This window comes from Xanthomonas sp. NCPPB 1638, from assembly GCF_041475635.2.
In the GTDB taxonomy this organism is placed as follows: Bacteria; Pseudomonadota; Gammaproteobacteria; order Xanthomonadales; family Xanthomonadaceae; genus Xanthomonas; species Xanthomonas cucurbitae.
On record NZ_CM192984.1, the window covers coordinates 1,315,314 to 1,429,970 of the forward strand.

At 66.2% G+C, this 114,657-nt stretch carries 95 protein-coding genes, 1 tRNA gene and 6 pseudogenes (2 of these 102 running past the window's edge); 35 read left to right on the forward strand and 67 right to left on the reverse strand.

The window, feature by feature from the left end; all coding sequences use genetic code 11:
- Positions 1-1,142, reverse strand: the 5' portion of a protein-coding gene (locus tag ACCQ13_RS05680; protein WP_159406807.1) for a thiolase family protein. It extends 34 nt beyond the left edge of the window; only the first 1,142 of its 1,176 coding nucleotides appear in the window; its start codon is at positions 1,140-1,142; the stop codon falls past the left edge of the window.
- 159 nt (positions 1,143-1,301) lie between these two features.
- Here ACCQ13_RS05680 and ACCQ13_RS05685 point away from each other — a divergent pair, with 159 nt between their 5' ends.
- A complete protein-coding gene (locus ACCQ13_RS05685) occupies positions 1,302-4,154 on the forward strand; it encodes an autotransporter serine protease (RefSeq protein ID WP_159406808.1) in 2,853 nt (950 codons plus the stop codon).
- Positions 4,155-4,252: 98 nt separating this feature from the next.
- Here the strand turns inward: ACCQ13_RS05685 and ACCQ13_RS05690 are convergent, their stop codons facing one another.
- Positions 4,253-5,353 carry a Glu/Leu/Phe/Val dehydrogenase dimerization domain-containing protein gene (locus ACCQ13_RS05690; protein WP_159406809.1) on the reverse strand — a complete coding sequence of 367 codons (1,101 nt, stop codon included), beginning with the start codon at positions 5,351-5,353 and terminating at the stop codon, positions 4,253-4,255.
- A 187-nt stretch (positions 5,354-5,540) separates the two neighbouring features.
- Positions 5,541-6,068: a YgjP-like metallopeptidase domain-containing protein gene (locus ACCQ13_RS05695; RefSeq protein ID WP_159406810.1), complete on the reverse strand. Its 528-nt coding sequence runs from the start codon at positions 6,066-6,068 to the stop codon at positions 5,541-5,543.
- A gap of 215 nt (positions 6,069-6,283) precedes the next feature.
- Between ACCQ13_RS05695 and ACCQ13_RS05700 the strand changes: the two genes are divergently transcribed.
- Positions 6,284-6,457 (forward strand): DUF1328 domain-containing protein, encoded by a 174-nt coding sequence (locus ACCQ13_RS05700; protein WP_006452844.1) that lies wholly within the window; start codon positions 6,284-6,286, stop codon positions 6,455-6,457.
- 163 nt (positions 6,458-6,620) lie between these two features.
- Here ACCQ13_RS05700 and ACCQ13_RS05705 read toward each other — a convergent pair whose 3' ends face one another.
- Positions 6,621-6,875: a DUF2789 domain-containing protein gene (locus ACCQ13_RS05705; RefSeq protein ID WP_104602061.1), complete on the reverse strand. Its 255-nt coding sequence runs from the start codon at positions 6,873-6,875 to the stop codon at positions 6,621-6,623.
- A 125-nt stretch (positions 6,876-7,000) separates the two neighbouring features.
- On the opposite strand from ACCQ13_RS05705, the gene ACCQ13_RS05710 reads away from it, so the two are divergent.
- Complete coding sequence (locus tag ACCQ13_RS05710; RefSeq protein ID WP_104602060.1) at positions 7,001-7,267, forward strand: DksA/TraR family C4-type zinc finger protein; 267 nt, start codon at positions 7,001-7,003, stop codon at positions 7,265-7,267.
- A gap of 72 nt (positions 7,268-7,339) precedes the next feature.
- Here ACCQ13_RS05710 and ACCQ13_RS05715 read toward each other — a convergent pair whose 3' ends face one another.
- The 4 genes from ACCQ13_RS05715 to ACCQ13_RS05730 form a co-directional block, all read right to left on the reverse strand.
- The gene (locus ACCQ13_RS05715) at positions 7,340-7,933 is read right to left on the reverse strand and encodes a mechanosensitive ion channel domain-containing protein (protein WP_159406811.1); all 594 of its coding nucleotides are present in this window, start codon (positions 7,931-7,933) and stop codon (positions 7,340-7,342) included.
- Between the two features lie 239 nt (positions 7,934-8,172).
- The gene (locus ACCQ13_RS05720) at positions 8,173-8,358 is read right to left on the reverse strand and encodes a hypothetical protein (protein ID WP_029221706.1); all 186 of its coding nucleotides are present in this window, start codon (positions 8,356-8,358) and stop codon (positions 8,173-8,175) included.
- 184 nt (positions 8,359-8,542) lie between these two features.
- A complete protein-coding gene (locus ACCQ13_RS05725; RefSeq protein ID WP_104602058.1) occupies positions 8,543-9,919 on the reverse strand; it encodes an Hsp70 family protein in 1,377 nt (458 codons plus the stop codon).
- 97 nt (positions 9,920-10,016) lie between these two features.
- Positions 10,017-10,490, reverse strand: coding sequence for an FKBP-type peptidyl-prolyl cis-trans isomerase (locus ACCQ13_RS05730; protein ID WP_159406812.1), 474 nt, complete (start codon positions 10,488-10,490; stop codon positions 10,017-10,019).
- Positions 10,491-10,769: 279 nt separating this feature from the next.
- On the opposite strand from ACCQ13_RS05730, the gene ACCQ13_RS05735 reads away from it, so the two are divergent.
- Positions 10,770-11,105 carry a zinc ribbon domain-containing protein YjdM gene (locus ACCQ13_RS05735; protein ID WP_104602056.1) on the forward strand — a complete coding sequence of 112 codons (336 nt, stop codon included), beginning with the start codon at positions 10,770-10,772 and terminating at the stop codon, positions 11,103-11,105.
- A 335-nt stretch (positions 11,106-11,440) separates the two neighbouring features.
- Here ACCQ13_RS05735 and ACCQ13_RS05740 read toward each other — a convergent pair whose 3' ends face one another.
- Positions 11,441-12,559 (reverse strand): alkene reductase, encoded by a 1,119-nt coding sequence (locus ACCQ13_RS05740; RefSeq protein ID WP_104602209.1) that lies wholly within the window; start codon positions 12,557-12,559, stop codon positions 11,441-11,443.
- A 210-nt stretch (positions 12,560-12,769) separates the two neighbouring features.
- Here ACCQ13_RS05740 and ACCQ13_RS05745 point away from each other — a divergent pair, with 210 nt between their 5' ends.
- The 6 genes from ACCQ13_RS05745 (at position 12,770) to ACCQ13_RS05770 (ending at position 18,238) form a co-directional block, all read left to right on the forward strand.
- On the forward strand, positions 12,770-13,978 hold the full coding sequence (locus tag ACCQ13_RS05745) for an MFS transporter (protein ID WP_159406813.1): 1,209 nt from the start codon (positions 12,770-12,772) through the stop codon (positions 13,976-13,978).
- Positions 13,979-14,565: 587 nt separating this feature from the next.
- Positions 14,566-15,021: a PA2169 family four-helix-bundle protein gene (locus tag ACCQ13_RS05750; protein ID WP_104602053.1), complete on the forward strand. Its 456-nt coding sequence runs from the start codon at positions 14,566-14,568 to the stop codon at positions 15,019-15,021.
- Positions 15,022-15,286: 265 nt separating this feature from the next.
- Positions 15,287-15,889, forward strand: coding sequence for an RNA 2',3'-cyclic phosphodiesterase (thpR, locus tag ACCQ13_RS05755; protein WP_104602052.1), 603 nt, complete (start codon positions 15,287-15,289; stop codon positions 15,887-15,889).
- Between the two features lie 48 nt (positions 15,890-15,937).
- Entirely contained in the window at positions 15,938-16,543 is a 606-nt protein-coding gene (locus tag ACCQ13_RS05760) for an HD domain-containing protein (protein ID WP_104602051.1), read from the forward strand.
- Positions 16,544-16,606: 63 nt separating this feature from the next.
- Positions 16,607-16,789, forward strand: a complete 183-nt coding sequence (locus ACCQ13_RS05765) for an oxidoreductase-like domain-containing protein (protein ID WP_104602050.1) — start codon at positions 16,607-16,609, stop codon at positions 16,787-16,789.
- 69 nt (positions 16,790-16,858) lie between these two features.
- Complete coding sequence (locus tag ACCQ13_RS05770) at positions 16,859-18,238, forward strand: virulence factor (RefSeq protein WP_104602049.1); 1,380 nt, start codon at positions 16,859-16,861, stop codon at positions 18,236-18,238.
- A gap of 427 nt (positions 18,239-18,665) precedes the next feature.
- On the opposite strand, the gene mprF is transcribed toward ACCQ13_RS05770, so the two are convergent.
- Positions 18,666-21,230, reverse strand: coding sequence for a bifunctional lysylphosphatidylglycerol flippase/synthetase MprF (mprF, locus tag ACCQ13_RS05775; protein ID WP_104602047.1), 2,565 nt, complete (start codon positions 21,228-21,230; stop codon positions 18,666-18,668).
- A gap of 261 nt (positions 21,231-21,491) precedes the next feature.
- Here mprF and ACCQ13_RS05780 point away from each other — a divergent pair, with 261 nt between their 5' ends.
- Together ACCQ13_RS05780 and ACCQ13_RS05785 are read left to right on the forward strand one after the other, a co-directional pair.
- Positions 21,492-22,211, forward strand: a complete 720-nt coding sequence (locus tag ACCQ13_RS05780) for a DUF998 domain-containing protein (RefSeq protein WP_104602046.1) — start codon at positions 21,492-21,494, stop codon at positions 22,209-22,211.
- A 1-nt stretch (position 22,212) separates the two neighbouring features.
- Positions 22,213-22,560, forward strand: coding sequence for a RidA family protein (locus ACCQ13_RS05785; protein ID WP_104602045.1), 348 nt, complete (start codon positions 22,213-22,215; stop codon positions 22,558-22,560).
- Between the two features lie 76 nt (positions 22,561-22,636).
- On the opposite strand, the gene ACCQ13_RS05790 is transcribed toward ACCQ13_RS05785, so the two are convergent.
- The 21 genes and pseudogenes from ACCQ13_RS05790 to ACCQ13_RS05890 all read right to left on the reverse strand — a co-directional run bounded on the left by ACCQ13_RS05790 (position 22,637) and on the right by ACCQ13_RS05890 (position 44,838).
- Complete coding sequence (locus ACCQ13_RS05790; protein ID WP_159406814.1) at positions 22,637-23,707, reverse strand: SAM-dependent methyltransferase; 1,071 nt, start codon at positions 23,705-23,707, stop codon at positions 22,637-22,639.
- 17 nt (positions 23,708-23,724) lie between these two features.
- The gene (locus tag ACCQ13_RS05795) at positions 23,725-24,507 is read right to left on the reverse strand and encodes a DUF1295 domain-containing protein (RefSeq protein WP_104602043.1); all 783 of its coding nucleotides are present in this window, start codon (positions 24,505-24,507) and stop codon (positions 23,725-23,727) included.
- On the reverse strand, positions 24,504-25,049 hold the full coding sequence (locus ACCQ13_RS05800; RefSeq protein ID WP_159406815.1) for a DUF2878 domain-containing protein: 546 nt from the start codon (positions 25,047-25,049) through the stop codon (positions 24,504-24,506). The genes ACCQ13_RS05795 and ACCQ13_RS05800 overlap by 4 nt, the downstream gene beginning before the upstream one ends.
- A 3-nt stretch (positions 25,050-25,052) precedes the next feature.
- Positions 25,053-26,339, reverse strand: coding sequence for an SAM-dependent methyltransferase (locus ACCQ13_RS05805; RefSeq protein ID WP_104602041.1), 1,287 nt, complete (start codon positions 26,337-26,339; stop codon positions 25,053-25,055).
- A complete protein-coding gene (locus ACCQ13_RS05810) occupies positions 26,336-27,247 on the reverse strand; it encodes a DUF1365 domain-containing protein (RefSeq protein ID WP_372372356.1) in 912 nt (303 codons plus the stop codon). The genes ACCQ13_RS05805 and ACCQ13_RS05810 overlap by 4 nt, the downstream gene beginning before the upstream one ends.
- Positions 27,247-28,497: an NAD(P)/FAD-dependent oxidoreductase gene (locus ACCQ13_RS05815; RefSeq protein ID WP_104602039.1), complete on the reverse strand. Its 1,251-nt coding sequence runs from the start codon at positions 28,495-28,497 to the stop codon at positions 27,247-27,249. Before ACCQ13_RS05815 ends, ACCQ13_RS05810 begins: the two co-directional genes overlap by 1 nt.
- The gene (locus ACCQ13_RS05820; RefSeq protein WP_104602038.1) at positions 28,494-29,498 is read right to left on the reverse strand and encodes an acyl-CoA desaturase; all 1,005 of its coding nucleotides are present in this window, start codon (positions 29,496-29,498) and stop codon (positions 28,494-28,496) included. The genes ACCQ13_RS05815 and ACCQ13_RS05820 overlap by 4 nt, the downstream gene beginning before the upstream one ends.
- A 316-nt stretch (positions 29,499-29,814) precedes the next feature.
- Complete coding sequence (locus ACCQ13_RS05825) at positions 29,815-30,648, reverse strand: anti-sigma factor (RefSeq protein WP_167526833.1); 834 nt, start codon at positions 30,646-30,648, stop codon at positions 29,815-29,817.
- Positions 30,645-31,208, reverse strand: coding sequence for a sigma-70 family RNA polymerase sigma factor (locus ACCQ13_RS05830; RefSeq protein ID WP_104602036.1), 564 nt, complete (start codon positions 31,206-31,208; stop codon positions 30,645-30,647). Before ACCQ13_RS05830 ends, ACCQ13_RS05825 begins: the two co-directional genes overlap by 4 nt.
- Positions 31,209-31,266: 58 nt before the next feature.
- Positions 31,267-31,632: a DUF4345 family protein gene (locus ACCQ13_RS05835; RefSeq protein ID WP_104602035.1), complete on the reverse strand. Its 366-nt coding sequence runs from the start codon at positions 31,630-31,632 to the stop codon at positions 31,267-31,269.
- A gap of 85 nt (positions 31,633-31,717) precedes the next feature.
- Entirely contained in the window at positions 31,718-32,494 is a 777-nt protein-coding gene (locus tag ACCQ13_RS05840) for a hypothetical protein (protein WP_159406816.1), read from the reverse strand.
- A gap of 180 nt (positions 32,495-32,674) precedes the next feature.
- Positions 32,675-33,094, reverse strand: coding sequence for an Rnf electron transport complex subunit RnfB (gene rnfB, locus ACCQ13_RS05845; RefSeq protein WP_249027594.1), 420 nt, complete (start codon positions 33,092-33,094; stop codon positions 32,675-32,677).
- 7 nt (positions 33,095-33,101) lie between these two features.
- Positions 33,102-33,694, reverse strand: a pseudogene (locus ACCQ13_RS05850) (HAD family hydrolase).
- A 191-nt stretch (positions 33,695-33,885) separates the two neighbouring features.
- On the reverse strand, positions 33,886-35,970 hold the full coding sequence (gene metG, locus ACCQ13_RS05855) for a methionine--tRNA ligase (protein ID WP_159406817.1): 2,085 nt from the start codon (positions 35,968-35,970) through the stop codon (positions 33,886-33,888).
- A 222-nt stretch (positions 35,971-36,192) separates the two neighbouring features.
- On the reverse strand, positions 36,193-36,642 hold the full coding sequence (locus ACCQ13_RS05860) for a DUF2147 domain-containing protein (protein ID WP_104602030.1): 450 nt from the start codon (positions 36,640-36,642) through the stop codon (positions 36,193-36,195).
- 253 nt (positions 36,643-36,895) lie between these two features.
- Positions 36,896-38,851, reverse strand: a complete 1,956-nt coding sequence (locus ACCQ13_RS05865) for a DUF885 domain-containing protein (protein WP_159406818.1) — start codon at positions 38,849-38,851, stop codon at positions 36,896-36,898.
- A 199-nt stretch (positions 38,852-39,050) separates the two neighbouring features.
- Positions 39,051-39,827: a queuosine precursor transporter gene (locus tag ACCQ13_RS05870; protein ID WP_104602028.1), complete on the reverse strand. Its 777-nt coding sequence runs from the start codon at positions 39,825-39,827 to the stop codon at positions 39,051-39,053.
- The gene (locus ACCQ13_RS05875) at positions 39,824-40,507 is read right to left on the reverse strand and encodes a DUF502 domain-containing protein (RefSeq protein WP_104602027.1); all 684 of its coding nucleotides are present in this window, start codon (positions 40,505-40,507) and stop codon (positions 39,824-39,826) included. The genes ACCQ13_RS05870 and ACCQ13_RS05875 overlap by 4 nt, the downstream gene beginning before the upstream one ends.
- A 190-nt stretch (positions 40,508-40,697) precedes the next feature.
- Entirely contained in the window at positions 40,698-42,236 is a 1,539-nt protein-coding gene (locus tag ACCQ13_RS05880; RefSeq protein WP_159406819.1) for an alginate export family protein, read from the reverse strand.
- A gap of 377 nt (positions 42,237-42,613) precedes the next feature.
- On the reverse strand, positions 42,614-43,957 hold the full coding sequence (locus ACCQ13_RS05885) for a polyhydroxyalkanoate depolymerase (RefSeq protein WP_208800490.1): 1,344 nt from the start codon (positions 43,955-43,957) through the stop codon (positions 42,614-42,616).
- 278 nt (positions 43,958-44,235) lie between these two features.
- Positions 44,236-44,838, reverse strand: coding sequence for a methyltransferase (locus ACCQ13_RS05890; protein ID WP_159406821.1), 603 nt, complete (start codon positions 44,836-44,838; stop codon positions 44,236-44,238).
- A 72-nt stretch (positions 44,839-44,910) separates the two neighbouring features.
- Between ACCQ13_RS05890 and ACCQ13_RS05895 the strand changes: the two genes are divergently transcribed.
- The gene (locus tag ACCQ13_RS05895) at positions 44,911-45,357 is read left to right on the forward strand and encodes a HemJ family protein (protein ID WP_104603520.1); all 447 of its coding nucleotides are present in this window, start codon (positions 44,911-44,913) and stop codon (positions 45,355-45,357) included.
- A gap of 64 nt (positions 45,358-45,421) precedes the next feature.
- Here the strand turns inward: ACCQ13_RS05895 and ACCQ13_RS05900 are convergent, their stop codons facing one another.
- From ACCQ13_RS05900 to ACCQ13_RS06015, 24 genes are all read right to left on the reverse strand, one after another.
- Positions 45,422-46,177: a tetratricopeptide repeat protein gene (locus tag ACCQ13_RS05900; protein ID WP_104603521.1), complete on the reverse strand. Its 756-nt coding sequence runs from the start codon at positions 46,175-46,177 to the stop codon at positions 45,422-45,424.
- A gap of 61 nt (positions 46,178-46,238) precedes the next feature.
- Positions 46,239-47,198, reverse strand: a complete 960-nt coding sequence (locus ACCQ13_RS05905) for an acetyl-CoA carboxylase carboxyltransferase subunit alpha (RefSeq protein ID WP_104603522.1) — start codon at positions 47,196-47,198, stop codon at positions 46,239-46,241.
- Between the two features lie 162 nt (positions 47,199-47,360).
- Complete coding sequence (gene dnaE, locus ACCQ13_RS05910) at positions 47,361-50,966, reverse strand: DNA polymerase III subunit alpha (protein WP_104603523.1); 3,606 nt, start codon at positions 50,964-50,966, stop codon at positions 47,361-47,363.
- Positions 50,967-51,143: 177 nt separating this feature from the next.
- The gene (rnhB, locus tag ACCQ13_RS05915; protein ID WP_104603524.1) at positions 51,144-51,878 is read right to left on the reverse strand and encodes a ribonuclease HII; all 735 of its coding nucleotides are present in this window, start codon (positions 51,876-51,878) and stop codon (positions 51,144-51,146) included.
- Entirely contained in the window at positions 51,875-53,194 is a 1,320-nt protein-coding gene (lpxB, locus tag ACCQ13_RS05920; protein ID WP_223214409.1) for a lipid-A-disaccharide synthase, read from the reverse strand. Before lpxB ends, rnhB begins: the two co-directional genes overlap by 4 nt.
- Positions 53,191-53,982: an acyl-ACP--UDP-N-acetylglucosamine O-acyltransferase gene (gene lpxA, locus ACCQ13_RS05925; protein WP_104603526.1), complete on the reverse strand. Its 792-nt coding sequence runs from the start codon at positions 53,980-53,982 to the stop codon at positions 53,191-53,193. Before lpxA ends, lpxB begins: the two co-directional genes overlap by 4 nt.
- Before the next feature lie 23 nt (positions 53,983-54,005).
- The gene (gene fabZ, locus ACCQ13_RS05930) at positions 54,006-54,467 is read right to left on the reverse strand and encodes a 3-hydroxyacyl-ACP dehydratase FabZ (RefSeq protein WP_104603527.1); all 462 of its coding nucleotides are present in this window, start codon (positions 54,465-54,467) and stop codon (positions 54,006-54,008) included.
- Positions 54,464-55,477, reverse strand: a complete 1,014-nt coding sequence (lpxD, locus tag ACCQ13_RS05935) for a UDP-3-O-(3-hydroxymyristoyl)glucosamine N-acyltransferase (RefSeq protein WP_159406822.1) — start codon at positions 55,475-55,477, stop codon at positions 54,464-54,466. Before lpxD ends, fabZ begins: the two co-directional genes overlap by 4 nt.
- A gap of 460 nt (positions 55,478-55,937) precedes the next feature.
- On the reverse strand, positions 55,938-58,343 hold the full coding sequence (gene bamA, locus ACCQ13_RS05940; RefSeq protein WP_167526835.1) for an outer membrane protein assembly factor BamA: 2,406 nt from the start codon (positions 58,341-58,343) through the stop codon (positions 55,938-55,940).
- An 86-nt stretch (positions 58,344-58,429) separates the two neighbouring features.
- A complete protein-coding gene (gene rseP, locus ACCQ13_RS05945) occupies positions 58,430-59,785 on the reverse strand; it encodes an RIP metalloprotease RseP (protein ID WP_104603529.1) in 1,356 nt (451 codons plus the stop codon).
- A 26-nt stretch (positions 59,786-59,811) separates the two neighbouring features.
- Positions 59,812-61,002 carry a 1-deoxy-D-xylulose-5-phosphate reductoisomerase gene (locus tag ACCQ13_RS05950; RefSeq protein ID WP_104603530.1) on the reverse strand — a complete coding sequence of 397 codons (1,191 nt, stop codon included), beginning with the start codon at positions 61,000-61,002 and terminating at the stop codon, positions 59,812-59,814.
- Between the two features lie 2 nt (positions 61,003-61,004).
- A complete protein-coding gene (locus tag ACCQ13_RS05955) occupies positions 61,005-61,832 on the reverse strand; it encodes a phosphatidate cytidylyltransferase (protein WP_104603531.1) in 828 nt (275 codons plus the stop codon).
- On the reverse strand, positions 61,829-62,590 hold the full coding sequence (gene uppS / locus ACCQ13_RS05960; RefSeq protein WP_104603532.1) for a polyprenyl diphosphate synthase: 762 nt from the start codon (positions 62,588-62,590) through the stop codon (positions 61,829-61,831). The genes ACCQ13_RS05955 and uppS overlap by 4 nt, the downstream gene beginning before the upstream one ends.
- Positions 62,591-62,607: 17 nt before the next feature.
- On the reverse strand, positions 62,608-63,165 hold the full coding sequence (frr, locus tag ACCQ13_RS05965) for a ribosome recycling factor (RefSeq protein ID WP_104603533.1): 558 nt from the start codon (positions 63,163-63,165) through the stop codon (positions 62,608-62,610).
- A 184-nt stretch (positions 63,166-63,349) separates the two neighbouring features.
- On the reverse strand, positions 63,350-64,072 hold the full coding sequence (gene pyrH / locus ACCQ13_RS05970; protein ID WP_104542672.1) for a UMP kinase: 723 nt from the start codon (positions 64,070-64,072) through the stop codon (positions 63,350-63,352).
- 100 nt (positions 64,073-64,172) lie between these two features.
- Positions 64,173-65,690: a sensor domain-containing diguanylate cyclase gene (locus ACCQ13_RS05975; RefSeq protein WP_104603534.1), complete on the reverse strand. Its 1,518-nt coding sequence runs from the start codon at positions 65,688-65,690 to the stop codon at positions 64,173-64,175.
- Between the two features lie 272 nt (positions 65,691-65,962).
- The gene (gene tsf, locus ACCQ13_RS05980) at positions 65,963-66,841 is read right to left on the reverse strand and encodes a translation elongation factor Ts (protein WP_159406823.1); all 879 of its coding nucleotides are present in this window, start codon (positions 66,839-66,841) and stop codon (positions 65,963-65,965) included.
- Positions 66,842-67,009: 168 nt separating this feature from the next.
- On the reverse strand, positions 67,010-67,813 hold the full coding sequence (gene rpsB, locus ACCQ13_RS05985) for a 30S ribosomal protein S2 (protein WP_104603536.1): 804 nt from the start codon (positions 67,811-67,813) through the stop codon (positions 67,010-67,012).
- A gap of 308 nt (positions 67,814-68,121) precedes the next feature.
- Positions 68,122-68,814, reverse strand: a complete 693-nt coding sequence (locus ACCQ13_RS05990; RefSeq protein ID WP_372372405.1) for a fimbrial biogenesis chaperone — start codon at positions 68,812-68,814, stop codon at positions 68,122-68,124.
- A gap of 23 nt (positions 68,815-68,837) precedes the next feature.
- Positions 68,838-69,155, reverse strand: a complete 318-nt coding sequence (locus ACCQ13_RS05995) for a hypothetical protein (RefSeq protein WP_104603537.1) — start codon at positions 69,153-69,155, stop codon at positions 68,838-68,840.
- 65 nt (positions 69,156-69,220) lie between these two features.
- Positions 69,221-70,255, reverse strand: coding sequence for a Csu type fimbrial protein (locus tag ACCQ13_RS06000; RefSeq protein ID WP_167526836.1), 1,035 nt, complete (start codon positions 70,253-70,255; stop codon positions 69,221-69,223).
- A complete protein-coding gene (locus ACCQ13_RS06005) occupies positions 70,252-72,600 on the reverse strand; it encodes a fimbria/pilus outer membrane usher protein (RefSeq protein WP_104603539.1) in 2,349 nt (782 codons plus the stop codon). The genes ACCQ13_RS06000 and ACCQ13_RS06005 overlap by 4 nt, the downstream gene beginning before the upstream one ends.
- Before the next feature lie 16 nt (positions 72,601-72,616).
- A complete protein-coding gene (locus ACCQ13_RS06010) occupies positions 72,617-73,387 on the reverse strand; it encodes a fimbrial biogenesis chaperone (RefSeq protein ID WP_104603540.1) in 771 nt (256 codons plus the stop codon).
- Between the two features lie 8 nt (positions 73,388-73,395).
- The gene (locus ACCQ13_RS06015; RefSeq protein ID WP_167526837.1) at positions 73,396-73,920 is read right to left on the reverse strand and encodes a Csu type fimbrial protein; all 525 of its coding nucleotides are present in this window, start codon (positions 73,918-73,920) and stop codon (positions 73,396-73,398) included.
- Between ACCQ13_RS06015 and ACCQ13_RS06020 the strand changes: the two genes are divergently transcribed.
- From ACCQ13_RS06020 to asnB, 7 genes are all read left to right on the forward strand, one after another.
- A complete protein-coding gene (locus ACCQ13_RS06020) occupies positions 73,919-74,083 on the forward strand; it encodes a hypothetical protein (protein ID WP_167526838.1) in 165 nt (54 codons plus the stop codon). The genes ACCQ13_RS06015 and ACCQ13_RS06020 overlap by 2 nt on opposite strands.
- Positions 74,084-74,227: 144 nt before the next feature.
- On the forward strand, positions 74,228-75,004 hold the full coding sequence (gene map, locus ACCQ13_RS06025; RefSeq protein ID WP_104603542.1) for a type I methionyl aminopeptidase: 777 nt from the start codon (positions 74,228-74,230) through the stop codon (positions 75,002-75,004).
- Positions 75,001-77,610 carry a [protein-PII] uridylyltransferase gene (locus ACCQ13_RS06030; RefSeq protein WP_159406824.1) on the forward strand — a complete coding sequence of 870 codons (2,610 nt, stop codon included), beginning with the start codon at positions 75,001-75,003 and terminating at the stop codon, positions 77,608-77,610. The genes map and ACCQ13_RS06030 overlap by 4 nt, the downstream gene beginning before the upstream one ends.
- Positions 77,611-77,626: 16 nt before the next feature.
- Positions 77,627-78,742, forward strand: a complete 1,116-nt coding sequence (dapD, locus tag ACCQ13_RS06035; RefSeq protein ID WP_104603544.1) for a 2,3,4,5-tetrahydropyridine-2,6-dicarboxylate N-succinyltransferase — start codon at positions 77,627-77,629, stop codon at positions 78,740-78,742.
- Between the two features lie 75 nt (positions 78,743-78,817).
- On the forward strand, positions 78,818-79,174 hold the full coding sequence (locus ACCQ13_RS06040) for an arsenate reductase (protein ID WP_159406825.1): 357 nt from the start codon (positions 78,818-78,820) through the stop codon (positions 79,172-79,174).
- Between the two features lie 111 nt (positions 79,175-79,285).
- Complete coding sequence (gene dapE, locus ACCQ13_RS06045; RefSeq protein WP_159406826.1) at positions 79,286-80,419, forward strand: succinyl-diaminopimelate desuccinylase; 1,134 nt, start codon at positions 79,286-79,288, stop codon at positions 80,417-80,419.
- Positions 80,420-80,714: 295 nt separating this feature from the next.
- Positions 80,715-82,409, forward strand: a complete 1,695-nt coding sequence (gene asnB / locus ACCQ13_RS06050; protein WP_104603547.1) for an asparagine synthase B — start codon at positions 80,715-80,717, stop codon at positions 82,407-82,409.
- 54 nt (positions 82,410-82,463) lie between these two features.
- On the opposite strand, the gene hpaM is transcribed toward asnB, so the two are convergent.
- From hpaM to ACCQ13_RS06065, 3 genes and pseudogenes are all read right to left on the reverse strand, one after another.
- Positions 82,464-83,516, reverse strand: a complete 1,053-nt coding sequence (gene hpaM / locus ACCQ13_RS06055) for a type III secretion-associated outer membrane-bound protein HpaM (RefSeq protein WP_167526839.1) — start codon at positions 83,514-83,516, stop codon at positions 82,464-82,466.
- 269 nt (positions 83,517-83,785) lie between these two features.
- Positions 83,786-85,930: pseudogene (locus ACCQ13_RS06060) on the reverse strand (TonB-dependent siderophore receptor).
- A 283-nt stretch (positions 85,931-86,213) separates the two neighbouring features.
- Positions 86,214-88,598, reverse strand: coding sequence for a penicillin acylase family protein (locus ACCQ13_RS06065; RefSeq protein WP_372372357.1), 2,385 nt, complete (start codon positions 88,596-88,598; stop codon positions 86,214-86,216).
- Between the two features lie 282 nt (positions 88,599-88,880).
- Here ACCQ13_RS06065 and bfr point away from each other — a divergent pair, with 282 nt between their 5' ends.
- Positions 88,881-89,366 (forward strand): bacterioferritin, encoded by a 486-nt coding sequence (gene bfr, locus ACCQ13_RS06070; RefSeq protein WP_064509054.1) that lies wholly within the window; start codon positions 88,881-88,883, stop codon positions 89,364-89,366.
- A 354-nt stretch (positions 89,367-89,720) separates the two neighbouring features.
- Here bfr and parC read toward each other — a convergent pair whose 3' ends face one another.
- Both parC and ACCQ13_RS06080 read right to left on the reverse strand, forming a co-directional pair.
- Positions 89,721-91,964: a DNA topoisomerase IV subunit A gene (gene parC / locus ACCQ13_RS06075; protein WP_104603552.1), complete on the reverse strand. Its 2,244-nt coding sequence runs from the start codon at positions 91,962-91,964 to the stop codon at positions 89,721-89,723.
- Positions 91,965-92,025: 61 nt separating this feature from the next.
- Positions 92,026-92,164 (reverse strand): annotated as a pseudogene (locus ACCQ13_RS06080) (helix-turn-helix domain-containing protein); the annotation flags it as partial.
- Positions 92,165-92,267: 103 nt separating this feature from the next.
- On the opposite strand from ACCQ13_RS06080, the gene ACCQ13_RS06085 reads away from it, so the two are divergent.
- The 4 genes from ACCQ13_RS06085 to ACCQ13_RS06100 are packed head-to-tail and all read left to right on the forward strand — an operon-like array spanning position 92,268 to position 97,007.
- Entirely contained in the window at positions 92,268-92,708 is a 441-nt protein-coding gene (locus tag ACCQ13_RS06085; protein ID WP_104603553.1) for a MarR family winged helix-turn-helix transcriptional regulator, read from the forward strand.
- Positions 92,705-94,219 (forward strand): AdeC/AdeK/OprM family multidrug efflux complex outer membrane factor, encoded by a 1,515-nt coding sequence (locus tag ACCQ13_RS06090; RefSeq protein WP_104603554.1) that lies wholly within the window; start codon positions 92,705-92,707, stop codon positions 94,217-94,219. The genes ACCQ13_RS06085 and ACCQ13_RS06090 overlap by 4 nt, the downstream gene beginning before the upstream one ends.
- 10 nt (positions 94,220-94,229) lie before the next feature.
- The gene (locus ACCQ13_RS06095) at positions 94,230-95,423 is read left to right on the forward strand and encodes an HlyD family secretion protein (protein ID WP_104603555.1); all 1,194 of its coding nucleotides are present in this window, start codon (positions 94,230-94,232) and stop codon (positions 95,421-95,423) included.
- Between the two features lie 6 nt (positions 95,424-95,429).
- Positions 95,430-97,007 (forward strand): DHA2 family efflux MFS transporter permease subunit, encoded by a 1,578-nt coding sequence (locus ACCQ13_RS06100; protein WP_104603556.1) that lies wholly within the window; start codon positions 95,430-95,432, stop codon positions 97,005-97,007.
- Between the two features lie 204 nt (positions 97,008-97,211).
- On the opposite strand, the gene ACCQ13_RS06105 is transcribed toward ACCQ13_RS06100, so the two are convergent.
- Positions 97,212-97,298: transfer RNA gene (locus ACCQ13_RS06105), tRNA-Leu, on the reverse strand.
- Between the two features lie 176 nt (positions 97,299-97,474).
- Entirely contained in the window at positions 97,475-99,244 is a 1,770-nt protein-coding gene (locus ACCQ13_RS06110) for a M14 family metallopeptidase (RefSeq protein ID WP_372372358.1), read from the reverse strand.
- Between the two features lie 247 nt (positions 99,245-99,491).
- Here ACCQ13_RS06110 and ACCQ13_RS06115 point away from each other — a divergent pair, with 247 nt between their 5' ends.
- Together ACCQ13_RS06115 and ACCQ13_RS06120 are read left to right on the forward strand one after the other, a co-directional pair.
- On the forward strand, positions 99,492-101,057 hold the full coding sequence (locus tag ACCQ13_RS06115) for a POT-type proton-dependent oligopeptide transporter (RefSeq protein ID WP_159406833.1): 1,566 nt from the start codon (positions 99,492-99,494) through the stop codon (positions 101,055-101,057).
- A gap of 7 nt (positions 101,058-101,064) precedes the next feature.
- Positions 101,065-101,673, forward strand: coding sequence for a rhomboid family intramembrane serine protease (locus ACCQ13_RS06120; protein ID WP_104603559.1), 609 nt, complete (start codon positions 101,065-101,067; stop codon positions 101,671-101,673).
- A gap of 127 nt (positions 101,674-101,800) precedes the next feature.
- Here the strand turns inward: ACCQ13_RS06120 and ACCQ13_RS06125 are convergent, their stop codons facing one another.
- Positions 101,801-102,001, reverse strand: coding sequence for a hypothetical protein (locus ACCQ13_RS06125; RefSeq protein WP_104603560.1), 201 nt, complete (start codon positions 101,999-102,001; stop codon positions 101,801-101,803).
- Between the two features lie 426 nt (positions 102,002-102,427).
- Between ACCQ13_RS06125 and ACCQ13_RS06130 the strand changes: the two genes are divergently transcribed.
- Positions 102,428-103,264: a DUF3298 and DUF4163 domain-containing protein gene (locus tag ACCQ13_RS06130; RefSeq protein ID WP_159406834.1), complete on the forward strand. Its 837-nt coding sequence runs from the start codon at positions 102,428-102,430 to the stop codon at positions 103,262-103,264.
- Positions 103,265-103,330: 66 nt separating this feature from the next.
- A complete protein-coding gene (locus ACCQ13_RS06135) occupies positions 103,331-103,831 on the forward strand; it encodes a MarR family winged helix-turn-helix transcriptional regulator (RefSeq protein WP_104603561.1) in 501 nt (166 codons plus the stop codon).
- A 100-nt stretch (positions 103,832-103,931) separates the two neighbouring features.
- Here the strand turns inward: ACCQ13_RS06135 and ACCQ13_RS06140 are convergent, their stop codons facing one another.
- Positions 103,932-106,130 (reverse strand): M3 family metallopeptidase, encoded by a 2,199-nt coding sequence (locus tag ACCQ13_RS06140; RefSeq protein ID WP_208800492.1) that lies wholly within the window; start codon positions 106,128-106,130, stop codon positions 103,932-103,934.
- Between the two features lie 384 nt (positions 106,131-106,514).
- Between ACCQ13_RS06140 and ACCQ13_RS06145 the strand changes: the two genes are divergently transcribed.
- From ACCQ13_RS06145 to ACCQ13_RS06160, 4 genes and pseudogenes are all read left to right on the forward strand, one after another.
- Positions 106,515-107,000: a glutathione peroxidase gene (locus ACCQ13_RS06145; RefSeq protein ID WP_104603563.1), complete on the forward strand. Its 486-nt coding sequence runs from the start codon at positions 106,515-106,517 to the stop codon at positions 106,998-107,000.
- A 154-nt stretch (positions 107,001-107,154) separates the two neighbouring features.
- A pseudogene (locus ACCQ13_RS06150) lies at positions 107,155-107,250 on the forward strand (glutathione peroxidase); the annotation flags it as partial.
- Positions 107,251-107,404: 154 nt separating this feature from the next.
- Positions 107,405-107,500, forward strand: a pseudogene (locus tag ACCQ13_RS06155) (glutathione peroxidase); the annotation flags it as partial.
- Positions 107,501-107,654: 154 nt separating this feature from the next.
- Positions 107,655-107,747, forward strand: a pseudogene (locus ACCQ13_RS06160) (glutathione peroxidase); the annotation flags it as partial.
- Between the two features lie 159 nt (positions 107,748-107,906).
- Here ACCQ13_RS06160 and ACCQ13_RS06165 read toward each other — a convergent pair.
- Both ACCQ13_RS06165 and ACCQ13_RS06170 read right to left on the reverse strand, forming a co-directional pair.
- Positions 107,907-108,686, reverse strand: coding sequence for a ferredoxin--NADP reductase (locus tag ACCQ13_RS06165; protein WP_159406835.1), 780 nt, complete (start codon positions 108,684-108,686; stop codon positions 107,907-107,909).
- A 215-nt stretch (positions 108,687-108,901) separates the two neighbouring features.
- On the reverse strand, positions 108,902-110,779 hold the full coding sequence (locus ACCQ13_RS06170) for an ABC transporter ATP-binding protein (protein ID WP_159406836.1): 1,878 nt from the start codon (positions 110,777-110,779) through the stop codon (positions 108,902-108,904).
- Between the two features lie 226 nt (positions 110,780-111,005).
- Here ACCQ13_RS06170 and ACCQ13_RS06175 point away from each other — a divergent pair, with 226 nt between their 5' ends.
- Positions 111,006-112,523: a fumarate hydratase gene (locus tag ACCQ13_RS06175; RefSeq protein WP_167526841.1), complete on the forward strand. Its 1,518-nt coding sequence runs from the start codon at positions 111,006-111,008 to the stop codon at positions 112,521-112,523.
- 297 nt (positions 112,524-112,820) lie between these two features.
- Positions 112,821-113,534 carry a carbonic anhydrase gene (locus ACCQ13_RS06180; protein ID WP_223214411.1) on the forward strand — a complete coding sequence of 238 codons (714 nt, stop codon included), beginning with the start codon at positions 112,821-112,823 and terminating at the stop codon, positions 113,532-113,534.
- Positions 113,535-113,741: 207 nt separating this feature from the next.
- On the opposite strand, the gene ACCQ13_RS06185 is transcribed toward ACCQ13_RS06180, so the two are convergent.
- Positions 113,742-114,657, reverse strand: partial view of a phospholipase A gene (locus ACCQ13_RS06185; protein WP_104603568.1) — the 3' portion only. Its footprint extends 215 nt past the window's final position; only the last 916 of its 1,131 coding nucleotides appear in the window; the start codon falls outside the window, past its right edge — the gene reads right to left on this strand; its stop codon occupies positions 113,742-113,744.

The following is a 114,657-nucleotide window of genomic DNA, read 5'->3' on the forward strand; positions in this document are numbered from 1 at the left end:
CCACCTCCGATGCAGAGCGTGGCAATCCCGCGCTTGCCGGCGCGCATGCGCAACGCGTTCACCAATGTCACCACCAGCCGTGCGCCGGAGGCGCCGATCGGATGACCCAGTGCGCAGGCACCACCATGCACGTTGACCTTGTCGTGGGCAATGCCTAGTTCCTTGATCGGTGCCATCGCCACCACCGCGAAGGCTTCGTTGATTTCGAACAGATCCACCTCGTCCAGCTGCCAGCCGATCTTGTCGACCAAGGTCTGGATCGCCGCGACCGGCGCGGTGGTGAACCATTCCGGTGCCTGCGAATGGGTGACGTGGCCAACGATGCGCGCCAACGGGGTCACGCCCCGGCGCTGCGCGTCGTCGGCACGCATCAGCACGGTGATTGCCGCGCCATCGGAAATGCTCGACGAACTGGCGGCGGTGACGGTGCCATCCTTCTTGAAGGCCGGTTTCAGGGTGGGGATCTTGGTGATATCGGATTTGCCGGGCTGTTCGTCGCGATCGATGACGACCTCGCCCTTGCGCGTGGTCACCGTGAAGGCAACGATCTCATCGGCGAAGGCGCCGTCGCGTTGCGCGGCCTGCGCGCGTTCCACCGAAGCGATTGCGAACGCATCCTGGTCGGCGCGGCTGAAGCCGAATTTTTCGGCGGCGGCTTCGCCGAACACGCCCATGGCCTGGCCGTCGTACGGGTTGGTCAGGCCGTCCCAGGCCATGTGGTCGACGGCCTGGAAATTGCCGTAGCGATTGCCGGTGCGTGAATGGGGCAGCAGATGCGGTGCATTGCTCATCGATTCCATGCCACCGGCCACCACGATACTGGCCGAACCGGCTTTGATGAGGTCATGGCCGAGCATGATCGCCTTCATGCCCGAGCCGCACACCTTGTTGATGGTGGTGGCGCCGGCGGAGGTGGGGATGCCGGCGGCGATCGCCGCCTGGCGCGCCGGCGCCTGTCCAAGATTGGCCGGTAGCACGCAGCCGACGATGACCTCGGAGACCTCTGCCGGGGCGATTCCCGATTGCGCCAGCGCGCCTTCCATGGCGGCAGCGGCGAGCATCGGTGCCGGCACACCGTTGAATTGGCCAAGGAACGAGCCGATGGCAGTACGTTTGGCAGCAACGATGACGATGTCGGACATGAGCGGATACCGTTTAAAGTGAAACGATTATCTGCTGCATGGCCGATTCGCGCCAGCGAGCCGGCGTGCCGGGACAGCCACGGGGGCGATGTCGTATAACGGCACTGTTCGGGCCCGGATCCGGGTCCGGCCATGGACTGGGTTTGGGGGAGAGCAGCGATGAACAAAGGGCATGTCGCCAGGACTGTGCTGGCTTCGGCGTTAGCCGTGGCGTTGACCGCGTGCGGCGGCGGGGGAGGTGGTGGCGGGATCCGTCCGACGCCGCCGGTCTCGCCCCCGCCGACGTCCCCTCCACCGCCGCCACCACCGACCTCGCCACCACCGCCGACTTCACCGCCACCGCCGGTCACCGCACCGACGCCGGAGCCTGCCATCGATGCGCATCTGGCACTGACCAATGCACGCGCGGCGCAGGCATTGGGCTTCACCGGCGCGGGCTATCGCATCGGGGTCATCGACAGCGGCATCAACAGCAATCATCCGGCGCTGCAGGGGCGGGTGAGCGACAGCTTCATCTATGTCGATCCGCGAACCAACAACGTCGCCGTGGGCGATGTGGTCGGGCACGGTACCGTCGTCGCCGAGCTTGCGGCCGGACGCGCCGTGGCCCAATGGCCGGGCGGCATCGCGCCCGGCGCGGGCCTGGTGTCTGCGCGCATCATCAACGACCGGGCGCCGGTGGATGACGGCAGCGGCCAAGGCAACGAGGTGGATGGCCCGCTGGGACTGGGCCCCGTGCATGCGGACCTGATCGGTGCCGGCGTGCGCATCATGAATAACTCCTGGGGCGGCCTGTACTGGAACGACGCCTCGGTCACCAACCAGATCGCGCAGGAATACCGGTCTTTTGTCATCAACAACGATGGCCTGGTGGTGTTTGCGGCGGGCAACGAATCGCGTGCGCAGCCTTCCGACACCGCAGCACTTCCCAGTCAGCCGGGCCCCAACGGCACGTTGCCGGCAGCGGACCTGGAGCGTGGCTGGCTGGTCGTCGGGGCGCTGGATACCGCCAATCCCACGCAGCTGGCGTCGTATTCCAATGCGTGTGGGGTGGCGATGCGCTACTGCCTGGTGGCGCCGGGGACGTCGATGTTCATCGACCCCGATGCCACCGCCAGCAACATCCGCTATTTCTATGGCAGCGGCACCTCGTTCGCCGCACCGCTGGTCTCCGGCGCAGCGGCGCTGGTCTGGCAGGCATTTCCGTACTTCAACAACGATCTGGTGCGCCAGACGCTGCTGGGAACGGCCACCGATCTGGGCGCAGCAGGCGTCGATCCGGTGTTCGGCTACGGCCTGCTCAATGTGGGCAAGGCGGTCCTGGGGCCGGCGCGGTTCGACTGGGGCACGGTGGATGTCAACGTGAACACCTTGCGTTCGACCTGGGCCAACGACATCAGCGGCACCGGTGGCCTGACCAAGCGCGGCGCAGGCACGCTGGTCCTGGGCAGCACCGCCAATACCTTCACCGGCGATACGCAAGTCCTTGGCGGCACCTTGCAGACCGCCAGCCTGCAGAGTGCACGGGTGGGTATCGCCAATGGGGCGAGCCTGATCGGCGCGGGCAGGATCGGCGGACGGGTGGACAACGCCGGTGCGCTCCAGGTCAACAGCGCGGTGCTCTCGGTCAACGGCAACTACACCCAGGCCAGTAACGGGCGCCTGGCGCTGAATGTCGGCGATCGCCTGGACGTGAGCGGCACCGCTACCATTGCCGGTGACCTGCAACTGCTTGGCCGGCGCAGCTACGTCGTCAACAACACGACCTATCCGGTGTTGCAGGCGGCCAACGGGCTGCAAGGCACGTTTGCCACGACCAGCAGCGGGCCGGCAGTGACCTTCCTCAACGCCACGGTGACCTATGACGCCAACACGGCGTTCGTGTCGCTGCAGCGCATGGATGTCACCGCAGTCGCCGCATCGCTCGGTGCAGTGGGGACGGCATCGATGGAGTCTGCCATTCGGGTGGAGCAGGCGTTCCAGAAGGTAGACGCGCAACAGCTGCAGGGCAATGGTGGCATCAGCGGCAGCTTCATGCGTGCCGCAGCGGCGTTGCAGCAAGCGCCCGACGCCAAGGCGGCAGCGGATTCGCTACGCAGTCTGTCCGGGCGTGCGCATGCGGCCTCGGCGGCGATGACCTTCGACACCATCGATCTGGGCCGGCGCGCGCTGGCCGCGCATTTCGACGGCCTGTCGCAGCAGCCGCGCCTGCTCGGCAACTGGCAGCGCGCGCTGGGCGGTCCGGGCGAGGGCGGGGTGACCAGCGCCGGGTTTGCCACCTCCGGATGGATGATGGGCAACGACCTGCGCCTGGCCTCTGGCGCGGTCACCGGGTTTGCGTTCGGCGAAACGCGTTCCAACAGCCTGGGCGATCTGGATGGCGCGCGCGGCCGCGATCGGCAGGTGCAGGCGCAGTTGTACTGGGGCACCACGCTGGGGGCGGCCTATACGCTGGGTCAGCTGGGTGTGGGCAATGTCAACCGGCAGATCGAACGGAACCTGCAGTTGGGCGAGGACCGCAGCAGCGCCTTCAGCGACTACAGCGGCAGTTATCTCAGCGGCAACCTGGAAGCCGGCTATCGCTGGGGCCACGCAGCCGCCTCGCTGACGCCGTACATGGGCCTGGATTATGTGCGCCTGCGCAGCGAAGGCTTCCGCGAAAGCGGCGGGGATGGTTTCGGTCTGCGTGCCGATGCAAGTACCTCATCGCGCACCCAGGCGCTGGCCGGCGTGCGGTCGGCATACCGTTGGCGTGGACTGCAACTGGGCGGCTATGCCGAATGGCAGCAGGCGTTGAGCAGCCAGGGCTTGATGCTGGATGCCAGTTTCATCGGTGTGGATGCCTGGGCTCCATTGCGCGGCATGCAGCCGGCGCGTTCGGGAGGGCTGTTCGGAATCGCCGCGTCCGCGCCACTGGGGCAGCAGAGCCAGCTGCGTTTCGGTTACGACCAGCGGGTGGGCGAACGCGGCGACGATCGCGCGCTGAGCCTGAAGTACAGCGCCGATTTCTGATCGGTGTGCATCACGTCCGGGCGCAATGCCCGGGCGTGGCGTTTGCAGCGGCGATCGCGCGCTGCCTCCGGCGTGACACCCAGGCTGTCTGCTGCCGGTTACTCGCCGCGTAATTTGTGCAGGAAGCGCGGCGCAGTGCGACCTAGCGGCAGTTTGAGTTTGCTGATCGCCTCGATGCGGGCTTCGGCAATCTGATCGGCGGCCTGTTGCGGCGGCACGTCCTGCTGTGTGGACAGGTCGAAGACCTTTTCCAGGTTGTGGTAGATGCTGCGGATCAGGCGCATGGCGCGTTCGCGGTTGTAGCCGTCGATTTCCAGCGACACATTCATCACCCCGCCGGCGTTGACCACGTAATCGGGCGCATACAGGATGCCGCGCCGGTGCAGCTCCACGCCGATGGCGGCGTTGGCGAGCTGGTTGTTGGCGGTGCCGCAGATGATGCTGGCCTTGAGCTGCGGCAGCATCTGTTCGTTGATGGCCCCTTCCAGCGCGCAGGGAGCAAACACATCGGCCGGTACCTGGTGAATCTCGTCCGGGCGCACGGCCTCGGCGCCGTATTCGGCGACCGCACGCTCCACCAGCGCCTGGTTCAGGTCGGCCACATACAGTTTTGCGCCACGTTCCTTGAGCAGCTTCACCAGCTCCATGCCGATATGGCCCAGGCCCTGGATCGCGATGCTGGCCTTGCCTACTTCCTCGTGGCCGAGCTTGCGGTTGAGCGAGGCCATCAACGCCTGCAGCGCACCATAGGCGGTGAACGGCGCAGGGTCGCCGGAGCCGCGATGTACCTGGTGCACGCCGGTGACGTACTCGCTTTCCAGGTAGATCTGCTCCATGTCGTTGACGTCGGTGCCGACGTCCTCGGAGGTGATGTAGCGCCCGCCCAGGGTGTCGACGAAGCGGCCGAAGGCGCGGAACAGCGCCTCGCTCTTGTCGGTCTTGGGGTCGCCGATGATGACCGCCTTGCCACCGCCGACGTTCAACCCCGCCAGCGCGTTCTTGTAGGTCATGGTGCGGCTGAGCCGCAGCGCATCGTTCAATGCGGCCTCGCTGTCGGGGTAGGGACGCATCCGCACGCCACCCAGTGCCGGTCCCAGACGGGTGCTGTGCAAGGCGATGATGGCCTTGAGGCCGGCATCGCGGTTGTGACAGAAGATCACCTGCTCGTGGCCGGTGGTATCGAGGGTGTCGAAAAGCATCGAAGGCTCCGCGGGGCTGCGTGATGTGCCTTCCCTGTCGCCGGGCCGTGACCCATGCAGCGGGAAACAAAAAACGCGACGTCTGCAGATCCGGTCCGGGCAGGTCGCGCGGCGACATTTTAAACCACCTCGGCAGGGGGTGGTGCATGAACCTGTTCACCCACCCTGGCGATGCCCTGCTTGGCGCTCAGCCGTCAGTCTGCAGCGCCAACTGGGTCAGGTACAGCCGCAAGTCGAATTCCAGCTGGTGATAGTCGGCGACGATGTGGTTGCACAACTGATAGAACGCCTTGTTGTGGTCTGCCTCCTTCAGGTGCGCCAATTCGTGCGCCACGATCATCTGCAGGAAGGCTTCAGGCGCGTCGCGGAAGACGGTGGCAATGCGGATCTCGCGGCTGGCCTTGAGGCGGCCACCATGGACGCGCGAAATGGCGGTATGCGTGCCCAGCGCGTGTTTCACCACCTGCAGGTGATTGTCGTAGATGGCCTTGTGCAGGGTGGGCGAGGAGCGCATGTAGCGCTCCTTCATCGCCTTGACGTAGTCGTACAGGTGGCGATCGGTGCGAATGGCGTGACGGTCCGGGTAGCGCCGCGCCAGCACCGTGGCGAGCTTGTCCTGCGCAATCAGTTCGCGCACCTGGTCCAGCACGGCAGGCGGGTAACCCAGCAGATAGCGCAGCGTGTCCATGGCGGTCGAATCCTGAAAGAGCCGCATGATCGCCGATGCCGACGCGACCGGCTATCAGGCAGTGAAGCATCGCGCAGCGGCATGCAACGCAGACCCGCATTTCAGGCCTATGTGGCAGCGTGTGTCAGCCGCGTTCACGAATGCGGGACGCCCGGCTCGCTAGCGTGCGGCAGATGCGCTGCGATACATGTCGCAGGTATCTGATCGAGCAACGGCGCAGTGCCGAATGAGGAGACGACAACATGATCAAATGGGCCATTATTTTCGCCATCATCGGCCTGATTGCCGGTGCGCTGGGATTCGGCGGCATGGCGGGCGCTGCGATGGGAATCGCCAAATTCCTGTTCTGGGCCGGCATCATCATCGCCATCGTGCTGTTCGTGCTGGGCGTGACGATCGCCAAGAAGGTGACTTGACCGGCGCGTTGCAGTTGGCTCGCCCGCGAGAAGCGGACGTGCCAACTGCATCACCAAACGAGCGGCCTTCGGCCGCTTTTTCATTGCATTCGCGTCGTCCGGAACAGGCCGGTTGCACAGTGGGTGGCCCCGTGCAACCGGCCATCGACCATCTTGCAGGCGATCAAGCGCCAGCGGTTTCGCCGCTGCTGTGCAGGGCGATATTGAGCTGGTCGATGGTCACGATCCAGTCGGCGTCGTCCAGGCGCTCTTCGCGCAGGAGTTGGGCCTGTGCAGGCGTCCAGAACGGTGCTTCTTCCAGGCGCATGTCGCCCGGCAACGGGGAGTTGTGTGCGATGAAGTCGCGGATGCCGGCTTCATCCGATGGCAGGCCCAACTGGGCGAACAGTTCGGAAAACGGGTGAACGGGCTGTTCCATTGCTAGAGTCCTTGGGTGGGCGGCTGAATGCTAAAGCACGCAGGTTGAGCGCACTGTGCACGCCCGCTTGGATTTGCCTGCAGCGATGACCATATTGAGGATCTGACCAACACAGGTGAGCGACCATGGCGACCGGATGGGCGGGTGATGGCGCGGTGCAGGACCAGATCGATGCCACGGTGGAGGAGGCGGTGCTGCGCGCGCGACGCCAGCTGCACCACGGGCCCAGCCTGAGCCATTGCGAGCAGTGCGATGCGCCGATTCCGGAAGGTCGGCGCATGGCGATGCCTGGCGTGCACCTGTGCGTGGGCTGCCAGCAGGCGCATGACCTGGAGCATGGCGCGCAGGGCGGCTACAACCGGCGCGGCAGCAAGGACAGCCAGTTGCGTTGAGCATGCCGCCCGTTGCCGGGCTGCGCTGCGTTCCATGCACCGCGTGGGAGCCATGCGCGCTGGCGCATGTGCCTAGCCGGCGTTGAAACCGCTGGTTTCGCGCCAGCGACGCGTGGTGCGCTGGAAGAACAGGCTGTTGGGAACCTGCAGTACGCTGCCTGTATGGTCGCCGCTTTCTTCCAGGGTGGTGTAGATCACGTTGATGTCGATCACGCGGCCCTTGAGCCCCGGCTTGTCGCCGCCTTCCAGCAACTCGATATGGTCGTAGAGCCGGAACGGGCGCGTGGTGATAATCAGGAATGTGCAGAAAATATTGGACAGCACGCTCCACGCGGCGAAGAACGCCACCGCGCCGACGGCGGCAAAGCCGGTGAATGCAGTCCATAGGGTAGTGGCCGACACGCCCAACACCCGTAGCACCAACAGCAAGGCGCTGACCGAAATGACCAGGCTGCCTGCGCGACGAATGCCCATCATCATCTCGGCAGGCACGCTGTAGCGTGCACACAGCCGCCGCAGCAGCTGCCGGAGCAGCAACCTGACCAGTCCCGCCAGCGCGAGAATCAGCACGATCTTGATGGTGGGTACTGCAATCGCCAGCCACTGCGCGTTCCAGTGCGGCAACAGGCTGCGGATCATGGCGGGCAAGGCGTCGGACGCGGACATCACAGCATGCGAAAACGAGGGGGCGATCATTGTAGCGGCCAGGCATGGTCGCCGGTGCCTGCTTGCGCTGAACATCCGGTCATAAGCTGGGAGATTCGTTCGATGATCGGCTGTCTCGACGATCACCACATGGCGCGCTGCCATGCAAGGGGCCTGATGACATGCAAGAACGCGAGTGGATCAGGCAAGGCGCCGCGCGCCCGGCGTCGGGCACGCGGCCGATACCGCTGAGCCGGACGTCAGCCGATCTTGTCGCCGTCGTTGCGCGCCGGTCCAAAGTTGGTGGTCAGCACTTCGATCCGGCCGCCGGTCTTGCGGAACGCGGCAATGTCGGCGGCAATGCGCTCGCGACTGAGCGGCTGCGACTTGCCTTCGCTGCGAGCGATGCTGGGCTGGGATTTCTGCTTGGTCGCGGGACGTGCCATGTGGCCTCCTGTAGCGGGGAAGTGCAATGACACCGCGTGCGGCAAGGGTGGCGCGCGCGTGAAGCGGTGTCGAGAGATGCGGCTGCGTTCGGTGCGCAATCGCAGGCGGTACGGCGAGCGTGCCTTGCCCACACAAGCTTGCGGGCAGCAACCATGCATTATACGAGCTGACTGGCGGCTTGTGTTAACCGTCCGATGGACGGGTGCCGCCTGCCGCGGCCCAGGCCAGGCCTTGCACGACCCCGAACGAGGGGTCGCCCTGCACCATGCGCGATTCGGGGAAAGCGGCAGCCACTGCGTCGCGCAGATAGCCGGCACGCGACATGCCCCCGGTCAGGAACAGCGTGGCCGGCGGCGCGGCCATGTCGGCGCGGACCTGCGCCAGCAGCGTTTCCAGCTCGCGCAGGTAGCTGGAAGCGGACGCAATCAGCGCGTCGGCCTGGACGTCCACCTGCAGTCCGCGTTCGATGAAATCCAGCGGCGTGTGATGCTGGCCGGCTTCGCTGAGCGCGATCTTGCAGGCTTCCACGTTGCGATACAGGCGCGCGGTATTGCCGGTGTCCTGCAGTGCCCGCAGGCGCGTATCGAACGGGGCCGGGGCGTCCTGATACTTGTGCAGGCGGAATTCGCGCTGGCGCGTCATGTCCTGCACCATCGCCGCTTCCACGTAATGGTGCGCCGGCACGCGAGTGACGCCGCGGCCGAACAGTGGCATGTAGCTGGCCAGGCTGAGCGCAAGATCGATATCGGTGCCGCCGCGCGCGATGCCCCAGGCGCGGTGCACCTGCGGGGCAGTGCTACCGCCGACGCTGGCATGCGCGATATCGGTGGTGCCGCCACCGATGTCCACCACCACGGTGTCGTGGCGGCTGTCGTGGCTGACGTGGTAGTGCATGGCCGCAGCAGCGGGTTCTTCAAGGAACTCCACGCTGTCGAAGCCGGCGGCGATGGCGGCGGTCTGCAGGATCTCCAGTGCCTGTGCGTTGCCGGCTTCGCCGATCGAACTGCGGAACTGCACCGGACGACCGAGCACGGCCTCGCGGATATTGATGTCGAACTGGCGCGAGGCGGTAAGGCGGATATGTTCCAGCACATGCGTGGCGATGCCGGTGATGGTCTGGCGTGCACGCGGGTGCAGGTTGTAGCCCAGCATCGACTTGGGGCTTTGCACCAGATTGCCTTCGCCCTCGAGAAAGTAGGCATCCAGCGCCTCGTCGCCGTAGACCGCGTTCTGCAGCAGGGCCGCCGAGCTGCGCGGCTCGCGTACCTGCTGCTCCATCCATTGGCGACGCACGATACGCAGTGCGTCGCGGCGCAGGCTGTCGGGGTTGGCGGTGCGCCCGGCGGCGGTGGCGTCGCGGCGTGCGGAATCGATCAGGCGGTCCATCTCGTATTCCAGCGCCGGTGTCAGGCTGAAATCGTCTGGGTCGCGCATGGTCTCCGGGAAATACACCGTGGTGCGGAACTGCAGGGCCTCGCCGAAGCGCACCGGCTGCACCCGGCCATTGACGATGGCCGCGGCGGCAGAGTTGCTGGTACCGAAGTCGATGCCGAGTTTCATGCGCAGCTGCCAGGGAGCGGGCCGCGCACTTTACTACGGAGGCCGCGTCCGCTGCCCGGGCTGCCGCAACGCCCGATGACGCGCGGCAGCCGCCGGATCAGGCCGCGATGTCGTCCACGTGGCCCTGATTCAATTCTTCGGTGGTGGCCTCGCGGACCTGTACCACCTCGACTGCGAAATGCAGCGTTTGTCCGGCCAGCGGATGATTGCCATCCACGGTGACTTGCGCGGGGCCGACCTCGGTCACGGTGACCAGTACCGGCCCCTGCTGGGTGCGGGCTTCGAACTGCACGCCCGGCACCACCTCGATATCGCCCGGGAAGGCCTCGCGCGGCACCTGCTGGATCAGTTGCGCGTGCCGCGGGCCGTAGCCTTGTTCCGGCGCAACGTCGGCGGTGAGGGTATCGCCAGTCTGCCTGCCGTCCAGGGCCTGTTCCAGGCCGGGCACGATGTTGCCGGCACCATGCAGATAGCTGAGCGGCGCGTCGGGCGAAGAGCGGTCCAGGACCTGGCCACTATCGTCGGACAGGGTGTAGTGAATGGTCGCAACGCGACCCTGGCTGATTTCCATTGGAAACCTCCATGACGGGTGATCGAGGGGAGTGCATCGGCGGATTCACGATGCCAAGAGGTGCTGCACGCCCACCGTAGGCAATCGGGCAGGATCATGCAACCGTGGCATGCAACGGCAGTTGGGCGAGGATCAGCTTGGCACGGCAGTGCGATGCTTGTGCCTGTCAGTGGTAAGTCGTCGTGGTGTGTGCAGCCGGCGCGTGCACTGGTGGTTGACGCAGGCGTGATCGCACGGCCGGGCGGCTACAATCCACGCCCATTTCCAAAAAGGAATCGCATGTCCAGCGTCCCCGCCTGCCCGCAATGTGGCCAGGACAACACCTATGTCGACGGCGCCTTGTCGATCTGCGCCGATTGCGGCTTCGAGTGGAGCGCCGGCGATGTCGCCGCGGATGCCACGCCGGTGCGCGACAGCAATGGCAATGTGCTGCAGGCCGGCGACACGGTGACGGTCATCAAGGATCTCAAGGTCAAGGGATCATCGATTCCGCTCAAGCAGGGCACGCTGATCCGCAATATCCGCCTGGTCGAAGACGACGCCGAGCATATCGAAGGCAACTCGGAAAAGATCAAGGGCCTGGTGCTGAAGACCTGCTTTCTGCGCAAGGCCTGACCGCTGGGTGGCGGCTGCATGGCCAGCCGCGTTGCGCATGATGACGTCGATGCTAGCGGCACGCGGCGTGCACGTCATCGGGCGACGCCAGGATGGGCGCGGCATGCGCACGCGTCGATGGCGTGTATGCAGGCACGATGCGTCATGCGTCATGCGTGGCTGCGCAACATTCCGGCCATGGGTCTGCGTCACGCGGAGGCTGGCCGGTTACCCGATCGCCGCCGCATGGCAACGACTATCGGGCGTGCTGTCAGCCGGCTTGCGGCGGCCAACCAGCCACAGCGCGCAGTCGGCGGATGGGCCTGGACGGCGCGCGGCAGGTTGGCCAGCCATTCTTACTCGGGCAGCGCTGGATAGTCGGTGTAGCCCTTGGCGCCACCACCGTACAGCGTGGCCTGGTCCACGTCGGCCAGTGGTGCGTTCTCGCGCAGGCGGCGTGGCAGGTCCGGGTTGGCAATGAAGGGGCGGCCATAGCCAATTGCATCGGCGTAGCCGCTGCGGATGGCCTGCTCGGACATGCTTCGGTCGTAACCGTTGTTGGCAATCCAGGCGCCGTCGAACTTGGCGCGCAATGCGGGGTAGTCGAAGGCGATGTTGTCGCGTGCACCGCCTGTGGCGCCTTCGATGACATGCACGAAGGCCAGGCCGCCGATCAGGTTCAGCCGCTCCACCGCGCGTTCGAACAACGGCTGCGGATCCGAATCGTGTGCGCGGTACACCGGGGTGACCGGCGACAGGCGCACGCCGGTGCGTTCGGCACCGATCTCGTCGGCGATGGCCTGGACCACTTCGGTGAGCAGACGGGTGCGGTTTTCGATAGCGCCACCGTAGGCGTCGGTACGCTTGTTGGAGCCATCGCGCAGGAATTGATCGAGCAGGTAGCCGTTGGCCGCATGCACTTCCACCCCGTCGAAACCGGCATCGAGCGCGTTGCGCGCAGCGATGCGGTAGTCCTCGATCAGCGCGGGGATTTCGTCCAGCGCCAGGGCACGCGGTTCGGAAACATCCTCGAAGCCGTTCTTGGTGTAGGTCTTGCCTTCTGCGCGAATCGCGCTGGGCGCGACCGGCACTTCGCCCGGCGGCAGCACGCTGGTGTGCGAGACGCGGCCCACATGCCAGAGCTGCAGCACGATCTTGCCGCCATGGCGATGCACTGCATCGGTCACCGCGCGCCAGCCGGCAACCTGTTGCTTGCTGTGGATGCCGGGCGTGTCCAGGTAGCCCTGGCCAAGCGGACTGATCTGCGTGCCTTCGGCAACGATCAGCCCGGCGGTGGCACGCTGGCCGTAGTAGTCGGCGGCCAATGGTGTCGGCACCTGGCCGGCGCCGGCGCGGTTACGCGTCAGCGGCGCCATGATGACGCGGTTGGCAAGGTCCAGCGCACCCAGGCGCACCGGGGAGAACAGCGGGGATTCAATGGAGTTGGACATCAGCAACCAGTCGAGTGGGATCACACGCAAGGCGCGGCGCCGCGGCAATCGCGGTGCTTCACAGCGATGGTGGCGGACCCATGCGGATTCGAGCGACGCTGGTAGGACACAGCGTCTCCTGGCGGACTGAAACGCGACAGGCAGGGCTTCAGGGCTGAACCGGCGGACCTGCTGGGCTTTCCTGAATTGCTGCGTTGCACAATAATAAGCCGCCCCGTCAATCTGGAGTCGGGCATGTCCGATATCGATCCTTGCGCGCCCCGCGTGCCCCGGCGCGACTACGTGCTGATCCTGTTGGCGCTGGCGATGGGCGGCTTTGCGATCGGCATCAGCGAATTCTCTACGATGGGCCTGATGACGCAGATCGCGCAGGGCCTGCAGATCAGCGAGCCGCAGGTGGGTCACGTCATCAGTGCCTATGCGCTCGGCGTGGTCGTGGGTGCGCCACTGCTGGCGATCCTGGGCGCGCGCTGGCTGCGGCGCACCTTGCTGCTGTTGCTGATGGTGTTCTACGCGCTGGGCAATCTGGCCAGTGCGCTGGCGCCGACTTATCACAGCATGCTGCTGTGCCGCTTCATTGCAGGCCTGCCGCATGGGGCCTACTTCGGCGTGGCCTCGCTGGTCGCAGCCTCGATCAGCCCGCCCAATCAGCGCGCCACCGCAGTGGGGCACGTGCTGCTGGGCTTGAGCGTGGCATTGCTGGTAGGCAATCCGCTGGCGACCTGGCTGGGGCAGATCGTCAGCTGGCGTTGGGCGTATGCGTCGGTATCGGTGATCGCCTTGGGCACGGTCGCGGCGGTGGCGGCCTTGCTGCCGCCCGCGCCGGACGAGCCGCGCCAGCAACCGCTGCGTGAGCTGCGTGCGTTCAACCGGCCGCAGGTGTGGCTGGCGCTGGCGATCGGTGCTGTGGGGTTTTCCGGCATGTTCTGCGTCTTCAGTTATCTGGCGCCGACATTGACGGCGGTGACCGGCGTGGATGCGGCGCGCATCCCGCTGGCCATGGCTGCCTTTGGCGTGGGCGGCGTCCTGGGAAGCATCCTGGGCGGCTGGCTGTTCGATCGCCTGCAGTTCCGCGCGGTGCCGGTGCTGCTGGGGTGGTCGATCGTGGTGATGCTGACCTTTCCGCTGGCGGCGCACTCCGGCCTGTGGGTGTTCGTCTCCATTGTCGCGGTGGGCACGATGGGCGCACTGGCGCCGGCGCTACAGACCCGCTTGATGGATGTGGCCGCCGAGGCGCAGACCTTGGCTGCAGCGTCCAACCATGCAGCGTTCAATACCGCCAACGCGTTGGGGCCATGGTTGGGTGGCCTGGCGATCACCGCAGGCTGGGGCTGGACGTCCACCGGCTACGTGGGCGCTGCCACCGCGCTGGGCGGTGTGCTCATCTATGCAGCGGCGCTCTGGCAGGAGCGCCGTCAGCGCAGCACCTTGGTGAGCGATTGAAGGGTTGAATGCAGTGCCCGTCACTGGCGGCGGGCAAAGGCATCTCTGATATCCGGATTCGGACACCAGGCATGCGCCTGAGTGCGTGCGTGTCACCGTAGCGGAGACGGCGCTGCGGCTTTGCGCGGTGATGCACTCCACGGCGATCTCACGACCAGGCATCGACACTGCCTGCCTGACCGCAAGCGGACCGAACCGCCATGACTGACTTCACTCCACCGCCGTGGAAACGCACAAGCCCCAAACGCAAGGCGTCCACGCCGTTGACGCAAGCGCAGAAGGCTGCCGCCAGACGACGTGCCGACGAGGCCGGGCGTCCATACCCGAATCTGATCGACAACATGTGGGCCAGTCGGCAACCGAAAGGTTCTTGATGCGGTATTGGCATCGATGAATCGCAATTCATCGGCCGCACGATGGCGTGAGGACGGCGCCCGCATCGCTCACATGCCGATTATGTCCGCGCCGCCAGCATGGAGCCGTACACAACGCCAAGGCAGCCCGGTCAACGCATCGACCGTGCTACTCCCCGAAAGCCGGCGCAACGCATCAACGCGCAGCGCGGCCCATGCAACCAGGAGCAACACATGAGCATCCAGAGCAAGACCGAGCACAGCCTTAACGACCTGATCGCCATTTCCCGTGACGGCAAGGATTTCTACGAGGAAGCCGCTGCCAAGGTGGGCGATGCAGAACTGGCCACGCTGTTTCGCCGCATCGCCGGCGTCAAGAGCGACATCGTGAGCAACCTGAGCAGCGTGGTGGCTTCGGTGGGCGGCACACCGGAAAAGCACGGCACCATGGTCGGTAGCATGCAGCAGTTCTACGGCAAGGTCCGCGCGACGTTGGGCGACACCAAGTATGGCTACGTTGCCGAGTTGGAGGAGTCGGAGGATCGCCTGCTGAAGGCGTTCGATGAAACCATCGCCGACCAGGAGACGCCGGCTGCCGCACGCGACGCCGCGCTGCGCCTGCTGCCGGAAGTACGCGCTTGCCACGACGTCATGCGCAACCGCAAGCACGCCATGAAGAACGCGGCGTAACGCACTTGCCCAACCGTAGTGCATTGCGGTGATGCAGCTCCGGAGTAAATCGATACGGGCGGGAAACGGGTAGCGCAAGCTGCCCGTTTCTTTTTGTGCGGTGTGCAATGTCGGCCGCGTGGCGCCCATCACTCGGTGCAGTTCCACGAGTGCGGCGCGTTCCACGGTGATGCGTGCGACTGCGGCGTATTCGGCAGGCATTGGGTCTGCTAGTATCCGCCGCCCTTCCTCAGCCAGGCCCGCGCAGGCGGACGTGGACACTCCCATGAAACAGCAGTTTCTCTATCTGTCATCGGCCGAGGCGCAGTTATCGCTGGGCTTGGGCGAAGAGAAGACCACCGAGCGGCTGTTCTTTGCGGTGATGGCAGATGCGCAGACCGCGCAACGCGCGAGCGACATCGCCAACGCGCTGCTGCAGGCAGGGCAGGTGGACGGAAAGCGGCTGGGGCGCGAGCGGCTGCATGTAACCTTGCATCACTTAGGCGATTACGCGGGCGGATTGCCGCCGTCGCTGGTCAGCCGCGCCAGCCAGGCTGCCGAGCGCATTGCGCTGCCGGCCTTCGAGGTGGAGTTCGACCGCGTTGGCACCTTCGGTGGGCGCCGCTCGCAATTGCCGTGCGTGCTGCGCGGCGAGGAGCAGGTGCGCGGGCTGTACGCGTTGCAAGGTGCGCTGGGGCGTCAGTTGGCACACGTGGGCATTGCCGGCGATACGCAGTACACGCCGCACATGACCTTGCTGTATTGCAACCAGGCCCTGCCGCAGAGACGTTGCGAAGCACTGGCCTGGACGGTGCGCGAGTTTGCGCTGGTGCGCAGTTTCCTGGGGCAGTCGCGCTACCAGATCGAAGGGCGCTGGCCGCTGCACTGAGCCACCGCGCCCATGGGCAGCGCGGTGCGTACGCGCTAGCCTGCGTGCATGGACCTCACCGCCCCGCTACCCTTGCACGCCGACCACCTGGCCGTCCTGGAACAGGCCTACGCCATTCCGCCGCGCGCCTATCATCACTTCGGCCATGTGCGTGCGCTGCTGCAGCACTATGCCGAGGTCGCTGCCGGGCCGGGCTGGCAGCAGCCGGTCGAAGTCTGGCTGGCGGTGCTGTTCCACGATGCGGTGTACCAACCCGGGCGCGGCGACAACGAAGCGCAATCGGCAGCCTGGGCCCTGGACTGCATTCCGCGGTGGTGGCCACAGGCCGAGGTGGACCTTGCGCGTGTGCAAACGCTGATCCTGCTCACTGCACGCCATGGTCAGCTACAACCGACCGATGTCGACGAAGACGCCGCGCTGTTCCTGGATTGCGACATGGCGATCCTGGCGGCGCCGGCGCAGATCTTCGATGCCTATGACCGCGCAATCGCCGACGAGTACCGGGGGCATGTGCCTGTGCTGCTGTTCCGGCTGAACCGGCGCCGCTTCCTGGCCGGCCTGCTGAAGCGGCCGCGTATCTTTCTCAGTGCGTATTTCCATGCCAACGCCGATGCCGCGGCGCGCGCCAACCTGCATCGCCGGCTGGGCCATTGACCAACCTTGCGGTGTGCTGTGCCTGGCCGTGGGAGGACCGATCGCGCACGCTACAATGGCCGCATGCACGACCACGCCGTTTCCGCCACCGATCCACGCCCGCAGCCGCCGCAGGCGCCAGCCCCCAACGAGTGCTGCGAGAGTGGCTGCCCGCTGTGCGTGCACGATCTGTACGCCGAGGAGCTGGGCCGCTACCGCCAGGCCCTGGCTGCCTGGGAAACCCGTCAACAGGCGCGGGCGCGGTGAGCGAAGTACTGCGCTTCGCGGCACGCGCCGGAACGATTATCTTTGGACCACTTTCCCCGATGGTGCGACATGCGACGACTTGAACGATGGAGCGCGCTCTGCGGCGCGGCGGTGTTGACGCTGTCGGGCATGGCCGCCGCGCAGGCTCCAGATCCGGAGCCGTTAAGCCATGGGCGGTTCGAACAGGTGCCGGTGCTGATGCCCAAGGGCGAGCCCGAGCGCGTGGTGATCTGGTTGGCCGGCACCGGAAACGCCGGCAAGCGCCAGGCGCAGGCACAGGCGCTGCGCGACGATGGTGCGATGGTTGCCCTGGTGGATACCGCGCATCTGTACGCGGTGCTGCGCAAGGCGGGCGGCGCCTGCACCTTCTCGGTTGGCGACGTGGAGAACTTCTCGCGCTACCTGCAGGCCTTCCACCACATTCCCACCTACCGCCTGCCGCTGCTGGTGGGCGATGGCGAGGGCGCTGCGTTGGCCTATGCCATCGGCGCGCAGGCCAAGCCGCATGTGCTGGCTGGCGTGCTCACCGATGGCCTGTGCCCGGTGGCGGTGAACGGGCAGGCGATCTGCCAGCCCGGCGTGCGGCCGGGCAGCAACGCATTGCTGCCGGTGCCGTTACAGATCCCCTGGGTGCTGGCCGGCAGCCAGGATAAGCGCTGTCCGGCGGCAGCCGAAGCCGCCTTCCTCAAGCAGATACCGCAGGCGCGCAGCTTCAAGCGGTCCGTGCGCGGCGACATCCTGCCCGGCCTGCGGGCCGCGGCCCGCTCGCTGGGCGAACAGAAGGGCGTGGCCTTGCCGCCGCCGCCGGGCGGCCTGGCCGACCTGCCGGTGGTCGAGGCGCCGGCTGCGCCAGATGGCGACAGCGACGACGACACCTTCGTGATCTTCGTCTCCGGCGACGGCGGATGGGCCGGTCTGGATGAAGAAGTGGCCGACGCGCTGGCCGCGCAGGGTATTCCGGTGGTGGGGCTGGACTCGCTGCGTTACTTCTGGACCGAGCGGACCCCGCAGGGCTTCGCCACCGACCTGGACCGCATTGCGCGCATCTACGCGCAACGCTGGCAGCGCAAGCGCGTGGTGCTGATCGGCTTCTCGCAGGGCGCCGACGTGTTGCCGGCGGCGATCAACAAGCTGCCTGCGGCCACCCGGCAGAACATCCGCATGACCGCGCTGCTGTCGGTGGGCAAGCTGGCCGATTACGAATTCCACGTCAGCAACTGGCTGGGTTCGGACGACGAGGGTTTGCCGATCGCGCCGGAAGTGCAGCGCCTGCCGGCCGGCACCACGGTCTGCATCTACGGTCAGGACGACGACGACGCGCTGTGCCCGAGCCTGCCTGCGCAGGTCGCCAGGCGCGTCGCGCTGCCGGGCGATCACCATTTCAAGGGCGATTACGCAACTCTGGCCAAGACGATCATGGAGCAGTTGCACGCACTGTCGACGCCTTGAACGAGCGGGACAGTTTGACCACGCGTCAGCCAACTCTCGGCCGACGCGTGGTCAGCAACCCCCTCGTCGCTGTTCGTTCGGCCGTCTGATGCGACCAGTGGTGCTTGCGCGTGTCCCTCACCACCGGTACGCGCGCAAGCGCCCGCAGCACGCCCGAGCATCTGCAGGGAAACGATGGATGTCGTGCATAGCGTGATCGGTGCGCGGAGTGGGTCGATGGCGCGGCGCCGCATCCGGTGTCGGGACACGCCGTGAATCCGTCCCTGGAGGCTCGGTAGCGGCATCCATGCCGCCACACGGTCCCACCCCCGGACGCGACACCGCGCTCCCCATAGTGCTACCGCTGATCGGCGAGCACTCCGCTCAAGCACGCAGGCGCCCTCAACAGACTGACACAGTCGCGTAACGCGGCAGGTTGCGCGTCGCCTTACTCCTGCCGGCCAGGATCCACCGAGATCAGGCGGGTCACATCCAGCAGCGCCGCCGGCAGGTGCATGCCGCCGGGCGCGACCAGATAGCGCGGGCGCCAGGTCGGGGAGAACTTCGATTTGAAGCGGCGTAGCCCGCTGAAGCCGTAGAAGCGCTCGCCATGCCGTGCGACCAAGCTGGCGAAGCGGTTCCAGCGGCCGGCCAGGCGATGCTCGGCCAGCCCCGACAACGGCGCCATGCCCAGCGAGAACCGGGTGTAGCCATTAGCCTGCCCCCACAGGAACAGCTCGATGAACAGGAAGTCCATGGTGCCCTTGGGCGCCTGCGCGCTGTGCCGCATCAGGTCCACCGACAGCTCGCCGCCGGCCGGCGCGCACCACACGTTGGCAAAGGCCACGATCTGGCCTTCGGCTTCGGCCACCGCGACCGGGAAGCGGCGCAGGTAGTCGCCATCGAAGCTGCCCAGGGAGAACCCTTTCTCTTCGCCGGATTTCTCTTCCAGCCATTGCTCGGACACCTCGGCCAGGCGCGGCAGGACCGCGTCCACCTGTTCCGGCGGCAGCATGCGGAAGCTCAGGCCGCCGCGCTTGCCGCGATTCCAGGCCTGGCGCAGGTCGGCACGGTCGCGGCCTTCCAGCGTGAAGCCTTCCAGCGGCACGATCGCCTCCTCACCCAGCTTGACCAGGGTCAGGCCCATGTCCAGGTAGGTCTGCCAGTACTTCTCGCCCACCTGGTAGAACACCGGGCGCAGGCCCATGCGGTCGGCCTCTTCGCGGAACCGCCAGATCAGCGCGCACGCCACCTCCGGCGGGCCGACCGGGTCGCCCATCGAAATCAGCGAGCCGCCGTAGCGCTGCATCATCACGAAGCCGCGGCTCTGTTCGTCGAGCAGGAAGGCCTTGTCGCCGGTCAACGCCAGGCAGGCCTGGGTATCGGTGCTGGTCGCAAGGACCGGTGCCAGGGTCTGCAGCACCGGCGCATCGGCAGGCGGCATCGGGCGCCGCCCGCCGCGCAGCAGGCGCGCCATGCCGAAGACGATCACGCCCACGCACAGGATCAACGCCGCGCGCAGCGCCCGTGGGGCATTGGCGGAGGTGGCGAACTCCCACCACAGGTCGTTGCTGTATTCGACATGGCTGTAGACGAAGAACAGCAGCCAGAAGGTGGCCACCAGCACCAGGCCCAGGTTGCTCAACCAGCGCCACGACCAGGCTTCGTCCAACAGCGCGCCCTGGCGGTAGAACTCGCGGCGCGCGGCCCACAACGCCACGGCCGCCAGCGCCGCCGACAGTGACACGGAGATATGGCTGCCGCGCAGCAGCGACAACGGCGGCAGCAGCACGCACACGCCTAGCGCCAGGACCCAGGCCGCATGGCTGCGCCGCTGCAAGCCCTGGCCGATCAGCAGCAGCATCATGCCGCCCAGGCTGACCAGCAGGTGCGAGGTTTCGATCAGCGGCAGCGGTGCCACCTCCTGGCGCGCGCGCGGGGTGGGCAAGGTGCCATCGATCACCAGCGCCGCACCGACCGCAAACACCGCCAGCGCCAGGATCTGCGGCAGCCACGGGCGCAACGCCCTCCACAGCGTGCGGGCGGTGCTGGCGCTGGCGCGCACCGGTGCGCCGAGCCCGGAAGCCGCAGCCATGGCCACCGAGATCAGCAGCGGCACGATGTAGTAGGTGACCCGGTAGGCCAGCGCCGCAGCCAGCACGGCGGCAGGGGTGACGTGCGGCAGCAGCTTGAGCAGGCTCCACTCGAACACGCCCAGGCCTGCCGGCACGGTGGAGATCAGGCCGGCCACCACCGCCACCAGCCAGATGCCGATGAAGCCGAAATAGCCGGCACCCGGGTCCGGCGGCAGCAGCACGTAGAACGCCGCCGCCGCCAGGCCCAGTTCCACCACGCTGAGCGCAGTGACGCCGAGCACGGTGTTGCGGTCCGGCAACCAGAAACGGTGGCTCCGGATACCGAATTCGCGGCCCTGCCTGCCCACTAGCGCCAGCATCGCCACATAGCCTGCCAGTAGCGCGATGCCGGCGATGCGGATGCCGTCGGCGGCGATCGGCAGCGCGCGTGCGGCCGCTTCCGGCTCCAGCAGCAATGCCAGCCCGAGCAGCACCCAGGCGCCGAAGACGAAGCCCAGTGTGCTCATCAGCACCACCTGGCCGATCTCGGCCAGGGTCAGCCCCACGCTGCCGTAGCCGCGCAGGCGCACCGCGCCACCGGTGAGCGCGGCAAAGCCCAGGGTCTGGCCAACCGCGTGTGCCATGAACGCAGTGATGCCCACCCGCGCCGGATGCAGCCGCTTGCCGGTGCGCTTGAGCCCCACCCAGTCGAAACCCACCAGGCAGGCGTAGCTGCTCAGCCCCAGCAGCAGGGTCAGGGCGATCTGCCCGGCACCCAGCGCGCGGAATGCCTGGCGGATCTGGCGATAGCCATGGTCGGTGAACTGCGCCGACAGCGCGTGCAGCGCCATCGCCAGGATCGCCAGGCTAATCAGCACCGGCAGGGCGCGTCGCCAGCCGCTGGAGGGCGCTTCGGAAGACATCGAGGTATCCGTCATAAGGGCAACGCGGGTTGTTGAAAGGGAAGAAGGGCCGATGCACGATACGTGCCGCGCGCACACAGGGTCAGCAGGGGACAGGCGGATGGACGGTGCATGGAGCGTGATTGCCTGGAAGCGCCGAAGTGAGGTGGACACATGCTTCGGCTGGGCCGACACCCCGTCGGCACACCATGGCCGCGCGCATCATAGGGCAAAGGCACGCACAGGTGCCGTACCGCTGGCGAAGGCGGCAATCACGGTTGGAAGGCAGACAGCTCGATGACACGCAATCTCCAACAGCCGCCGCCGGTGGTGTCCCCGGCCCCGGCCGGTGCGCCACGTTGGAGCCGGCAGGCCGGCGCGATCGCCGCTGGGGCCGGTGTGGCCTTCATCGGGCTGGTGCTGGCGCTGCAATGGTGCCGCAGCGATCTGGACTGGGTCGATGCGCAGCTGAGCGCGTATCTGCACGGCCGCTACGGCCTGTTGCTGCGGACCGCCTACTGCCTACTTGCCGCAGCCATGGCGTGGTTGGCGCTTGGCCTGTCTGCAGCGCTGGCGCCGTCTGCCCGCAGCCGGACCGTACTCGGCCTGTTCTGGAGTGCGGCGCTTGGCCTGTGCGTGGTGGCGATCGGCGACAGCTGGATGCCGGAGCTGGCGCCGAATGCCGCGGCGATGGTGCATGTGCTGGCGGCCGATGCCACGTTCCTGTGCGTTGTTGCGGCGATAGTGCTGCAGTCGTGGTACTTCCGCTCCGATCGCGCATGGCAACACCACGCCGCAGTGGCGTTCGGCCTGGGGTGGGCCGCGTTCGCCGTGTTGCTGTTCCACGTCAGCGTGCCGGCCGCACCGCCCGGCATCAGCCAGAAAACGGCCATCGTGCTGATCGTGATCTGGATGGTAGGGGCCGGGGTGCGGTTGGCGTGTGCCGCGCCCACCGAGGCTGCACGCCCGCCGCATTCGCGCCACAATGGCCCGGTCAATCAATTGGAGGACACCTGAAATGCTGCAGCGATTCGATACCGGCCCGCGCATGTCGGAAATGACCGTCCACGGCGGCGTGTGCTACCTGGCCGGGCAGATTGCCGAAGACACCCACCAGGACATCACCGGCCAGACGCGCCAGGTGCTGGGCGAGATCGACAAGTTGTTGGCGCTGGCGGCCAGCGACAAGACCAAGATCCTGCGCGCTGAAATCTATCTGGCCGACATCGCCGACTTCGACGGCATGAACGCCGCCTGGGACGAATGGGTGCCGCATGGCTTCACTCCGGCACGTGCCACCGTGGAAGCGAAGTTGGCGCGTCCGGAATGGAAGGTGGAAATCGTCATCACCGCTGCGGCGGGCTGACCGCCCCCGCAGGCCGATCGCTGGCGACGAGCAGCGATCATCTGCCCATCCGTACGCTGGCGTTGCGCCCGGACCGTCAGCGCTTGACGAAGCGGTAGTGCGCCACGCCCCATTCGCGGCCCTGGTCGTAGCCGAACAGTTCCGCGCACGCCAGCCAGAACATGCGCCAGCGCTGCCACCAGCGCTGCGCATCCTCGCCATAGGTTTGCTGCAACAACGGCATGATCTGCGCGCGGTGGCGGTCCTGGTTCTGCAGCCAGGCGTTGGCGGTTTTTTCGTAATGCTGGCCCGACAGCAGCCAACGCTGTTCGATGACCACGTCCTGCTGGAAATGCAGCAAGGTGTCCGCTGCCGGCATCAGCCCGCCGGTGAAGAAATGCCGGCCCATCCAGTTGTCTTCGCCGGCCACTTCGAAGGGATAGGCCAGGTCGCGGTGGCAGAAGATGTGCACGAACAGCTTGCCACCCGGCGCCAGCCAGCTACCCACGCGCGCGAGCAGGTCGCGGTAGTTGCGCATGTGCTCGAACATTTCCACCGAGACCACACGGTCGAAATTGCCGGGCGGCAGCGCCAGCGCGTTGACGTCGGCGGTGACGACCTGCACGTTGCCCAGCCCGCGCAGACGGCACTGCTCCAGGATATGCGCGCGCTGCGGGCGTGAGTTGGAGACCGCAGTAATGGTGGCGTTGGGGTAGCGCTCGGCCATCCACAGGGTCAGCGAGCCCCAGCCGCAGCCCAGCTCCAGGATGCGTTGACCATCGGCCAACTCGGCGCGTTGCCCGTACAGCGCCAGCATGCGTTCTTCGGCCGCGTCCAGGTCCGGAGTGCTCGCGTCCCAGTAGCAGCTGCTGTACTTCAGCCGCTTGCCCAGGCACAGGGTGAAGAACTGCGGCGGCAATTCGTAGTGCTGGCGGTTGGCCGCATCGGTTTCGATCGCGATCGCGCTGGCACGCAGGCTGTCGATGAAGGCGCGTTGGCGCTCGCCGTTGGCATCGGCGTCGTCGCCACGCTCATCGCGCAGGCGCTGCGCGCACAAACGGCGGATGCCGTAACGCAGGGCGGTATCGGGCAGCACACCAGATTCGGCCAGGCGCGTGGCGAAGGCTTCATCCGGGAGCGAGGAAGGCGGGGCGGTGACAGTGGACATGCAACTCTCCAGACAGCTCAGGACGAAGGGGGAAGCGGGAAGAACGCGCTGGTGGTGCGTTGGTACTGCGCATAGTCCTCGCCACGCGAGCGCAGTGCCTGCTGCTCGGTGTAGGGAATACCGGTGAAGCGATACAGGAACACGAACATCACCACCGGCCCGAGCGCGCATAGCGCTACCGGCCAGGGCCCGGCGCCGACCGCCAAGGCCAGATAGGCGAACCAATGCACGAACTCGAAGAAATAATTGGGATGGCGCGAATATCGCCACAGCCCCTTGCGACAGGTCTTGCCGCGATTGGCCGGATTGGCTTTGTGCAGCGACAGTTGCCGGTCGGCCAGGGCCTCGCCACCGACGGCGACCAGCCACACCACGATCGCCAGGCTGGTCCACAGGCTCCAGTCGGGGTTGGGGTTGCTGGCGGCGGCCAGGAATGGCACTGCAAACAGCACCACCACCACCGCCTGGGCCAGGAAAAAGCCGAGGAATTTGTGCTGGTCGCCGTTCCAGTGCGCGCGCAGGGCGCGATAACGACCGTCCTCGTGCGGGTCGCCGAACACGCGCACGCCCAGATGCCAGGCCAGCCGCGCGCCCCACAGACCGCCAAGTACCGCCACCAATACGCGCGGCAGCAACGCACCGTCGGACATCCAGGCGCAGTACGGCGCAGCCACCGCCAGGCAGGCGGCCCACAACACGTCCACCGGCCCGGCATTGCCGCTGCGGCGCTGCCACAGCCACCCGAGCAGCATCACCCCGCTGGCGAAGAAGGCGACATGCAGCAGCGGCCAGGCAGTCATTGCAGTTCTCCAGGATTCGGTTGTGTCAATGGTCGCTGCAGGCGCCGTGCATACAGCGACAACACGCCGCAGGCCACACCCCAGCCGATGCCGACGGCGAGGGCCGCATGCAGCAACGGCGGCAACAGTTCCACGGCGTGCCAACTGCGCTGCGCCAGCCAGTACGAAAATGGGCCGAAGATGGCCCCCAGCAACACCGCCAGCCACGGGCGTTGCATCACGCTGCGCAGCGAATGGTTGAGCGTGAGCGCAAAGCCCAGCCACAACGCCAGGATCCATGCCGGCGCCAGCACGCTACCGGGCCATGGCATGGCATAGCGCACCCAGCCGCCAGCGGCCAGCGTGGTGTCCAGCAGCAAACCCAGTGCCAATGCGGCGATCAGCAACGGCACATCCCCGGCCGCGCGTCGCGAGGGCCACAGTTGATACAGCGCAAACAGCGCCAGTACCAGCAGCGTTGGCCACACGCGCCCGTCCGCGGCGGCGGCTACCGCCACCACCCAGAGCACCTGCAAGCCGAGATAGTTGCCGAGCTGCTGCATGCCTCACGCAAGGCCGGGCACAAACTGCGGCGGACGCGCGCCGGGCTTGTTGAGCCATAGATGGACGTCGCCGATCGAGCGCTCCAGGAAGCCCGCTTCGCAATAGGCCAGGTAGAACTCCCACATGCGGATGAAGCGCTCGTCGTAGCCCAGTGCGCGCACCTGCGGCAGCTGCGCCATGAAGCGCTGCCGCCAGGCGCGCAGGGTCAATGCATAGCTGGGGCCGATGTCTTCCAGATGGAACAGGCGCAGATCGCTGGCGTGTGCCACCGCCCCGGTCATTGCCGCCACCGAGGGAATGAAGCTGCCGGGAAAGATGTGCCGCTTGATGAAGTCCACCGAGTGCAGCGCCTGCTTGTAGCGATGGTCTTCAATGGTGATGGCCTGGATCAGCGCCTCGCCATCGTCGGTGAGCAGGCTGCCGACCTTGGCGAAGTAGGTGTCCAGATACTGGTGGCCGATCGCCTCGATCATCTCGATCGACACCACGCGATCGAAGCGTCCCTGCAGGTCGCGGTAGTCGCTCAGCAGTACCGTGACCCGGTCGCTCAGGCCGGCAGCGGCGATGCGTTGCGATGCCAGCTCGAACTGCTCGCGCGAAATCGTGGTGGTGGTGACGCGGCAGCCGTGTTCGCGGGCCGCGTGCAGGGCGAAGCCGCCCCAGCCGGTGCCGATCTCCACTACGTGATGCTGCGGACCAAGACGCAACTTCTGGCAGATGCGTTCGAGCTTGCGCGTGGCTGCGCGCTCCAGTGCCGCCTCGGCCTGCGCCTCCTCGCCATCGACGAAGATCGCCGACGAATACATCAGGTTTTCGTCCAGGAACAATTTGAACAGCGGGTTGCCCAGGTCGTAGTGCGCGGCGATATTGCGCCGGCTGCCGCTGCGGGTATTACGCGCGAAGGCATGCAGGCTGCGCATGGCCCAGCCGCCCAGGCGCGCGGTGCCGGTCTCCATCGCATCCAGGCGGTCACGATTGCGCAGCAGCACGCGCATCAGCCCAACCAGATCGTCGCATTGCCATTGCCCGTCCATGTAAGACTCGCCGGCCCCCACGCTGCCGTTGAGTGCGGCCTGGCGGTAGAAGCCCGGGTCGGTCACGCGCAGCTGCACCTGCAACGCGTCCGCGCCGCTGGCAGTGCCCAGCGTGGTGATGCCGTCGGCGTCGTGCAGCTGCAGCTGCCCGTCGCGCAGCTCGCCCAGCGTGGCCAACAGGCGCTTGCGCAACAGGCGGTCCGTCCAGGAGGCCGCGCGCGGCACGGCGGAGTCGGGCAGGGACGTGGCGTTCATCGGCGATCTCGCACAGGCGGGTGGGGGTGGTCATGCACAGGGTTGCCGCGCAGCCACAGGCGCAAGGCCTGCCAGTGGATGGCGATCACGACCTGCACGGTCATCAAGGGGTAGGCGAACAAGGTGCGCGCCAGCGTACGCGCGGTCAGTGGCTGACGTTGCAGCACCAGCGTGGCATCGAAGCGGCGCGTGCCATTGTGCTCGGCATCGGCATCGGCATCGGCATCGGCATCGGCATCGGTATCGGCGGCGTGCGGCGCATCCAGCACATCCATATGCACGCGCAGTTGCGCGGCCGGCACGCTGAAGCGCCAGTCGTATTGATGCTGCATGCCCATAAACGGCGAGACATGGAAGCGCTTGTCGAAGCGCCAGGCGTGCACGTCGCGGTGGCTGCGCGCCTGTGCCACCGGCAGCACGTAGGCGTGGCGTTGCTGCCATGGCGTGTTGGTGATTTCCGCCACGATCCAGCGCAGGCCGTCATGCCGGTCGAAGCAGTAGTAGAAGCTCACCGGGTTGAACACATGGCCGAAGTAGCGCAGGTGCGTCAGCAGGCGGATCGCACCATCCGGGCGCTCGCCGGTGTGCGCCTGCACGCAATCGCGCACGGCCTGATCCAGCGGAATGGCCGGATCGCCCAGGTAATCGCTGCGGCGAAACTGCGCCAGGTTGGCGCGCCCCACCGACCACAGCCAGCGGCCTGCGAACACCTGATCCAGCTCGGACAGATCCAGATACAGCAGAAACAGCCGGTAACGGAAGTCCAGCGGCTTGGGTGCGAACCGCCGGTGCCGCACCCAGCCGGTGTAAATCGCGCTGCGCAAGCCGACCGCCACGCTGCCGGCACCGCTGTCCTCACCGGAAGGCAGCGGCACGGTATCGGTACTGGCTTCGCGCAGCAGGTGCATTACCAGCTCACTCCCAGTCCATGCGCCACATCCACGCCGCTGCGCAGGCCATCTTCGTGGAAGCCGAAACCCCAGGCCGCGCCGGCAAACCAGGTGTGCTGCTTGCCCTGGATCTCGGCCTTGCGGCCCTGCGCCGCCAGCGCGGCGGCGTTCTGCACCGGGTGCCGGTAGCGCATGCGCCGCAGCACCTTGGCCGGGTCGATGTCGTGGTCGCGGTTGAGGCTGACGATGAACGGCTGCGGTGCGTCGATGCATTGCAGCGCGTTCATCCAGTAACTCACCGTGCAGGGCGCCTGCGGGTCGGCCGGGACATGCGCATTCCAGGCGGCCCAGGCGCGGCGGTCGCGCGGCAGGATGCGCGCGTCGGTATGCAGCACGGTGTCGTTGTTCTGGTAGGTGATGCCGCCCAGGATCTGCTGTTCGGCCTCGGACGCATCGCTGAGCAAGGCCAGCGCATCGTCGGCGTGGCAGGCCAGCACCACCTCGTCGAAGTGTTCCTGTCCGCGCAGCGAGCTCACCACCACGCCATCGGGCGTACGGCGGATACCATGCACTGGCGTGGACAGGCGCTCGAGTACCTGCCAGCGCCGCCGCAGCGCACGCACATAGCTATTGGAACCGCCACGCACCACCTGCCACTGCGGCCGCCCGCTGAGTTGCAGCATGTGGTGGTTGGCCATGAAGCCGATCAACTGGCCCATTGGAAATTCGAGAATGGTCTGCGATGGCGAGGACCATAGCGCCGACGCCATCGGCACCAGATGCTGGTCGCGGAACGCCGCGCCATAGCCGTGCCGCTGTAGATACGCGCCTAGCGTGCTGAAGCGCTCGTCGCTGTGCAGCACCGCCGGCGCCTGCCGATAGAAGCGGCGCAGGTCGGCCAGCATGCCCCAGAAGCGTGGGCTGAGCAGGTTGCGGCGCTGGCAGAACAGCCCGTTCAAGGTGCCGGCGTTGTACTCAAGCCCGCTGCGCGCATCGTGCACCGAAAAGCTCATCGTGGTCGGCTGCGCGGCCACGTCGAGCTCGGCGAACATGCGCGTGAGCAACGGGTAGTGCTGCGGGTTGAACACGATGAAGCCGCTGTCCACCGCGTAGCGCTGGCCGTCGAGCTGGATCTGGTGGGTGTGAGTGTGGCCGCCCAGGTAATCGGCGGCCTCGAACAAGGTGACCTCATGGCGGCGCGACAGCAGCCACGCCGCGCCCAGGCCGGCAATGCCGCTGCCGACCACGGCAATCCTGCGCTCGCTCATTGGTCCACCCGCTGGCCACGGCTGACCAACGAGGCCGGCATCGGCTTGAGATCCCAGACCAGGCCCACCCACGACATCGCGGTGAGTCCGTACCAGGTCACGTCGTACTCCCACCAGCGCAGGCCCTGGCGTGCCGAGCCAGGGAAGAAGTGGTGATTGTTGTGCCAGCCTTCGCCGAAGGTGAGCAACGCCAGCAGCCAGTTGTTGCGGCTGTCGTCGCGGGTGTCGAAGCGCCGGCTACCGAAGCGGTGCGCCAGCGAATTGATGGTGAAGGTGGCATGGAACAGCGCCACGGTGGACAGCACGAACCCCCACACCAGCAGCTGCGCGCCGGTGGTCTTCAACCCCGGCGCGGCCGCCGCCAGCCAGTCGCCGAGCAAATACAGGCCAACGGCCAGCAACACCGGCATCACGATGTCGAAGCGGTCGAGGAAGCGCAGTTCGGCAAAGCGACGCAGGTCGGGAATCACCTCCCAATCGGTGCGGAAGTTGCGCGGAGTCAGGAACCAGCCGGTATGGCTCCACCAGAAGCCGTGCTGGGCCGGCGAATGCGGGTCGCGGCCGGTATCGGTATGCCGGTGGTGGTTGCGGTGATGCGCCGCCCACCACAACGGCCCGCGCTGCACGCAGGTGGCGCCGATGGCCGCGAACACGAACTGCAGCACACGTGATGTCTTGAACGCGCGGTGGGAGAAGTAGCGATGGTAGAAGCCGGTGAGCGCGAACATGCGCAGCGCGTACAGCGCCAGCGCCGTGCCGACCGCAAACCACGATGCGCCAACCCAGAACACCGCCAGGCAGGCCAGATGCAACGCAATGAAGGGCAGGGCGCGCAGCCAGTCGATGCGGTCGGCGCGCGCCTCGTCCAGTGGACCATCGGCTTGCGAATCCACCCAACGGCGCAGGCTGCCGATCCACCGATAGGTCCAGGCACCGCGCCTCCCGGATGGGGCATGGGGCTGTGGCCTTGCAACGCGAGGGTCGAGTCCAGTACTCGGCACGCATCAATCTCCAGAGGTCGTGGTGTCGTTCTACGGAAACCGCCGGCCAATGGATGCACCAACCGGCTGGATCGTCGCATGCATGTGACGCGCCGGCTCGCACGCACGCACGACGCGCGCGCCCGCAGGTGCCAATCTGTGCGCCCAGTATCACCGGCGCACCCGAGGTCGCTTGTGAATGCATTGCGTGCGTGGAAGCCACGGGCCGTGCAGCAGGCATCGCCATCCGGCAGCAGCGTGGCCGCCTGTGCCGGCGGCCACAAGTCGCCCCTGCCGGCGCGTGCCTGCCTGGGGACGCGGCGGCGGTGCGGTTGGCTCAGGGCGCCATCGCCAGCGTACTGATACCGCCCTTTGCCACCACCGTGCCGGTCGCCACGCCACCGGGTGCACCACCTGGCGGTTCCAGCGTCACCGCCAGGATCGCCTCGTTGCCGAGCATGGGCATCAGCTGGTCGGGAATCTGGGTGCGGCGTGCCCGCTGGTCGTCGAAGGTGCCCATCGAATGCGCCTTGCCATCGGGCGTAATCAGCCACAGTTCGGGCACCTTGTCGGCAGTGGCCGTGCGGTCCAGCGGGGTGACCGTGATGGTGCGCTTGTCGGCATCCATCAGCGCCACATAGCCTGGCCGCCCGTCTGCGGTGGCCAGTGTCGAGGTCATCGCGATGCCGGTCGTCGTCGGCGTGGTCGCCGCAGGCGGGGTAGCCGGCGCCTGCACGAGGGGCGTCTCGCGCGGCGGTTGCACAGGGGCAGGCGCAGTTCGCAGATTCAACAGCGCCAGCACGCATGCCGCCGCGGTGGCCAGCCCACCGGCGCTGGCCCAGCGCCAGAAGCGCAGGTTGTTCCAGAGCGGTGCCGCCGGTGTGCCGGTGCTTGCAGGCGCTGCTGTCGGCACCGCGCGCAGCGGCGCGTCGAAGCCCAGTGTCTGGCGCACGCGTGCCCAGACCTGGTCCGGCGGCGTCACCGCGGCGATCTCTTCCAGCAGCGGAGCCAGGTGGTCCTGCCACTGCAGCACTGCCTGCGCGAACGGGGCATCGGTGGCGATGCGCTGCTCGGCCGCCAGACGTTCGTCGGCGCCGAGCAGGCCGAGCACGTACTCGCCGGCCAGCACGTCGCGCGGTGGTTCCTGGTCGATGGGAAGGGACGTACTCATCGTTCCAGGCATGCCTTGAGTTTGGCCAGGCTACGGCGGATCCAGCTCTTGACCGTGCCGATGGGGGTATCGGTGCGCGCGGCAAGCTCCTCGTAGGTGATGCCTTCGAAGAAGGCGGTGCGAATCAGTTCGCTGCGTGGCGGCTCCAGCTCGGCCAGGCAGTGGTCGATGCGGCGGCGCGTGCTGGCGCGTTCGGTGCGCTCCAGTGGTAGTGCATCGTGGTCGCGCAGCTCGCCGGCATCGTCCAGCGCCACGTTGCGGCGTTGCGGCGCATTGGCGCGCAAGTGGTCGATGGCCTTGTTGCGCGCGATCATCGCCAGCCAGGTCAGGCCGCGTGCACGGCCGGGGTCGAACTGGCCGGCCTTGTGCCAGATCAGCGTGAACACGTCCTGCAGCACTTCCTCTGCCTCGGCGCGCTGCGGGATCAAGCGCAGGCACACGCCGAACAGCTTGGGCGAGGTCTGCCGGTACAGCGCTTCGAAGGCATGCCGGTCGCCGCCCGCGGTTGCGGTCAGCAGGCGTCCGGTTTCATCGTCGTCTTGGCCAGGAATGGCACTCATGCGGTCGGGCATCGGAAGAGATGTACGCGATGCTACCGGAGTGGGCCAAGCCTGTCCTTCATTTGCGCCACCACAGCAGTGCGGCAGCGAGCAGCAACACGATTTCCACCCCCGCCAACGCCACCGTGGGCGCAGAAACCGGCCATAGTTTGGCCAGCGACGCGCTGCGGAACAGCACGATCGGTACGTAGAAAGCCAGTGCGACCACCAGCCCGGTGCGCGCTTGATCGATCCAGGCGAAATAGCCGAACAGGAACGCCATGCCCAGCTGCAGGCCGCCATAGATGACCAGGTATTCGGATTGCCCGGCCGGCGACAGCTGGGTATAGCCCACCGCGTTTGCGGTCTTGAGCGGCGAAAGCGTGCACCACACCGCCAGGGCGAGGTAGAGCACTGCGTTGATCCAGAGGTAGGCCTTTGCCATGCGGGTGCTCCTGTGCGCGGAATGGGTGCCCGGGCCGTTGTACGCAACGGCGCGTGGTCGGGCGTGAAGATGGCGCGGACCGGCGTCACGCCGTGGTGCAGCTACGGGTCAGGGCCTGCTCGCGTGCCTGGCGCAACGCCGCGTCGGTGCTTGCCCGTGGAGCGGTGTCGGGGAATACGATGCGCACGCGCGGGTAGCGCCCCTGCGCATCGCGCAGGTTGCCCACGCCGCGAAACTCCAGCAGGCGCTTGCTGGCGATGGAATAGCGCACCTCCAGCGACGGCACCACGGCGCCGTACCACGTATCCAGCGCGATGCGGAAGCGTCGCTGGCCTGCAGCATCGTCGATGCGTTCGACACGAAACGCCAACTGCCGTTGCAGGCTGGGCAGCACGAAATCCACCCGCTGCGCCGTGGTGGCCAGGGCATCCCAGTGGGCGCGCAGATAGGCGTCGAAGCCTGCATCGATGACGCGTTCGTCCTTGCCAGCCGGCAACGCGGTGCGGCGCTCGGGCTTGCCGGGCGGTTGCTGGAACATCTCGCGCACGCCCTCGCGCCGACGTACGCCTTCGCGATAGCCATCGCGTTCATCGATCAGGCTGAAATCGGGCGACGGGCCGCCCCCATCGATCTGCTTGCGCGCGAACGCCTGCCCGTTGGGGCAGCGGTACAGCACCAGCCGCCCACCGTCGTCGAGCAGCCAATGCGATTCACGGTAGCGCAAGGCGCCGCTGTCGGCGTCGTAGGCCTCGCCATCCACCTGGGTGACCGCCGCCGCGCTCAGCGGCAGGCTGCCAAGCACAAGCAGCAATGGTGGAATCGGTCGGCAGCAGGCGGCAAGCGCGGCAGCAAGTGAACGCATCGGCAGGTCCTCGATGGGGATGCTTACCCATACGGGCACGGCTGCGGCATGGATGCGCCGCCAGGCGTCAGGACGTTCCCGACCGGGCGTGGGGAGAATGGGGTGATGCTGCCTGCGCCGCGACATACCTGGCCTGGCAGGCGGCGTGGCGACCGGCAACGCCTTGCGCCGGCACGGTCTTCAGCCCAGCGGATGCAGGGCGATGCAATCCACCGGGCACGCCGGCAGGCACAGCTCGCAACCGGTACACAGCGGCGCGATGACCGTATGCATGTGCTTGGCGCCGCCGACGATGGCATCCACCGGGCAGGCCTGGATGCATTTGGTACAGCCGATGCAGTCGGCCTCCACGATCCACGCCACCTGCGCCGGCTTGTGCGCCCCGCGACTGCGATCGTAGGGGCTTGCGGGCACGCCCAGCAGCTGGGCCAGCGCACGCGCGCCGGCATCGCCGCCGGGAGGGCAGTGGTCGACCCCTGCCTGGCCGTCCGCCATCGCCTGCGCGTAGGGGCGGCAGCCGTCGTAGCCGCACTGGCCGCATTGGGTTTGCGGCAACAGGCGGTCGAGCCGTTCGACCAGATCGGGCGCGGGAATGGGCATTGCGATGTCAGTGCAGCCGATGGCCGCGATACCAACGCTGTTGCGCCAGTGCCAGCATCGGCTGGTCTTCGCGGCTGTCGCCATAGGCATGCACGCAGGCGTATTGTGCCAGGTCGTAGCGCGCGCGAATCTGCCGGGCCTTGTGCGGCCCGCAATCACCCTCGGCATAGCGCCCGCTCAGTACGCCGCCGGTGTGTTCGAGCCGGTTGCAGATCAGCGACAGCCCATGCTGCGTGCACCAGGGCTGCAGGTACAGATCCAGCGATGCGGAGACCAGCACCACCTCATGCCCTTGCGCCTGGTGCCAGTCGATGCGTTGCATCACTTCTGCACGCAGCACACCCGGCAGTGCCGTGCGCGCGTGTAATCGGCACCATGCGCGGCCATCTTGTCCAGCGAGCGCCCACTGAACACGATGCGCGTGACCCGCGCGCACAGCGCGGCAGCGGACACCATGCCCAGCCGATAGCCCAGCACCCACGGGCCGACCTGCCACTTTGCCGACGCCAGCTGCGCGGGCGTGGCGACCTTGCGCAGAAAGCGCGCATAGGTGTCGCAGGTGGTGATGGTGTGGTCGAAGTCGAACAGGGCCAGGTGCATGGGGGCGGGGATTGGGGAGTCGGGAGTGGGGATTGGTTAAAAGCGCGGTGACTGATTGTTCCCTTCTCCCGCGTGCGGGAGAAGGTGCCCCGCAGGGGCGGATGAGGGCACGCGCCAAGCACTCAAGTCAGGTCTACTACAACAATCAGCTCCGGCTTCTACGAATCCCAAATCCCAACTCCCCAATCTCGTTACCTGACAGGCATGCCAGGCTGCGCGCCGCCATTGGCGTCCAGCAGCGCCAGTGCGCCGCCGTCGAAGCCAGCCGAGAGAATCATGCCTTCGCTGATGCCGAAGCGCATCTTGCGCGGGGCCAGGTTGGCGATGAATACCACGTTGCGGCCGACCAACGTTTCCGGTTCGCCGTAGCTGCCACGGATGCCCGAGAAGATCTGACGCTTGCCCAGCTCGCCGGCATCCAGTTCGAAACGCAGCAGCTTGTCCGAGCCTTCCACGAACTCGCACACCAACACCTTGCCGATGCGCAGGTCGAGCTTGGCGAAATCGTCGATGCCGATGAGGGCGGGATTGGTGGTTTGGGATTCGGGATTCGCAACGGCGGCAGGCTTTGCGTCGGCCTTGCTGGGTGCGGGCTTGGTGGTCGTAGCCGGTGCCGCAGGTGCGGCCATCGTGTCTTTGGAAGCGTCGGTCATGGCGTCGATCAGTTTGGGGTCGATACGGGTGAACAGGGCGGTGTAGGGCTGGATCGTGTGTGCGGTGAGCGGGCGCTCCACATCTTCCCAGCTGGTCATCGGCGCCGACAAAAACGCCTCGGCTTCGGCGCAGGTGCGCGGCAGGATCGGCTTGAGGCCGGCCACCAGGATGCGGAACAGGTTCAGGCCTTGCGTGCAGACCGATTGCAGCTGCGCATCGGCGCCCTCCTGCTTGGCGATCACCCACGGCTTGGTGTCGTCGATGTACTTGTTGGCCTCGTCGGCCAGCGCCATGGTCTGGCGGATCGCGCTGGCCGCATCGTTGCGTTCGTAGGCCTCGCGGATCGGCGCCAGCGCGGCGACGAAGCGGTCGTACTGCGCCGGGTCGGGCAGCGCGTCGGCCAGCTTGCCATCGAAGCGCTTGCCGATGAAGCCGGCGCAGCGGCTGGCCAGGTTGACGAACTTGCCGACCAGATCCGCATTCACCCGTGCGATGAAATCGCCCAGATTGAGGTCCAGATCGTCCACGCCGCCGGAGGATTTGGCCGCAAAGTAATAGCGCAGCGCCTCCGGCTCCAGGCCCACGTCCAGGAAGGTCCGCGCCATCACGAAGGTACCGCGCGACTTGGACATCTTGGCGCCGTCCACTGTCAGATAGCCGTTGACATGCAGGCGCGTGGGGGCGCGGTGGCCGGTGCCGTGCAGTACCGCTGGCCAGAACAGGCCGTGGAAGTTCACGATGTCCTTGCCGATGAAGTGATGCAGTTCGGTCTGGGTGCCGGCGACCAGATGCGCTTGGAAGTCTTCGCCCATCTGCGCGCACAGCGTCTTGAAGCTGCACAGGTAGCCGATCGGCGCATCCAGCCACACGTAGAAATACTTGCCCGGCTGGCCGGGAATCTGGAAACCGAAATACGGCGCATCGCGCGAGATGTCCCACGCGCGCAGGCCGCCTTCGGCATCCAGCCATTCCTTGAGCTTGGCCTTGACGCCGGGCAGCGCCACATCGCCCGCCAGCCACTCGCGCAGGAAGCCGTCGAAATGGCCCACTTCAAAGAAGAAATGCTCCGAATCGCGCAGCTCCGGCGTGGCGCCGGAGATCACCGACTTTGGCTCCTTCAACTCGGTGGGCGCATAGGTCGCACCGCACACCTCGCAGTTGTCGCCGTACTGGTCGGCGCTGCCGCAGTTGGGGCAGATGCCCTTGATGTAGCGGTCCGGCAGGAACATGCCCTTGGCCGGGTCGTAGAACTGCGCCACCGAACGCCGGCTGATATGACCGGCCGCTTCCAGCTTGCTGTAGAAGGCCTCGGTGAGCTCGCGATTGACCGGCGAATTGGTCGAATCGTAATGATCGAAGGTCACTCCGAACGCCGCGAAATCGCGCTCATGGCTGGCCTGGATGCTGGCGATGAAGGCTTCCGGGGTCACCCCGGCCTTCTCGGCGGCCAGCATGATCGGCGTGCCGTGGGTGTCGTCGGCGCAGACGAACCAGGTCTTGTCGCCGCGCAACCGGCGCGCGCGCACCCAGATGTCGGCCTGGATATAGCCGACCAGGTGTCCCAGATGCAGCGGGCCGTTGGCATAGGGCAGGGCGGTGGTAACGAGTGCGGTGCGGGTCATGGCGGGCGTAATGCGGGGGACACCCGATTATCGCACTAGTCGGGAATGGGGAATGGGGAATCGGGAATGGGGAATCGGTGGAGCAGGTCTGCATGGTGAGAAGGCGGGCTGCGCGCTGCGGCATAAAAAAGGCGCCCCGAAGGACGCCCGCTCTTGCGATTCCCAATTCCCAATTCCCAATTCCCAATTCCCGATTCCCGATTCCCGATTCCCGATTCCCGATTACTCGCGCACCCAGGTCTGCGTGCGGCCGAGCGCTTCGATGCCGACATAGCCGCGCATCTGCAATTTCTTGCCGCCTTCGGTCAGGGTGATCTTGGCCTTGTAAGTCTTGCCCTTGGCCGGGTCCAGCACCGAGCCGCCGTCCCACACCGCGGTGCCGTCGGGCTTGAGGCCCCAGAGGATGGTCATGCCCTTGATCGGCTTGTTCTTGCGCTCGCCATCGCACTTGTCGCACAGCGGGTTCGGGCCCTTGGCCGACTGCAGGATGTCCACCACCTTGCCGCTGAGGGTGCCGTTGGCGGCCTGTTCGATCTGCACCACCGACTTGGGCTTGCCGGTCTCGTCGTCGATGGTCTTCCAGCGGCCTACCGGCGAATCGGAGGCCTGCGCCAGCAACGAAGCGGCCGCCAGCGGCAGGGCCACGATCAGGGTCTTGAAGGTCTTGCGCATGTGTCCCCTCCCAGGGATGACTGGGGCCGCCGTCGGCGGCCTGACCACGAATGTATACCGTGGGGTATGGTGGCGGAAAGGTGCGCTGCGGGATGCGCGCATGCGGACTCGTCGTGGTCTGGCCGCCCACGCAGCACGGCAGCGTGGTCTCGGCGGCTAGCCGGGCTTTGCCGCAGGCGCGACAGGTGGTCGCCAGATTGCCTGCCTGCACTGCCTGCTCGCTTGCGCACCCTAGGGCATGCCTGAGCTGGCTTCAGCCCTTCTGTGCGGCGATCCAGCGCTGGATCTTTTCCTGCAGGATGTCCAGCGGCACCGAGCCGTCCTTGAGCACTTCGGTATGGAAGGCGCGCACGTCGAAGCGCGGTCCCAGCTCGCGCTGGGCCTGTTCGCGCAGTTGCGCGATATTCATCTCGCCCACCTTGTAGGCCAGCGCCTGGCCGGGAATGGCCATGTAGCGATCGACTTCGGCCTCAGCATCGGTGCGGCTCATCGCCGAGTTGTCCAGCATGTAGTCGATGGCCTGCGTGCGCGTCCAGCCCTTGCTGTGCAGGCCGGTATCGGCCACCAGGCGGATCGAGCGCCATAGCGCGTTCTGTAGGTAGCCGTAGTAGTTGTAAGGGTCCTGATACAGCCCCAGCTCGCGGCCCAGCGATTCGGCGTACAGGCCCCAGCCTTCGATATAGGCGGTCTCGCCGCCCAGGCGGCGGAACTTGGGCAGGTCGGTCAGCTGCTGCTGCAGCCCGAGCTGGTAATGGTGGCCGGGGATGGCTTCGTGCAGGTACAGGCTCTCCGCTTCCCAGGTCTTGCGCGAGGGCAGGTCGGAGGTGTTGACGTAGAAGATGCCTGGCGTGGCGCCATTGCTGCCATTGGCGCTGGGGCGCATGTACGAACCGCTGGCGGCCGATTGCGCGCGCTGCGCTTCCACTGCACGCACTTCCAGCGTCGGCATGCCCTGGGTGTTGAACAGCCGCGGCACGGCGAGTTGCACGCGACCCTGCAGGCTGCGGTAATTGCCAAGCAGTTCGGTTTCGCTGCGGAAGTTGAAGCGCTTGTCGGTCTGCATGAACTTGTAGAACTTGGGCAGGTTGCCGCGGAACTTGACCTGTTTGGTCAGCGTCTGGATCTCGCCCTGCAGGCGCGCCACTTCGTCCAGCCCGATCTGGTGGATCTGCTCCGGGCTCAGCTCCGAGGTGGTGCTCTGGCGCACGTCGTAGGCATACCACGCCGCGCCACCGGGCAGCGCCGCCAGGCCATCGGTGTCGCGGCAGGCCGGCAGATACTCGGTGGCAATGAAGCCGCGCAAGGCGCGGTAGGCCGGCATGATGCGGTATTCGATCAGCCGCTCGTATTCAGCGGTCAGGCGCTGTTTTTCCGCGTCGGGCAGGTCGGCCGGCAGGTTGCGGATCGGCCCCCAGAACAGGCTGTCTTCGGCGTTGCGCGCAATGATGGCATCCAGCTGCGGCAGCACCTTCTGCATCAGCACCTTGGGCTGCACCACGCCGGCCTGCATGCCGGCACGCATATTGGTGATGGCCTGGTCGAACAGGTCGGGGATGCCCAGCGCACGCTGCGACCAGTTGTCGTAGTCCTTGACGGTCTTGAACGGCTGCGCGCCAGTGCCCGAGCCCAGCACCACCGCGATGCTGGCGATGTTGTAGAACTGGTTGATCGGCAGCATCCAGCTGGGGAACTGCTCGGCGGCCAGCGCGCTGCGCGCATCGCGCACGAAGATCTGGTAGCTGAGCAGGTCCTGGCCGCTCAGGCCGTCCGGGCCCAGCGCTTCGGCCTTGCCCAGCCACAGCACGGTGAACTCGTGCGACTGCTGGCGGAATGCCGGCGACAGGAAGTTGGGCAACTGGTCGTTGTAGCGGCTCTCGCCCTGGAAGGTGGCCTGCAGCGGGTTGAGCTTGAGCGAGGCGTCCCAGTACTGGTCGTAGAGCAGATTGAGTTGTTGCGCCTTGGTCAGCACCACCGGCGCGGCCACCGGGCGCGGCCTGGCCTTGGCGGTCTTGCTGCTCTTGCTGCCCTGGGCGGCCTTGGTGCTCCTGGCCGGCTTGGTGGTCTTCTTGGCCTTGCTTGCCTTTGCGCGGGTTTGCGTGGTCTGTGCCTTGGTGGTCTTCTTCTTGGCCGCATCGGCGGGCGCTGCCACCGTCAGGCTCAACACGGCGGCGAGGGCCAGCGACAACAGGCGGGAAAAGCTCAGGGGCATTACCGGCTCCGGAAACAAGCGAGCGGGGAGCTTGCCCGATCCGCACCGCCACGGCCACCCATTGCAGGCAGGCCGCCCATCCGCAATTCATGCATGGCACCGTCCTGGACCCGGCTGGCCTCCGCCTGCAGGACGGCGGCAACCGGGCCAGGCCTTGCCGCGTCTGGCTCCACGCATGTCACCGGCGCGGCGGCCTGGCTCACGCAGCGGCGGCTTCCTCGCGCAGCTGTTCGGCCCGCGCGGCGCCCAGGTAGGCGCCGATGCCGCGGCGCGCCAGATACAGCAACGGGATCAAGGCCACCGCAAAGCCCATCTTGTAGACGTAGTTGAGCGTGCTCACCGCCAGGAACTGATCCATCGACCAGTGCTGGGGCCCAAGCACGAAGGCGATGTAGATCACCACGAAGCTGTCCACCAGCTGCGAGACCGCGGTGGAGCCGGTGGCGCGCAGCCACACGTGTTTTTCGCCAGTGACGCGGCGGATGCGGTGGAACACCGACACATCGATCAGCTGGCCGAGCAGGAACGCCACCAGCGAGCCGCCGATGGTCCACAGCCCCTGCCCGAACACTGCCGCAAACGCGGCCTGGTAGTCCGGCACGCCCTGGCTCTGCGCGGCGGTGACCCACCAGCCGGCCGGGGCCAGTGCAATGGCGGCAAACGCAAACACAAACCCATAGCCAATCAGCGCCACCGCCACCCACGAGATGAAACGTACCCCGCGGCTGCCGAAGAACTCGTTGATGGTGTCGGTCATGATGAACACCACCGGCCACAACAAGGTGCCGGCGGTGAAGCTGAGCGAGCCGGTCTGGCCGAACAGGTTCCAGTTCAGCGGGGCAATGCCCAGGGTGTCTTCCAGCGCGAAGATCTTGACCCCGATGAACTCGGCCAGCGCGGCGTTGACGCAGAAGAATGCTGCCAGCGCAATGAACAGGCGCACCGCACGATCGTCGAGGGTGCGCGTGGCCGTCACGGTGTCGGGCGGTCCGCGGTGCGGGTAAAGGGCACCGATGCCGGCGCCACCGCACCGCCGGAGATGATGAAGCTCATTGCCTGGTCCACGCTCCAGTCGGTGGGCGTGAGCAGTTCCACCGGTACGATTTCCAGATAGCCGGAGGTGGGGTTGGGCGTGGTGGGGACGTAGACCGCCGCCAACTCGCGGCCGGTGCCCTGTTCGGTAATCACGCGGGTGACCAGGCCGACCGATTTCATGTCGCGATGCGGGAAGTCGATCAGCACCACGCGCTGGGTGCTGCCGGGCTGGGTCTGCAGGATGTCGAGCAATTTGCGCGCGCTGTCGTAGACCACGCTGGCCAGCGGAATGCGTCGCATGACTGCCTCGAACCAGCGCAGCAGCTGCTGGCCGATCACGCGCCGGCTGAGGATGCCAACGAACAGGATCGCCGCCACGGTGGCGATCAGCGCGATGGTGTTCTGCACCCACAGGGCCTTGATCCAGCCCAGGTCATTGGGGAATGAGGCGGCGATGCGCTCGGACAACGGCGCTACCCACGGGCTGCTGATGCCCGAGAGCAGGGCGAAGACGAACTTCACCACCACCCAGGTCAGCCAGACCGGCAGCAAGGTGAGCAACCCGGTCAAAAAGACGCGTTGCAGGGAAGGGCGGGGATGCGGGATGGGGGTATCGGACATGCGGGTAGTGTAGGCATTCGGCCGCGTCCGGTGCAGTCGGCAGTGCGCAGGTGATGCATCGATTGCAGCGCAGGCGCTGGAAAGCCACCTGCCGCGTTCCGGGGCGCGGCAGGTGCGGGTGTCACTGCGCCGGTACGCGGCGGTGCAGGCAAAACGCATCGATGCGCAAGGCGCAGCGAGCACCGCGTGCCTAGAAGCGGAAGTTCAACCAGCCCATCACGAAGGTCGAATCGCCATAGCCAACCCTGGTCAGCGCAGGGCCGGCCATCAGATGTTCGGCGCGGAAGGTCACCGACCAGTTCGGGTCGATGTTCCAGGTGGCGTTGATGCGCGGCATGGTGCCGATGCGGCGTGCCCCGGAGGTCTGGGTGCGTGCGTACGCGCGCGCCTGGTTGTTGTAGATCGCATCGCTGGTGGTCTGGCGCCACAAGGTTTCCCATTCCAGATTGACGGTGATCTTGGCGGTGGGCGAGAACGTGAACGTCGGCGCGGCGGTGACCAGATTGACCGGGCCGAAGAAGGTCGCCCAGCTGAAATAGATCGTATTGCCGTACAGGAAGTTGTTGTTGCGCAGCGTACCGGTACCAGAGGTGCCGCCGCCGCCGGAGGCGATTTCGCTATGGAAGCCCAGGCGCGGCTTCCAGCCGGTTTCGCTCAACGACCAGGCGTTGGAGGTGCTGGCCATGTAGGCACGCAGATCGCGCCCGCCGAAGCTGCCGCGCTGCACGGCCACGAACGAATCGGTGCGCAGCTTGCCGATGTTGCCCCACAGGCGCAGACCGTAGTAATTGCGGTTCTCCTCGGCCGTCTGCCGGCCCCAGACCTGGTTGTCGTTGCGGAACTGGTAGAAGAACGGCTCCAGGTACAGCGGCTTGGCAGCGGGCAGGCGATAGCCACCGACCACACCGCGGAAATGCCGCGATCGATCGATGCGGTCGTCACCCAGGCCCTCGGTGCCATCCAGGTTGAAGTTGAAGTCGAACACGTCCACGCGGGTTTTTTCGCCGATCGCCCAGGCACGCACGCCGTTGAAGGTGACGAAGATGTCGGTGTTGTCGCGCAGCGCCATCAAGGTGGTGGGGCCGTCGACGAATACCTGGCGACCGACCCGCAGGCCGGTGTCGGCGCCGCCGATGTTGCCCTTCACGTCGAAGAACACCTGCTGCAGGATCGCGTTGTTTTCCTGGGTGCCGGTCTTGGCGCCTTCGTTGCGCCCATCCAGGCTGCCGTGCGCCAGTTCCGTGTACAGGCGGAAGTGCTCGCCCACGTGCAGGTCCGCACCGAAGAACGCACGCAGCAGATACTGCTGCTGCGAGTGGCTGCCGGGAATCAGCCCCGGGTTGGTGATGGTGTTGCTGCGCACGCGCAGCTCGTTGCTGAGCGAAACGTAGACATCGCCGTCTTCGCTGAGCGGGATGTACTTGAGCGGATCGAACGGACTTTTGCGCTTGGACCGATCCTTCAGGTACGACCAGTCCTCGGCCCAACGCACCTGCCACATGTTGCCGCCCTGCTTGGAGCCCCAGCCCTGAGCCTCCTGCGGGTAGCCCTTGGCGGTGGCTGGCGCCGCCGTCACCGGCCGCTGCGCCGGCGCGTCCGTTGCCTGTGTGGGCTGTGCCTGGGCAAGGCCCAAGCCGGGTAGCGCCAGTCCGATGGCCAGGCACAGGAGCCGGGTAACGCCGAAGGAAGTGTCAGCCTTGGCCGGCTGCGCCGAGCGTGTCAGTTGCATCGTATCGCCCTGTCGAAAGTGAAACCCACCTGGCGAGAGGTATCGGCACAGGGGACACCGACTGTAGAGGAGCAGTGCCGCAATGGCTGTAACCCAAAGGTTTTAAGCTTATGCATTGGCCCGGCTGCACGGGCGCACGGCATCGGCAGGACAGCCGGGGGCAGGGCCTGCCCTGCGCGCAGGCGTGGCGCTGTGGCCGCCAAAGTCGGTTACTAACGCCAATGGCGAATGGCGAACGCCGAAGACGGCCCGCATGACGGACCGGCGGTAGGCACAGGCGGGAGCTGCGTGGCCAGGCACGCCAGGCCGCGCCTACCGCGTTGGCGCGACAGCATCCACGGCCGTGCCGGGATCCTGTCGCTGCGCAATCCCTGGAATCAGGCGCGTTTGCCGCGCTTGCGGATCGGGGTGACGGTGGCCGGATCGCGGCTGCCTACGGGGTCAGCATCGTAGCGGGCGATGAACTCGCGCACCTGCGGGTACACCACTTCGCGCCAGCGGCGGCCACTGAAAATGCCGTAATGGCCGGCACCTTCCACCACCAGATGGCGGCGGTGCGCCGCATCGATGCCGGTGCACAGATCGTGCACGGCTTCGGTCTGGCCCAGGCCTGCGATGTCGTCCAGTTCGCCTTCGATGCTCAGCAAGGCGGTATTGCGGATTGCAGACGGCTTGACCAGCTGGCCGTCCACCTTCCACTTGCCCTGCGGCAGCAGGAACTCCTGGAACACCACGCGAATCGTGTCCAGGTAATACTCCGCCGGCATGTCCAGCACGGCGTTGTACTCATCGTAGAACTGCCGGTGCGCCTGCGCATCCTGCAGGTCGCCCTTGACCAGGTCGGTGTAGAAATCCCAGTGCGACATCACGTGCCGGTTGGGGTTCATCGACAGGAAACCGGCGTGCTGCAGGAAGCCCGGATATACCTGGCGGCCGTGGCCCGGATACGGAAACGGCACGGTGTGGATCAGGTTGTTCTGGAACCACTCGATGCCGTTTTCCGTGGCCAGGTTGTTGACCTGGGTGGGGCTGCGGCGTGCATCGATCGGGCCGCCCATCATCACCAGCGAGCGCGGCGTGGGCTCGTCGTTGCTGGCCATCAGCGACACCGCTGCCAGCACCGGCACGGTGGGCTGGCACACGCTCACCACATGCAGGCGCTCGGCGCCGATGTGGCGGATGAAGTCCTGGATATAGGTGATGTAGTCCTCGAGCCGGAACGCGCCTGCTTCCAGCGGCACCATGCGCGCGTCCACCCAGTCGGTCACATAGACCTTGTGGTTGCGCAGCAGGGTGCGCACGGTGTCGCGCAGCAGGGTGGCGTGGTGGCCGGACAACGGCGCAACCACCAGCACGGCGGGCTGCTCCTTCATCTTGCCGATCAGCTCGACATGGTCGCTGAAGCGCTTGAAGCGCAGCAGGCGGCAGAACGGCTTGCTCAGCACTTCGCGCTCGATGATCGGCAGCGAGTGGCCATCCACTTCGACATCGTCCAGCGCCCAAGCAGGCTTTTCGTATTCCTTGCCCAGCCGGTGGAACAGCTCGTTGCTGGCGGCCATGCGTTCTGCACCCGGGAGCGAGGCCCACAGGCTGTCGGGGTCGGAGAACATCTTGGCGTTCGCCTGGGCCTGATGCACCCAGGGAGCCAGCAGATTGCGGGTCAGCTCATGCAGTTGATAAAGCATTCCACCCATCCGTGCGGTTTTGCTGCCGCGCAGCATACCCGGTTTGGCGCATTTGCACCTTAATGGGGCTGCGGCCGATGGCAAGCCCTTCTCCCACCGGGAGAGGGGTTGGGGTGAGGGTACGGGCGAAGCCCACGTGTACTTCGGATTTCAACAGGCTTCGCCCGTACCCTCATCCGCCCCTGCGGGGCACCTTCTCCCGGCGGGAGAAGGGAACAGCTCGCGCGGTTTGCGCCCCTGCGGGGTGCCTTCTCCCCCATATAAGGAGGACAATGACCCAGTGGGAGAAGGACGCAATGTCCCTCATCAAGACATCAGCTGTGTTCCAGTGCCGATGCGGCGTCCAGCAATTGCGGCGACAACCAGCAATGCGACCCCAGGGCGGTGAACCCGGCACCGGCAAAACGCTTGCGATACCAGCGCGCCGGGCGTGGCTGGAAGCCGTCGTGGTCACCTTCGAACGCGTCTTCCTGCGCAAAGGTCTCCAGGAAGGCGACGCCTGCGCACAGTTCGGCCAGCCCCGGCAGGCCCTGGTTGAATTCGCGGGCGGACACGTAATGCAGGACGTCCGAACAGATCAACAGGTCCACCGGCGCGCAGGGGCGCAGCCAGGCGAAGTCGCCGAAACGGGCCGGATGGATCTGACGACTGCGGCCATAGCGCTGCACGGCATAGGCGCTACTGTCGAACCCCAGGTAACTCAGCTTGGGGCGCAGCGCCAGCAGCGGGGCGCGCCATGCGCCTTCGCCGCAGCCCACATCCAGCACGCTGCGGATCGGTCGCTCCAAGTAGTACTCGGCTTGGGCCACGGCCAGTGCGACCTTGCGTCGCAGGCGCGCCGGGTCGGCCAGGCCCGCGTTGCGGTACCAGCGGGTGAAATAGGCAGCGTCGTACTGTTTGTGCTCGGGCGTGGGCATGGGGGATGCGCTTTTGCGCCATTGGATAGGTGAAAATGCGGGCCATCCTACGCCAGCCAGCGGAGCCAGCGCATGACCCTGTACCTGTGGATCAAGACCTTCCATCTGTTGTTCGTCATCGCCTGGATGGCGGCGGTGTTTTATCTGCCGCGGATCCTGGTCAACATCGCCGAAGCCGGCAACGACACTGCGGTGCGCGCGCGCCTGGTGCTGATGGGGCGGCGGCTGTACCGGTTCGGCCACAGCATGCTCGGTCTGGCGCTGCTGCTGGGCGCGGTGCTGTGGCTGGGCTACCGGGTGATTCCCGATTTTCCGACCATGGTGGCCGGCGGCTGGCTGCATGCCAAGCTGTTCGCGGTGGCCTTGATCCTGGCGCACTACATCGTGGCCGGGCGCTGGTTGAAGGGCGTGGACCAGGGCCGTGCGCTGCCTGGCGGCCGCGCGTTGCGGTTGTTCAACGAAGTACCGGTGGTGCTGCTGGTGGGCGTGATCTGGCTGGTGCTTGCCAAGCCGTTCTGAGTGCAGCGTGCCTGCGCAGGCACGACGGGGGCGGTGCTGCAGATCGTTGGATCTCAGCCAGTGCTCATGCGCCGGAGTCCAGCTCACGCAGCCCCTTGCGTGCCAGCTCGACCCAGGCGCGTTGCTCGCGTTGGTAGTGCCTGGGCGAGGCGGCGGCATGGCGCAGTACCTGTTCGTATACCGCCTTGGCCTGGTCGCTGCGTGCGGTGCGCTGTAGCAGCTGTGCATAGCGCAGGCGCGCCTCTTCACCGGGATAGCCCTGCGCCAGTGTCTCGTACTCGTGCAGTGCGGCGTCGGTGTCGCCGCTGTCTTCGACGGCGCGCGCATACAGCAGATGCCCGTCGTGCGAACGGAAGCCGGGGTTGGCCGCGATCAGTGCATCCAGGGTCTGCCGCGTCTGCTGCGGTTGGCCCAGCCCGAACTGCGCCCTGGCCAGGCCCAGCATCAGGTGCGGATCATCGCGATACAGCCCGCGCAGTGCGCCCTGGTAATGCTCGGCGGCCTGCGCGTAATCGCCGCGTGCCAGCAGGCTTTCGGCGAGTTGGCGACGATTTTCCGGGGTATCGGCCACATCCAGCCGGCGCGAGGCGTCGCGCTGTTCGCGCTGCGGGTCCAGGGTGTTGCGCACGCGCTTGAGGCTGCGGCGCGCGTTGGGGTCGTTGCGCAGGTCGGGAATGACCGCCACGCATACGTAGACCAGCACCGCCAGCAGCGAAAACGCCAGCAGCAGGAAGAGCCAGTACAGCGGGCGCCCGCTGCGCACCACGTGGACGCAGCAGGCAGCTTGCAGCAACAGCGAAATCAGCAGGAGCGGAGACATGCGAGTGAGGCGTCCTTTCCATGGCCGCGCACTCGGCGCGGCCGGTCAGCGTGCACGCGGGTCAATGCCCTTCGTAGGCACCGTAGCTGCGCAGGCGCTCGTAGCGTTGCTGCAGCAGGGTTTCCACCGGGATCTTTTCCAGTGCGTCCAGTTCGTTGAGCAATACCGCCTTCAGGCGCTTGCCCATCTGCTCGGGGTTGCGGTGCGCGCCGCCGGTGGGCTCGCGGATCACCTTGTCGACCAGGCCCAGGCCCTTCAGGCGCTTGGCGGTCAGGCCGAGCTGTTCGGCGGCGTCCTTGGCCTTGGCGGCATCCTTCCACAGGATCGAGGCGCAGCCTTCGGGTGAAATGACCGAATAGGTGCCGTATTCCAGCATCAGGGTGCGGTCGCCCACGCCGATCGCCAGCGCGCCGCCGGAGCCGCCTTCGCCGATCACGGTGCAGATCACCGGGATCTTGAGCTCGGCCATTTCCAGCAGGTTGCGCGCGATCGCCTCGGACTGGCCGCGTTCCTCGGCACCGATGCCGGGATACGCGCCGGGGGTGTCGATGAAGGTCAGCAGCGGCAGGCGAAAGCGTTCGGCCAACTTCATCAGGCGCAGCGCCTTGCGGTAACCCTCCGGGCGCGGCATGCCGAAATTACGCGCCACCTTGGTCTTGGTGTCGCGGCCCTTCTGGTGGCCGATGATGACCACAGGGCGCCCGTCGATACGGCCCAGGCCACCGACGATCGCCTTGTCGTCGGCATAGGCGCGGTCGCCGGCCAGTTCCTGGAACTCATCGCAGAGGGTGCCGATGTAGTCCAGCGTATACGGGCGTTGCGGGTGACGCGCCAGCTGCGCGACCTGCCAGGCCGACAGGTCGCGGAAGATCTGCGCGGTGCGCAGGCGCAGCTTGTCGCGCAGCGCGCGCACTTCGGTGTCCACGTTGACCGCGGGCCCGGTGCTGGCCTTGCGCAGCTCCTGGATCTTGGCTTCCAGATCGGCGATGGGTTGCTCGAAGTCGAGGTAGTTGGGATTCATGCAGTGGTGTCATCAACGTAAGGCGGGGAGTGTAGCTGAAGCGGTGTGGCTGGCCCGTACGGGGGCGTTGGGAGCGGAATCGGGAATCGGGAGTCGGGAATCAAAGCAAGGTATCCGGCCGCCCCTACGCTTTTGCGATTCCCCATTCCCGATTCCCAATTTTCACGCCCATGGCGGGCTGTACTTGATCTTCACCGTTCGCACCGCCGGGTCGGCGCGCAGGCTGTCCATCAGCTGTTGGTCGATGCGCACCGAGTGGCTGCCGTTGAGGTCGAGCATGCCGGCCACGCCGCCGCTGGGGGTGCGCAGCAGCAGGTCCAGGCGCAGGGGGGTCTTGCCGGGGCGGTGCTTGGCCAGCAGCGCGTCGATGCGGGGGAAGGCCTGCTTCTCGCGCAGGTCCAGGCGCAGCGACAGCCGCTGTGCATGCTCGGCGCAGATCTGCTCGTAGTCCCAGCATTGGCGGATGCGCAGGCTGTAGCCACCGTTGAATTCGTCTTCGCGCAGGCCGCCCTTGACGATCAGGATACGGTCGCGGGTGAGCAGGTGGCCGAATTCGGCCATCGCATCGGAAAACGCACTGCATTCCACCCGCCCGCGGCCGTCTTCCAGTTGCACGAATACCTGGCTGTCGCCCTTGCGGCGCACGCCGATCACCTGGCCGGCCAGGATCGCGCTGACTTCCGGGCGCCAGGCGCGTTTTTCGCCGTCGCCGCCACCTCCACCACCGCCACCGCCACCGCCACCACGTTGCTGGGAAGCCAGGATCTTTTCCAGCGCGCCCAGGTCGCAGCCGACCAGCTCGCGCACTTCTTCGCGGTGCGGGTCGAACGGATGCCCGCTGAGGTAGAAGCCCAGCGTTTCGCGCTCGCCGGTGAGCAACTGGCCCAGCGGCCATTCCTTGCTCTCGGGCAGGTCCAGGCGCATTGCCGGTGCGCTTGGGTCCGGCCCGCCGAACAGCGAGTTCTGCCCCGAGGCGCGTTCGCGCGCCATCTGCTCGGTGGCCTTCATCACTTCGGGCAACTGCAGCATCAGCGAGGCGCGGTTCTTGCCCAGCCCATCCATCGCGCCGGCATGGATCATCGCTTCCAGCGTGCGCCGGTTGAGCTTGGCGGTGCCCACGCGCGTGCAGAAATCCAGCAGCGTAGTGTAGGGGCCGCCACGCTGGCGCTCTTCGACGATCGCCTCGCAGGCGCCCTGGCCAACGCCCTTGATCGCGCCCAGGCCATACTGGATCGTGTCCGGGGTGGCGGCTTCGAACATGTAGGCCGATTCGTTGACGCGCGGTGGCTTGACGGTGAGGCCGAGGTTGCGCACTTCATCGAGAAAGCCGACCACCTTGTCGGTGTTGTCCATGTCCGAGGACAGCGTCGCGGCCATGAATTCGGCCGGGTAATGCCGTTTCAGCCAGGCGGTCTGGTAGCTGACCAGCGCGTAGGCGGCAGCGTGCGACTTGTTGAAGCCGTAGCCGGCGAATTTCTCCATCAAATCGAAGATTTCGTCGGCCTTGGCGGCGCCCACGCCGCCCTTGGCTGCACCTTCGCGGAAGATTTCGCGGTGCTTGGCCATTTCGGCCGGCACCTTCTTGCCCATCGCACGACGCAACAGGTCGGCGCCGCCCAGCGAATAATCGCCGACGATCTGCGCCATCTGCATCACCTGCTCCTGGTACACCATGATGCCGTAGGTGTCTTTCAGGATGGCTTCGGTGCGCGGATCGGGATACACGATCTCCTGCTGGCCGTGCTTGCGCGCGTTGAAGTCCGGGATCAGGTCCATCGGGCCGGGGCGGTACAGCGACACCAGCGCGATCAGGTCCTCGAAGCGGTCCGGGCGTGCGTCCTTGAGCAGGCGGCGCATGCCCGAGGACTCGAACTGGAACACCGCACCAGTGCTGCCCGAGGCGAACACACCTTTGTAGGTGGGCGCGTCGTCCAGCGGGATGGCGGTGATGTCCACCGGGTCGATGCCGGCGCGCGCGTGGCGCACGTTGATCGCCTTGACCGCCCAATCGATGATGGTCAGCGTGCGCAGGCCGAGGAAGTCGAACTTCACCAGGCCCACGGCTTCGACGTCGTCCTTGTCGAACTGGGTGACCGGATTCTTGCCGCGGCCGTCTTCGTCGTGTTCGGCGAACAGCGGGCAGAACTCGCTCAATGGCTCGGGCGCGATCACCACGCCGCCGGCGTGCTTGCCGGCGTTGCGGGTGAGGTCTTCGAGCTGGCGCGCCAGGTCCATCAGGTCGCGCACGTCGTCCTCGACCTGGTAGCGCTGGATCAGGTCCGGCGAGGCCATCTCCGAGTCCTTGCCTTCGCCCATCGCATCCTTGAGCGTGATGCCCAGGATGTTAGGGATCAGCTTGGCCACGCTGTCGACCAGCCCGTAGGTGAAGCCGAGCACGCGCCCGGCATCGCGCACCACCGCCTTGGCGGCCATGGTGCCGTAGGTGATGATCTGGCTGACGCGCTCGCGGCCGTACTTGCGCGCCACGTAGTCGATGACTTCGTCGCGGCGGTCCATGCAGAAGTCGATGTCGAAGTCGGGCATCGACACGCGCTCTGGATTCAGGAAGCGCTCGAACAGCAGGTTGTACGGCAGCGGGTCCAGGTCGGTGATCTGCAGCGCCCAGGCCACCAGCGAACCGGCACCGGAACCGCGCCCCGGGCCGATCGGAATGCCCTGGTTCTTGCCCCACTGGATGAAGTCGGCCACGATCAGGAAGTAGCCGGGAAAGCCCATCTTGATGATGGTGTCCAGTTCGAATTCGAGCCGGTCCACATAGTCCTGGCGCGTCTTGCCCGGTGCGATGGGGTTCTTTTCCAGACGTGCGGCCAGACCCTCGCGCGACTGGCTGCGGATCCAGGTGTCCAGGGTCTGGTCTTCTGGCACCGGATAGGCGGGCAGGAAGTAGGTGCCCAGGCGCATTTCGATGTTGCAGCGCTGCGCCAGCGCCTGCGTGTTGTCGATGGCATCGGGCACATCGGCGAACAGCGCGGCCATCTCGTCGCTGGATTTCAGGTGCTGCTGGTCGCTGTAGTCGCGTGGGCGCTTGGGGTCGTCCAGCACGCGGCCGGAGGAAATGCACACGCGCGCTTCGTGCGCATTGAAGTCGCTGGCATCCAGAAACCGCACGTCGTTGCTGGCCACCACCGGCAGCCCGCGCACGCCAGCCGCATGCAGGGCGAACTGGTTGAAGCGTTCCTCGCCCTCGCGCCCGGTGCGGGTCAGTTCCAGATGCAGGCCATCGCCGAACACGCGCTGCCAGTCGGCCAGCTGCTGCTCGGCAAGGTCGGCACGGCCTTCGTTGAACAGGCGCCCGGCCAGGCTGTCGCGGCCGGCCAGCGCAAACAGGTTGGCGTGGCCGGCCTGCAGCCACTCGGGATGGATCGCCACGCCGCCTTCGGGGCGATGGCCTTCCATCCAGGCGCGCGTGAGCAGCCGCGACAGGCTCAGGTAGCCGTCGCGGTCGCGGCACAGCAGGGTCATGCGCCAGGGCGTCATGTCCGGCGTGGCGATCATCACGTCGGCGCCGGCGATGGGCTTGATGCCCACGCCCTCGGCGGCCTTGTAGAACTTGACCAGCGCGAACAGGTTGTTGAGATCGGTGACCGCCAGCGCCGGCATGTCGAGTTCGACCGCCCGGCTCAGCAAATTGGCCTGTTTGGCCTTTTTCGGGTCAGCCTGATCCGGTTTCTCGGGCACGCGGATGGTGGAATCCGCCAGCGAGAACTCGGTGTGGACGTGCAGATGGACGAAGCGGGAAGTGGACATGCGGAACCAGAACGATGCCCGCGCAGGGTAGCGGCGGGGGCGGGGAGGAACAAGGCTTGACAGGTGGGGCGGCGGGACCCGGGACCCGGGGCCGGGGACCCGGAAAAGCGGTGAATCGCTTGATTGAAAGCCCGCGCATCGCTTCCTGCACGGGCGGGGAGCTGCGCCGGTCTGTGCCTAGACGGCCCCGGCGTGTTGCAAGATCCGCAGCTGTTCCGGGTCCCCGGTCCCCGGTTCCGGAGACCGGCTCTCCCGGCTTTCCAGCGCCAACCGCACCGGCGCAAAGCTGCGCCGGTGCTGCGGGCATGGCCCATACTTTCGCAGCGCGGTCAGATGTACCGGCGTGGCATAGCCCTTGTGCTGGTCGAAGCGGTAGTTGGGGTATTGGGCGTGCAGGGCGTGCATCAGGCGGTCGCGGGTGACCTTGGCCACGATCGAGGCCGCCATGATGGCGCGGTCCAGGCCATCGCCGCCGACCAGCGCCTCGGCCGGGCAAGGCAGCCCCTTGGGCACGCGGTTGCCGTCGATGCGCGCAAACCCGGCCACATGCGCCACCCCTTCCACCGCGCGCCGCATGCCGAGCATGGTGGCCTGGTAGATGTTGATGCGGTCGATCTCTTCGCTGTCGATCAACACCACCGACCACGCCAGCGCCCGGTCGACGATGCGCGCGTACAGCTGCTCGCGGCGCTCGGCAGTCAGTTGCTTGGAATCGTCCAACCCGTTGATGCGCGGCTTGGCAGGATCCAAGACCACCGCCGCCACCGCCACCGGCCCGGCCAGCGGACCGCGGCCGGCTTCGTCGACGCCGGCGATGAGACGGGAATCGGGAATCGGGAGTGGGGAATCGTGGAAAAGCCCGTCCTGCGTCGTCGGAACGACCAAGGCAGCAGGGGAGGTGGAGCGCTTCATGGGCCACCTTCTGCCGATTCCCGATTCCCGATTCCCGATTCCGGCTGCGTCAGCAGCCCAGCCACCGCATCGGCCGCGCGCGCGGAGGCATCGCGGCGCAGTTCGGCATGCAGGGCCAGGTAACGCGGTTGCAGGGCGGCGACCTTCTCCGGGTGCTTGAACCAGTCCAGCAGGGCGACGCACAGCCGTTCCGGGGTGCAGTCGTCCTGCATCAGCTCGGGGGCGAGGTCGTCATTGGCCAGGATGTTGGGCAGCGCGTAGCGGTTGACCTTGAGCAGGCCCAGCGTCTTGACGATGCGGTAGGTCAGCGGCGCCACCTTGTAGCCGACCACCATCGGGCGCTTGACCAGCATGGCTTCCAGCGTGGCGGTGCCGGAGGCCAGCAGCACCACGTCGGCGGCCAGCATCGCGGTGCGCGCCTGGCCGTCGAGCAGGTGCGAGCGCATCACCGGCAGCGACGAGCGCGAGAGCTGCTCGGCCAGCAATTGCTTGCAGCCCGTGTTGGCGGCGGGCACCAGCACATGCAGGTTGGACAGGTGTTCGGATACCAGCCAGGCGGCCTGGAAGAAGGTGTCGCCGAGCCGGCTGATCTCGCCCTGCCGGCTACCCGGCAGCACCGCCAGCACGGTGCTGGAAGCGGACACGCCCAGCTTGGCGCGTGCGGCCTGGCGGTCGGCCTGGTAGGCGATATCGTCGGCCATCGGGTGGCCGACGAAGCGCGCGTCCACGCCGTGTCTGGCATAGATCGGCGGTTCCATCGGGAACAGGCACAGCACCAGGTCGGCACTGGCGCCGATCTTTTCCGCACGCTTTTCGCGCCAGGCCCAGACCGAGGGGCTGACGTAATGCACTGTCTTGATGCCACGCTGCTTGAGCCAGCGCTCTACCGGTAGATTGAAATCCGGCGCGTCGATGCCGATGAACACATCCGGCTTCCACGCCAGCACGCGCTCGCGGAACGCGCGACGCAGCTTGAGCAGGCGCGGCAGATGGCGCAGCACCTCGGTCAGGCCCATCACCGCCAGCTCGCTGGCGTCGAACCAGGTCTGGCATCCCGCACCGCGCATCGCATCGCCGCCGATGCCCACGCATTCGGCGCCCGGGTAGCGCAGCCGCAACTGCTCGATCAGGCCCGCGCCCAGGATGTCGCCGGAGGCCTCGCCTGCGATCAGGGCGATGCGGGGAGGGCGCGCATGCGCGCCGGGAATGGGGAGTGGGGAATGGGGAATCGGCAGAGCCGTCGGGTCGCCGTCTGCAGGCGCGCGCTCCTGCACGCCTGTCTCGATTCCCGATTCCCGATTCCCGATTCCCGTCATCGCAGCAACGGCCTTTCCGCCGCTTCGATGAACTCCAGCATGCCACGCACGTCTTCGCTGTCCCTGGCCTGCTCGGCCAGTTGCGCCTTGGCGTCGGCCAGTGGCAGGCCCGCCACGTACAGCGTGCGGTAGGCACGCTTGATCGCAGTGATGCGCTCGGCGTCGAAGCCGCGGCGCTTGAGGCCTTCGCTGTTGATGCCGCGCGGGCGGCCCAGCGAATCGCTGCCGACCATGGTGAAGGGCGGCACGTCGCCGTTGGTCAGCGCGCCCATGCCCAGGAAGGCGTGCGCGCCGATGCGGCAGAACTGGTGTGCGCCGGCAAAGCCACTGATGATGACGTAGTCGCCCACGGTGACGTGGCCGGCCAGGGTGGTGTTGTTGGAAAACACGCAGTGGTTGCCGACATGGCAGTCGTGCGCCACGTGCGTGTAGGCCAGCATCCAGTTGTCGTCGCCGACCACGGTGGCGCCGCCGCCGCCGCCGGTGCCGCGGTTGATGGTGACGAACTCGCGGATCACGTTGCGGTTACCGATCGTAAGCTCGGTGCGCTCGCCGGCGTACTTCTTGTCCTGCGGTTCGCCACCGATCGCCGCATGGCCGATGAAGCGGTTGTCGCGGCCGATCCGGGTAGGACCGTTGATCGAGCAATGCGGCCCCACCTCGGTGCCAGCGCCGATCTCCACGTCCGCGCCGATCAGGCAGAACGCACCAATGCGGACGTCCTCGGCCAATCGCGCCGCGGGATCGATGACGGCGGTGGGATGAATCAAGGGTGCCTGATCACGCATCGTCTCTCACCTCCAAAAACGGATTATTCCTTGGCACCGGCGCACATGACTTCCGCGCTGGCCACGACTTCGCCGTTGACCTTGGCCTCGCCGTAATAGCACCCCATGTTGCGGATCAGGCGCTTCATCTGCACTTCCAGCATCAACACGTCGCCCGGCACCACCTGCTTGTTGAAGCGGGCATTGTCGACCTTGACCATATAGAACAGTTTGGACGACGCATCGCGGCCCAGGCCCAGCTGGGTCAGAACACCGCCGGCCTGCGCCAGCGCCTCGATGATCAGCACGCCCGGCATCACCGGACGGGTCGGGAAGTGGCCCTGGAAGAACGGCTCGTTGCTGCTGACGTTCTTCTGCCCGACGATGCGCCTGGCTTCCAGGTCCAGCTCGATGACCCGGTCGATCAGCAGGAACGGATAGCGGTGCGGCATCAGCGTCTTGATCTGGTTGACGTCGATCGGCAACTCATAAACGGGGTGACTCATGCGTTCTCCTTGCCCACAGCCAGGATGCGCCTTGCCAACGCATCGAGCTGTTTGAAGCGCGCGGCATTCTTGCGCCACGTGCGATTGTCGGTGAGAGGGGTGCCGGACGAATACTCGCCCGGCTCATGGATGGAATTGCGCACCACCGACTTGCCGGTGATGACGACCTTGTCGCAGATCTCCAGATGGCCGACCACGCCGACATGCCCGCCCAGCAGGCAATAGCGGCCGATCTTGGCGCTGCCGGCAATGCCGGTACAGCCGGCGATGGCGCTATGGGCGCCGATGCGGCAGTTGTGCGCAATCTGTACCAGGTTATCCACGCGCACGTCTTCTTCCAGGACGGTGTCTTCGAGCGCGCCGCGGTCGATACAGGTGTTGGCGCCGATCTCGCAATCGTCGCCGATGACCACGCCGCCCAGCTGCGGCACCTTGATCCAGTGGCCGGCATCCATTGCCAGGCCGAAGCCGTCGGCGCCGATCACTGCGCCCGGATGGATGCGCACGCGCTTGCCCAGGCGCACGCGGGTGACCAGGGTGACGCGGGCGAGCAGTTCGCTGCCATCGCCCACCACGCAGTCTTCGCCGACGATGCTGCCGGTGCCGATCACGCAGCCATCGCCCACGCGGCTGCGCGCCCCGATGCTGACGAACGGGCCGACATGCGCGCCCGGCGCCACCTGCGCGGTGGGATCGATCACCGCCGACGGATGGATGCCCGGCGCGCGCACCGGCGGCACATCGAACAACGCGGCGATCTTGGCGAACGCGGTGTACGGGTCCTTGGCGATCAGGGCAGTGCCTTGCGCTGCCTCGGCATCGTCGGCGCGCAGGACCACCACGGCCGCCTGTGTCTGCGCCAGTTGCGGTCGGTAGCGTGGATTGGACAGGAAGCTGAGTTGTCCGGGTCCGGCAGTGCTTAGCGTGGCCACACCGTCGATCTTGATAGTGCCGTCGCCCTGCATGGCCAATCCGAATCGTTCCGCGATTTCTTTAATGGGCAGTTGCATTGGACGAACCTCTTCGTTTGGTGTGAGCTCAATTGTAACTTTACATTATGGTAATTTATTTAAATGTAGTATTTTGAAAGTCATTCCCATGGTTGACTTGCAATATTTTTCTTGTTAGAAATGCGCGCCACTAATTAATTTAGTGAGCGCTTAGGGTCGCAGTATTCTGATTGAAAATAAATTGGAGTATTTTATGAGCAAGCGTATAACTGTAAAGGCTTCGTGTTCTTTATTGGGTTTGGCGCTCTACCTGCTCTTCATTGGCTCCGCGGCAGCCCAGTTAGGCACCCCCACACCTGCTACATGCCAAAAAATATATGGGAACTGCTTGTCGGGAGGTGGATCCCAGCACCAGTGTAAATCGAGTTTCGATGAGTGCATGAGGCTTGCAAGAGGTTAGGCATTTTGAGTCCAATCAGTTCGTGCGGTGAAGGGCGAGTCTGATCTCGCCCTTTTTTTTCTAGAACTGGCCGCCGAAAGTGAACTGCAGGCGCTCGATCTCGTCGTTGTCTTCCTTCTTCAGCGGGAATGCGTAGCTGATCGAAATGGGACCGACCGGCGCGCGCCACAACAGCGCGACACCGGTCGAGGCACGCAATTCGTTGGCCTTGAAGTTGTCCACGCCGCTGTAGACGTTGCCGAAATCGAAGAAGGCCGAGATGCGCGCGGACGGGCTGTCGAACAGCTTGGGGAAATACATTTCCACCGAGCCGACCGTCTTGAACGAGCCACCCAGCGGCTGGCCGCGGTTGAACCCGTTGATGGCTTCCGAGCGCGGGCCCAGCGTATTGTCCTCGAAGCCGCGCACCGAGTTGGTACCGCCAGCGTAGAAGTTCTCGTAGAACGGCAGCCCGGTGGCGGTCACGCTGCGCAGGCGGTTGCTACCGTTGCAGGCCTGCTCGGTCACGGTGGCGTTGTTGACCGCGCCACAGATGTCGACCGTGGTGTCCTTGCCGTAGCTGTCGCCGTAGCCCAGCTCGAAGCGGGTGTTCAGCACCAGCGCCGGGATGATCGGCCAATACTTGGAGATCTGGTAGTTGAGCTTGTAGTACTCGACCGTTGAGCCGGGCAGAGTGGTTTCCAGGCCCACGCGCTGGAACATGCCGCGGGTCGGCATGAACATCTCGTTGCGGGTATCGCGTGCCCAGCCGAACTCGGTGCGCACGGCCTTGAAGGTGTCCGTGCCGACGGCACGGATGTAGTCCACGATCGCCTGCGGCGTGGTGCCGGGGAAGGTGGTGATCTGGTTGCTGTCCACGCCGATCATCGCCGAGACGGTGTCGTTCTCGGTGATCGGGACGCCGAAGATCACCTGCGCCGAACCGTTCGTGCTGTTGAACTGCGCGGTGTTGAAGTCCGAGTAGTCCAGCGAGCGCCAGGACAGGTTGTAGCCCAGCGAGACGCCGTCGTCGGTGAAGAACGGATTGGTGTAGGAGAATGCATAACGCTGCTGGAAGGTGCTGCGCGAGGCCTCCACCGCCACCCGGTTGCCGCCGCCCAGGAAGTTGTTCTGCGACAACTGCACCGAGGTGGTCACGCCGAAGGCCTGCGAGAAGCCCAGGCCGAACACGAAGCTTCCGGAGGTGGTTTCCTTGACGTCATACACCACGTCCACCTGGTCGTTGCTGCCGGGCACCGCGGGGGTTTCCACGTTCACCGACTCAAAGTAGCCCAGGCGTTGCAGGCGGATCTTGGAACGGTCGATCGCCGCCTGCGAATACCAGGTGTTCTCGAATTGGCGCATTTCGCGGCGCAGCACTTCATCGGAGGTGCGGCTGTTGCCCTTGTAGAGGATGCGGCGCACGGTCACGCGCGGGCCGGGCACCACCTGCAGGTTCACCGCAACGGTGCGGTCCTCGCGGTTCGGGGTCGGGATCGGATTGACCTTGGCGAAGGCATAGCCGACGTTGCTCAGCGTATTGGTGATCGCATCGGAGGTGTACTCCAGCAGCGCACGCGAGAAGATGTCGCCGGCCTTGGGGATCACCAGGCGCTCGATGTCGGCCTGCGGCAGCACGGTGTCGCCGGTGACCTTGATTTCGGAAATCTTGTATTGCTCGCCCTCGGTGACGCCGGCGCTGACGAACATGTCGCGCTTGTCCGGGCTGATCGACACCTGGGTGGAGTCGATGCTGAAGTCCACATAGCCGCGGTCCAGGTACCAGGAGTTGAGCTTCTCCAGGTCGCCGGACATCTTTTCCTTGGAGTACTGGTCGTCGCGGCGATACCACGATGCCCAGTTGTGCTCCTTGGATTCCCAGTTATCCAGGATGTCCTGGTTGGCGAACTTCTCGGTGCCGATCAGGTTGACGTGGCGGATCTTGGCCGCCTTGCCCTCCTTGATCGCGATGGCCACATCCACGCGGTTGCGGTCCAGCGGGCTCACCGTTGGGGTGATCTCGACGTTGTACTTGCCGCGATTGTTGTACTGGCGGGTCAGTTCCTGGGTCACGCGGTCCAGGCTCAGGCGGTCGAAGGTACCGCCCTCGGACAGGCCGATATCGCCCAGGCCCTTGAGCAGTTCCTCGGACTTGATGTCCTTGTTGCCGGTCACGGTGAGCTTGTTGATCGCCGGACGCTCCTTGACCGTAATCACCAGGATGTTGCCCTGGCGGTCCAGCTGCACATCTTCGAAGAAGCCGGTGCGGTAGAGCGCGCGGATCGAGTCGGCCACCTTGGCATCGTCCACGGTGTCGCCGCGGTTCACCGGCAGGTAGGTGAACACGGTGCCGGATGCGATGCGCTGCAGGCCGTCGACGCGGATGTCGCTGGCGACGAACGGCTCGGCGGCCAGGGCAATGGCTGGCAGGCTGAGGCCGGCGGCAAGAGCGAGGGCAAGCAGGCGGCGAGTGGGAAGACGCGTCATGTCACATCCGGTTGGAGTCGATTGCGGGTGTTGCTGGGTGCCGGCGTATGACGACGACAACAGGCGATAGGGGGAGAACAGCTGCATCATGGAACCAGGCCAAGGATATCGTTGTAGAACGCCAGCCCCATCAGGCCCGCCAGGACCGCCAGGCCGACATATTGTCCGGCGATCATGGCCTGTTCGCTGAGCGGGCTGCCCTTGACCAACTCGATAAGGTAATACAGCAGGTGCCCACCGTCCAAGATCGGGATGGGCATCAGGTTGATGATCGCCAGGCTCAGCGACAGCAGGCCCAGGAAATACAGGAACCAGTCGAGCCCGCGCTCGGCCGAGGCATTGGCCGCGCGGGCGATGGTGACCGGCCCGGAGATGTTCTTGACCGAAGCCTGGCCGGTCAGCATGCGCTTCATCATGCCCAGCGAATCGGCGGTCATCCGGCCGGTTTCGCGAATGGCGGCAGGTACGGCGGCGAAGAAGCCGTACTGCTGGCGGCTGTCGTAGGCCGGGGCGGGCGCTGCGGCCGGGCGGATGCCGATCATCCATTGGCCCTGCGGCGATTTGCGCGGGGCGATCTCCAGCGCCAAGCGGTCTTCGCCCTGTTCGCCCTTGCGCGCTACCTCGATCATGCCCAGGCCGCCGTGTTCGCCCAGCGCCTGCACCTGCGGAATGATGTCTTCGGCCGAGCGGATCGGCTGGCCGTCGATGGCCACGATGCGGTCGCCCGGCTTGAGCAGGCCATCGGCCACCGAGCCGGGGACCACTTCGGCGACCACCGGCGGCTGCAGCATGAACTGCCAGCCTATGCCGGCCAGCGATGCCACGCGGCGCTCGTCGAAACCGACCGGCAGCTGCGAAAGACGCAAGGTGTGGTCGCTGTTGCCACCACCCTCGGCGGCGGTGAGCACTTGGATATCGCGCTTGTCCATTGCCGCGGTGGTGAGCTGCAGGCTGGCATCGCTCCAGCTGGTCACGCGGCGGCCGTCGATGCGCACGATGCGCTCGCCCGGGGTCAGGCCGGCTGCGGCAGCCAGGCCATCGGCGCGGCCCACGGTGGCCGAATAATCCTGCTTGCCGACCACGAACATGGCCCACAACATCGCCATGCACAGCAGCAGGTTGGCGATCGGGCCGGCAGCGACGATGGCGATGCGCTGCCAGACGGTCTTGCGGTTGAAGGCCTGCTCCTGCTCGGCCGGGTGCACATCGCCTTCGCGCTCGTCGAGCATCTTGACGTAGCCGCCCAGCGGGATGGCGGCCACCACGAACTCGGTGCCGTGACGGTCGCGGCGCATCCACAACGGTTTGCCGAAACCCACTGAAAACCGCAGCACCTTGACTCCGCAGCGGCGCGCCACCCAGAAATGTCCGAATTCGTGGAAAGTCACCAACACGCCCAGGCTGACGATCATCCACCAGACCGAACCGATGAAATCACCCATGGATGCAACTCGGTTGCGTGAAACGGTCAGGCATGCGGGGCGTAGTGGGCAAGGGCGCGTTCGGTGATCTGCCGGGCTTGCGCGTCGGCAAGCAGCAGGGTGTCCAGGGAGTCGGCAGTGTGTCGGGGGAGCGTTGTCAGCGTGTGTTCGACCAACGCAGGGATCGCTAGGAAACCTATATGGCCCTGAAGAAACGCTGAAACGGCCACTTCGTTGGCCGCGTTCAGGATGGCCGGTGCGGTCCCGCCGGCGCGCAGCGCCTCCCAGGACAGGCGCAGGCATGGGAAGGCGTCCACGTTCGGCGCCTCGAACTCCAGCCGGCCGTGCTGCAACAGGTCCAGCCCGGCAACTCCGGAGTCGATCCGCTCCGGCCACGCCAGGCCGACCGCCAGGGTGGTACGCATGTCCGGCAGGCCGAGCTGGGCCAGGGTGGAGCCGTCGACGAACTCGACCAGCGAGTGCACCAGGCTCTGCGGATGCACCAGCACGTCGATCCGGTCGCCGGACAGGCCGAACAGGTGATGCGCCTCGATGACTTCCAGGCCCTTGTTCATCAGGGTCGCCGAATCCACCGAGATCTTCGGGCCCATCGACCATTTGGGGTGCGCCACCGCCTGTGCGGGTGTCACCGCCGTCAGGGCGGCGCGGTCCCAGCCGCGGAACGGCCCGCCGGAAGCGGTCAGGACCACTCGCCGAACGCCGGCGCTGGCATCGCAGGAGCGCAGGCACTGGAAGATGGCGCTATGTTCGCTGTCGATCGGGATGATCTCCGCGCCGGCCGCAGTGGCGGTGCGGGTCAGCAGTTCGCCGGCCAGCACCAGCGATTCCTTGTTGGCCAGCAACAGGCGCTTGCCGGCGCGTGCGGCGGCCAGGGTGGAGGGCAGCCCGGCGGCGCCCACGATGGCGGCCACGACGGTATCGCAGGCGTCGCTGGCGGCCAGTGCATCCAGGGCTGCACCACCGGCATGCGCCTGGGTGGCCAGGCCGGCGGCACGCAGGCCGTCGCGCAGCGCCGGATACAGCGCTTGGTCGGCGATCACCGCGTGCGCGGGCTGGTGGGTGGCGCACAGCGCCAACAGTGCATCGACCTGCCGGCCGGCGGAGAGCACGCTGGCGTGCAGCCGGTCGGGGTGGCGGGCGATCACGTCCAGTGCCGAAGCGCCGATCGAGCCGGTCGCGCCGAACACGGCGACCTGGCGGGAGGAAGAGCCAGCCATGCCTAGAATCCGAGAATGTCCTTGCCCAGTGCGAACACCGGCAAGGCCGCAAGGACGCCGTCGATCCGGTCCAGCACGCCGCCATGGCCGGGAATCACCGCTCCCGAGTCCTTGGCCCCGGCGTGCCGCTTGAGCAGGCTTTCGAACAGGTCGCCAAGTACCGAGGCCAGCACCGCTACCGCCGCCACCAGCACCAGCAGTGGCGCCTGTGCCAGGGTCAGCCCGGCCAGCCAGCCGAAGGCGCAGGCCACCACGATCCCGGCCAACAGGCCGCCGGCCAGGCCTTCGATGGTCTTGTTGGGGCTGATGCGCGGTGCCAACTTGTGCTTGCCGAACGCGCGCCCGGCAAAGTACGCGCCCGAGTCGGCCGCCCACACCATGGTCAGCGCGGTCAGCAGCCACAGGTTGCCCTTGTGTGTGTTGGCATGCAGCAGCACGAGCGCGGCCCAGGCGGGAAGCACCGCCAGGCTGCCGGCCGCGAGCTTGAGCGCGCGTGCCTGGCCGTTGCCGTGATCGGCGCCGAAGGTGAAAAAGCGCAGCCACAGCAGCGCCAGCACCCACCACACCACCCCGACCAGTGCGGCGATCTGGAACAGCACCATCGAGCCGGCCGACGCCCACACCATCAGCACCATCAGCAGCAGGTTGAGCATCAGCAGCACGGTGCGCGGCAGGCTGTCGTCGATGCCGGACAGTTTGAGCCACTCCCACAGCCCGGTCAGGAACAGCACCGCTGCCAGTGCCGCCAGCCACTGGGTGGGCAGCAGCACGATCGCGCAGATGGCGAGCGGCGCCATGATGAGCGCGGCAATCACGCGGGTTCTGGTCATGCCGGGGTGGTCTCCGTCGCCTGAAGGGCGATCTGGGCGCTGGTCAGGCCGAAGCGACGCTCGCGCCCGGCATAATCGTCCAGCGCCTGCTGCAGCACGCCGGCATCGAACTCCGGCCACAGGGTGTCGGTGAACCACAGCTCGGTATAGGCCATCTGCCACAGCAGGAAATTGCTGATGCGGGTGTCGCCACCGGTGCGGATGAACAGGTCCGGGGCCGGCAGGTCGGCCAGGGCGACCCGGCTGGCGAGCAGGGCCTCGTCGATCTGCTGCGGTTGCAGCCGGCCGGCTGCGACCTCTTCGGCCAGCGCACGCGCAGCCTGCGCAATGTCCTGGCGGCCGCCGTAGCTGGCCGCGATGCTCAGCACCAGCCGCGCATTGGCGGCGGTGAGGCGTTCGGCGGCGGCCATGCGCTCACGCAACGGCGCGGCGAAGCGGTCGCGCTCGCCAATGAAACGCACCTGCACGCCGCGCCGCTGCAGTTCTTCGACCTCGCGGTCCAGTGCATGCAGGAACAGCTTCATCAGTGCATCCACCTCTTCCTGCGGGCGGCCCCAGTTTTCACTGGAGAACGCGAACAGGGTCAGTGCGCCGACGCCTTTTTCCAGGCAGAAATCGATGGTGCGATTGACCGCCCGCGCACCGGCGCGATGGCCGATCATGCGCGGACGGCGGCGGCGCTGCGCCCAACGCCCATTGCCATCCATGATGATGGCAAGGTGGCGCGGCACCGCGTCGTTGGAGGGGGCTGGATGCATGGCAGGCAATGCCACGATCAGACCGTCATCAATTCCTGTTCCTTGCCCTTGACGACCTCATCCACATCCTTGATGGCCTTGTCGGTGAGCTTCTGGATGTCGTCTTCGGCGCTGCGCGCCTCGTCTTCGGTGACAGCCTTGTCCTTGAGCAGATCCTTGACCTGCTGGTTGGCATCGCGACGGATGTTGCGGATGGCCACCTTGCTGTCTTCGCCTTCACCGTGCACGGCCTTGCTGAGCTCCTTGCGGCGCTCCTCGGTCAGCGGCGGCAGGTTGAGCCGGATCACGGTGCCCACCACGGTCGGGGTCAGGCCCAGATCCGAGGCGTAGATGGCCTTTTCCACGTCCTTGATCATGCCTTTGTCGAACAGGCTGATGACCAGCGAGCGGCCTTCGGAGACGCTGATGCTGGCGACCTGGTTGAGGGGCGTATCGGCACCGTAGGCCTTGACCTTGATGCCATCCAGCAGCGCCGGCGATGCACGGCCGGTACGCACGGTGGTCAGGGAATGGCGCAGAGCATCGATGCTCTTGGTCATGCGCGTCTGCGCGTCTTGTTTGATCTGGGTGAGCATCGCCGGAATCCGTGTGGAGCTGAATCCGCGGATTATAGCCGGGACTGGGGTTTCCCGACTCGCGCGTGGTCAGGACCCGCGCAGCCGGTTCACTTGCAAGCGTCGCTTGCCGCTGGAGGCGCTCGACGGACAGGCATCAACGCAGGCGTCAGCACTGCGCTCTAACGATTCCCGATTCCCGGCCTCAGCTACGGCCCTGCACCAACGTGCCGATCTGCTCGCCGCGCAGGATGCGCAGCAGCACGCCGGGCTCGCTCATGCCGAAGATGCGCAGCGGCAGGTCGCTATCGCGTGCCAGCGCGAAGGCGGCGGTGTCCATCACTTCCAGGCCCTGCAGGATGACTTCGTCGTAGGTCAGGCTGTCGTAGCGCACCGCGTCGCTGTGCTTCTTGGGGTCCTTGTCGTACACGCCATCGACCTTGGTTGCCTTCAGCAGCAGGTCGGCACCGATCTCGATCGCACGCAGCGCGGCGCCCGAATCGGTGGTGAAGAACGGATTGCCGGTGCCGGCGGCGAAGATCGCGATGCGGCCTTTTTCCAGATGACGCATGGCGCGGCGACGGATGAAGTCCTCGCAGACATCGTTGATCTTGATCGCGCTCATCACGCGCACCTTGGCGCCGAGCTTTTCCAGCGCATCCTGCATGGCCAGCGCGTTGATCACCGTGGCCAGCATGCCCATGTGATCGCCGGTGACGCGGTCCATGCCGCTGGCGGCCAGGCCGGCGCCGCGGAAGATGTTGCCACCGCCGATGACCAGGGCCACCTGTGCGCCGGCCTGCTGGGCTTCGATCACTTCCAGCGCGAGCCGATTGATGACCTTGGGATCGATGCCGTAGTCCCCGTCTCCCATCAGCGCCTCCCCGGATAGTTTGAGAAGAATGCGGCGATAGGAAAGCTCAGACATGGGAGACCTCGGGGGTGGGGGACGGCAAACGCCGGCAATTCTAGCGGAAGCCTGCCACCGGGGCGTGCTAAAAGTTCCTCTGGCCTGGGTCGAGGTGCCGTCAATGCGCCCGAGGGCCTGGCGGGGTGGGCACCTCGGTCGCATCGTAGGTGCTCACGCGGTTGCGGCCGCGGTGCTTGGAGCGGTACAGCGTGCTGTCGGCAGCCTGCAGCAGATGATCGATGCTGTCGAACTGACGTTCGACGCCGCCATGCGTGGCCAGGCCGGCCGAGAACGTGATGTGCAGCGGGCCGCCCTGCAGCTGCGCCATCGGCGTGCGCGCGGTTTCGGCCAGGATGCGTTCGACCACCATCAAGGCCGCTTCGGCCGGCGTGTTGGGCAGGATCACCAGGAATTCCTCGCCGCCGTAGCGTGCCACCAGATCGCTGGCGCGCACCATGCGCTGCAATGTCTGCGCGAAGTTGCGCAGCACCTTGTCGCCCACCAGGTGGCCATGCGCATCGTTGATGCGCTTGAAATTGTCCAGGTCGATGAAGGCGATCGACAGTGGCCAGCCCTGCCGCGAGGCCAGGTCGAACTCATGCGCCAGCGCGGTGCCGAGCTGGTGCCGGTTGAATACGCCGGTGAGTGCATCGCGGCTGGCCTGTTCGGCCAGGTGGCGCATGCGGTTTTCCGATTCGTCGGCATGCCGGCGTGCCTCGGCTACTTCCTGCAACTCGCGCAGGTTGCGCAGCATCGCCAGTTCGCGTGCCTGTTCGAAAATCATCTGGACGTGCTCGGGCTGCGGCACGCGGATGTCGAACAGGGCCTCCAGTTCTGGAAGCGATTCGGCAATGCGTTCGATCACCTTTTCGAAGCGTTCGGCGTCCAGGTGCAGCACGTCCTGCGCCTGCCGCTGCGCGCACTCGGTCGCGGCGGCGGCGCTGGCCGACAGCCAGATGTCGGCCAGGCGCCCGGACAGCGCCACGCACGCCATGAACGGTTCCAGGCTGGCTGGATCTTCCTCGCTCTGTGCGATCGCATTCTGCAAATAGGGTGGCAGTTGCCACTGGTGCGCCAGCCAGGCACCCACATCGGCATGCGTGGTGCCCAGGTGTTGGCGTTCGGCGTCCAGCAGCGCGGTGTTGTCGGTCGCGTGCTCGAACAGCTGCGCATACGTGTCCGGCGCGCCCTGCAGCAGTGCCAGCGTGCCGATGTCCTGCAGCAGCCCGGCCAGCATCAGTTCTTCCGGCTTGCGGATGCCGTAGGCCTGGCCCAACACACGGCTGGCCAGCGCGCACAGGCCGGCACGACGCCAGACGCGCTCGTGCTGGGGGGCGAAGGTGCTGCGCAGGCCATGCACCATCGAAAACCCCAATGCCAGGCTCAAGGTGGCGTTGAGTCCGAGCATGGTCAATGCCTGACCCAGGTTGTCGACGCGGCGGCGACTGGCGTAGAGCGGCGAATTGGCCACGCGCAGCATGCGCGCGCTCAGGGCCATGTCCATGCCGATGACGTCGGCGGCGGTGGCCATGTCCACGTCCGGATCCTGTGCCAGCTCGATGATGCGCAGTGCGATCCCGGGCGGGGAGGGGAGGTTGCGGCAGTAGAGCAGGGCGGCCTGGAGATCTGGTTGCATGTGTCATCGCCGACAGTGAGCGCCAGCATAGAGCGGCGTTCGGTAGGTAGGGCGCGCCATGCTCGGCAATCGTTGCGTTGCGTTGCATGTGCGCTGGGTGCTGAAAGCCTGGTCGGCGTCTGCAGGTAACGGCACCGGCGGGCACATCTGTAGCATCGGTGCCGTTGCCTATGTGGTGATTGTGCAGGATCGGCAGGGCATCGTTGGCGCACGCGCGCTGCAGGCACAAAAAAGCCGCGGCATGCCGCGGCTTTTTCTGCATGGTGTGACGATCAGGCCAGGCCGGCCTGCTTCATCACTTCGGCGGCGTAGTCTTCCACCACCTTCTCGATGCCTTCGCCGACCGCCAGGCGCTGGAAGCCGACCACGTCGGCGCCGGCGGCCTTGACCGCCTGCTCGACGGTCTGGTCGGTGTTCAGCACGTACGGCTGGCCGTACAGGGTGACTTCGTTGACGATCTTGCTGATCTTGCCGCTGATGATCTTTTCCAGGATGTCGGCCGGCTTGGCCTTGTCCTTGTCGGACATCTTGGCCAGCTCGATTTCCTTTTCCTTGGCGATGAACTCGGCCGGCACGTCGGAAGCCTTGACGTGCGGCGGGTTCATGGCGGCGATGTGCATGGCGATGCCGCGGGCCAGCTCGATGTCGCCACCCTTCAGCTCGACCAGCACGCCGATGCGGCCGCCGTGCACATAGGCGGCGACGTTGTTGGCGCTGTCGATCCGCACCAGGCGACGCACCTGCAGGTTCTCGCCGACCTTGGCGATGACCGCGGCGCGACGCTCTTCGATGGTCTCGCCGCTGTCCAGCGTGACGCTCTTGAGCGCTTCGGCATCGGTCGCGCCCGAGTTCAGCGCGGCATTGGCCACCACCTCGGTGAAGGCCAGGAAGTTCTCGTCCTTGGCGACGAAGTCGGTCTCGGAGTTGACTTCGACCAGCACGGCCTTGCCGCCGGCCTGTGCGCTGGCGATGCGGCCTTCGGCGGCAACGCGGTCAGCCTTCTTGTCGGCCTTGGCCAGGCCCGACTTGCGCAGCCACTCGGCAGCGGCATCGATGTCGCCAGCGTTTTCGACGAGTGCCTTCTTGCACTCCATCATGCCGGCGCCGGTGCGCTCGCGCAGTTCCTTGACCAGGGAAGCAGTGATTTCCACGGGATTACCTCATTGGACGAATGCATGCGGCGGAGGTGTTTCCGCCAGTAGGAGACGGTGCAGCGTGCCGGCCGCCCCCACGGTGTCTTCGGTGGCCCGCACGGCAGGTCGCGAGGGATCCGCCGGGGCTGCGGCCGCACAGCATGGTGCGGCCGCATTGCATGCCGATTACTCGGCAGCGGCGGCGTCGGCCTTCTTGTCGCCCTTCCTGGCCGGAGCGCGACGGCCCTTGCCTTCGTCGCCGGCGTCGGCCGAGAACTCTTCTTCGCGCACCGAAGCAGAGTTCGGCGCAGCGGCCTTGCCTTCCAGCACGGCATCGGCAGCGGCGCGTGCGTACAGCTGCACGGCGCGAATGGCGTCGTCATTGCCCGGGATGGCGTAGTCGACCAGGGCCGGATCGTAGTTGGTATCGACCACCGCGATCACCGGGATGCCGAGCTTCTTGGCTTCCTTGATGGCGATGTCTTCATGGCCGATGTCGATCACGAAGATCGCGTCGGGCAGACGGTTCATTTCCTTGATGCCGCCCAGCGAGGCGTCCAGCTTCTCGCGCTCGCGACGCAGGCCCAGCACTTCGTGCTTGACCAGCTTTTCGAAGGTGCCGTCGGTTTCGGCGGCTTCCAGTTCCTTCAGGCGGGCAACCGACTGCTTGACGGTACGGAAGTTGGTCAGCGTGCCGCCCAGCCAGCGCTGGGTCATGAACGGCATGTTGCAACGCTCGGCTTCTTCCTTGATGGACTCGCGCGCGCTGCGCTTGGTGCCCAGGAACAGCACGGTGCCGCGCTTCTGCGCGATCGAGGAGAGGAAGTTCATCGCGTCGTTGAAGAGCGGAACGGTCTTCTCGAGGTTGATGATGTGGATCTTGCCGCGCGCGCCGAAGATGTACGGCGCCATCTTGGGGTTCCAGTAGCGGGTCTGGTGGCCGAAATGGACGCCGGCTTCCAGCATCTGACGCATGGTGACCTGAGGCATTGAAAAAACTCCTGATAGCGGAATCGCCGTGCGCGGCTTGTGTTGTCAAGTCCGCACATGGATATGCGGACTGTTGCGAGGGACTCGCATCAACGCGCACATGACTCCGGGGTTGGGCTTCCCTGTTGCCTCCGCGACGAACCCTGTGTGAGGGCACCCCGGCACGGATGGCGGCAGCAGGTGTGGATTCGTCGGTGACGCCCGACGTGGGCGGCGTGAAACGTCGGAAGACGCAAAACAGCCGGCGGAGTATAGCCAGGACGCTGCAGCGATGCAATTGCGCGCCGGCGGCTGGCCTGAGCGCCCGTTTAGGGCTCCTGGGCGAGCGTGGTCTCGATGTCGCTGTTGATACGGGCCACCACGCGGCCGCCACCGGTCGGCAGGTTGGCCGGCAGGGCCCATTGGCGGGTCTGGCCGGGCAGGATGTAGCCGGCCAGGCTGTCGCGGATGCTGCGCCGGGCGCCGTCGGCATCGACGTAGGCCAGGTCGGCCAGCCGCGCATGGCGCAGCCCGGCGTTGTGCACGCGCAGCGCGCGATCCAGGCCATGCCCGGAAACGGTGGTTCGCAGCGAGGGAGACGGGTTGCCCGCCTCGCTGGGCAGGGCGAACACCGGTGTGGAATAGCGCAGCAGCGGGGTCTCGTCGCTGCCGGCCTGCTGGGTCACCACCAGCCGATAGCTGTCTTCGGTCTGTGCGGGACCGGGGCCCAGCCGGACCACCCGCAGCAACTGCCGGCCCTGCGGGGCGATTTCGAACTCGCTGGGGCTGACGGTGGCGTTGGTGGCCGGCTCCAGCAGCTCGCGCTCCCCCTGCTGGCGCCAGCGGTAGAGCCTGGCACTGGCACGCCACGGCAGGGTCGCCTGGTTGTACAGCCAGACCTCCGTCTGGTCGCCATCGGCCGGGATGTAGGCGGTGGTCGGTGCGATGGCGATCTCGGCCGCGGTCGCCGCGACAGCAGCGACCAGGCAGGCCATCAGCAGGGCCAGGGTGGGCAGCAGCATCCAGCGTGGTGCGGCGACCATGTTCAGAAGACGACGGTGGTGACGCGGGCGGCGTCGGCGGGAGCGGGACCGGCCAGGGCGCTGGCGTCCTGGCCGGCGGTGGCGATGGCCGCCGCCTCCGGGCTGGTGCTACGCGTCGGCAGTGCGATCGCCATCGGCGTGCCGCGCGAGCAATTGGCGCGGGGCGGCGTGGTGCGCAGTTCGCAGCCGCCGAGCAGGCGCAGGCCGACATGCAGGGTGGAGTTCTCCGACCCGCGGCTGCTGGCGGCGGCGTTGGCCACTGGCGCGGCGCAAACGAGGAAAGCCAGCATCAGGCGCTTCAGAAAGTTGATCGGCGTCATGAGGCAATCGTTTGCATTGGAGTCGTTGAAAATAACGACGCCACCGCAGCGAACTTTATTAACTGTCAATAAGTGATCGAGACGGTCACCGTGTCGCTGTAGGCGCCGGCGATCGGCAGTTGAGGCGCAGGCGCGCGGCCATACACGGTCACCGTCTGGGCCAGGCCGTCGCCGGTGCCGGCCAGGGTGTCGATCCCGATCGTGGTACCCCAGCGATTGTTGCGCCCGGCATCGCGATAGAGCTCGTAGGTGATGTAGTCGGCGCTGCTGGCGTGGCGCATGCGGCGGCTGACGCCGTTGGCATGGCTGCCGAGATCCAGGCCGATGTTCCAGGCGGTGCGGTTGGTGCAGGACAGGCTGATGGTGGAGCTGCGGTCGATCGCGTTCTCGATGCTGCCGGCGATGCTGCCGAAGTCCAGATCGGTGGTGACATAGGTATTGCAGCGCGCCGGGACGTTGGCCGAGGCGGTGAACGGAAAGGCGTTGCTGGCGGTCTTGGTGCCGCTGCTGGCGGTATTGCAGTCGGTGGGCTGCTGGATGCCGCCGATGATGCTTTCGTTGTAGGCGTAGCGCAGCACCGTATCGGCGCCGCCGAAGGCGCTGGCGTGATTGCCCACCGACAGGATCTGGTTGCCCGGAATGCGCCCGTAGAGCGTGACCGTGGTGGTTTGGGAGCCGCCGGTGATGATCGGGACCGGGTAGGCGAGGGTGAGAAGCATCGGCGATGGTGCGGCCGAGCCGGTAGCGCCCCAGATCTGGGAGCGTGCTGCGTCGCTGTAGATCTGGTAGCCCAGGCTGTCGCCGGTGGCATTGCTCATGCGGCGCGGGGTGTACACGCCAGCGCTGGCGCTACCCGGTCCCAGGTCCAGGCACAGCGACACCCGCGCGCTCCCCAGCACGCTGAGCGCGGCGGTGGCGCAGGAGACATTGAAGCTGGCCACCCCATCGGTGGGGCCGTTGGCGGCCACGTTGCCGAATGCCAGCGGTGTGCCCAGCGTGACCGTGCAGACGGTGTCGGCCTGCGCAGGCGCACTTGGCGCCAGCCAGAGCGCGGCCAGGGTCAATGCCAGCAGCGCACGCCAGAGGCTGTGCACGGTCATGGCGTGCGCTCGGCGATGCAGGGCAGCGGGCCAACCCGCGCAATACCGCCGGAACTCGCTGGGTAGGTGAACTGCGCGACACAGCGCCCATCCGGGGTGTCGACCAGGAGGCGGTTATCGCGTTGCAGGGTGTCCAGATAGGTTTCTCCGTCGTAGCCGACCACCACCCGCCCGGCGTCGCCTTCGCGTTGCACCATGCTGCCCACCGGCACCGACGCGCCAGCGGCATCGTGCAAGACGATGACCGCCGCCTGCACCCGGGTGATGCCAAAGCGCACCGCCACGCCGGATTGCTGGCGCGGAGTGACCGTGGTGTCGACCCGATCCACGCGCAGGTCCGCCGGCAGGCTCAGGGTGTCGATGGACAGCTGATTGCGTTGCCACGATTGCAGCGGCGTCACCAGCAGGGTGCCGCGCGCATCGGTGACGCCGATCAGGCGATTTTCCAGCCGCACCGGAATGCCCGGCTGCCCGTCGGTGGAGACCACCGCGAACGCATCCTGGATGTCGCGTGCGGCAAAGCCGCGGCCGTTCATCCACACCAGGCTGCCGCTGGCGCTGGCATAGCCGAAGGTGTCGCCGTCCTGGTTGGCGATGCCGAGGTTGTAGCGGCCGATGCGGTTCAACCAGCCCAGCTCGGCCAGGCCGCCACTGGCGTCGTCGCCGGCGCGCCCCTGCAGCCGCCAGCCGACGCCGCCCAGGTCGCCATCGCCGGGTAGCGGCTGGCTGACGTCGGCCACGAACCCGGTGCGATTGCCGTTGCGCTGCATCGAGGCGCTGGCCTGGCGGATCGCGCCGAACGTGGTCGACAGCGACAGATAGACGCTGCGGTCGCGGCGCACATCCAGGTTCTGGTTGGCCGACAGGTTGGCGGCCCAGTCGCGCCCGAAGCTGCGCGACCAGAACATGCTGGCATAGCGCGAGGTGTCGCCCTGCGGATAGCTCAGCCGCACGTAGCTGGTGCCCAGTGAGCCGATGGAGGTGAGGTTGACGCCGAACACGGCGCGGTCGCTGACGCGCGCCGGCAGGCTGTCCTGCAGTGCCCCGAGGTCACGATAGTCGCCATGGGTGCGTTGGGTGGCCAGGTTGAAGTTGAAGCGGCGGTTGTTCCAGGCATAGCCCAGCACGTACTGGCCGCCTTGCAATGCGTGCATGCGGCTGTGTGCGTAGGCCGCATTGAACACGCCGCCGGCGCCGAGCAGCCAGATGCCGCCAGCCCCGCCATTGACCACGCCGCCGCCGGCTTCGGCGTGCGCTTCCAGGGTGAAGTCGTCGCGCACACCGCGGCGCGCGGTGGCGCTGGCCACCGGTTGGGACCCATAGGAGAACGAATGCACCCCGTAGTCGCGGCGCAGGTGGCCGATGCCGGCCGACCATTCGGAAATGCCGCGCCCCAGCAGTTGCGGCGTGCCATAGAACGCAAAGTCCAGCCGGCGCACCCGGCCGAACGCGTCGGTCACCACGATCTGCGCCTGCCCGGTGCCGCTGATGCCCGGTTGCGCGGCCAGTTGGAACGGGCCGGCCGGCACCTGGCCGCTGTACTGGCGCAGGCCATCGACATACAGCTCCACGGTGGAGGGCACCGCCGCTTCACCGAGGAAGCTGGGCGTGGGGGTCAGTACGCGATACGGCTGCAGCGCGTAGTTGCGCCCGATCTGCACCCCACCCAGGCGGATCGAACGGCTCCAGTCGACGAAGCCGCTGTAGAAGTCACCGACCCGCAGGCTGGTGGCGGTGTCCGGGAAATCCATCTGCCAGGCGCTGTCCAGGCGCACCGCTTCGCTGCGCCAGCGTTCGTCCTGTGGACGGTCGTAGGCGAGGAACACGGCGGTGGTATCGACCATGCCGCGCCCAATGCCGAAGCCACGCAGCTCGGTGGTCAGCGACACGCTGCTGGCGCCGGCATTGCGCGTGGCGTACAGGTCGTAGTTGAGCAACATGCCCGGCGAGGCGGTCGCGCTGGGCGGGGCAAGGTCTTCAGCCTTCAGGACGGTGGTCGATAACGACAGCTGCGCCAGCGGGGCCTGCAGGGCAAGTCGCTGCAGGGCGGCGTCATAACGCACCTCCAGATCGCGCAGGCTGTCCAGCGCGATCTGCTCCTCGGCGGCGCGGTCGGCCAGTACAAAGCCGAGCGTGCGCAGTGTCTGAACCGAGGCGCGCAGGTGGCCATCGACCATCTCGAACGGCGCCAGGCCACGATCGGCCTGATTCAGGGTGACGTCCAGATACAGCGTCTGCGTCTGCGCATTGGCGCTCTGCGCGGGCGGGGCGGGCAGCGAGGTCGCATCGGCCAGGTCGCTGGCCGCAGCGCTGCCCAGGCAGCCGGTGGCGGCGAACAACGTCATCGCCAGCCGGGCCGCGTCACGGGGCCGCGGGCGCGGCCAGCAGGGTGCGTTCGTCGGCCTCACCATTGATCCTTGCGATGATGGAGCCGCGCGCGAACTGCGCCACGGGAGCACCCAGCGACCAGCGCATGGTCTGGCCGGGCAGCACATAGCCGACCAGGCCATTCAACGCGCTCCTGGTCGTGCCCTCGACGCGGTGTTGCAGGTCGGCCACCTGGGCATGCCCGTTGCCGGTGTTGCGGATCTGGATCTGCGCGGTGCCGTCGCTGCCGGCGACCAGCTGTGCGCTCAGGCTGGGCGCAGGCGCGGTCTTGCCCGGCGGCAGCACGAAGATCGGCACCGAGTAGCGCAGCACGAACTGCATGCCCTTGCGCTCGGCATCGGCGCTGGGCAATTCGTCGACGATGATGCGGTAGCACCGTTCCTCGCCGGTGGGCGGCGGCCCGGCGCGGATCACCCGGATCAATTGGCGCTCGCCGGCGGCCAGGGTACGCATGGGGGGGCTGACCAGCAGTTCCTGGGTTGGCTCCAACTGGTCCTGTCCATCGCGCTGGGTCCAGCGATAGGCGCGGGTCTGCACCTGCACCGGCGCACCACCGCTATTGCTCAGCCACAGCCCGTCGGCCGCCTGTTCTGCGCCCAGGCTCAGCGAGGTCGGCGCCAGCTGCAGGCTGGCCGCCTGCGCCGCCGGCAGCATCCCGCCGACACCCGGGCCCAGCAGCACTGCCAGGGCAGTCGGCAGCAGCCAGGGGAGCAGACGAAGAGCCAGGCGAGGGGGCGCGTGCATGCGTGGCCTCAATAGACGATGGTGGCGGTGATCGTGTCCTGGTAGCTACCGGTAGCGGGATTGTTGAGCGAAGGATTGGTCACCCGGCCGTAGACCGGATAGATCTGGTTGATGCCGGTGGCGGTGCGGCTCAGCGTATTGGTGCCGGTGGTGCTGCCCCAAACGGTGCTGCGGCCCAGGTCCTGGTACAGCTGGTAGGCGATGTAGTTGTTGCTGGTGACCAGGGGGTCGGCGTTCTTCATGCGCCGGGTGGTGACGTCGTTCGCGGTACCGGCGTTGCTGCCCGCACTCAGCGCGATGTTGTAGGGCGTCAGTGCGGTGCACTGGGCAGTCACGCTGCCGTTGGCGTCGGCGTTGGCGGTGGAGGTGGACAGCACCGAGCCGAAGTCCACGTCCGTCGCGGAGGCTGCGGTGATGGTGCAGGCCTTGGTGACGGCGATCTTGACGTTGAATGTGGTGGTATCTGCGGCATGGACGACGCCCACGCCGGCAAGCAGGCCGAGCGACAACAGGACAGGGTGAAGAGTACGCATGGACATTTCCTTGACCGATCGGGTCATCAATGGCGCGACGGCTCGTCGCGTTCCCTGCTATTGCATCCGTCGTGCCAAACATAACGGTGAATTCGGCGTCTATCTAGCTGTTTCCGTTGAATCTTTTGCTGGATTTGTGATGGCCTTCGCATGGCCTCGCTAAACGAAACCTTGACGCTATGTGAACGCGATCAACAATGAATGAGCGCAAGGGACGGTTTCCCGTCGTCCTGCCTGCTTGCGCATACCTGCAAGATCGTCGGCGCAGCCCGTTCAGATTCAGCGCGAATCGGCGATAATCCCTGCCATGAATGTCAATCTGAAAACCAGAGAAGAAATCGAGCTGATGCGCGTCGCCGGCCGTCTGGCCGCCGAGGTGCTCGATATGGTGGCCCCGCATGTGAAGCCGGGCGTGACCACCGCCGAGCTGGACCGCATCTGCCATGACCACATCGTCAACGTGCAGGGCACCATTCCTGCCAACGTGGGCTACCGCGGCTTTCCCAAGAGCGTGTGCACCTCGGTCAACAACGTGATCTGCCACGGCATCCCCAGCGCGGCCAAGGTCCTGAAGGAGGGCGACATCGTCAATATCGATGTCACCGTCATCAAGGATGGCTGGCATGGCGATACCAGCCGCATGTATTACGTGGGCACGCCTTCGGTGATGGCCAAGCGGCTGGTGGACACGACCTATGAGGCAATGTGGCGCGGTATCCGCGCGGTCAAGCCGGGTGCCACCCTGGGCGATGTGGGGCACGCGATCCAGAAGTTCGCCGAAGCCGAGCGCTTCAGCGTGGTGCGCGACTACTGCGGCCACGGTATCGGCAAGGTCTATCACGAAGAACTGCAGGTGATGCATTACGGCCGTCCGGGCGAGGGCCTGGTACTCAAGCCGGGCATGACCTTCACCATCGAGCCGATGATTAACGAAGGCACCTATCACCATAAGACCCTGCCCGATGGCTGGACGGTGGTGACCAAGGACCGCAAGTTGTCCGCACAGTGGGAACATATGGTGGCAGTGACCGACGACGGCGTGGATGTGCTGACGCTGTCGGCCAATTCGCCCGCGCCGGTATGACGGACACGCCGGCGGAGCGACCCGACCCGGGCGTCGCCGGCGACGCGGAATGGGCCGCGCAGGCCCGTCCGCTGCTGGTGCATGCGGACATGCGCCTGTGCAAGCGCTTCGACCAGGGCGAACCGATCGAGCGGCTGATCGCGCTGCGCGCCCGCGCGGTCGATCAATTGATGCGCAACGCCTGGGCCCGTTGTATTCCCGCCGGCAGTGGCCTGTCGCTGCATGCAGTGGGTGGCTACGGGCGTGGCGAGCTGTTCCCGCGTTCGGACGTGGACGTGCTGGTATTGAGCGAGGGCGCGGCCCAGCAGCAGCATGAGCAACACCTGGCGCGCCTGTTCGCATTGCTGTGGGATGTAGGCCTGCCGATCAGCCACGCGGTGCGCTCGCCTGCACAATGCGCGGTGGCCGCGGCCGACCAGACGGTGCTCACTGCGCTGATCGAATCGCGTGCGCTGGTGGCCGATGGCGAGGCGCGCGCGGCCCTGGCGAAGGCGATCGCGCCGCAACAGGTATGGCCGCCGCGGGATTTCTTCCAGGCCAAGCGCGAGGAACTGCTCGCGCGCCACCAGCGCTTCGGCGATACCGCCGATAATCTCGAACCCGACATCAAGGATGGCCCGGGCGGTTTGCGCGACCTGCAGACATTGGGCTGGATGGCGTTGCGTGCGTTCGGGGTCAAGGACCTGGAGGCCTTGGTCGGGCTGGGCCATGTCGGTTTCGACGAAGCGGTGGCGCTGCGGCGCGAGCGCGATGCTTTGGCGCGGCTGCGCTTCGGTCTGCATATCGTGGCCAACCGCCCGGAAGAGCGCCTGCGCTTCGATTATCAGAAGACCCTGGCGCAGCGCCTGGGTTTTGCCGACGATCCGGAAAGCCTGGGTGTGGAAAAGATGATGCAGGGCTTCTACCGCAGCGCTGCGGTGATTCGTCGCGTCACCGACCGGTTGCTGCAACGCTTCGAAGAACAGTTCGATGGCGAGGCGGTGCCCGAGCCGCTCGGCGCAGGCTTCAGCCTGCGCCGTGGCTACCTTGCCGCCGATGCCGACAGCTGGCCGCAGGGCGATGTGCTGCAGGTGTTTGCGCTGTTCGCGCAATGGGCCGCGCATCGCGAGGTGCGCGGACTGCATTCGCTGACCGCGCGGGCACTGGCCGAGGTACTGCACGCGCTGCCAGCCTACGACGTGGCCGATGCCGCCACGCGCGACCGTTTCATGGCACTGCTGCGCGGCCCGCGCGCAGTGGAAACGCTCAACCGCATGGCGCGGCTGGGCGTGCTGGGGCAGTGGATTCCCGCGTTTGCCAGCGTCTCCGGACGCATGCAGTTCGACCTGTTCCACGTCTACACGGTGGACCAGCACACGCTGATGGTGCTGCGGAACATCGCGCTGTTTGCCGCTGGTCGTGCCGACGAGCGTTTTTCCATCACCCATGAAGTCTGGCCGCGTCTGCGCAAGCCGGAACTGCTGTTGCTGGCCGGCTTGTTCCACGATATTGCCAAGGGCCGCGGCGGCGATCATTCCGAACTGGGCGCGGTGGATGCGCGCGCGTTCTGCCTGGCGCATCGGCTGAGCGAAGGCGATACCGAACTGGTGACCTGGCTGGTGGAGCAGCACCTGCGCATGTCGATCACCGCTCAGAAGCAGGACATCTCCGACCCGGAGGTGATCCACCGCTTCGCCACCCTGGTGGGCACGCGCGAGCGGCTGGATTATCTCTACCTGCTGACCTGTGCCGACATTGCCGGCACCAGCCCCAAACTGTGGAATGCGTGGAAGGACCGCTTGCTGGCCGACCTGTATTTCGCCGCACGCCGCGCGCTGCGCGAAGGGCTGGAACATCCGCCGCCGCGCGAAGAACGCCTGCGCGAGGCACGCGACTCTGCACGCGCGCTGCTGCAGGCGCAAGGGCACGACGATGTCACCATCGATCGCCAGTTCGCCGGCATGCCGGACGAGAACTTCCTGCGCTTCCGGCCCGAACAGCTGGCCTGGCAGGCGGCGTCGTTGATCGAGGTCGAGATCGGCCAGACCCTGGTCAAGGCACGGCGCGCGGTGCCGGACAACGACGCACTGGAACTGTTCGTCTATTCGCCCGACCGCGACGGCCTGTTCGCGGCGATCGTCGCCACGCTGGATCGCAAGGGCTACGGCGTGCATCGCGCACGGGTGCTGGACGCGCCGCACGATGCGATCCTGGACGTGTTCGAAGTGCTGCCGCAGGAAAGTTTCGCCGACGGCGACCCGCAACGGCTTGCTACTGCCTTGCGCCAGGTGCTGGCTGGCGACCTGGCGAAGGTGCGCCCGGCGCGACGCGCAGTGCCGCGCCAGTTGCGGCATTTCCGCTTTGCGCCGCGCGTGGAATTCAGCGAAAGCGCTGGCGGGCGCCGGACCCGGATCAGCCTGGTCGCCCCCGACCGCCCCGGCCTGCTCGCCGACGTGGCGCATGTATTGCGCATGCAGCACCTGCGCGTGCACGACGCGCGCATTGCCACCTTCGGCGAGCGTGCCGAAGATCAGTTCCAGATCACCGACGAGCACGACCGCCCGTTGTCCGAACCCGCCCGGCAGGCGCTGCGCGATGCGCTGTGCGCCTGTCTCGATCCTGCCTAGCCCCCTGGAGACCCCCATGGCCACCACCAAGAAGACCGCGCGCAAGCAGCGCGCGACCACCACCAACGCCGTGCCCAAGCGCGCGGGCGTGACGGCCGGCAAGAAGGCCGTTGCACCTGGCGCAGCAGCGCAGAAGACCGCTGCAAGGAAGACGGCCGGCAAGACCGCGACGGCCGCTGCGCCGCGCGTGCCCAAGCAGCCGACCAAGGTGGTGTCTGCACCGGCCGCCACGAAGGCTGCCGCAGCAAAGAAGCAGCCGATCACGAAGCAGGCTGTGCACGGTGCTGCAACGCCGGTGGGCCATGACGCACTCAAGTTGGGCATCGAAAGCGCGTTCGAACGTCGCGCGAGTTTGACCATCGACGAGATCGACGGGTCCACCCGCGCCATTGTCACGCGCGTGATCGACGGCCTGGAAAGCGGAGAGTTCCGCGTGGCCGAGCCGGACGGGCAGGGTGGCTGGACTGTCAACGAGTGGTTGAAGAAAGCCGTGCTGCTGTACTTCCGCGTCAACGAGATGGCGGTGATCGATGCGCAGCCAGCGCCGTTCTGGGACAAGGTGGAATCGCGCTTTGCCGGCTTCCATGAGGCGGAATTCCGCAAGGCCGGCGTACGCGTGGTGCCGGGCGCGGTGGCGCGTCGCGGCAGTTATTTCGGCAAGGACGTGGTGCTGATGCCGAGCTTCACCAACATCGGTGCCTACGTCGGCGAAGGCACCATGGTCGACACCTGGGCCACGGTGGGCTCGTGCGCGCAGATCGGCAAGCAGTGCCATCTATCCGGCGGCGCCGGCATCGGCGGCGTACTCGAACCGTTGCAGGCCAGCCCCACCATCATCGAGGACCACTGCTTCATCGGTGCGCGTTCGGAAGTGGTCGAAGGCGTGGTCATCGGCCACCACAGCGTGATCGGCATGGGCGTGTTCATCGGCCAGAGTACGCGGATCTACAACCGCGCCACCGGCGAGGTGTCCTACGGCTACGTGCCGCCCTACAGCGTGGTGGTCTCCGGCCAGTTGCCGTCCAAGGACGGGACGCATTCGTTGTATTGCGCGGTGATCGTCAAGCAGGTGGATGCGAAAACGCGCAGCAAGACCAGCGTCAATGAACTGTTGCGTGGGCTGGCGGATTGATTGGCCCGTACCCTCACCCCAACCCCTCTCCCGGCGGGAGAGGGGCTTTACAGGCCGATTTTCCAGGATACAAAGATGACCACGCTCTACGGCTTGAAGAACTGCGACACCTGCAAAAAGGCCACCAAATGGCTGGACCGTTTCGGTGTCGCCTCCACGTTCGTGGATTACCGGGACAACAAGCCGTCGCCGGAGACGCTGCTGGAGTGGGCCGGCAAGGTGGGCGGATTCGATGCCTTGATCAACAAGTCCTCCACCACCTGGCGGCAGTTGCCCGACAACAAGAAGACGCCTGGTTCGGAGGCAGAATGGAAACTGCTGCTGCGTGAATATCCGCAGCTGATCCGCCGCCCGGTGGTGGTGACCGACGATGGCCTCGTGAGCCAGGGCTTCTCCGACAACGGCTTCAAGGCGCGCTTTCCGACCGGCTGAAGCCACTGCAGCACCATCGTTTCGCCTGATGGGCTGCAGAGTGCTGCGTGCGAGCGCAGGCTGTCCGTTCCCCACGCATGCGCGACATGCATCCACTGACAAGAGAGAACGATGACCAGCGACGTCCTGCAATTGACCTGCGACCTGATCGCGCGCGCGTCGGTGACTCCCGACGATGCCGGCTGCCAGGCACTGCTCGCCGAGCGCCTGGCGGCGGCAGGTTTTGCTTGCGAACACCTGCGCCTGGGCGAGGTCGACAATCTCTGGGCCACGCACGGCAGCGGTGCACCGGTGCTGGTACTGCTCGGCCACACCGACGTGGTGCCGCCGGGCCCGCGCGAGGCCTGGGCCAGCGATCCGTTTGTGCCACAGGTCCGCGATGGCGTGTTGTACGGGCGCGGCGCGGCCGACATGAAAGGCAGCGTGGCTGCGTTCGCCGTCGCCGCAGCGCAGTTCGTGGCCGAGTACCCGCAGCATCCCGGCACGCTGGCGGTGCTGCTGACCTCCGATGAAGAGGGCGATGCCATCGACGGCGTGCGTCGCGTGGCCGAGTTGTTTCGCACACGCGGGCAGCGTATCGACTGGTGCATCACCGGCGAGCCCTCGTCCACCGAGCGGCTGGGCGATCTGTTGCGGGTGGGCCGGCGCGGCAGCCTGTCCGGCGCGCTGACGGTGCGTGGGGTGCAAGGCCATGTGGCGTACCCGCACAAGGCGCGCAATCCCATCCACCAGGCCGCTCCGGCGCTGGCCGAGCTGGTGGCGCGGCAGTGGGACACCGGCTTCGAACGTTTTCCGCCCACCAGCCTGCAACTGTCCAACATCCATGCCGGCACCGGTGCCAACAACGTGATCCCCGGCGAGCTGCAGGTCGCCTTCAATCTGCGCTATACCCCGCATTGGGATGCGCCGCGGCTGGAAGCGGAAATCACTGCCATGCTCGATCGACACGGGCTGGACTACGCGCTGCGCTGGCATCGCAGCGGCGAGCCGTTCTATACCCCGGAAGGCCGCCTGCGCAGCGTCGCGCGCGAGGTGTTGGGCCAGTTCGCCGGCGCACCGCCGGAAGAAAGTACCGGCGGCGGTACCTCCGATGCGCGCTTCATCGCACCGCTGGGCGCGCAGTGCATCGAGGTCGGCCCGGTCAATGCCAGCATCCATCAGGTCGACGAGCATGTGCGCGTGGCCGATCTGGAAGCCTTGCCGGCGCTGTATCGCAAGTTGGTCGAGCGGCTGCTGGTCGCGTGACTGCCAGCGCGCCGCCGTCGTTGCCGCTGAAACAGTTGCGCCGGCGAAAACGAACGGTTAGCGTCGGCTGCATGGTCATCCGCCTCGCCAACAGCAATAACGTCAACCGCACTGCCCTGCGCGCGAATAATCGTGCGCGGCCGATGCGGGTCTGCGACTAGGCGAAGTACCACCAAACGCCCAGGAATCAGAAAACCCGCATCGGCCGATGCGGGTTTTTTTTATGGGTGTCATTGTCGTGCAGCACGCTTGTCCACCGGCCACGCGATCCCACCGTTCCATCAGGAGTGTTTCCATGTGTTCCATCTTCGGTATTTTCGGCCTGCAACCCGGCGACGATCTGCAGGCGCTGCGCCGGCAGGCGTTGGAATGTTCGCAGCGGCAGCGCCATCGCGGCCCGGACTGGAGCGGTGTCCATGTCGATGCCGGCGCGATCCTGGTGCATGAGCGCCTGGCCATCGTCGACCCGGCCGGTGGTTCGCAACCCTTGTTGTCCGCCGATGGGCAACTGGTGCTGGCGGTCAACGGTGAGATCTACAACCATCGCGAACTCAAGGCCGAGCTGCTGCAGCCCTACGCCTTCCAGACCGGCTCCGATTGCGAGGTCATCAACGCGCTGTATCGCGAGGATGCGCCGGCCTCGTCGCTCAATCGCCTCAACGGTATCTTCGCGTTCGCGCTGTGGGACAAGGCGGCCGGGCGGGTCATCATCGCGCGCGACCCTATCGGTGTGGTGCCGCTGTACTGGGGTCACGACCGCGAGGGGCGGTTGCGGGTGGCCTCCGAATTGAAGTCGCTGGTGGACGATTGCGCCGATGCGGCGCAGTTTCCGCCGGGCCATTGGTATGACAGTGCCACCGGTGCACTCAGCCGCTATTACGAGCGCGCCTGGCGCGACTATGGCGCAGTGGAAGGCGTGCAGGTGCCGTTGCAGGAACTGCGTGAAGCCTTCGAACGCGCGGTGCATCGCCAGCTGATGACCGACGTGCCGTATGGCGTGCTGCTCTCCGGCGGCCTGGATTCGTCGCTGGTTGCCGCCGTGGCGGCGCGCTACGCCCGCCATCGCGTCGAGGAGAACGACACCACCGAAGCCTGGTGGCCGCGGCTGCATTCGTTCGCGATTGGGCTGAAGGGTTCGCCGGATCTTGCCGCTGCCGAAGTGGCTGCCGCGGCGATCGGCACCGTGCATCACGGCTTTGAGTACAGCTTCGAAGAAGGGCTGGATGCGTTGCCGGAAGTGATCCGCCATATCGAGACCTATGACGTCACCACCATTCGCGCATCCACCCCGATGTTCCTGCTGGCGCGGCGGATCAAGGCGATGGGCGTCAAGATGGTGTTGTCGGGCGAAGGCAGCGACGAAATCTTCGGCGGCTATCTGTACTTCCACAAGGCGCCCGACGCCCGCCAATTCCACGAGGAACTGGTGCGAAAGCTCGACGCGCTCAACAACTACGATTGCTTGCGCGCCAACAAGTCGATGATGGCCTGGGGCGTGGAGCCGCGGGTGCCGTTTCTGGATCGCGAGTTCCTGGACGTGGCCATGCGCATGGATGCCAGCCACAAGATGATCGACAAGACCAGCAGCGGCGCAATTCGGATGGAAAAAGGCGTGTTGCGCGAGGCGTTTGCCGGATACCTGCCGGAATCGATCCTGTGGCGGCAGAAGGAGCAATTCAGCGACGGCGTGGGGTATGGCTGGATCGATGGGCTCAAGGCGCATGCCGCCGCGCATGTGAGCGATCGCGAGCTGGCCGCGGCGGATCGGCGTTTTCCGGTCAACCCGCCGCAGACCAAGGAAGCCTATTTCTATCGCCGCCTGTTCGAGCAGTTCTTCCCCAGCCAGGCGGCAGCCGAAACGGTGCCGGGCGGCAAGTCGATTGCCTGCTCCTCGCCGACCGCCATCGCATGGGATGCGAGCTTTGCCGCCATGGCCGACCCTTCCGGCCGCGCCATCGCAGGGGTGCACGCGCAGGCGCTGGCTTCGTAACCCGATGCAACCGCAGCGGCCGGCATGCGCGGTGGCGCTGCCGGCCGCCGTGGCTTATTGCTCGTGGCGCACGCAGTAGCCGTAACGCTGCGGATCGATATCCACCCCTGCCACATCGGCCTGGTTGTTGCGCCACAGGTTCGGCTTGAAGTCGGCGGCAGTGCAGTTGGCCGCACGGTCCACACCGATGGTGTAGGTGAACGGGGTGTTGGCGAAGCGGTTGTTCTCGAACACGTTGTCCTGGCTCATGCTGTTGTCCCAGCACAGGATTTCCGGCGTGCGGTAGCGGATGGCGCAGGCCAGGAACACACCGGCCACCTTGTTGCCATCGAACACGTTGTTGCTGAAGCGGTTGCGGCGCGCATCCGACAGGTAGATGCCTTGGCTGCCATTGCGCTCGAAGCGGTTGTTGCGGATCTCGCTGTCTTCCAGATGCTCGGTGGTCAGGCCTGCGGCCACGTTGTCGTGGATGTAGTTGTTGACCATGGTGACCTTGGCGGTGCGATTGAACGACACCCCGTCCCAGATCGCACCGGAGACATCGTTGTTCTCGATGGTGATCTCGCGCGTGTCGTATTCGCTCAGCAGGCAGGCGCTGCGGCATTTGTTGACCTGCAGGCCAGCCAGCCGAATGCCTTGGCCGGACCGCACCACCACCGCGCTATTGCTCAGATACGGGCGCTCTGGCATGAATTCCTTGTCGCCAGTGCTGGCCACGATCTGCATGTCTTCGATGCTGACATTGCGGATCACCCCGGTGGGCTGCTGGTTTTCGTAGTCGCCGACCACCAATGCCGGCTGCTGCACGCCATCGGCCATGCGCAGCACCGTGGTGGGACCCTTGCCGCGCAGGGTGAGGTTGCCACGATGAATCGACACCAGGCCACTCAACGGAAATTCGCCTTTTTCCAGGCATAACACGGCCGGCTTGTCGCTTTGCGGCAGTTTGTCGATGGCTTTCTGCAGGTCCTGTCCGGGCTTCACCTTGGCGGTGCAACTGGCCACGGGCGCGGCAGGTGGGCCGGGTGGAGTCGGTGGCGCGGCCGAGCAGGCGGCGGCAAACACCAGGGGCAACAGGGCGGAAACGGAGCGGGCAAGCTGAGGCATGCGGATTCCGGTCAGTGGGGGAGGAGGGCGATCGTGCTGCAGCAGGCTGCTGATCGCGACGATCTCTAGTGTGTCCCACCGGACGTTAAGTTCCAGCCCATGGCCGCGCGCGTAATTCGGCGCAGGTTCATTGCCTGGCCTCGCGCAATGCGTGCAGTGCGCCATGACGCAACTGGCGCACTGCATGCATTGCCGTCTACCTGCGTGGTGGATGGCGCTTCCCACGTGTCGTGCGCCTGCACACGTCGCTGCGCGGCGCACCGCCGAGCTCAGAAGCTATACGCCAGCTGCGCATAGATGCGGCGCGGCTCGCCGGGGAAATGCCCGCCGCGTGCATTGAAGCCGCTGATTGCATAGACCTTGTCGAACAGGTTCTTGACGTTGACCTGCAGCTTCCACGCATCCCACTGGGTCTGCCAGCTGATGTCGTAGATTGCATACGGCTTGACCCGCTGGCCGTCCAGGCTGACGCGTTCGCCCACGTAATCGGCACCGAACGCGATGGCCGAGCGCCAGGCCGGCAGGTCGTAACGCGTCCACAGGCCGAAGGTGTTGCGCGGCGCATTGGCGAACCGGTCGCCGGAGGCATTGGTGATGCCATTGGTGCCGGCATCGAGCACGCGCGCATCGTTGTAGGCGTAGGTGAGGTTGAGCACCCAGCGCTCGGTGAGGTCGGCCAGCAGGTCCACTTCCAGCCCTTCGCTGCGCACCAGGCCGAGTGCGGACAGTTGATTGACGCCGTCCACGACCTGCCCATTCGCCTGCACGATATTGCTGCGCTCGATGCGATACAGCGCGGTGTTCAAGGTGAGCCCGCCATCGTTGAGCGCGGTCTTCAGGCCCAGCTCCCACTGCGTGCTGCGCTCCGGCTCGAAGGGCCCGCCCACGCTGGCGTCCTGGCTGGCGGCGTCCTGCGGCAGGAAACCGCTGGCGTAACTGGCATAGGCATTGATGCCCTCGCGCAGCACCACGGTGCTGCCGATGCGCCAGCTCAGATCGTTGCCGGTGACGCGCGAATCATCCAGTCGATTGTCGTCCTTGAAGCCGTCCCAGCGCAGTCCGGCCATCGCATGCCAGCGCGGGGTGAGGGTGAGTTCGTCCTGCAGGTAGGCGCCTTAGCGCTGGCTGCGGGTGCTGGTGGCGCGCCAGGGCAGCGTGTCCAGGCCGTAATCGTAGAAACCGCTGCGGCCGTACACCGGGTTGAACAGGTCGATACCCGGCACCGGACCGCGCACGCGTCCGGTATCGGCGGTGTTGGCGGTCTGCGCGCGGAAGTCGGCATCCAGCCGGTAGTAGTCGGCGCCCATCAACAGCTTGTGTTCGATGCCGCCGGTGCTGGTGCGAAACACCGCGTTGACGTTGCTGGAAACGGCATCGTTGTCGCGGTACTGGTTGCGCAGCTGGCGCGTCATCCACTCGGCGGTGCCATCGCGATCGCGATCGATCAGGCCCATTGGCTCGTGATAGATCTGATGCTCGGCGTTCTTGAACCAGCGCAACGCCATATCCACGTCCCACGCGCTGGACGGCGAGAAGCGGTATTGCGCGAACGCCACCTTGGCGCGCATGTCCAGGAAGTCGGTGGGCTCGTTGTGGTTCCAGCGGCGGTCGGTGAGGAAGTTGCCGTCGTTATCCACCGGCACGCCACGCAGGCGGTTGCCACCCAGGTTCTGGGTGATGTCGGTGTATTGCAGGGTCAGTTCGCCGGTCTGGCCGATGTCGAACGCCACCGAGGCATCACCGATCTGGCTCTGGCTGTCGGTATTCCAGCGAAATCCGTCTTCGCCGTCGGCATACGCACCGATGCGGTAGCGCACACGACCATCGGCGCGCGCCGGGCCGGTGGCTTCGAACGAGGCCGCGCCAAAGGATTGGTTGCCCACCTGCAGCTCCACCCGCCGCTGTGCCTGGTGCGCAGGCTTGCGGGTGACGTAGTTGATGACGCCGCCTGGTTCGCCGCCGCCATACAGGGCACCGGCCGGGCCCTTGAGCACTTCCACCCGTTCGATGTTGAACAGCTGCGGCACCGAGAAACCGGCATACGGATCGCCACGCAGGCCGTCGTACAGCACGTTTTCCTGGCGGAACCCGCGCAGGGTGACGCCGGCATAGCTGAAGAAGCTGATGCCGCTGATGCTGCGGTACAGATCGGTGATCTGGCGTGCGGCCTGATCGTCGATCAGCTCGCGTGGCAGTACCTGCACTGATTGTGGGACAAGTGCCAACGGAGTGTCGGTGCGTGTGGCGACCGCCGCATCCTCGGATTTGTACAGGGTCTGCGCGCGGCCGATGACATGGACGCCATCCAGGTCGGTGACGGTGGAAGCGGTGCTGGTGTGGTGTTGAGCGAAAGCGCGAGGCGATGGCAAAGCCAGGGCAGCCGCGAGCGCGGCGACAAGAAGCGTGGGGCGCATTAGGTACTAATGGGAATGGTTATCAAGTGCATCTTAGCATGATGTGCTTGCTTGATCGCGCGGATTGGTTGCTGGGCAGTGGCTACCGCTACCAGGATGCGCAGCGGTGCAGGCCCGAGCTGCGCAGACGCAGAAACAAATCCCACAATGCCAGCGCATCCCTTCTCCCGCCGGGAGAAGGTGCCCGAAGGGCGGATGAGGGTGCGGGCGACGCCTCGTGCCCTCTGTCATGCAGCAAGCCGCTTGAAGCCGGCGCAAGATGCGTGGCATCGCATGCGAGCGCTTATTTCGGCTGCAACTGCAGCGTATAGCGGGTGGCGGTCGGCAGGAATGGGGTGGGCCGGCCATGCACCCAATCATCGTGTCCTGCGCCCCAGAACGGCGACAGCGGGTGGCCGCTCTGGCCACCGGGCATATGCACGATGCCGTCCTGTTCGTGGCCAGGGGAGACCACCATGCGTTCGGAGGCGCCGAATGCCGGGCCTTGTACGCGCGGCATGTCGCGATCGCCCGGCAATTGATCGGGCGGCATGCACAGCCAGCGCTGGGCGAGCGCAGGCAGTGCGCGCGCGATGGGATGACAGATGGAGGCGGTGTTGCGTTCGCCCCAGCGGCGTTCGCCGAGCGGCTGGCCCGGCTCGCCTTGTGCAAGTAGCGCAGTGTGCGCATCGCGTGCGGCATCGCTGAGCAGCCGATCCCAGCTGGTGTGGTTGGGCGGCAGCAGATGCGCCGGGCGTTGCTGCAGCAGCGGCCAAACGATCCCTTCCATCTGTGCACGCCGCGGCGGCAGGAACGCCTCGCCCAATGCCGACCTGGCGGGCGCCAGCAAACCTGCTTCCACCGCATCGATGGTCTTGCTGCGGAAGTCGCGCACGATGCGGTAGCTGGCCGACCTGGCGGACGCATGCCCGTCCCACTGCCGCGTGGCGCGCTCGATCTGCTGCAGCGCCGGGTCCTGGCTGTGTGTGACCACGTCACGCAACAGCTGCCACCAGCGCGTCAGCAGCAGCGCGCGATCATCCAGCTGGATCGCCAGCAGATCACGCTCGGTGAAGCGCTGTTTGGCGAACAGGTCGTCGCGGATCTGCTGTGCCCGCGCGCCGAGGTCGTAGCCCGCGTTGCCGAGGATCGCCAGCTGCGGCGCGTCGACCACGCGGCTGTTGGCGGTCCAGAGCCGATGCGAGGGTGGGTCGATCAATGCAGGCGCCGTGTCGCTGCGCACCGGCCACGGCGTGCAGCCCGTCGTGGCGGCTGGAGGCGTCGCTGGCGCCGCGACGTTCGCCAGTTCGGCGATGCCGCTCGGGCTGCAGCCGGCGTTGCGCGCCGGGCGCGCGCCGATCAAGCGCCAGGCGATGCGCCCGCTCTGGTCGGCCACCACCAGGTTCTGTGCAGGAATGCCGGAGCGGTCCGCCACCGCGAATGCGCCGGCAAGATCGCTCGCGCTGCTCAATCGCATGAAATCCAGGGCGATCGCACCGGGCAACTGCGCGGCCCAGCGCAACGCCAGCACGCTGCCATCGGCATTGTCGTGCACGACCGGCCCCCAGGCCGCTTCGCGCACCTCCAGGCGCACCGGCGCTGCGCCGGCCACGCGGATGGTTTCCACCTGCGTGGTCAGTGCCTGCGGGTGCCCTGGCGTTGCTGCCGGGATGCGTGCGAAATCGGCGGTATCGATGAAGCTGTTGGTGAAGGCCCAGGCCACATGTCCATTGCTGCCCACCACCACCGCCGGCAGGCCGGGCAGGGTGAAGCCGGTGACGTCCACCTTGCCGTCGGTTGCGCCGGGGTCGGGGTAGCGCAGCCGCGCACGGAACCAGATGTTGGGCGCGCGTAGACCCAGATGCATGTCGTCGGCAACGATGGCGCGGCCGTCAGCGGTGAGCGTGCCATCCACCGCGAAATTGTTGCTGCCTGGCGTGGGCTGCTCGGCGCGCGGCAGCGCGGGCGCGTGTGGCAGCCGGCGCAGATCCAGTGCCGCTGCATCGGGCAGCACGGCATCGCCCTGTGCCGGCCCGAACAGCGGCGCGTCCCAACTGGAGCCCTGATGGTCGAGCAAGGCTGCCAGGGCTGGCGGCACCACCGCGCGAATGCGCGCGGCGGCCAGCTCGGTCTGGTTGTCGTTGTCCTGCAGATCGGCATACATCGCCATGCCGGTGAGGATGGAGTCGTCCAGGGTCCAGGCACGCGGGCGCTGCCGCAGCAGCAGGTATGCCCATGGCCGCACCCGCAGCGCCGCCAGTCCGGCATTGACACCTTCGGTATAGGCCTGCAGCGCGTCGCGCTGGCTGCCCAGGGCGATGTCCAGGTTGGCCTGCACGCGCGCCCGCAGCCGGTGCACGCGGTTGCGCTTGTCCAGGTCAAGGGCCTTGGCGCCGAACAGTTCGGACAACTCGCCAGCGGGCGCGCGGCGCATCAGATCCATCTCGAAATAGCGTTCCTGCGCGTGCACGTAGCCGAGCGCGCGCAGCGCATCGATCCGGCTGTGTGCATCGATGGTGACCACGCCGTTGCTGTCGCGCTGTACGCTGACCGGTGCGTGCAAACCGGCAAGACCGTTGGCACCGTCCAGTTGCGGCAGGCTGCCGCGCAGCAACAGGAACACGATCGCAGCGACGACCAGCGCCAGCAGCACGATTCCCAGCGATAGCCGGCCCAGCCATTGACGCATTGTCGATTCCTTGAGTTCGGTCGGGAGTGGCCACCGGCATGCGGATGTCGGCATGCGGGACGGTGACGTGAAGGACCGGCAGTGTACGAGCGGCACATGCCGATTCGAAGCCCCAGCTGCGCCACGTCGGTCGCGGCGTGATGGGCGGTCCGTCGTGGGCAGTGTCGCCGCCGGCCATGACGGTGGTGGGTCTGGCCGCAAGCGCAACTGAAAGTGATTCCGATTAGATCATTGCCTGAGCAGATAGGGCACCATGCGCACATTGCGTCGCTGGAGCACACCATGAAAGGCCATCCTGAAGTCGTCGATTACCTCAAGCAGCTGCTGCGCGGCGAGTTGGCGGCACGCGACCAGTATTTTCTGCATTCGCGCCGTTACGAAGACCAGGGCCTGATGGCGCTGTACGAGCGCATCAACCACGAGATGCAGGAAGAGACTGAGCATGCCGACGCGCTGCTGCGGCGCATCCTGTTCCTGGAGGGCGACCCGGACATGCGCCCGGCCGAGTTCACCCCCGGCAAGACCGTGGTGGAGATGCTCGAGCGCGATCTGGTGGTGGAGTACGAAGTGCGCGCCGCGCTGGCCGCCGGCATGAAGCTGTGCGAGGAGCATGGCGACTACGTCAGCCGCGACGTGCTGCTCAAGCAACTGCAGGACACCGAAGAAGATCACGCCTGGTGGCTGGAGCAGCAGCTGGGCCTCATCAAGCGGATCGGCCTGGAGCTGTACCAGACCTCGAAGATCGACAAGGGCCACGTGGCCGGTTGATTGCATCCGTGTGGCCCGAGCGCCGCGCTGTGCAAGGCAGCGTGGCGAGGGCGTGTGGGCCATGCGGCGCGCATCGTCGCATGGCCGGCGAACCTGCGCTCAGTCGCGTTGCAGGCGATGACCGCCGTGGTCAGTGCGGTGACACCCTTGGCGCGAAGAACGCGGTTCCTGTGCGCGGATGTCGCCTTGTTCCAACGGCTGCACCTGCCACCGCACATCGAACAGCGCATGTACTTCGGGGCAGCAGCCTGAGGCGACGGCCGTGTCGGTTGCGCCGCTGCGCGCCGCGCCTCAGCAGCCTGAGGCGCCCGCAGTGCCGGCCGCGCCGCTGCGCGCCGGATGGGTGAACCACCGTTACTGCACTTCCAGCCCATCAACCTTCTGCCACCCGCGCGGCAACAACGACCCACGACTCGCACGCGCACCCACATACATCTCCAGATCCTTGAACGACAGGCTCATGGTGCGTGCGCCGCTGCGCACCAGCAGCGTATTGCCCGGGGCGACCGCGACCACCGCGACCACGCGCTCGGTGCCGAGCTTAGCCTTGGGGATCTCGATGATCTTGTTGCCCTTGCCCTTGTCCAGCTCGGGCACGTCGGTGGCCGGCACCGCCAGCAGGTTGCCGGCACTGGTAACCGCGACGATCCGATCGGTCTGCGGGTTGCTCACTTGTGCGGGCGTGAGGACGTGCGAACCTGCGGTGAGATTGAGCATGGCCTTGCCGGCCTTGTTGCGGCCGGTGAGGTTCTCGAAGCGGGTGACGAAGCCGTAGCCGTGCGAGGACGCCAGCACGAAGCGAGTGGCGTTGTCGGCGCTGGCCATGACCTGGAATGCCGCACCTGATGCCGGCGAGAACCGCCCGGTCAACGGTTCGCCGTTGCCACGCGCCGAGGGCAGGGTGTGCACCGCAGTGGAGTACGCCCGGCCGTCCGAATCCAGGAACGCCACCTGGTGGGTACTGCGGCTGCGTACCGCCACCAGCAGGCCATCGCCATCGCGATACGACATGCCGGCCGGATCCACCTCGTGCCCCTTGGCCGCGCGCACCCAGCCCTTTTCGGAGAGCACCACGGTCATCGGTTCGCTGGCGACCATCTCGGTTTCGTCGATGGCCTGGGCGGCACCGCGCTGCACCAGTGGCGAGCGGCGTGCGTCGCCGAACTTCTTGGCATCGGCAGTGAGCTCGTCCTTGATGAGCTTCTTCAGCTTGGCCTTGCTGTCCAGGATCGCCAGGATCTGCGCGCGTTCCTTGGCAAGCGCTTCCTGCTCGCCACGGATCTTCATTTCTTCCAGGCGCGCCAGCTGGCGCAGCTTGGTTTCCAGGATGTATTCGGCCTGTTCCTCGCTCAGCGCAAAGCGCGCGATCAGCACCGGCTTGGGTTCGTCCTCGCTGCGGACGATGCGGATCACTTCGTCCAGGTTGAGGAAGGCGATCAACAGGCCTTCCAGCAAGTGCAGGCGACGTTCCACCTTCTGCAGGCGATGGTTGAGGCGGCGGGTGACCGTATCGCTGCGGAAGGTGAGCCATTCGCTCAGCAGTTGGCGCAGATTCTTGACCTGCGGGCGGCCATCCAGGCCGATCACGTTGAGGTTGACGCGGTAGCTGCGTTCCAGGTCGGTGGTGACGAACAGGTGGCCCATCAGCTGCTCGGCATCCACGCGATTGGAGCGCGGCACCAGCACCACCCGCACGGGGCTGGTGTGGTCGGATTCGTCGCGGATGTCTTCCAGCCACGGCAGCTTCTTGGCGCGCATCTGCTGGGCGATCTGCTCGATCACCTTGGACGGCGACACCTGATACGGCAGCGCATCGATGACGATGTTGGCGTGTTCTTTCTTGTAGGTGGCACGCGCGCGTACGCTGCCATGGCCGGTTTCGTAGATGTTGCGCAGGTCGGCACGCGGAGTGATGATCTCGGCGGTGGTCGGGTAGTCCGGGCCCAGTACGTGCTCGCACAGGTCGGCGACGCTCGCGTCGGGGTCGTCGAGCAGGCGCAGCAGCGCGCTGACGATCTCGTTGAGATTGTGTGGCGGCACGTCGGTGGCCATGCCCACCGCGATACCGGTGGTGCCGTTGAGCAGCAGGTGCGGCAGGCGCGCCGGCAACCAGGTGGGTTCTTCCAGGGTGCCGTCGAAATTGGCTGCCCAGTCGGTGGTGCCCTGGCCGATCTCGCCCAGCAGCACTTCGGCGATCGGGGTCAGCTTGGATTCGGTGTAGCGCATCGCCGCGAACGACTTGGGGTCGTCGGTGGAACCGAAGTTGCCCTGGCCTTCGATCAGCGGGTAGCGGTACGAGAACGGCTGCGCCATCAGCACCAGCGCCTCGTAGCAGGCGCTGTCGCCATGCGGGTGGTACTTACCGATCACATCGCCCACGGTGCGCGCGGACTTCTTCGGCTTGGCAGCCGCGTTCAGGCCGAGCTCGCTCATCGCGAAGATGATGCGGCGCTGCACCGGTTTCAGGCCATCGCCCAGGAACGGCAGGGCGCGGTCCAGCACCACGTACATCGAGTAGTCGAGATAAGCGCGTTCGGCGTACTCGCGCAGCGGCAGCTGTTCGAAGCCATGGAAGGTGGGGCGGGTCAGATCGGTCATGTAAAGCCAGGTCCTGCGTGAAGAAGACTCCGCGCCAGGGCGCGGACTCGAAGAGCGCCGATTATCCGGATGCGGCGGGGGATGCCAAGCTGCGCGCGTGGTCGCTCGCCAGATAGCGCGTGGGCGGGACGCCGAAATGGCGGTGGAATACGCTGACGAAGGCATCGGGGGCGGCTGTAGCCGAGCTGGCCAGCCACCCGCCGCCGCCACGCCGGCCGCTTGGTATAGTGATGCTTGCTGGCGGTTTAATCGCGATCAACATATTTGCGTTGACAAATATATTATGCGGAATAAAATGGCCGCATGAGCGATCACCCCGATACCCCGCCTTCGTTTGGATTGCTGTTGCGCCAGGTGCGCGACGCCTTGATGCGTCAGCTCGATGCCGAAATGAAGGGCGAATTGCCCGATTTCGGCTTCAGCCACTACGTCGGCCTGAAGATCCTTGCCGTGCGCTCGCCGTGCACGGCCAATGAACTGGCCCTGGCGCTGGACCAGACGCCGAGCGCGGTCACCCGCCTGCTCGACAAGCTGGAGTCGCTGGGCGCGGTGCGCCGCGAACCGCATGCCCAGGACCGACGCGCGCTGCAGATCGTCATGACCGAACAGGGCGCGGCGTTGTGGCAGCGGCTGCGGCTGCGCGGTGAACGTGCCATCGAATACGGCCTGCGCGATCTGTCCGTTCCCGAGCGCGAGCAACTCACCTCCCTTCTCCTTCGTGTCCGCGATGCACTCAACTCATGAACGCTGCTAGTTCCTTTCTTCAGACGCTGCGCCCGCGCTCGATGCGCCTGACGCGGCCGCTAGTCCTCACCGCGCTGACCCTGGCGCTGGCCGCGTGCGCCAGCAGCCGTGGTCTGGCACCGCAAGCCACCGTGCTGCAGCCCGGCGACGTGCAGGCCGAGCGCACCCTGGCGCAGGCCGGGTTGAGTCCGGCCGCATGGCCGGCCAGCGACTGGTGGCGCACGCTGGGCGATGCGCAACTGGATGCCCTCATCGCCGAGGGCCTGCAGCACAGCCCCAGCCTGGCTGCTGCCGATGCGCGGCTGCGCCAGGCCCAGGCGCGCATCGGCAGCGCGCAGGCCGAGCGCTGCCCCAGCCTGTCGGTCTCCGGTGGCTATACCGGATTGCAGTTGCCCGAATCGATGGTCGGCGACGCGCTGGGCGGCAGTTACGGCGGCAGCGCGCAGGCGGTGCTGGATTTCCGCTATGGCGTGGATCTATGGGGTGGCAAGCGAGCCGCCTGGGAAGCGGCGGTGGATCAGACGCATGCCGCCGAGGTGGATGCACAGGCCGCGCGGCTGAACCTGTCGGCGGCGATCGCCGAAGGCTATGCGCAGCTGTCCTATGCGTGGAGCCTGCACGATGTGGCCAACGACGAGCTGGCGCGTGCGCAGAAGACCCTGGATCTGACCCGGCAACGTCGCGGTGCCGGCATCGACAGCGACCTGCAGGTGCGGCAGGCGCAGGCGCGCGTGCCGGCCGCACAGCAGCAACTGCAGTCCGCTCAGCAGCAGATCGACGAGGCGCGCACCGCACTGGCCGCGCTGGTCGGGCAGGGCCCGGATCGCGGGCTGCAGATTGCACGCCCCACCCTGGGCAGCGGGTTCGCCACGCACTTGCCGAGCACCCTGCCGGCCGATCTGCTGGGCCGTCGCCCGGACGTGGTGGCAGCGCGTTGGCGGGTAGAGGCGGCCAACAAGGACATCGCGGTTGCCAAGGCCCGTTTCTATCCCAGCCTCAACCTGGTCGCACTGGGCGGCGTCATCAACCCGGATGTCGGCCAGCTGCTGGAAAGCGGCTCGGTGTTCGGCCTGGTGGCGCCAGCGCTGAGCCTGCCGATCTTCGACGGCGGCAAGCTGCGCGCCAACCTTGCTGGTCGCGATGCGCAATACGACCTGGCGGTGGCCGACTACAACCAGAAGGTGATTGCCGCCCTGCGCGAAGTGGCCGACCAGGTCAGCGCCGTGCGCTCGCTGGAGCAGCGCGCCCAGGCACAGGACCAGGGCGTGCAGACGGTGACCGCCGCATTCGAACTCGCGCAGCAGCGCTACCGCGCCGGCATCGGTAGCTACCTGGAAGTGCTCAGCGTGCAGGAGCAGTTGCTCGTCGCACGCCAGCGCATGGCCGGGCTGCAGTCGCAACAACTCCTGGCCTCGGTGAGGTTGCAGCGTGCACTGGGTGGCGGCTACACGCCGGAACCCGCACGCGACAACGCAGCAACCGCGACCACTCCCGCACAACCGAATTCCTGAGACAGCGACGATGAGCCAGACGACTCCTGCTTCTTCCCAACCCGCGCCGGCCGCACCCAGCAAGCGCCGTGCGGCGCTGCGCATCGTGGCCATTCTGGTGATCCTGGCGATCGTCGGTCTGGTGGCGTGGTACTTCCTGGTCGGCCGCTGGCACGAGGACACCGACGACGCCTACGTGCAGGGCAACCAGGTGCAGATCACCCCGATGGTGGGCGGCACCGTGGTCAGCATCGGCGCCGAAGACGGCATGCGCGTGGAGCGCGGCCAGTTGCTGGTGCAGCTGGACCCGGCCGATACCGCCGTGGCACTGCAGCAGGCCGAAGCCAACCTGGCCAGGACGGTGCGCCAGGTGCGCGGGCTGTACCGCAGCGTGGAAGGTGCGCAGGCCGACGTCTCCGCGCGCGAAGTGACGCTGCGCAGCGCCCGTGCCGACTTCGCGCGGCGCAAGGACCTGGCCGCCACTGGCGCCATCTCCAACGAAGAACTGGCGCATACCCGTGACGAGCTGGCGGCTGCCGAAGCGGCGGTGAGCGGCTCACGTGAGACCCTGGAACGCAGCCGCGCGCTGGTGGACGATGGTGCGGTTTCCAGCCAGCCGGATGTGCAGGCGGCCGCCGCGCAGCTGCGTCAGGCCCATCTCAACCATGCGCGCACCGACGTGGTGGCGCCGGTGTCGGGGTATGTCGCGCGGCGTTCGGCGCAGGTTGGCCAGCGCGTACAGCCGGGCAGCGTGCTGATGGCGGTGGTGCCGCTGGAGCAGGTCTGGGTGGAAGCCAACTTCAAGGAGACCCAACTCAAGCACATGCGCCTGGGCCAGCCAGTGGAGCTGCATTCGGACCTGTACGGTAGTGGCGTGGATTACACCGGCCGCATCGAGAGCCTGGGGCTGGGTACTGGCAGCGCGTTCTCGCTGTTGCCGGCGCAGAATGCCAGCGGCAACTGGATCAAGATCGTGCAGCGCGTGCCGGTGCGTATCGCCGTGGACAGCAAGCAACTGGCTGCCAATCCATTGCGGATCGGCTTGTCGATGAAGGTCGAGGTGAATCTGCACGACCAGCAAGGCAGCGTGTTGCCGGCCAAGGCCGCCACGGGTGCGGTGTTCTCCACCGACGTGTATGCGCAGCAGTTGCAGGCGGCCGACGCCGACATCCAGCGCATCATCCAGGACAACCTGCCGCCGCAGGCGGCCACCAAGGCGGGCTGAGCCAGCATGTCTTCGCAAGCTCCCACCACGCCCGGCGGCCCGGCGGCACCGGCGCCCGCCGCCGGCTTTCGTCCGGCGAGCGTGGCGTTGTGCACCGTGGGCCTGGCGATGGCCTCGTTCATGCAGGTGCTGGACACCACCATCGCCAACGTCTCGCTGCCCACCATCGCCGGCAATCTCGGTGCCAGTTCGCAGCAAGCCACCTGGGTCATCACCTCGTTCGCGGTGAGCACCGCGATTGCATTGCCGCTGACCGGCTGGTTGAGTCGTCGCTTCGGCGAAACCAAGTTGTTCGTGTGGTCCACGCTGGCCTTCACCGTCGCCTCGCTGCTGTGCGGTCTTGCGCAGAGCATGGGCATGCTGGTGGTGGCGCGCGCGCTGCAGGGCTTCGTGGCAGGGCCGATGTATCCCATCACCCAGAGCCTGCTGGTGTCGATCTACCCGCGCGAAAAGCGCGGGCAGGCGCTGGCGTTGCTGGCGATGATTACCGTGGTGGCGCCGATCGCCGGGCCGATCCTGGGTGGCTGGATCACCGACAACTACAGCTGGGAATGGATCTTTCTCATCAATGTGCCGCTGGGCATCATCGCCAGCAGCATCGTCGGTTCGCAGCTGCGGCATCGCCCGGAACAGCTGGAAAAGCCGCGCATGGACTACATCGGCCTGATCCTGCTGGTGGTCGGCGTGGGCGCGCTGCAACTGGTGCTGGACCTGGGCAACGACGAAGACTGGTTTTCCTCGGACAAGATCATCGTGCTGGCCTGCGTTGCTGCGGTCGCGCTGGTGGTGTTCGTGATCTGGGAACTCACCGACAAGGATCCCATCGTCGATCTCAAGTTGTTCCGGCATCGCAACTTCCGCGCCGGCACCTTGGCGATGGTGGTGGCGTATGCGGCATTCTTCAGCGTGAGCCTGCTGATCCCGCAGTGGCTGCAGCGCGACATGGGCTACAACGCGATCTGGGCCGGCCTGGCCACCGCGCCGATCGGCATCCTGCCGGTGCTGATGACGCCTTTCGTGGGTAAATACGCACTGCGCTTCGACCTGCGCATGTTGGCCACCATCGCGTTCGTGTTCATGTCCTTCACCAGCTTCTTCCGCTCCAACTTCAACCTGCAGGTGGACTTCGCCCATGTGGCCACCATCCAGCTGGTGATGGGCGTGGGGGGGGCACTGTTCTTCATGCCGGTGTTGCAGATCCTGCTATCGGACCTGGATGGACGCGAGATCGCGGCGGGTTCGGGCCTGGCGACCTTCCTGCGTACGCTGGGCGGCAGCTTCGCCGCCTCGCTCACCACCTATCTGTGGGCGCGTCGCACCCAGGTGCACCATGCGCATATCACCGAACACATCTCGGTCTATACGCCCGGCATGCAGGAGCAGGTCACCGCCATGGGGCAGGGCGATCTGCAACGCGGCGCCGCCTTCCTCAACAACACGATCAATCACCAGGCGTCGCAGATGGGCTTCAACGACATCTTCTACCTGCTCGGCTGGACGTTCCTGGCGATCATCATCTTCCTGTGGTTGGCCAAGCCGCCGTTCGGTGCGGGTGCCGGTGGTGCGGCGGCTGGTGGGCACTGAGCGGCAAGGATGATCGCGCACCATCCCGCTGTGCAGCGGGATGGTGCGTCGCGCATCGGCGCATTGTTGTGCTGATGCAGGCGAAGGCCGTCCATCCGGCAAGGCGCGTCAGGCGATCGGCAACGACTGCGCTGCACCGGTAGCAACCGCCCAAACGCAAAAAACCCCGCCGAAGCGAGGTTTTTTGCGTTTGACCGTGAGTCGTGGTGCCCAGGAGAGGACTCGAACCTCCACGAAGTTGCCCCCGCTAGCACCTGAAGCTAGTGCGTCTACCAATTCCGCCACCTGGGCGACTCAGGGGACGAATTGTGCAAGTTGCATGCGCGGCTGTCAACGCATCTTCTGCAAGAATAGTTGCCGGTGGTATGGGTGTGCTTACGCTGCGGAGTCTCGTCAACACCGCCAGGGCAGTGCAGTGCCCTGGTCGAAGGACGTTCCGGCGCGCCTGGATAGTCCCGGCCGTGTCGTTAGAAGTCGGTCTGCGCGGTCCGCAGCACCGGATACAGCTGGTAGCGCTCGTCCCAGGAGGAATGGCGCCTGGCGAAGAATTCCAGCCGCGCCTGCGGGTCGGCGGCGAAGGCCTTGTCGCTGGCGAGGCGCTGTTCGAACTGCGCCTTCAAGTTGGCATCGCGGGCCAGCATGTCGCGCGCCACGTCTTCGGCGACATAGGCTTCCATGTATTCCTTGCGTTCGAAGGCGGTGTTGAAGAAGCTCCATTGCAGCAGCGAATCCGGCGCCTGCGGTTCCAGCATCGCCATCACCAGGCGTGCCTTGGGTTGGGCAATCGGCACGAACAGCGAGCCGGCCGGCACCGCGCGTCGTTCCTCGCGCCACTGCCCGCTGACCTCCAGCGTCTGGTGGCTTTCATTGGAGCGTGCTGCAAACTTGGCCGTGTCGGCGCGGAAGGTTTGCACCGGGCGCTCGGCAGCGCTGCCCAGGGTGCGGAAGTCGATGCCATGCAGGCGCAGTTTCTCGCCGATCATGGCGGCCTGCGCGGCAGGCACCAGATAGCCGCCGCGCGGCGCATCGACCACCAGATCGGGGGTGATCTGATCGCGCAGCGGCACGTTCCAGACCTGCGGCGTATTTTCGTCGTAGCGCGTCATCAGCGCGCCGGAGATCGGCGAGGGCGTGCGGGTGTAGGCATAGCCGCGGAACGCCACCGTGCGTGCCTTGGGGCCGGCCGCAAAACTCAGTGGTTCCGGCATGCCGGCCAGGCGGCTGCCGCGTTGATCGGCCGCCAGCGCATCGGCGCGCCAGGCGGTGCCGTGTCTGGCGGCCTGCTGCAACACCGACACGATGGTGTTGCGGGTGACCCGCACGCGCGTGGGGTAATCCTTCCACGAATGCGTTTCCACCAGCATGCCGAAGCGGTTGCGCAGCAGGAAATACCCATGCGAGAAGCGCGGCGGCGACACCTCGTCGGCAAAGCCGGAGGTGGGATCGTCATCGCGCACGAAGGACGGGTAGTACGGCAGCGGCAGCGAGCCTTGCTTGCGCAGATCGGCCAGTACCGCATCGCGCCAACGGGTGCCGTCGCGCTGCAGGGCGGTGTCACCGGCGTGCACCGGCTCCACCTGCACCGAGACGTCGTGCTCGAACTTGGCGCCGTCGGTGACATGCAGGTCCACCACCATCAGCGGGTCCCACTGCTGCACCAGGTGCAGCATGGCCTGCATCTCCGGTGCGTCGGCCTTGACGTAGTCGCGGTTGAGATTGAGGTTCTGCGCGGTGCTGCGCCAGCCCATCTGTTCGGGCCCGCGCTGGTTGGGGCGGTTCCAGGGGCCGAAGCGCTCATGGCCATCGATGTTGAACACCGGCACGAAGACCCACACCAGCTTGTCGAGCACGCCCTTGCCGGCCTTGCCATCGAGCAGTTCGCGCAAGGCCAGGAAACCGGCATCCTTGCCATCGATCTCGCCGGCATGGATCCCGCCCTGGATCAGCACGACCGGCAGCTTGCGCCGGGCGGCAGCATCGGCATCCAGGGCGCCGCTGGTGGACACGACCAGCGCCTGCATCGGGCGGCCTTCGGGCGTGGTACCGAATTGCGTACAACGCACGGCCTGCGGATAGCGCTGCGCGAATGCATCGCACAGCGCGATGACCTCGTCATAGCGACCGGTCTGCACGAAGCCGCTGCGCTCGGCCACGCTGGTCAACGGTTCGGCAGCGATCGCGGCGGGGAGAGCGGTGCACAACAGCAGGCCCAAGGCCAGGCGGGTGAAGCGGGGCATGCGGCAGTCCGGTCATCCAGGGAAACCTCGGCAATGTAGCCGAGCCGGCGCAGTGGGCCAATCTGCACTGCGACATGGCGCCCGCTCCCGCGCGCGATGCTGCCCGGCGCATTGCACGGCGGGCGCAGGGCGCACGCAGACCGGGCACGTCCATGCCAGGGGCACGCCTCTTTGCGCCGGCCTGCATGGCCGCGCGCCTGCTGGCGCCGGTACGATAGGGCCTGCCTACCGTTCGACCGGACTGCCCTTGACCACCTCGACCTTGCCCGGCGCCCCTGCCGGCGTGCGCCTGCCACGCCAGATTCCCTTCATCATCGGCAACGAAGCCTGCGAGCGTTTCAGCTTCTACGGGATGCGCAACATCCTTGTGCAGTTCCTGATGACCTCGCTGTTGCTGCAGGAGATCAGCGGCCCGGGCCGCGAGGCCGAAGCCAAGCACATTCTGCACAGCTTCATGATCGGGGTGTATTTCTTCCCGCTGCTGGGTGGCTGGCTGGCCGATCGGTTGTTCGGCAAGTACAACACCATCCTGTGGTTCAGCCTGGTGTACTGCGCCGGGCATGCCTGTCTTGCGGCGTTCGAAGGTAGCCGCAGCGGTTTCTTCGTCGGGCTAAGCCTGATCGCGCTGGGCGCGGGCGGCATCAAGCCGTTGGTGGCCTCGTTCATGGGCGACCAGTTCGACCAATCCAACAAGCACCTGGCCAAGGTGGTGTTCGATGCCTTCTACTGGATCATCAATTTTGGTTCGCTGTTCGCCTCGCTGCTGATTCCGTTGGCGCTGAAGAACCTGGGGCCGTCCTGGGCGTTCGGCATCCCCGGCATCCTGATGTTCGTGGCCACGCTGGTGTTCTGGCTGGGGCGCCACCGTTACGTGCGGGTGCCGTTGCCGCCGCACGACCCGCATGGATTCGGTGCGGTGGTGCGCACCGCGCTGCTGACGCGCGCGCCGGGGCAGGGCCGTCCTGGGCTGGCGCTGGCGTTGCTGTCGGTGGTGCTGGCGTTGGGCTGCCTGGCGCTGATCGCGCCGCTGGGCATCGTCATCTGCCTGTGCATGGCGCTGGTGCTGCTGCTGGCCGGCATCGGTGGCGGCACCTGGTGGCAGCTGGAGCGCGCGCGCGGCCTGCATCCGGATGCGGCGGTGGAAGGTGTGCGCGCCTTGTTGCGGGTGCTGGTGATCTTTGCGCTGGTCACGCCGTTCTTTTCGCTGTTCGACCAGAAGGCCTCGACCTGGGTGTTGCAGGGACGCGAGATGACCATGCCGGCCTGGTTCACCGCCTCGCAGATGCAGGCGATCAATCCGTTGCTGGTGATGCTGCTGATTCCGTTCAACAACCTGGTGCTGTATCCGCTGCTGCGGCGGGTTGGCTGGGAGCCCACGCCATTGCGGCGCATGACCAGCGGCATCGCCTTCAGCGGCGTGGCGTGGATCGCGGTCGGGGCGATCCAGGTGGTGATGGACGGCGGCGAGCCGATGCACATCGCCTGGCAGATCCTCCCCTATGCCTTGCTCACCTTCGGCGAGGTGCTGGTGTCGGCCACCGGCATCGAGTTCGCCTACAGCCAGGCACCGCCGTCGATGAAGGGTGTGGTGATGAGTTTCTGGTATCTGACCACCACGGTCGGCAACCTGTGGGTGCTGCTATCGAACGTGGCGGTGCGCAACGAGACGGTGACCGCGCAGATCGCCGATACTGGACTCAGCGAAGCGGCGTTCCTGATGTTCTTCTTCGCGGCCTTCGCGTTCCTGGCGGCACTGGCCTTCGGCCTGTATGCGCGCGGTTATCGCATGGTCGACAATTACCGTTCTGCCTGAGGTCCGCATGATTACCCTGATCCTGATTGCCATCACCGGCATCGTCTCCTGGATGGCGTTCAACAACCGCAAGTTGAGCGACCGCCTGATCCTGTGGCCGCCGGCGGTGGACAAGCACCGGCAGTACGACCGGCTGGTGACCTACGGCTTCATCCACGCCGACCTGGGCCACCTTGTCTTCAACATGGTCACCCTGTTCTTCTTCGGCCGGGTGATCGAGAACGTGATGCTGCAGCTCACCGGCAGCGTGCTGACCTATCCCTTGTTCTACCTGGCTGCGCTGGTGGTCTCGATCCTGCCCAGCTACCTGAAGAACCAGAACAATCCCAACTATCTGAGCCTGGGCGCATCGGGTGCGGTGTCGGCGGTGCTGTTCGCCTTCATCCTGCTGCAGCCGTGGACCATCATCCTGGTGCTGTTCATCCCGGCGCCGGCGATCATCTATGCGGTGTTCTACGTGGGCTACAGCCTGTGGATGGACCGCCGCGGCGGCGATCGCATCAATCACAGCGCGCACCTGGCCGGCGCGGCATTCGGGGTGATGTTCATGCTCATCATGGAGCCGCGGGTGTGGCAGATCTTCCTGCAGCAGCTTGCCAATCCCCGCTTCGGTTGAAGGCGTTTACGGGTTTTGCATCCTGCCATGGGCGGCGGTGTCGGCAGCGGCGGTGCCATTCGGCAGGCCCGGCAGTCCGGGCCGCGACTGCCAGGCGCGACTGTCCTGGCAGATGTGGTGGCGCTGCTCAGGCCGCGCTGCGGTCCTGTTCGGTTGCGAGTGACGCACCGGATGTCGCGCCATAGGCCTGTTGCAAGCGTCGGTACACCGTCTCGTTGAGCTGGGCGAAGTCAGGGCTGTGGGTGTCGCCGGCGATGGCGAACTGGAACAGGCCTTCCAGCAGCGAGCTGTCGCTCGGGGCATTGTTTCCCGCCGAATCGTTGTGCATGCGATGACTCCTCTTGGGTGAGCGAGGGCACTGGACGCGGCAGTGCTCTCGGCTCAGCTATCGGCGCTGGCAAAACGAACTTGAGTACTTCGCCGGTCGATTCGGGCGGCAGTGCACATCCTGGGTTCATTTTCACGCGAGTGCCGCGCAGCGCCGGTCACACTTCACCTCACACACCGTCGGCGACAGATCAGATCGGGTCAGCGACGATGCGTGGGGGCGTGCAGCTGATCTGCAGCGATGCGCTGGATGCCGGTGGGCAGCGTGCGGCGAATGGTCGGGGCCGTCTTGCATCATGCGTGTGGCCACCTTGCGGTTGTGTCCGTTTGCAACGATGCCACGGCCCGCATGCGACCGCATCATCATTCAAGACCTGCCAGTCCGATGCCGGCAGCGATGTTTTTCGAACAGGGGGAGCAGGTGGGAATGCAGCGGTTGCTTGGAGTGAACACGATAACGGGCGTGCTGCTGCTGGCACTGCTGGGCGGTTGCACGCAGCGCGAATCGGCGACTGACGTTGCAGTGGCACCTGCTGCCGATGTGGCCGCGACGCCGACGCCGCAGCCAGCGAACGGCGGCGGTCCCCTGCAGGACGTGATCGAGCATTCGCCGGCCTACATGGTCGGCATCAGTTATCCGCAGGGGCTGGATGCCTATCCGGAATTGGGGGCGTTGATCCGCGGCTATGCGCAGGATGCGCGCGGCGAGTTGATGCAGGCGGTCTCCGGGCTCGGTAACGACAAACCTGCCGCACCCTACGAGCTATCGCTGGCGTTCGAGACCCTGTTGCAAACGCCCGAGCTGATCGTGGTTGCGGCCGACGGCAGTCGCTATACCGGTGGCGCGCACGGTGAGCCACTGGTGGCGCGCTTCGTGTGGCTGGTCAAGGAGCGCAGGCAACTGACCTCGCAGGCCTTGATTCCCAGCCCGTCGGGCTGGGAAAAAATCGGTGGCGAAGTGGCCGCGCAGTTGCACGCGGCCGCGCAACAGCGCGTGGTGGCCGAGCGTGTGCCGGTCGAGCAGCAGGCAGAGCAGGTGGCATCGGCCGATCGCATGATTGCCGAGGGCACCGAGGCACAGGCAGGGAATTTTGCACAGTTCGTACCGGTCTTGAATGCGTCCGGCCAGATCGCCGCACTCCGTTTTGTGTTTCCCCCGTATCAGGTCGGGCCTTACTCCGACGGCACGCAAACGGCCGACGTCACAACTGCGACATTGCGTGCATGGGTCGCGCCGGAATATGTACATCTCTTCGCTCGCTGATCTATCGCCTTGTAGGTGGTGTGCTTGAATGATTGCGCCATTCAGTACAGTAATCAGACGGGTGATATGAGTAGCTTCAATGCGACCGCGAACCGTGTCGACCACACCTGCGAGCGTTACACGGCATTCCCGCGGGAACCCGCCGTCGTGGTTAGGTTGATCAAGCATCTCTACAAGCGGCTGCACACGATCAGTTGCATGCGCCTCAAGCCGTACGGCATCACCCCGCCGGAGTACGAGATCCTGATGATGTTGTATGGCACGCCGGAGCAGGCGATCACGCCGACCGAGGCGGCCGAGGCGGCCAGCGAGAAGCCAGCCAACATTACCCGGCTCACCGACCAGCTCTGCGAAAAGGGCTTGATTGCGCGCGGCAGCACGGCCGGCGATCGGCGCAAGATCATGCTGACCCTGCAGCCAGCCGGGCTGGAGTTGATCCAGAGCCTGCTGCCGGAAGCGTGCGAGCTGCTGGCGCAGCAGACTGCCGAGATCAGCGAGACCGAACAGGCCCGTCTGGAAAAGCTGCTGCGGAAATTGCTGCGCGGCGTGGACTCGATCGAGTCTTGAGCCTGGCATGGCGCGCGTGGATCGCACCGCGATCAACGCCGTCAACGACAACGCCGCCCGGATTGCTCCGGGCGGCGTTGTCGTTGGTACGGCCGTACGCTTACGGCTTGGATTGCGGGGTTTTCGGCGTGGCACTGCTGCCATCTTGTGTGCTCAGGCCGCGCTTTTCGAGCAAGGGCTCGATCTGCGGCGCATGCCCGGCAAAGTTCTGGAACAGCTCCATCGCATCCACGCTACCGCCGCGCGAGAGCAGGGTCTTGCGGAAGCGATCGCCATTGGCGCGGCTCAGGCCACCATGCTGTTTGAACCACTGCTGGGTATTGGCATCCAGCACCTCGGACCAGATGTAGGCGTAGTAACCAGCTGCGTAGCCGCCCATGATGTGGCTGAAATACGGGGTCTTGTAGCGCGGCGGGACCGGTGCGTAGGCAATGCCGTCCTGCTGCAAAGCCTTGGCTTCGAAGGCCATCACGCCGGCGGCATCGGGCACCTGGTTGGCGCTGATCTGATGCCAGTTCTGATCCAGCATCGCCGCACCCAGATACTCGGTGGTGGCAAAGCCCTGGTTGAACTTGGAGGCGGCAATCACCTTGTCCAGCAAGGCCTGCGGCATCGGCGTGCCGTTCTGATAATGCTTGGCGTAGTTCTTCAGAATCGACGGCTCGTCGGCCCACATCTCGTTGACCTGCGAGGGGAACTCGACGAAGTCGCGCGGCACGCTGGTGCCGGAGAAATACGGGTATTTGACGTCGGAGAACATGCCGTGCAGCGCATGCCCGAATTCATGGAACATGGTGGTCACTTCGTCCCAGGTCAGCAGCGTAGGCTGGCCGGCCGGCGGCTTGGGGATGTTGAGGTGGTTGGCCACCACCGGCTTGAAACCGGTCAGCTCGGACTGCGAGACGTAGGAGTTCATCCATGCGCCGCCGCGCTTGGATTCGCGGGCGTACATGTCGGCGATGAAGATCGCCAGCTGCTTGCCGTCGGCATCGAACACGTCGTAGACGGTGATGTCGTCGCGGTAGGTCGGCAGGTCGGTCCGTTGCTTGAAGGTCAGGCCGTATTCCTGGGTGGCTGCGTAGAACACGCCGTTTTCCAGCACGTTCTTCAGCTCGAAGTATGGCTTGAGCTGCGATTCGTCGAAGTTGTACTTGGCCTGGCGCACCTTCTCGCTGTAGTAGGTCCAATCCCAGGCTTCGAGCTTGAAGGTCGGCTTGCGTGCGGATTTTTGTTCCTTGTCGATCATCGCCTGCAGGTCGGCGGCTTCGCGCTTGGCGTTGGCGACTGCAGCCGGTGCCAGCTTGCCCAGCATCGCGTTGACCGCTTCGGGTGTCTTGGCGGTCTGGTTTTCCAGCGAATACGCTGCAAAGGTGGGAAAACCCAGCAGCTTGGCCTTGTCGGCACGCAGCTTCATGATGCGCGACACCAGTGCGGTGTTGTCGTACTGGCCGCCGTGGCTGCCGCGCGACACCGACGCATCGTAGATACGCTTGCGCAGCTCGCGGTTCTTGAGCTGGCTCAGCGGCGGCTGGCCGGTGGTGTTGAGCAGGGCGATCACGTACTTGCCCTCGAGCTTGCGCGCCTTGGCGGCTTCGGCGGCGGCGGCGATCTGTTCGTCGGACAGGCCGTCGAGCTGCTTGACGTCGTCCACCACCACGGCGGCGGCGTTGACCTCGGCCAGCACGTTCTGGCTGAAGGTGGTGCCCAGCTTGGCCAGCTCGGCATTCATTGCCTTGAGCGTGGTCTTGTCGGCATCGGAAAGCTTGGCGCCGTTGCGCACGAAGTCGCTGTGGTACTTCTCGATCAGGCGCACGCCTTGTGCATCCAGGCCCAGCTTGGTGCGTTGGTCGTACAAGCTCTGGATGCGCGCAAACAGCTTGCCGTTGAGCGAGATCGCATCGCGATGCGCGGCGAACCTGGCCGAATAATCGGCCTGCAGTTTCTTGCGCGCGTCGTTGGTGTCGGCACCGACCAGGTTGAAGAACACGGTGGTGGCGCGGTCGAGCGTGGCGCCGCTTTTCTCCAGCGCGATCAGGGTGTTCTCGAAGCTCGGCTTGGCCTTCTGGTTGGCGATCTTGTCCACTTCCTTCAACTGCTCGGCCATGCCAGCGTCGAAGGCGGGTGCGAAATCGCTGTCGGTGATCTTGTCGAACGGCGGGTAGTGCAGTGGCAGGCTGCTGTCGGCGAAGAACGGGTTGGCCTGGGTGGCGGTCTGGGTGGTGGCGGGTGCGGCGATGCTGTAGGACGGCATGGCAAGTCCCAGGGACGCGGCCAGGGCGAAAGCAAGACGGGTGGTCAAGAGAGTGGCTCCAGAGTGCGACCCGATAGGCTAACCCAGCCTGGTGGGAGGGACTTGTGACAAAAGGCATGGCCTTGCGCTGTTTGTGGACGGCAGGCCAGTGAGTCGGTGCAAACGTAGCCATGGCCATGGCGCAGGAGATGTTGCAACGCCACAGCGGGGCAGTTGCGTCTGCTGCGGTTTGCGTTTGCGCTGCCACTGCCGCCATGACCGGGCGCAGCGATCGTGCTGGATGCGCGCTGGCGTCGTGGTGCGGTCATCTTTCCACCGGCGTGGTTCGGCGATGATCGCCAATACAGGCGGCCGGCCACGCCAGCCGGCAGTCACCGTGCAGCAGTGCCGCGCAGGCGTTACCCTTGTAGCTTCTTCCACGCCGAGCCTGGCATGCACGATCTGACGACGTTCGACTTCACCGACCTGGACGGTCGCACGCATGCGATGGGCGATCACCTCGGTCAGGTGATCCTGGTGGTGAATGTGGCGTCCAAGTGCGGGTTCACGCCGCAATATGCCGGGCTGCAGGCGCTATGGCAGCGCTATCGTGATCGCGGGCTGGTGGTGATCGGATTTCCCTGCGATCAGTTCGGGCATCAGGAGCCGGGTGATGCGGCGCAGATCCGGCAGTTCTGTTCGCTGGATTACGCGGTGGATTTTCCGTTGTCCTCCAAGATCGAGGTCAACGGCAGTGGTGCGCATCCGCTGTGGCAGTGGCTCAAGCGCGAGCAACGCGGCGTGCTGGGGTCCGAAGCCATCAAATGGAATTTCACCAAGTTCCTGATCGGCCGAGACGGTGCTGTGCTGGAGCGTTATGCGCCGACGACAAAACCCGAAGCACTGAGTGCGCAGATCGAGCGCGCGTTGGCCGCGTGATCTTGCAGGGCGTGCAGCGGAGAACGTAGGAGCGCACCTGGGCGCGATGCAGCGTTCCCGGTAATGCCCGTCGCGCCCGGGTGCGCTCCTACGAGGCTGCGTGCCAGCGTCTCGCAGGAGCCTTTTACTTCTCGACGAAGGCGCGTTCGAACACGTAATCGGCCGCGACGGCGCTGTGCTGGAGCGCTATGCCCCCACGACCAAGCCCGACGCCATTGCTGCCGATATCGAGCGAGCGTTGGCCGCGTGATCTTGCAGGGCGTGCAGCGGAGAACGTAGGAGCGCACCTGGGCGCGATTCAGCGTTCCCGATAACGCCCGTCGCGCCCGGGTGCGCTCCTACGAGGCTGCGTGCCAGCGTCTCGCAGGAGCCTTTTACTTCTCGACGAAGGCGCGTTCGAACACGTAATCGGCCGCGACGGCGCTGTGCTGGAGCGCTATGCCCCCACGACCAAGCCCGACGCCATTGCTGCCGATATCGAGCGAGCGTTGGCCGCGTGATCTTGCAGGGCGTGCAGCGGAGAACGTAGGAGCGCACCTGGGCGCGATGCAGCGTTCCCGATAACGCCCGTCGCGCCCGGGTGCGCTCCTACGAGCCTGCGTGCCAGCGTCTCGCAGTAGCCTTTTACTTCTCGACGAAGGCGCGTTCGAACACGTAATCGGCCGCGACGGCGCTGTGCTGGAGCGCTATGCCCCCACGACCAAGCCCGACGCCATTGCTGCCGATATCGAGCGTGCGCTGGGCTGATGCGTACGCATGCCAGGCCAGCGATGACGCGCGTGAGATGTGGCCGTCGTAGCAGATCAGTGTAGGAGCGCACCCGGGCGCGAGGGGCGTTCCCGATAACGCCCGTCGCGCCCGGGTGCGCTCCTACGAGCCTGCCTGCCAGCGTCTAGCAGGAGGCTTTTACTTCTCAACGAAGGCGCGTTCGAACACGTAATGCCCCGGTGTGCCGATGCGGGGCGAGGTCTGGAAACCGCGGCTGTCCAGCAGCGTGCGCAGGTCGGCCAGCATCTGCGGGCTGCCGCAGATCATGAAGCGGTCGTTGGCCGGGTCCAGCGTAGGCAAGCCCAGCGTCTGCTGCATGCGGCCATTGGCCATCAGTTCGGTCAGGCGGCCCTGGTTGGCGAAGGTTTCGCGGGTGACCGCCGGGTAGTACAGCAACTTGTCGCGCAGCAGATCGCCGAGGAATTCGTGCTGCGGCAGTTCGTGCTCGAAGTAGTCGCGGTAGGCCAGATCCTGCACGAAGCGCACGCCCTGGGTGAGGATCACCTTGTCGAAGCGCTCGTAGGTTTCCGGGTCCTTGATGATCGACAGCCACGGCGCCAGCCCGGTGCCGGTGCCCAGCAAATACAGGTTGCGCCCGGGGTGCAGATCGCTGATTAGCAGCGTGCCAGTGGGCTTCTTGCCGACCAGCACCTTGTCGCCGGGCTGGATGTGCTGCAGCCGCGAGGTCAGCGGGCCATCGGGCACCTTGATGCTGAAAAACTCCAGCTGTTCTTCCCAGTTGGCGCTGGCGATCGAATACGCACGCAACAACGGGCGCGTTTCGGTTTCCAGGCCAATCATCACGAACTGGCCGTTTTCGAAGCGGAAACCGGGATCGCGGGTGGTGGTGAAGCTGAAGTAGGCATCGGTCCAGTGACGGACCTCAAGCACCGTTTCGGCGCCAAAAGCGGAAGACATACCGGTGAGTGTCGTGGGAGGAGTACCCCCTGATTCTACCTCAAGCCCGCCAAATGAGATGAACTCTCATTTGGCGGGAATGGAGAATCGGGAATCGGGAATGGGGTGCAGTGCGGAAAGATCCGGATCCTTGTGGGATCGGGAAGCCGAGGAGCAGCCAGCCGCCGGGAAGCTGCTTCTAACGATTCCCCATTCCCGATTCCCCATTCCCGGCCTCACCGATACCCGGCCGCCTGCAGCTCGAACAGCTCCGCATAGCGCCCGCCCTGGGCCATCAGCGCTTCGTGGGTGCCGTTGGCCTCGATGCGGCCATCCACCAGCACCAGGATGCGGTCGGCCATGCGTACGCTGGAGAAACGGTGCGAGATCAGCACTGCGGTGCGGTTGTCCGACAGTTCCTTGAAGCGCTGGAACACCTCGAACTCGCTGCGCGCGTCCAGCGCGGCGGTGGGCTCGTCCAGGATCATCAGCTGTGCGTCGCGCATGTAGGCGCGGGCGATGGCGATCTTTTGCCATTGCCCGCCGGACAGGTCCACGCTGTTCTTGAAGCGTCGCCCGATCAACTGGTCGTAACCCTGCGGCAGGCCGGCGATCAGCTCGCCGGCCATCGCACGCTGCGCGGCGGCCTGGATGCGGGCGGTGTCGTCCATCGCATCCACCTGGCCCACGCCGATGTTCTCGCCCACGCTCAGGTGATACCGCACGAAGTCCTGGAAGATCACCCCCAGATTGGCGCGGACATCGTCCAGATCGTAGTCGCGCAGGTCATGGCCATCGAGCAGGATGCGGCCTTCGTCGGGGTCGTACAGCCGCGCCAGCAGCTTCACCAGCGTGGTCTTGCCGGCGCCGTTTTCGCCCACCAGCGCCAGCACTTCGCCGGCGCGCAGTTCGAAATCCAGGTGCCGCACCGTCCACTGCTCGGCCTCCGGGTAGCGGAAGCCCACGTCCTCGAACACGAAGCCCTGGCGGATCGGGCGCGGCACCGGCAAGGCGTCGGGGCGCGAGCGGATCTCCGGCACGATGTTGAAGAACGAATACAGATCGTCCAGGTACAGGGCTTGCCCGGCGACCTGCGAAAAGCCGATCAGCAACCCCTCCAGCAGCTGGCGCAGGCGCAGGAAGCTGCCGGCCAGGAAGGTCAGGTCGCCGATGCTGAAATCGCCGCGCACCGTGCGCCAGGCGATGTAGCCATAGGCCGCGTAATAGCCCAGCGTGCCCAGCGCCGCCAGCAGCGCGCCCCACAGCGCCCGCTTGCGCGCCAATGCGCGGTTGGCCTGGAAGAACTTGTCGGCCAGCCGGCGGTAGCGTGCGATCAGGAAGCGGTGCAGGTTGAGGATCTTCACTTCCTTGGCCGTTTCCACGCTCGCGCCCACCTGGCGCAGGTAGTCGAGCTGACGCCGCTCCGGTGTCCACTGGAAGTTGAGCGAATAGCCCAATGCATTGAAATGCGCCTCGCCGATGAAGGCCGGAATCAGCGCGACTGCCAGCAGCACGATCAACCAGGGCGCATACACCACTAGGCCCACCGCCAGGCTGACCACGGTGATGGCGTCCTGCACCTGGCCGAACAGCTGGCTCATCAGGTTCATGCGGTTCATGGTCTGGCGCCGCGCGCGGTCCAGCTTGTCCTGCCGGTCCGGGTCTTCGAAATCCTCCAGATCCAGCTGCGCGGCGTGTTCCATCAGGCGTACGCTGGCGGCGTTGTTGAACAACTCCGACAGCAGCGCATCGGCATAGCCGACCATGCGCCCGAGCAGGTCCGAGCCGATCGCCAGTGCCAGCTCCAGCGCCAGCAATTCCAGCAGCCGGTTCAGCCGGCCGCTGCCCAGCGCCTGGGCGAAGGAATCGAACGCCGGCGGCTGGCCTACCAGGTGGACCGCTTCGTCGATGATGAGCTTGCCGATGTACAGCGTCGCCACCGGCATCAACGCGCGCAGCACGCGCAGGCCGATGCTGCTGGCACTCAGCCAGCGGCTGGTCTGCCAGATCTGGCGCAGGAACGGGGGCAGGTTGCGCAGCGCATCCAGGCGTTCGCGCAGGGTGGGGCCGGTACGGGGAGCGGGCGCCGTGGCGCCGGAGTGGGAAGCTGACATGTGCCTAGTGTGCCGGGCGCGGTGTGCGCCGGGGGTGTTGGGCGCTGCTGGCAAGGCGCAGATGGCTGAGCGACCGGCCGACTGGAGCCATGCCAAGGCGCGCGACCGGCGACTGCAGCGCCGAGGGAGCGGCCTTCCGCAACCCAGCCTTCCCGCATTCGCGCCGGTCTGGCCGGCGGTTTGCTCTAAAATGCCCGGATTGCCTCCGCCAGCCGTAGAGCCAGCCGTGACCTCGATCAAGCAGGAAGACCTCATCCAGTCCGTCGCCGATGCGCTGCAGTACATCAGCTACTACCACCCGGTCGACTACATCAAGAATCTGTCCGCTGCCTATGAGCGCGAAGAATCGCCGGCCGCCAAGGACGCCATTGCGCAGATCCTGATAAATTCGCGCATGTGCGCCGAAGGCCACCGCCCGATCTGCCAGGACACCGGCATCGTCACCGTGTTCCTTGAAATCGGCATGAACGTGCGTTGGGACGACGCCAGCATGGGCGTGGAAGACATGGTCAACGAGGGCGTGCGCCGCGCCTACAACCACCCCGACAACAAGCTGCGCGCCAGCGTGCTGGCCGACCCGGCCGGCAAGCGCGCCAACACCCGCGACAACACTCCGGCGGTGGTCAACACCAAGATTGTGCCGGGCGACCATCTTGAGGTGATCGTCGCGGCCAAGGGCGGCGGCTCGGAAGCCAAGAGCAAGTTCGCCATGCTCAATCCCTCCGATTCCATCGTCGACTGGGTGCTCAAGACCGTGCCGACGATGGGCGCCGGCTGGTGCCCGCCGGGCATGCTGGGCATCGGCATCGGTGGCACCGCCGAAAAGGCCATGCTGCTGGCCAAGGAAGCGCTGATGGAGCCGATCGACATCGTCGACCTGCAGGCGCGTGGCGCCTCCAGTCGCGCCGAAGAACTGCGCCTGGAGCTGTATGAAAAGGTCAATGCGCTGGGTATCGGCGCACAAGGCCTGGGCGGCCTGACCACGGTGCTGGACATCAAGGTCAAGGATTACCCCACCCACGCCGCCAACCTGCCGGTGGCGCTGATCCCCAATTGCGCGGCCACCCGCCACGCCCACTTCACCCTGGACGGCAACGGCCCGGTGATGCTGGATCCGCCGTCGCTGGAAGACTGGCCCAAGCTCACCTACAACCCGACCAATGCGCGCCGGGTGAACCTGGACACCATCACCCGCGAGGAAGTGGCCAGCTTCAAGCCGGGCGAAGTGATCCTGCTCAACGGCAAGCTGTTGACCGGCCGCGACGCCGCGCACAAGCGCATGATCGACATGCTCAACAAGGGCGACACCTTGCCGGTGGATTTCACCAACCGCTTCATCTACTACGTTGGCCCGGTCGACCCGGTGCGCGACGAAGTGGTGGGCCCGGCCGGCCCGACCACCGCTACCCGCATGGACAAGTTCACCCGCCAGATGCTGGAACAGACCGGCTTGCTCGGCATGGTCGGCAAGTCCGAGCGTGGCGATGCGGCCATCGAGGCGATCCGCGACAACAAGGCCGTGTACCTGATGGCGGTGGGCGGTTCGGCCTACCTGGTGTCCAAGGCGATCAAGGCCGCGCGCGTGCTGGCCTTCGAAGATCTGGGCATGGAGGCGATCTACGAATTCGAGGTCAAGGACATGCCGGTCACCGTGGCGGTGGATTCCACTGGCGAATCGGTGCACAAGACCGGCCCGCGCCAGTGGCAGTCGCGCATCGGCAAGATTCCGGTGGTCGTGGAGTAACGCGACCACCGTAGCGGTTGCGTGGTCCGACACGCAGGGCGCCACGGGTGGCAGGGATTGGAGCAGGTCGTGCACGTTGTGGACACCTGCGCCTGCTCGGCCTGGGTGGCGTCAGGCTGACGGACTGCCGGCCGCGTTCGCCTCGGCAAACCTGTCGCCGCGAAATGGCTGGCGGGCTGGAGCTGAACCCTGGGTGCGCGGTACCGCTGTCGGCCCGACGACCGGATGTTCGGGCCGGTATTTGCGTGAAAGTTGCATAGTATGATCGGGCCACCAACCAGAGAGCAGGGGCTCACCATGGCGCATTCCGCATCCCGTCGAAAACTGTTGCAATGCGCCTGTTGTGCGCCCGTCGCCGCCGCCGCCGCTTCCCTTCCGTTTGCCTTGCGCGCGGCCCCGTCGAAGAAGACCGAGCTGAATGCCGAGCAGGCATTGCAGGTCCTGCGCGATGGCAATGCCGCCTTCGTGGAGAACCGCCCGAAGAAGGTGATTTCCGACAGCAAGCGTCGCCTGGAGCTGGCCTTGGGGCAGACGCCGTTCGTGATTCTGGTGTCGTGCTCCGATTCGCGCGTGCCGCCGGAGTTGTTGTTCGGGCGGGGCCTGGGTGAGATGTTCATCGTCCGCAATGCCGGCAACACCGTGGATACCACCGCGTTGGGGTCGATCGAATATGCGGTCAGCCAGCTCGGTGTGCCGCTGGTCGTGGTGATGGGGCACGAAAGCTGCGGCGCGGTGGCTGCGGCGGTGTCGGTGGTGGAGCAGGGCGCGTTCTTTCCCGGCGCCATTGGCGCGATGATCGAGCCGATTGTTCCGGCGGTGCTGACCGCCAAGAGCAAGGGGGGCGATGACCTGCTGGCAGCTTCGGTCAAGGCCAACGTCAAGCGCACGGTCGACCGCCTGCGCGGCGCGTCCGAACCGGCCCTGCTCGAACCGCTACGCGCAGGCAATGTCCGCGTCGTCGGTGCGTATTACACCTTGAAGGACGGCAAGGTGGATTTCTTCGACGTGTGAGCCGGTGACGCATGCTCGGGCGTGCGAAACCGGATGCAGTCGAATTCTCCCATTCTGGGGTGAAGCCGGCTGTATGCCCTGGTCAACGCAACGAAAGAAGCCGGCAGCGATGCCGGCTTTTTCGTCTCTCCATTCTGGCGCGCGAGATGGGCGATGCAGCGCCGCGCGAACCGACACGCGCGGGCATCCGCCGGGCGGCGCGTCAGCTCAAAACCACTCCAGCAACGACACGCCCACGCCCACGTAGGTGGCCTTGTGGTTGTAGTCGATCATGCTTTCGCCGTAGCCATCGAATACCTGCACATGGCCGCGCAACAGGTTGGTGATGGGAAACCCGTAGTCCACCTGCAGCGAGCCGTGCGAACGGTCGCCGCCGCGTAGCGAGTGGCGCGCGATCAGCGCCACTTCGTGGCCGTCCTTGTTGTAGACCAGGGTGGCGTCGCCGCGGCCTATGTAGTCCTCGATATCGGGATTGTTGTCGTCGGCACGGTCTTCCTTGATGCGGAACCACGGACGCAGGGTCAATGCCCAGTTCTCGCGATCCAGCCCGATATTGAGGATCACCCGGTTCCACGAGCGCGACAGCGGGTCGGCGCGGCCGTTGGACATATGGTTGAGGCTGATGCCGCTCATGCGTCCCTTCCAGCCAAAGAGGCTGTAGTTGTTGCGGAACACCAGCATCGCTTCGGGTTCGTAGTTGGTTTCGCGAAACGGGCGCGAGGCGTCGGCGTTGTAGGCCTGCCAGCGCGAGCTCTGGGTGTAGCCCATCCAGATGTCGCCGTTGTCGCCGAACAGGTCTTCGGCCACCTTGGTCTTGAAGCTGAGCTGGAACTTCAGTTCCGCGCTGTCCAGCGGCTGCGGCGTGGACACCGAATTGGCCGGGTTGGGCGACTGCGGGGTGCGGTTGGTGTCGCTGGTCCAGAACACCGGCAGCAGATACACCGGCTTGTAGCCGCGCAGCTGGAAGGTGCCCAGCTTGGAATCCTTGGCCAGTTCCCAGCGGCGATCCAGCAGCGAGCCGCGGCCGGCATTGGCCACCGCTTCCTCGACCCGCTCGTCCCGTGCGTCGGCGCGAAAAAAGTCGCCAACGCGGTTGCGTGTGCGCGCGTCGTCGGGCTTGGCG

Coding starts and splice junctions, on each gene's coding strand:
- ACCQ13_RS05720 (WP_029221706.1), bottom strand. CDS start 8,358: ATGGCACGTCCCGCGACCAAGCAGAAATCCCAGCCCAGCATCGCTCGC.
- ACCQ13_RS05780 (WP_104602046.1), top strand. CDS start 21,492: ATGACACGCAATCTCCAACAGCCGCCGCCGGTGGTGTCCCCGGCCCCG.
- ACCQ13_RS06000 (WP_167526836.1), bottom strand. CDS start 70,255: ATGACCGTGCACAGCCTCTGGCGTGCGCTGCTGGCATTGACCCTGGCC.
- ACCQ13_RS06005 (WP_104603539.1), bottom strand. CDS start 72,600: ATGACGTTGTTCGCCGCCACCGGCTGCCTGGGCAGCGCTGCGGCCAGC.
- rnhB (WP_104603524.1), bottom strand. CDS start 51,878: ATGAAGCGCTCCACCTCCCCTGCTGCCTTGGTCGTTCCGACGACGCAG.
- hpaM (WP_167526839.1), bottom strand. CDS start 83,516: ATGCCTCAGCTTGCCCGCTCCGTTTCCGCCCTGTTGCCCCTGGTGTTT.
- metG (WP_159406817.1), bottom strand. CDS start 35,970: ATGACCCGCACCGCACTCGTTACCACCGCCCTGCCCTATGCCAACGGC.
- rnfB (WP_249027594.1), bottom strand. CDS start 33,094: ATGCCCATTCCCGCGCCCGATCTGGTCGAACGGCTCGACCGCCTGTTG.
- ACCQ13_RS06180 (WP_223214411.1), top strand. CDS start 112,821: ATGGCGCATTCCGCATCCCGTCGAAAACTGTTGCAATGCGCCTGTTGT.
- ACCQ13_RS05995 (WP_104603537.1), bottom strand. CDS start 69,155: ATGACGCCGATCAACTTTCTGAAGCGCCTGATGCTGGCTTTCCTCGTT.
- ACCQ13_RS05770 (WP_104602049.1), top strand. CDS start 16,859: ATGCGACGACTTGAACGATGGAGCGCGCTCTGCGGCGCGGCGGTGTTG.
- ACCQ13_RS05790 (WP_159406814.1), bottom strand. CDS start 23,707: ATGTCCACTGTCACCGCCCCGCCTTCCTCGCTCCCGGATGAAGCCTTC.
- ACCQ13_RS05875 (WP_104602027.1), bottom strand. CDS start 40,507: ATGTCCGATACCCCCATCCCGCATCCCCGCCCTTCCCTGCAACGCGTC.
- ACCQ13_RS05700 (WP_006452844.1), top strand. CDS start 6,284: ATGATCAAATGGGCCATTATTTTCGCCATCATCGGCCTGATTGCCGGT.
- ACCQ13_RS05840 (WP_159406816.1), bottom strand. CDS start 32,494: ATGCGTTCACTTGCTGCCGCGCTTGCCGCCTGCTGCCGACCGATTCCA.
- ACCQ13_RS05800 (WP_159406815.1), bottom strand. CDS start 25,049: ATGCAGCAGCTCGGCAACTATCTCGGCTTGCAGGTGCTCTGGGTGGTG.
- ACCQ13_RS05865 (WP_159406818.1), bottom strand. CDS start 38,851: ATGCCCCTGAGCTTTTCCCGCCTGTTGTCGCTGGCCCTCGCCGCCGTG.
- ACCQ13_RS06090 (WP_104603554.1), top strand. CDS start 92,705: ATGAACGCTGCTAGTTCCTTTCTTCAGACGCTGCGCCCGCGCTCGATG.
- ACCQ13_RS05710 (WP_104602060.1), top strand. CDS start 7,001: ATGGCGACCGGATGGGCGGGTGATGGCGCGGTGCAGGACCAGATCGAT.
- mprF (WP_104602047.1), bottom strand. CDS start 21,230: ATGACGGATACCTCGATGTCTTCCGAAGCGCCCTCCAGCGGCTGGCGA.
- ACCQ13_RS05890 (WP_159406821.1), bottom strand. CDS start 44,838: ATGCCCACGCCCGAGCACAAACAGTACGACGCTGCCTATTTCACCCGC.
- ACCQ13_RS06170 (WP_159406836.1), bottom strand. CDS start 110,779: ATGTCAGCTTCCCACTCCGGCGCCACGGCGCCCGCTCCCCGTACCGGC.
- parC (WP_104603552.1), bottom strand. CDS start 91,964: ATGACCGATCTGACCCGCCCCACCTTCCATGGCTTCGAACAGCTGCCG.
- frr (WP_104603533.1), bottom strand. CDS start 63,165: ATGCTCACCCAGATCAAACAAGACGCGCAGACGCGCATGACCAAGAGC.
- ACCQ13_RS06020 (WP_167526838.1), top strand. CDS start 73,919: ATGGACATTTCCTTGACCGATCGGGTCATCAATGGCGCGACGGCTCGT.
- thpR (WP_104602052.1), top strand. CDS start 15,287: ATGAAACAGCAGTTTCTCTATCTGTCATCGGCCGAGGCGCAGTTATCG.
- ACCQ13_RS05695 (WP_159406810.1), bottom strand. CDS start 6,068: ATGCGGCTCTTTCAGGATTCGACCGCCATGGACACGCTGCGCTATCTG.
- ACCQ13_RS05735 (WP_104602056.1), top strand. CDS start 10,770: ATGTCCAGCGTCCCCGCCTGCCCGCAATGTGGCCAGGACAACACCTAT.
- lpxB (WP_223214409.1), bottom strand. CDS start 53,194: ATGACGGGAATCGGGAATCGGGAATCGGGAATCGAGACAGGCGTGCAG.
- ACCQ13_RS05690 (WP_159406809.1), bottom strand. CDS start 5,353: ATGCTTTTCGACACCCTCGATACCACCGGCCACGAGCAGGTGATCTTC.
- ACCQ13_RS05715 (WP_159406811.1), bottom strand. CDS start 7,933: ATGTCCGCGTCCGACGCCTTGCCCGCCATGATCCGCAGCCTGTTGCCG.
- lpxA (WP_104603526.1), bottom strand. CDS start 53,982: ATGCGTGATCAGGCACCCTTGATTCATCCCACCGCCGTCATCGATCCC.
- ACCQ13_RS05895 (WP_104603520.1), top strand. CDS start 44,911: ATGACCCTGTACCTGTGGATCAAGACCTTCCATCTGTTGTTCGTCATC.
- ACCQ13_RS05765 (WP_104602050.1), top strand. CDS start 16,607: ATGCACGACCACGCCGTTTCCGCCACCGATCCACGCCCGCAGCCGCCG.
- ACCQ13_RS06120 (WP_104603559.1), top strand. CDS start 101,065: ATGATTACCCTGATCCTGATTGCCATCACCGGCATCGTCTCCTGGATG.
- map (WP_104603542.1), top strand. CDS start 74,228: ATGAATGTCAATCTGAAAACCAGAGAAGAAATCGAGCTGATGCGCGTC.
- rseP (WP_104603529.1), bottom strand. CDS start 59,785: ATGGGTGATTTCATCGGTTCGGTCTGGTGGATGATCGTCAGCCTGGGC.
- ACCQ13_RS05705 (WP_104602061.1), bottom strand. CDS start 6,875: ATGGAACAGCCCGTTCACCCGTTTTCCGAACTGTTCGCCCAGTTGGGC.
- ACCQ13_RS05950 (WP_104603530.1), bottom strand. CDS start 61,002: ATGGCTGGCTCTTCCTCCCGCCAGGTCGCCGTGTTCGGCGCGACCGGC.
- fabZ (WP_104603527.1), bottom strand. CDS start 54,467: ATGAGTCACCCCGTTTATGAGTTGCCGATCGACGTCAACCAGATCAAG.
- ACCQ13_RS05725 (WP_104602058.1), bottom strand. CDS start 9,919: ATGAAACTCGGCATCGACTTCGGTACCAGCAACTCTGCCGCCGCGGCC.
- ACCQ13_RS06110 (WP_372372358.1), bottom strand. CDS start 99,244: ATGCCCCGCTTCACCCGCCTGGCCTTGGGCCTGCTGTTGTGCACCGCT.
- ACCQ13_RS06015 (WP_167526837.1), bottom strand. CDS start 73,920: ATGCGTACTCTTCACCCTGTCCTGTTGTCGCTCGGCCTGCTTGCCGGC.
- dnaE (WP_104603523.1), bottom strand. CDS start 50,966: ATGTCCACTTCCCGCTTCGTCCATCTGCACGTCCACACCGAGTTCTCG.
- ACCQ13_RS05685 (WP_159406808.1), top strand. CDS start 1,302: ATGAACAAAGGGCATGTCGCCAGGACTGTGCTGGCTTCGGCGTTAGCC.
- ACCQ13_RS05955 (WP_104603531.1), bottom strand. CDS start 61,832: ATGACCAGAACCCGCGTGATTGCCGCGCTCATCATGGCGCCGCTCGCC.
- ACCQ13_RS05730 (WP_159406812.1), bottom strand. CDS start 10,490: ATGGAAATCAGCCAGGGTCGCGTTGCGACCATTCACTACACCCTGTCC.
- ACCQ13_RS05750 (WP_104602053.1), top strand. CDS start 14,566: ATGAGCATCCAGAGCAAGACCGAGCACAGCCTTAACGACCTGATCGCC.
- dapD (WP_104603544.1), top strand. CDS start 77,627: ATGGCCACCACCAAGAAGACCGCGCGCAAGCAGCGCGCGACCACCACC.
- ACCQ13_RS06040 (WP_159406825.1), top strand. CDS start 78,818: ATGACCACGCTCTACGGCTTGAAGAACTGCGACACCTGCAAAAAGGCC.
- asnB (WP_104603547.1), top strand. CDS start 80,715: ATGTGTTCCATCTTCGGTATTTTCGGCCTGCAACCCGGCGACGATCTG.
- ACCQ13_RS06145 (WP_104603563.1), top strand. CDS start 106,515: ATGCACGATCTGACGACGTTCGACTTCACCGACCTGGACGGTCGCACG.
- bfr (WP_064509054.1), top strand. CDS start 88,881: ATGAAAGGCCATCCTGAAGTCGTCGATTACCTCAAGCAGCTGCTGCGC.
- ACCQ13_RS05785 (WP_104602045.1), top strand. CDS start 22,213: ATGCTGCAGCGATTCGATACCGGCCCGCGCATGTCGGAAATGACCGTC.
- rpsB (WP_104603536.1), bottom strand. CDS start 67,813: ATGCCTCAGGTCACCATGCGTCAGATGCTGGAAGCCGGCGTCCATTTC.
- ACCQ13_RS06135 (WP_104603561.1), top strand. CDS start 103,331: ATGAGTAGCTTCAATGCGACCGCGAACCGTGTCGACCACACCTGCGAG.
- ACCQ13_RS06085 (WP_104603553.1), top strand. CDS start 92,268: ATGAGCGATCACCCCGATACCCCGCCTTCGTTTGGATTGCTGTTGCGC.
- ACCQ13_RS05815 (WP_104602039.1), bottom strand. CDS start 28,497: ATGAGCGAGCGCAGGATTGCCGTGGTCGGCAGCGGCATTGCCGGCCTG.
- ACCQ13_RS05835 (WP_104602035.1), bottom strand. CDS start 31,632: ATGGCAAAGGCCTACCTCTGGATCAACGCAGTGCTCTACCTCGCCCTG.
- ACCQ13_RS05860 (WP_104602030.1), bottom strand. CDS start 36,642: ATGCGCAAGACCTTCAAGACCCTGATCGTGGCCCTGCCGCTGGCGGCC.
- pyrH (WP_104542672.1), bottom strand. CDS start 64,072: ATGTCTGAGCTTTCCTATCGCCGCATTCTTCTCAAACTATCCGGGGAG.
- ACCQ13_RS06095 (WP_104603555.1), top strand. CDS start 94,230: ATGAGCCAGACGACTCCTGCTTCTTCCCAACCCGCGCCGGCCGCACCC.
- ACCQ13_RS06165 (WP_159406835.1), bottom strand. CDS start 108,686: ATGTCTTCCGCTTTTGGCGCCGAAACGGTGCTTGAGGTCCGTCACTGG.
- ACCQ13_RS05990 (WP_372372405.1), bottom strand. CDS start 68,814: ATGCTGCTGCCCACCCTGGCCCTGCTGATGGCCTGCCTGGTCGCTGCT.
- ACCQ13_RS05880 (WP_159406819.1), bottom strand. CDS start 42,236: ATGCAACTGACACGCTCGGCGCAGCCGGCCAAGGCTGACACTTCCTTC.
- ACCQ13_RS06010 (WP_104603540.1), bottom strand. CDS start 73,387: ATGCACGCGCCCCCTCGCCTGGCTCTTCGTCTGCTCCCCTGGCTGCTG.
- ACCQ13_RS06030 (WP_159406824.1), top strand. CDS start 75,001: ATGACGGACACGCCGGCGGAGCGACCCGACCCGGGCGTCGCCGGCGAC.
- uppS (WP_104603532.1), bottom strand. CDS start 62,590: ATGCATCCAGCCCCCTCCAACGACGCGGTGCCGCGCCACCTTGCCATC.
- ACCQ13_RS05760 (WP_104602051.1), top strand. CDS start 15,938: ATGGACCTCACCGCCCCGCTACCCTTGCACGCCGACCACCTGGCCGTC.
- ACCQ13_RS05900 (WP_104603521.1), bottom strand. CDS start 46,177: ATGTCTCCGCTCCTGCTGATTTCGCTGTTGCTGCAAGCTGCCTGCTGC.
- ACCQ13_RS06065 (WP_372372357.1), bottom strand. CDS start 88,598: ATGCGTCAATGGCTGGGCCGGCTATCGCTGGGAATCGTGCTGCTGGCG.
- ACCQ13_RS06125 (WP_104603560.1), bottom strand. CDS start 102,001: ATGCACAACGATTCGGCGGGAAACAATGCCCCGAGCGACAGCTCGCTG.
- dapE (WP_159406826.1), top strand. CDS start 79,286: ATGACCAGCGACGTCCTGCAATTGACCTGCGACCTGATCGCGCGCGCG.
- ACCQ13_RS06130 (WP_159406834.1), top strand. CDS start 102,428: ATGCAGCGGTTGCTTGGAGTGAACACGATAACGGGCGTGCTGCTGCTG.
- ACCQ13_RS05975 (WP_104603534.1), bottom strand. CDS start 65,690: ATGCAACCAGATCTCCAGGCCGCCCTGCTCTACTGCCGCAACCTCCCC.
- ACCQ13_RS05825 (WP_167526833.1), bottom strand. CDS start 30,648: ATGAGTACGTCCCTTCCCATCGACCAGGAACCACCGCGCGACGTGCTG.
- ACCQ13_RS05795 (WP_104602043.1), bottom strand. CDS start 24,507: ATGACTGCCTGGCCGCTGCTGCATGTCGCCTTCTTCGCCAGCGGGGTG.
- ACCQ13_RS05905 (WP_104603522.1), bottom strand. CDS start 47,198: ATGAATCCCAACTACCTCGACTTCGAGCAACCCATCGCCGATCTGGAA.
- bamA (WP_167526835.1), bottom strand. CDS start 58,343: ATGACGCGTCTTCCCACTCGCCGCCTGCTTGCCCTCGCTCTTGCCGCC.
- ACCQ13_RS05745 (WP_159406813.1), top strand. CDS start 12,770: ATGTCCGATATCGATCCTTGCGCGCCCCGCGTGCCCCGGCGCGACTAC.
- ACCQ13_RS05810 (WP_372372356.1), bottom strand. CDS start 27,247: ATGCACCTGCTGCGCGAAGCCAGTACCGATACCGTGCCGCTGCCTTCC.
- ACCQ13_RS05830 (WP_104602036.1), bottom strand. CDS start 31,208: ATGAGTGCCATTCCTGGCCAAGACGACGATGAAACCGGACGCCTGCTG.
- ACCQ13_RS05885 (WP_208800490.1), bottom strand. CDS start 43,957: ATGCTGCGCGGCAGCAAAACCGCACGGATGGGTGGAATGCTTTATCAA.
- ACCQ13_RS06100 (WP_104603556.1), top strand. CDS start 95,430: ATGTCTTCGCAAGCTCCCACCACGCCCGGCGGCCCGGCGGCACCGGCG.
- lpxD (WP_159406822.1), bottom strand. CDS start 55,477: ATGCAACTGCCCATTAAAGAAATCGCGGAACGATTCGGATTGGCCATG.
- ACCQ13_RS05805 (WP_104602041.1), bottom strand. CDS start 26,339: ATGAACGCCACGTCCCTGCCCGACTCCGCCGTGCCGCGCGCGGCCTCC.